The organism is Streptomyces sp. NPDC005820, assembly GCF_040630255.1.
Lineage (GTDB): Bacteria > Actinomycetota > Actinomycetes > Streptomycetales > Streptomycetaceae > Streptomyces.
Map to the genome: position 1 here is coordinate 257,701 of NZ_JBEXXE010000003.1, position 97,803 is coordinate 355,503.

Sequence of the window (97,803 nt, forward strand, 5' to 3'; positions counted from 1 at the left end):
CGGTGTTCCTGTTCTGCGGGCAGCGCGCCATCAACAACCAGGCCGCCACCCGCTATCTGGTCCGCCATCACGAGCGGCTGGCCCGCAAGCACGGCGGCAACTCCTTCGTACTGCTCCTGAAGGTCGTCAACTCGCAGGCGTACGGCCCCGATGTGGTGGAGCTGGTCGAGGACGTGACCCGGGCGGCCCAGGCGCCGCTGCCCGCCGAACCAATCGTTACTGCCACGTAACTTACTCACGGGTTACTTCCGGTAAGGCCACCCGGTTACCGTCGGGTCACTTTGCACGGACGCATGTCGAGGAGTGACCCGTGGGACGACGACCGCACCGTAGGGCCCTGCGCACGACCGCCGTCGGCGCCGTCTCCGCCTCACTGGTCACCGGCGGCGTCCTGGGCCTCGCGCCCGTCGCACAGGCCGCCACGGGCGCGGTCCGGTACGTCGACATCGCCGGGGACGGCGGCACGGTCCTGAAGGCCAACGTCATCACCCCGGCCGGCGCCGACGGCACCCGCCGCTACCCGCTGATCGTGCTCCCCACCAGCTGGGGCTTCCCGCAGGTGCAGTACCTCGCCCAGGCGCAGAAGCTCGCCGACGACGGGTATGTGGTGCTCAGTTACAACGTGCGCGGGTTCTGGCAGTCGGGCGGCGAGATCGACGTGGCCGGTCCGCGCGATGTGGCCGACGCGTCCGAGGTCGTCGACTGGGCGCTCGCCCACACCCCGGCGGACCCCCGGCACATCGGCATGGCGGGCGTCTCCTACGGCGCGGGCATCAGCCTGCTGGCCGCCGCGCACGACCCGCGCATCAGGGCCGTCGCCTCGCTCAGCGGCTGGGGCGACCTGATCGACTCGATCTACTCGGGCCGCACCCAGCACCTCCAGGCGGCGGCCGTGCTCGACACGGTCGGCACGGTCACCGGCCGGCAGAGCGCCGAGTCGCGGGAGATCTTCTCCGCCTTCTACGACTCCGACCTGTCGAAGGAGAAGGAGATCGTCGCCTGGGGGGAGAAACGTTCCCCCGCGAGCTTCCTGGACCGGCTCGACAAGAACGGCGCGGCCGTGCTGATGGCCGGCGCCTGGGGCGACACCATCTTCCCGCCCAACCAGTCCGCCGCCTTCTACGAGCGGCTGACCGTCCCCAAACGGCTGGAACTGCGCCCCGGCGACCACGCGACCGCCGAGCTCCCCGGCCTGTTCGGCGTGCCCAACGACGTATGGACGGACACCCGGCGCTGGATGGACCACTACCTCAAGGGCGTGGACAACGGCATCGACCGTGAACAGCCGGTCCAGCTCGAGTCCCGCTCCACGGGCGGCTACGAGGGCTACCCGGACTGGACGTCGGTGGGCGCGACCCGCGAGCGGATCGCCCTGGCCGGCACGACCACGATCCACACGAACGTCGACTCGGGCGCCGACGGCGGGACCGTGTTCCTCTCCAGCATCCTCGACCAGGTCGCACGGGTCCCCCCGGTCGCCCCGATCCCGCTGCTCCCCCGGTACTGGGCCGCCGTCTGGCAGTCGCAGAAGTACGCCACGGCGCAACAGGTGCGCGGCACCGCCCGGTTGCACACCACGCTCACCCCGACCGAGGAGAGCGGCACCCTCGTCGCCTACCTGTACGACGTGGGACCGCTCGGCCTCGGCAAGCTGGTCTCGCACGCGCCGTACACCTTCCACGGACGTACGCCCGGAAAGCCGTTCGGTCTCGACCTGGAGTTGTTCTCCACGGCCTACGACGTCCCGGCAGGGCATCGGCTGGCCCTGGTGGTCGACACGGTCGACCCGCTCTACGTCGAGCACAACCCGTCCGGCGCGCGGCTGACCTTCTCCTCGCCGGCCACCGACCCGTCGTACGTGTCGGTGCCGCTGCGCGAGCAGTGATCTGCGACCGGCGCCGGCCGGGCAGGGCTCTGTGACTTCCGCCCCCTACGGCCGGATTGCCGCGGAGAGTCCCCCACCACCTGGCAGCAGCGTCCCCGGTTCTGCCGCCGCGGCGGTCGCGACCCCGGTTCTGGGGGATGAACGGCCCATCCTAGTCGCCCCCTTCAGTGCTTGAGAATCTTGGACGGAAACTACCCAGAGCGACCTCGCCCCAGGACACGACACGCACCCGGGGGCATAAGCCGTATTTACGTCGAGCTTATGTCCGCCGAGCAGGGGCTCAGGCCTCGGCCACCTCGGCGTACAGCTGGGACAGTTCGGGCACTCCGCTGGACGCCCACTCGTGCCCGGAGTCCACGACGTCGAACTCCCGTCCCGAGGCCAGCCGTACGACGGGCTGCCCGTCCGCCCGGAAGTCCCAGGCGGCGCCGGGCACGGTCCGCACGATGACCGTGCCCAGGTAGAGCCCGGCGTCGTTGCCGAGCCAGGGCAGGATCTCCTCGTCGTCCCGCCAGCGCGGCACCATCTGGTCGAGTGCCTCCAACGAGGCCACGGTGTCGTCGAGTCGGATCCCCGCCCGGGCCGCCTGGGAGCGCAGCAGCTCGCATTCGGAGAGGAGCTCCGCGACCCCCTCGGGGTCGGCGGCCAGGATCGCTTCACCGTGCTTCTTGCGCCTGTTGCCCAGGAAAGGGATGTCCATACCTCCAGCGTGTCATTCGCACCGACGTACGCACCACAGGCGCGCTGGCACGTACGTACGGTCGAATCCACGGTCCGGCTGCGCATGGCGCGTTGACCGGGTCCGGCCCGCCGCCTAGCGTCGCGAGGCGCTGACGGCTGACGGGTGTGCGGGAGGGAACGGTTCGTGCGCCGAGGTGCGTGGGGGGTCGCCCTGGCCCTCGTCGGGTCCGGGCTGTTCCTCGCGCCCGCGCGGGCCGCCGCCCCACCGCTGCCGCCCGCGCTGGAGGCGTGGTACGACAACGCGTCCACGGTGGACCTCGACGGCGCGGGCAACCATCTGCCGGCGTCCGATCTGGCCGCCGCGGGCTGGACCCCGGGGCGCGCGCCGACCGTGCAGGGCGCCCGGCTGGCCTGGCCGCCTCGCCCGCCGGGCTCCCCCGACAACGTCCGCGCCGCCGCGCAGACCGTACGGGCCGGCGGGCACGGCGACGCCCTCGCCTTCCTGGTCACGAGCACAGGCGGCCGGGCGGCGGGCGGCCCGGGCAGCGTCCGGTACGCCGACGGCACCCGCTCCCTGTTCCGGCTGACCGCCCCCGACTGGCGCACCGGCCCGCTCGCCACCAAGGCCTTCGCCCTGCCGCGGGTCGGCACCCCCGGCGGCCCGCTCGCCGAGCGGCCCCGGCTGTACGTGGTGACGGTCCCGTTGGCGCGGGGGCGCGAGGTGGTCGCGGTACGGCTGCCCTTCGCGCCCCGGCTGCATGTGTTCGCGCTGGCCGTGCGGTCCGCGGCGGAGGGCTGGACCGGCACCTGGGCGGCCTCGCCCTCCGCGCTCGCGGCGGTGGGCCCGTGGACCGACCGCACCCTGCGGCTGGTGGTGCACACGTCTGCCGGCGGGCCCTGGCTACGGCTCCGCTTCGACAACGCGTTCGCCTCCGCGCCGGTGCGGATCGGGGCGGCGACGGTGGCGGTGCGCTCGGCGGGTGCTGCGGCGCGGTCGGCCCCGGTGCCGCTGTCCTTCGGGGGCGCGCGGGACGTCGAGGTGCCCGCAGGGGCGCAGGCGGTCAGCGATCCGCTGCCCTTCGCCGTGCCCGCGGACACGGATCTGCTGGTGAGCTTCCATCTGCCCGGCACGGTGACCTCGGTGCCATGGCACGGGCTAGCGGTGCAGCGGTCGTATCTGAGCGGGCCGGGCGACCACACGGCGGACGCGGACGGGACGCCGTACCCCGCCACGATCGGGTCCTGGCCGCTGCTGACCGGGGTGGACGTGGGCGGCGGGCCCGGTGCGGTGGTGCTGCTCGGGGACTCGATCACCGACGGCGACCGGTCCACGGTCGGAGCGAACCGGCGCTGGCCGGACGCCCTCGCGGCCCGGCTGGGCCGGCAGGACGCGGTGCCGCGCTACGGGGTGCTCAACGCGGGGATCGCCTCGAACCGGGTGGCGGCCGACCGCTATCCGGGCGACGGGCTCGCCCTGGTCGGCGGCGGGGTCGCCGCCCCGCACCGGCTGGACCGGGACGTCCTCGCGCAGACCTCGGTACGGACGCTGGTCGTGTTCGAGGGCATCAACGATCTGCGGGACGCGGCGACGGCCGCCCGGGTGGCCGCCGGGCTGCGGGAGATCGCCGGGCGGGCGCGGGCGCGTGGCCTGCGGGTGCTCGGCGCGACGCTGCCGCCCTGCGGGGGCTCCGCGCGCTGCACGGCCGCCGTGGAGGCCGAGCGGGCCGCGCTGAACCGGTGGATCCGCACCACCGGCGCCTTCCACGGCGTCCTCGACTTCGACCGTGCCCTGCGCGACCCCGCCGCCCCGACGCGGATGCTCGCCGCGTACGACAGCGGGGACCATCTGCATCCCGGGGACGCGGGATACGCGGCGCTCGCGCAGGCCGTGGACCTGCGGCTGCTGTGAGAGCCGGCCGACGGCTGTCCGGGGGCTAGACGTCGAGGTCGACGACGACCGGCGCGTGGTCGGAGGCGCCCTTGCCCTTGCGCTCCTCGCGGTCGACGTAGGAGTCCTTGACGGCCTTGGCGAACGGTGCGTTGCCGTAGACCAGGTCGATGCGCATACCGCGGTTCTTGGGGAAGCAGAGCTGGCGGTAGTCCCAGTACGTGAACGGGTGGTCGTACTTCAGGGGCCTCGGGACCACGTCGGCGAGGCCGGCCTCGCGCAGGGAGGCGAGAGCGGCGCGCTCGGCCGGGGTGACATGGGTGAGGCCCTCGAAGGCGGCCACGTCGTGGACGTCGTCGTCCGTCGGCGCCACGTTGTAGTCGCCCAGGATCGCGAACGGCCGGCTGCCCGCCGCGTCGCCCGCGACGGCCGCCTTCAGGGCCTCGAACCACTGGAGCTTGTAGGCGTAGTGCGGGTGGTCCACCTCGCGGCCGTTCGGCACGTACACCGACCAGACGCGGACCGGGCCGCAGGTCGCGGAGATCGCCCGCGGCTCCACGGAGCCGTCGTAGCCCGGGTCGCCGGGCAGGCCCTTGACGACGTCCTCGATGCCCACGCGGGAGATCACCGCCACGCCGTTCCACCGGCCGGTGGCGTTGACCGTCGCCTCGTAGCCCAGCTCGCGCAGTTGGTCGAAGGGGAACTGCTCCTCGGCCAGCTTGGCCTCCTGGAGGCACAGCACGTCCGTGCCGCTGCTCTCCAGCCAGGCCAGCAGCCTCGGCAGGCGGGCGGTGATCGAGTTGACGTTCCAGGTCGCGATGCGCATGCCTCACAACCTACCGGGCGCCACCGACACTCACAGGGGCGTGCTCTCCCCGGACGCCAGCCGCAGGTGCGGCGCGCCGCCGAGAGCGCCGATCTGGTTGTCGTAGATGGGGCGGGCGAGGTCGGTGAGCAGGGCGTCGTGGATGTCGTACGCGCGCTGCGGCTTCACCTCGCGGACGTAGTCGATGACCTCGGAGATCTTGCTCCAGGGGGCCATGACGGGAAGCATCAGCGTCTCGACGGCGTGGTCGGGGACGGTGAGGGCGTCGCCGGGGTGGAAGACGCGGCCGCCGTCGATCAGGTAGCCGACGTTGGTGATGCGCGGGATGTCCGGGTGGATGACGGCGTGCAGTTCGCCGTGGACCTGGACGTCGAAGCCGGCCGCGGTGAAGGTGTCGCCGTGGCCGACGGTGTGGACGCGGCCGGGGAAGGCGGCCGAGATCCTCTCCGCGACGGACCTGAGGGTCCAGATCTCGGCGGCCGGGTTCGCCTCCAGGGCCGTGCGCAGCCGCTCCTCGTCGAAGTGGTCCGGGTGCTCGTGCGTGACCAGGATCGCCTCGGCGCCGACCGCCGCGTCCGCCTCGCTGAACCCGCCCGGGTCGAGGACGAGCGTGCGCCCGTCCTTCTCCAGACGGACGCAGGAGTGCGCCTTCTTCGTCAGCTTCATGGTCGTCATGCTCGTCATGGGGTCCATCCTCCCCCGTCCCTCCTTCCCCGTCCCTCCTTTCCCGTCCGTCCTCCCCCGGTGCGGCGGCGCGGCTCAGTCGACCGGGGTGGTCTCCTCGCGGATGATCTGCTGGGCCACCCGGAAGGCGCTGTTGGCCGCCGGTACGCCGCAGTAGACCGCCGCCATCAGCAGCACCTCCTTGATCTCGTCGGGGGTGAGGCCGTTGCGCAGGGCGGCCCGGGTGTGGAAGGCGAGCTCGTCGAGATGGCCGCCGGCGACCAGGGCGGTGAGCGTGACGCAGGAGCGGGAGCGCCGGTCGAGGCCGGGGCGGTCCCAGATCTCGCCCCAGGCGTAACGGGTGATGAACTCCTGGAAGTCGCCGGAGAAGTCGTCGGCCTGGGACAGCGCCCGGTCCACGTGCGCGTCCCCGAGGACCTCGCGGCGCACCTTCAGCCCGGCGTCGTACGGGTCCGGACGGCCCATGACCTGCGGCAGCTCCTCGACGGGCGCGGGCGCGATCTCGGCGATGGCCACCGGCTGCGGGGGCGGCGTCGGGGTGGTCACCGCGCGGACCGGGATGCCCGGGACGGCCGTCTGCCCCGTCGTGGACTCGTAGGCGGGCTGCCAGGCGGTGGAGAAGTGCCGCACGAGGAGGTCGGTGACGGCCGCGGGCTGCTCCACCGGGACCAGATGGGAGGCGCCGGGTACGACGGCGAGGCGGGCGTCGGGGATGCCCGCGACCAGGGTGCGCGCCTCGGCGGGGCCGGTCACCTGGTCGTCGGAGCCGACGAGGACGAGCGTGGGGACGCCGATCAGTCCGAGTTCGGCGCGGACGTCGAACGCGGCGAGCGCCTCGCAGGCCGCGATGTAGCAGCCGGGGTCGGTGGTGCGCACCATCTGCACGGCCCACTCGGTGATCGCGGGCTGGGCCGCCGCGAAGCCGGCCGTGAACCAGCGGTCGGGCGAGGTGCGGGCGATCGGGTCGAGTCCGTTCGTACGGACGATCACCCCGCGCTGGCGGAACTCGTCCGCGGTGCCGAACCTCGGCGAGGCGGCGATCAGCCCGAGCGAGGCGACCCGCTCCGGGTGACGCAGGGCCAGTTCCACGCCGACCGCGCCGCCGAAGGCGCAGCCCGCGTAGCCGAAGCGCTGCACCCCGAGCCCGTCGAGCGTGGCGAGCAGCCGCTCGGCGAGATCGGACACGGAGCCGGCCGGGTGGGCCGGGGCGCCGCCGTGACCGGGCAGGTCGTACCGGAAGATCCGCCACTGCTGGGCCAGTTCCGGGACCTGCCGGTCCCACATGTGCCATGTGGTACCCAGAGAGGGACCCAGGATCAGGACGGGAGCCTCTTCTGGCCCGTCAAAGCGGTATTGCAGGGTGTTCGACGGTGTCTCACTCACGCCTCAGACCCTCTCACGTATCACGGACGCCCCTATAACGGGGGATGCTGGATACCGTCCTGACCAGGTTGAAGACCTCTCGGGCGGCATATCGCTTGAGGCATCGGATGATCTCACGTCGGGTCTTGCCCTCCCGAGTGCGGCGTTCGTAGTACGCCTGGGTGCTCGGGTCGTGGCGCAGGCGGGTGAAGACGATGCGGTGCAGGGCAGCGTTGGCCTGACGGTCGGGGCTGACTCCGTAAAGGGCAGCAAAGGACGCCTCGGTGTTCAGTCGCTCGGGGTTGTCTCCCATGGTGATCAGGAGAGTGACGGCGCTGTCCGGGCCGATACCCACCGGTTCGAGCAGTCGCGGGGCGTGGCGTTCGACGAGCCGGGTCAGGCGCTGGTTCAGCTCATCGATCTGCCCGGTGAGCTGTTCGATGCGCTCGGCGAGCATGCGCAACGTCATATGGGTGGCCTGGCCCACCGCGTCCTCGTCGCCCCCGCCGTCGTGCGGGCCGAGGCGCGCGCAGGTGCGGAACAGCTCACGGTTGCCCAGGCTGGACAACCGTTCCCGCAGGGCGGGGTCGGCGATGACCAGGACGGCCTTGAGCTGGTTGATCGCCTGGGTGCGAGCCATGACCGCGGAGTCCTTGGCGAGTTTGAACATCCGGGCGCTGTGCACCGGACCGTCGCCGGTTTTCGCCCGGGCCCGGGCGCGACCACTGAGCACGGCCCTCGCAGCAGCCTGTGCATCAAGCGGGTCCGACTTCCCGGGCAGTCGACGGGCCGTGCGGTCGGGCCGGTTCACCTCGAACACCTGAACGTGCTGAGCCAGCAGGTAGCGGGACAGGCCCGCTCCGAAGGTGCCGGTACCCTCCACCCCGGCCCGGCGCACCGTCCCCAGCTTGCGGGCCCAGACGAGCAGCCGACGGTAGCCGGCCGCCGTGGCCGGAAAGGACTCGGTACCCAGAACCTTCCCCAGCGGGGTTACTGCGGCAGCGACATGAACCTCGCCGTGCGTGTCCACGCCCAGGACAACCTCGCCCCGAACGGGTGGATCCGCACTGGAGGAGGAGGTGCTGCGCTCTCTGGTCGTCATGGGTGGTTCGCCTCCCGCGTGGTGACGTGCTGGGTGGATGGCACCGGCCTGCTCGGGCGGTCTGAACCGTGATGGCGCCTGAAACTCGGCAAGGCCCCTATTGGGACACGCCCTGTGGCTCGGTGACAGCAGACGCCATCCCGCAACGACAGTCGACAAGCCCGTGACTGGACACTTCGGTCATAGATCTCATGAGTCAGACCCCCGTCCGGGACGGCATTGCGTAACCGTGCCATTGATCCCGGCACAACGGCCTGCCCCGATCACAGCCGCATGGCTTCGTCCGAATCGGTGCCCACCTGGCCTGGGTGTGCGGACAAAGAGTTGACTCTTCGTCTACTCGTGACCGGCATTGACGGGAAGCCGTGTGGGCCAAGCGGGTCTCCCGCACCGAGCAGGAGAAGATGTTCGGCCGCCGCAAGGACACCGGAGCCCCGCTCGACGGCGCCAAGGAGACCGATGTCCCCAACTACGCCAAGGATCCGGACGGCAACGCGATCCCCCTCGACGCCCACATCCGCCTCGCCAACCCGCGCACCGCCGCCACCGTGCCGAGAACGCGCCACTCAGTGGGCGGGCGTGGACCGCACAAACCGGGTGACCCACAGCAGAACCAGCGCGGCAGCCTGGATACCGATGACGACGACGATCAGAAGGGGGACGGAGATGTCGTACAGAACCCCGGCCAAGGCGCCGCCGGCCAGCGCGGCCGCTCCCATGATCCCGGCGAAGACGCCGTACGCGGTGGCCCGGTGGCCAGGTGGTACGAGGTCGGCGACGGTGGCACGCAGCGTGGACTCCTGAACGCCGACCGCGGCGCCCCACACCAGCGCACCCGCCACGGCGACCCCCACCGTGTCGGTGAAGGCCAAGGCCGGAACGGCGGCGGACAGCAGCGGCAGGACGACCAGGACCTCGGCGCCGAACCGGTCGTACAGCCATCCCGTGACCAGCGCCGCCACCGCGTCCGCGGCCATGGCCGCCGCGTACAGCACCGGCACCATCGCGGTCGGCATCAAGTGGCGGACGACCAGGTGGTAGGAGAGCACACCGAAGGTGGCGAAACCGGTCAGGGTCGCGGCGGTGAAGACCGCGTAGGCCCAGAAAGCCCGCGGCAGCCTCCCCTCCCGGGATCCGACAGGGCCCGGCTCCTCGGTGGAGTCCGGCTGCTCGGGCGCAGCCGCGCCGACGGTCGTCTCGTAGCCCACCGGATCGGGAACCCTGGCACGCAACCAGAGCAGCAGCGCGACGGCGGCCACGCCGGGCAGCGCGAGCACCCCGAGCGCCGGGGCGTAGTCGTCGCCGGTGAGGGCGAGGACCCCGGCCACCGTGAGCGGGCCGACCAGAGCGCCGACCTGGTCCATCGCCTCGTGCACCGCGAAGCCGCGGCCCCGTCCGGTGGCGGCGGTGGCGTACGAAAGCAGCGTGTCCTTGGCCGGAGAGCGCACGGCCTTGCCGACGCGTTCCGCGATCACCAGGGTGCAGGCCACCCACAGCACGCCGGTCAGACCGAGCACCGGGACGGTGGCCGCGGTCAGCACGTATCCGGCGATGGTCCAGGCCCAGAAGCGGCGACTGCGGTCGGCCAGCGGACCCGACGCCAGACGCAGTCCGAGCGCGGCGGCCTCTCCCGCCCCGGTGACCACGCCGACCATGGCCGCGGAGGCGCCCAGGTGGGCGAGCAGTGGGCCGGTGACGGAGCGAGCGCCCTCGTAGACGAAGTCCATCAGCAGGCTGACGCCCCCGAACACCACCACGAACCGCCACGCCGAGAGCCCCCGGGCAGGCCCGTCCGATGGTTCGGGCGTGACGGACGTGGCGCGGGCGGGCTTCACGGATTCCTCCTCAGGGCGTCGCGTGCCCGGCAGGCTGAACATCGCCTTCTGAACACCGGACCACCTCCTGAGGGCGCTCTCCTCTTCACCGGGCGAATCCGGCAGGCACATCCTCTCTCGACACCCTGGAGCAGTCAGGTGCGGAGGCGGACGCAAGACGCTCTCCCGCGCCCACCCGACGAGCGTGGCGCCGTTCGCGCTCAGTCGGCCCGCGCGGTGGCCCGGTCGTACTAGCCCGTCTCCGGAGGCAGGGCTGCGGACGGGGCGACACCGCGGCGCTCCTGAGCGTGGGCGTAACCCGTCAGACCGACCAGTACGGCCAACAGCACGGCCGACGAACCCGCCGTACCGAGATCGAGACCGCCCTTCGCGACCGGCTTGGTCAGGAAGTCGCCGGCCGTCGCGCCGAGCGGGCGGGTCAGCACGAAGGCGATCCAGAACAGCAGCACGTTCGGGACGACGGGCGCCCTCATCAGGGCCACCAGCACCAGCAGGACACCGGTCACCAGCGCCGCCCCGCCGGCGTAGCCGAGGCCCGAGCTGTCGGAGAGGAAGTCGCCCATCGAGGTGCCGAGGGTGTTGGAGACGAGGATCGCCGACCAGAACAGCGCCTCCCCGCGGAAGGTGACGATGTCGCGGATGACGAACGTCATCCCGGTCAGCTTCCAGACGGCGAAGATGACGACCAGGATCGAGATCAGGACGGCCGCGCCCGTCGGGTATCCGAGACCGAGGCCCTGCGGTCCCCAGCCCAGCGAAGCAGCGCCGCTCGCGAGGTACTTGGTGCTGGCGTCGCGGTTCATGAAGTCGGACATCGTGGTGCCGGCCATGCTGGTCGACAGGATGACCGTCCAGTAGAAGAACGGGTTGTAGCGGCGGGAGCGCAACTGGACGACCAGGGTCACCACGAAGAGCAGGAACAGGGCGATCGTGGTGAGGAAGTAGCCGAGCTTCAGGGTCTGTGCGAAGAGGTCGCCGGCCGTCTCGCCCAGGGTCGTCGCCGCGATCTTCATGATCCAGAAGGCGAGGGTGACCTCGGGCAGCTTCTTCATCACCGACCCGGCCGTGGTCGCGGACCGTTGCTGCCCGGCGGCAACGTCTAAGTCGGTGAGGACTTCGGGATTCTCCATGGTCGGACACTCCTGTTCGTGGGGGGTGTGAGAGGGCGCCCGTCTCCGCGAGGGGGACGGGCGCCCTGCGACACACGGTCCGACCGCGCGGGCCGGCCGTGGTGTCCGACCTTGTCGGTGATCACCTGAACGCTTCCTGAACGCCTTCCCAGCCGTTCAGGCTGTCTGCCGTGTCACGCGCGCGGGGTCCGCGACGTCCTTGCGGGTCACCGCCAGGTACACCACCAGACCGAGGATGACCGCCAGGAAGAGCCCGCTCGTGACGACGGTGCCGAACCCGAGGCCGCCGTCTCCGGTCGGCTGGGACAGGTAGTCGCCGATCGAGGCGCCGAGCGGGCGGGTGAGGATGTAGGCGATCCAGAAGCTCCACACCGCGTCCAGGCCCAGCGCGAAGTGCGCGACCGCCACGGCGGCGATGGCCAGGGCGAACAGGACCGCCGAGAGCCAGTAGCCGAGGTCCATGCGCTCGGAGACGAGGTCCCCTGCGGCCGTGCCGAGGGCGAAGGTGAACAGTACGGCCAGCCAGTAGTACGCCTCGCGGCTGGTGGTGTCGATGCTGTGGATGGAAAGAGTCCGTTCCCGCCGGTACCAGACGACGAAGACGACCGCGAGGAGGAGCGCGAACACCGCGGTGCTCGCCTCCAGCGGGACGCCCATGTTGTCGGTGAGGTTGTCGCTGATCAGCGTGCCGACGACGCTGATGAGGGCGACGGCGAGCCAGTACACGCCCGCGCGGTAGGCGGTGGTACGGAACTGGACGACCAGGACGACCGCGAGCAGCGCGCTCATCAGGACCGACACGCCGGTCAGGCCCAGGCCGGCCTTCTCGTTGAGCAGGTCGGCCGCGGTCTCGCCGACCGTGGTGCACAGCACCTTGATGATCCAGAAGTAGGCGGTGACCTCGGGGACCTTGTTCCAGCGCAGACGGTGGGAGGGGCGAGCAGGGGCACTCGTGCCCGGTTCGGCCTCGGGAGTCTCGGAGAGTTCGTAGGTCATGGGCAGGACGTTGCCAGCGGTTACCTGAACGCATCCTGACTGCCGCGCGGCTTTCCCGGCCCGCCGGGTCCGGCCTGATCACGATGGGGCCATGCACACCCGCGCCGCGTCCTGGCTGCGGCACCGGCTCGGCCGCGCCGTCGTCCTCTCCTACGCCCTCGCCCTGATCCTGCCCGCACCCGGCGTGTGGCTGCGCCGCCCCCATCCCTTGCCGCCGACGCACCTGACGCTGCACACCGCACCGATTCTGCTGTCCCTGGTGCTGTTCTCGGCCGGGCTCCAGGTCCCCGTCCGCGCGCTGGGTGGCCTGCTGCGGCATCCGAAGGCCCTGCTCGCCGGCCTCGTGCTGCACCTGGCGATCCCGCTGGCGGTCGTGCCGTTCGTCGCCCTCCTCCTGCGGCGCACTCCCGACACCGACGGCGGCAGCGGACTGCTCACCGCGATGATCCTTGTCGTGGCGATGCCCGTCGCCGCCGGGGCTACCGTGTGGACCGACAAGGGCGAGGGAGATCAGCCGACGATGGTGGGCCTCGTCCTGGCCTCGACCTTCCTCAGCCCGCTCACCACCCCCGTGCTGCTGGCGACGCTGTCGCCGCTGCTCAGCGGCGGCTACGCGCACACCCTCGCCGACACCGGCCGTCTGGCCCAGGGCGGATTCGCCCTCACCGCCGTGGTCCTTCCCTGCGCGGCGGGCCTGCTGGGCACACTCGTCCTGCCCGCGCGACGGCTGGGCCGCCTGGTCACCACGGTGGCCCCGTCGGCCATGGCCGGTTCGCTGGTCCTGACCTACGTCAACGCCAGCGGCGCCCTGGGATCCGTCCTGACCCGGCCACGTCCGCTGCTGTTCGCCGCTGCTCTGGCCGTGGCCGCCCTGGTCTGCCTGCTCTCCTTCGTCCTCGGCCGCGTCGCCGCCCATGTCCTACGGCTGGAGGCGGGCACCGCCTCGTCGCTGACGCTCGCCTGCGGCATGAACAACAGCAGCGCGAGCGCGGTGCTGATCACCGCGTCCCTGCCCGACAAACCGCACCTGCTGCTGCCGGTCCTCGCCTACGGGCTGTTGCAGAAGACCGCCGCGAACCGGATCGTCACCCGGCTGCGACCGGCGCCCTCCGCGGCAGGCGCCTGAACGGCCCTCAGTCGCCGCCGTCGGAGTCGGGCTCCTTCCGGCGTACGGGGACGAGCAGGGTGAAGGCGGCTGGACGGCGGCCGGTCAGGGAGAGTCTGCCGCCCAGGGACACGGCCAGGTCGCGGGCGAGGGCCAGGCCGATGCCGGAGCCCTCCCCTGCGCCGGTGCGGCCGCGGTCGAACAGCCGGGACGCCTCGCCGTCCACGGCGCCTTCGTCGGTGACATCGAAGGCGACGGCCTCCCCGAGGTCGCGGGCTGTGAGGCGTACGGTGCCGCGCCCGTGGACGCGCGCGTTCTCCAGCAGGACGCCGAGGATCTCGGTGACGGAGGCGCCGGGGACACGGATGTCGTCCGGCACGTCGAGAGTCCCGTACTCCAGGCGCCTGCCGTCGCGGGCGAGCAGCCCGTGCCAGCGCTCCTCGGTTTCCCGCAGCAGCCGAGGCACGGACGTGTCCGGTGCGGGCCGACGCGGCAGGCCCTCGGAGCGGGACAGGCGCAGCACTTCGTCCACCGTGCGGTGCAGGCGACGCGTGGTCTCCAGGGCCTCCTCCAGGGCGGGCCGAGTCCGGGCGTCGTCCTGGGCGAGCCCCGCCTCCAGCGTCAGCTGAAGCCCGGTGAGCGGGGTGCGTAGCTGGTGGGAGGCGTTGGCGGTGAAGTCGCGCTCGTGGCGCAGGAGTTCGGTGAGGCTGTGCAGCATCTCGTTGTGGGTGCGGGCGACCTGGTCGATCTCGGCGACGCTGCTGGGCGCGGCCCGGGCGCTCAGGTCGCCGGCGGTGACGGCCCGGCAGTGCCGGGAGAGGTCCTCCAGCGGCGCGGCCAGCACCCGCGCCTGCCTGCGCGCGACGAGGACGGCCACCGTCAGCGCGAGGGCACAGACCCCGGCGAGGACCGCCCAGGCGACCAGGACACGGTCGCGTACGGCGGCCGCGGGCGAGGAGGCCCGTACGACGCCGATCACGTGCTCGGCATGCGACACGGGCACCGCGACTACCAGGTCACCTCGCGACCGGCCGCGCACCGCCTCCGCGGCGAGCGCCCGTCGCACCGCCGTGTCGCCGGTGCGGGGGCCGGTGCCGGCCCGCAGGCGCAGCGCTGGGTCGTACAGACCGAGGCGGCCGTCGGCCGGCGCCGCCGGCAGTTCCACGGGGTCGCCTGTCGCGTAGTCCGGACTGACGCGTACGGCCCCGGACAGCGCCGCCCGTTCCAGGGTGTCGCGCTGGTCGGCGTACAGGGACGACCTGATCGCCAGGGCCAGCGGGACGGCGAGGAGGACGACGGCGACCAGGGCGGCGGTGAGGGCGACTCGCACCACGCGCTGTCTCATGCCCCCATCCTGCGGTCCCCCGACCGGCCCGGGGGCGGTCCGCCACGCGCTTTTGCCGTCGTCTAACCGTCGGTGGGCGGGGTGTTAACCGACGGCTTCCTAGCGTCGGTGGCATGAGCGGAAGGCAGCTCCTCGGCAGTTCCTCGGGAGGGCGGTAGGCATGTCGTACGTACGTAATTCCGCGGGCGTCGTCGCGGTGACGGTGATCGCCGCGGTGATCGCAGGGTGCTCCGGATCGTCGTCCGGGGCGCATTCCGGCTCGGGTTCGACGGCCCCGGCACAGGCGACCCCGGCCCCCACCGAGTCGAACCCGCCCGGGGACATCCCCGACAACCAGGTGTTCGTGGCCTATCGGCCCACCGGCGGCTTCACCGGGTTCACGGTGAAGGTGCCGGAGGGCTGGGCCCGCACCGACAAGGGCGGTACGACCGTCTTCACGGACAAACTGAACAGCGTCACCATCGCTACGGCCGGCGCCTCCACCGCCCCGACCGTCACCACGGTCAAGAACACCGTCGTCCCGCAACTGGGCCGGCAGGTGGCGAAGTTCGCGTCATCGAAGGTCTCGCAGGTCGACCGTTCCGCGGGCCCCGTCGTCCTTCTCACCTACCAGGGCGACTCGGCCAAGGACCCGGTCACCGGCAAGGTGGTGCGGGACGCGTTCGAGCGGTACGCCTTCTACCGGCAGGGCCATGAGGTGGACCTGACGCTGTCCGGCCCGGTCAACGCCGACAACGTCGATCCGTGGCGGACCGTCAGCAACTCGTTCGCGTGGCGGTGAGGGCGATGCCCGCCGCACCGTCGGACGACGACGTGGTGCTGGCCGCCCGGGAGCTGTACCGCTTCTACCGGGCCGGTGAGGAGGAGACGCTCGCGTTGCGCGGGGTGTCGCTGCAGGTGCGGCGGGGGGAGACGGTCGCCGTCGTCGGCCCGTCGGGGGCGGGCAAGTCGACCCTGCTGGCGTGTCTGGCCGGTCTCGACGAGCCGTCGGGCGGCGAGGTCCGGGTGGCGGGCGTACGCATCAGCCACCGGCCCGAGACCGAACGCGCCCGGCTGCGCGCGCGCCATGTGGGGGTGCTCGTGCAGTCCCGCAACCTGCTCCCGCATCTGACCGTGCGCGACAACGTCCGACTCGCCCAGCATGCGGTGCGCGGCCGCCCCGCCGTGCGGGCCGGGGCGCTGCTGGAGCAGGTGGGGCTCGGGCGGCGGTCGGGCGCGCTGTCGCGGCAACTGTCCGGCGGTGAGCTGGCGCGCGCCGGGCTCGCCGTCGCGCTGGCCAACTCCCCGGCCGTACTGCTGGCCGACGAGCCGACCGGCGAACTCGACGGCGCAACCGAGGAGTTGGTGCTGCGGATGCTGCGGGACCGGGCGGCGGACGGTTGCGCGGTGCTGATCGTGACGCACAGCGCGGAAGCGGTGCGGGGCGCCGACCGAGTGATCACGCTGGACGACGGGCGGGCCCAGGAGGGGCACGAGGGAACTACTCAGGCGAAGGAGAGCAGCCATGTCCTCCGCTGACCTGCTCGTCTCCTGCCGGGGCGTCGCGCTCACCTTCGGCCGGGGCCCCACCGCCGTGGTGGCGGTGCACGGCGCCGATCTGGACGTCCGCACCGGCGACCGGCTGGCGATCGTGGGACCGTCCGGGTCGGGGAAGTCGTCCCTGCTCCATCTGCTGGCCGGGCTCGAACGCCCCACCAGCGGCACGATCACCCGGCCCGGACTCCACGGGCCGCGGGACATCGGCCTGGTCTTCCAGGCCGACAGCCTCATCCCCGCCCTCGACGTCACGGAGAACACCGCGCTGCCGCTCGTCCTCGCGGGACGCCCGCAGGAGGAGACCCGCCGTCCGGTCGCCGAGGCGCTCGACGTGGTCGGCGCGACCGGGCTGGCCGACCGGCTGCCCGACGAGATCTCCGGCGGCCAGGCCCAGCGGGTGGCCGTGGCCCGCGTGCTGGCCCAGGCGCCGCGGCTCATCCTCGCGGACGAGCCCACCGGCCGCCTCGACCACGCCACCGGCGCCCGCATCCTGGACGCCCTGCTGGCGGCGGCCGACCGGACGGGCGCGGCACTCGTCGTCACCACCCACGACCCCGCCGTCGCGGCCCGGCTCACCGTACGCCGGAGCATGCGCGACGGGCGGCTGCTCGCACCCGAAGCGGCGGACGCTCCGGACCGACGAGGGAGCTTGTCGTGATCACCGCCTGGGCGGGCGGACTGGCCCGTCACCGCATCGGACGGCTCCTGGCCGCCGTCGCCGGTATCGCCCTCGCCGTCGCCCTGGTCGCCGCGCTCGGCTCATTCCTCACCGCGTCCAAGGCGACCATGACCCAGCGGGCGGTCCGCTCGGTCGCCGTGGACTGGCAGGTGGAGGTGCAGCCGGGCGCGGACCCGAACGCCGTCCGGTCGCTGGTGCAGGCCACTGCCGGCACCCGGGCCGCACTGCCCGTCGGCTTCGCCCGCACCACCGGCTTCACCGCCACCGTGGGAGGCAGCACCCAGACCACCGGCCCCGGCGTCGCGCTCGGCCTGCCGGCCGACTACCGCAGCCGCTTCCCCGACGAACTGCGCACGCTCTCCGGCTCCGGCAACGGCGTCCTGCTCGCCCAGCAGACCGCCTCCAACCTGCACGCCGCCCCCGGCGACACCATCGGCGTACGGCTGCCCGGCGCCGGGCTGCGGCAGGTTCGGGTGGACGGCGTGGTCGATCTGCCCCAGGCCGACTCGCTGTTCCAGAAGGTCGGCGCGCCCCCGCAGTCCCAGCCGACCGCTCCCCCGGACAACGTCGTCCTCCTGCCCGCCGCCCGGTTCGCCTCCCTCACCCGGGGAGCCACCGACGTCACGACCCAGATCCACGTGGCCCGCGACGCGCGACTGCCGGCCGACCCGGCAGCCGCCTTCACCTCGGTCACCGGCACCGCACACCACCTGGAGGCGAAGTCGGCCGGCACCGCGCTCGTCGGCGACAACCTCGGCGCGGCCCTCGACTCCGCACGTCAGGACGCCCTCTACGCCCAGATCCTCTTCCTCTTCCTCGGCGTCCCGGGCGCCGTCCTGGCCGCCGCGCTGACCGTGGCGGTCGCCTCGGCCGGCGGCGAACGGCGCCGCAGGGAGCAGGGTCTGCTGCGGCTGCGCGGGCTGCGGCCCCGCCAGATCACCGCGCTCGCGGGCCTGGAGGCCGCGCTGGTCGGCGTCGTCGGCGGCCTCGCGGGTCTCGGGCTCGCCGCGCTGACCGGCCGCCTCGCCTTCGGCGCCACCTCCTTCGGGGCGAGCGCGGGCACCTGGGCTCTCTGGTACGCCGTCGCCTTCGTTCTCGGCGTGGCCGTGGCCGCCGCGGCCGTGCTCGTGCCCGCAGTTCGCGATCTGCGCACGGTGACCGTCACCGACACCGGGCGGGAGCCGCGCGGGTCGCGTTCGCCCTGGTGGCTGCGGTACGGCCTGGACTTCGCGCTGCTGATCGGCTCCTGGCTGGTCTTCCGCGCCTCCTCCGGCAACCAGTACGCCCTGGTCCTCGCCCCGGAGGGCGTGCCCAGCGTCTCCGTCTCCTACTGGGCGTTCCTCGGCCCCGCGTTGCTGTGGCTGGGCGCGGCCCTGCTGCTGTGGCGGCTGACCCTGCTGGCCCTCGCCCGCGGCCGCCCGGCGCTGGCCCGCCTCGCCCGACCGCTGACCGCGACCCTCGCCACGACCACGGCGGCCGTGCTGTCCCGCCGTCGGCGCCCGCTGGCCCGTTCGGTGGTGCTGCTCGCCCTCGCCGTGTCGTTCGCGATCTCCACGGCCGTCTTCAACTCCACCTACCGGCAGCAGTCCGAGGTCGACGCCCGTCTCACCAACGGCGCGGACGTCACCGTCACCGAACCGCCCGGCGCCCAGGTCCCGCCGAGCGTGGCGGACACGCTGAAGGTCTCGGGCGTCCGGCACGTCGAGCCCCTCCAGCACCGCTACGCCTACGTCGGCTCCGACCTCCAGGACCTCTACGGCGTCCGACCCGCCACCGTCGCGAAGGCGACCTCGCTCCAGGACGCCTACTTCTCGGGCGGCACGGCAGGTCAACTGATGCGCCTGCTCGCCCAGCGCCCCGACAACCTGCTGGTCAGCGCGGAGACCGTGCACGACTTCCAGCTCTCCCCTGGCGACACCGTCAACCTCCGGATCCAGGACGCCCGTACGAAGGCGCTGCGCACCGTGCCCTTCCACTACGCGGGGATCGTCAAGGAGTTCCCGACGGCGCCGAAGGACAGCTTCTTCGTCGCCAACGCCGCCTACGTGGCGAAGGCGACCGGCAGTGACGCGATGGGCGCCTTCCTGCTCGACACGGGCGGCAGCCACCAGCAGCAGATCGCCGCGCATCTGCGCAAACAGCTGGGCACCGGCGCCACGGTCACCGACCTGACGCAGACACGCGGCACGGTCGGCACCAGCCTGACCTCCGTCGACCTGGCCGGGCTCACCCGGATCGAGCTGGCCTTCGCGGTGCTGCTGGCCGCCGGGGCGGGAGGGCTCGTCCTCGCCCTGGGCCTCGCCGAGCGCCGCCGTACCTTCGCCGTGGCCACCGTCCTCGGAGCGAAGAACGGCCAACTGCGCGGCATGGTCCTCACCGAGGCCCTGCTGCTGGCCACCGGCGGCCTGGCAGGGGGCGCCCTCATCGGCTGGGCCCTGTCCGAGATGCTCGTGAAGGTCCTGACCGGCGTCTTCGACCCGCCACCCGCGAGCCTGGCGGTGCCGGGCGGCTACCTGGCCCTGACCGCCGGCGCGGCCGTCGTCGCCGTACTGGCGGCCGCCCTGAACGGCATCCGCAGCGCCGGCCGGCCCGCCGTGGAGGAGCTGCGTGACCTGTGAGCGGCCGGGAGCGGGCGGGCCGCACGCACTGCCCGCTCCTAGTCTGTCCAGCATGGGTACGCACGCGACCGCCGCCCCCACCCGTCACCGGGTCCTCGTCGTCGAGGACGACGACACCATCGGCCGCCACCTGGAGACCGGCCTGCGCGGCAACGGCTACGCGCCGATCTGGTGCCGGACCGGTTCCACAGCCCTGACCGAGGCCGCGCGCACCCCGTACGACGTGCTGCTGCTCGACCTGGGACTGCCCGACATGGACGGCCTGGACGTCGCGCGCGCCGTGCGCGCCCAGCACCCGGACCTGCTGATCGTCATCCTGACGGCCCGCACCGACGACATCGACGTCATCGCCGGGCTGGACGCGGGGGCCGACGACTACCTCGTCAAGCCGTTCAGCCTGACCGTGCTGCTCGCCCGGCTCCGCGCCCATCTGCGCCGCCGGGTCGTCGCCACACCACCGCAGGAACCGGTCCGGCTGGCCGACCTCGTCCTCGACGTCGTAGCGCGACGCTGCACACTGCTCGACGCGGACATCGACCTGCGTCCCAAGGAGTTCGACCTGCTCGCCGTCCTGGCCCGGCACGCGGGGGAGGCCGTCTCCCGGGAGACCCTGATGGCCGAGGTCTGGGACGAGAACTGGTTCGGCTCGACCAAGACCCTCGACGTCACCATGGCCGGCCTGCGCCGACGCCTCGCGCAGGCCGCCGACGCCTCGGTCCGCCCCGGCAGCCTGCCCCGCATCACCACCCTGCGCGGGCACGGCTACCGCCTCGAACCCTGACGGGCGCCGCCGCAACGGCCCCATGCCGTGCCTGCCTGGCCGACCGCCGACGGCGGCCCCGTACAGAACCGCTCTCTCGCGCCCTCGGGGCCGCCGTCACCGATCTTCGGCGGCACGCTCGGCCAGAGCCGCTTCCTCGCGAACGCGCACCAGCACACGGTGCATAAGGTCGTCGACGCGCTGGTCGCCGCGATGCACTGGATCAACCCACACGGCGCGGCCGACATCGCGAACGACGATATCGGCCGCGGACGTTCACCGATGACTTCGCCACCCGGGCCAGCAGGACCGAGGGCTTCAAGACCACCACGACCCCGGCCGGACCGAACGGCTGAGCCCGCACCGCTCATGGCCGGGGCCGTCCGGGTGACTGTCACCCGGACGGCCCGGCCGTGAGCACGTCCTTCCCCGCCGCCGCTCGTAAATTCAGTCCGCGCTGGGCCGGGCGAGGCCGTGGTCGTAGGCGAAGATCACCGCCTGGATGCGGTCACGGGCGCCGATCTTGGCCAGGACGCGGCCGACGTGGGTCTTGACGGTGGACTCGGACAGGACGAACCGGGCGGCGATCTCGCCGTTGGTCCAGCCCTTGCCGACGGCGACGAGGATCTCCCGTTCGCGGTCGGTGAGGGAGCCGAGCCTCGGGTCCTCGGTTGAGTCGCCCCGGTGGGCGGGGACGTACTGGGCGAACTCGTCCAGGAGGCGGCGGGTGAGGGCCGGGGCGATCACGGCGTCGCCCGAGGCGACGGCGCGGATCCCGGCGAGGAGCTCCTCGGGGCGCGCGTCCTTCAGGAGGAAGCCGCTGGCGCCGGCCCGAATCGCGGCATGGACGTACTCGTCGAGGTCGAACGTCGTGAGCACGAGGACGCGCGAGCGGCCGCCGGCGGCGACGATGCGGCGGGTGGCCTCGATGCCGTCCATGCCGGGCATGCGGACGTCCATCAGGACGACGTCCGGGCGCAGTTCGGCGGCCTTGCGGACCGCTTCGGCGCCGTGGGCGGCCTCCCCGACGACATCGGTCTCGGGGACGGAGTCCAGGAGCAGGTGAAAGCCGTAGCGCTGCAGCGGCTGGTCGTCCACGATGAGCACGGTGGTCACTGGTCACCGCCCCGGGGCGTGAGGTCGAGGACGGCTTCGACGGTCCATCCTCCGCCGCCCGTCGGCCCCGCGCTGACCGTTCCGCCGTACAGAGCCGCTCTCTCCCGCATGCCCACCAGGCCGTGTCCTTCCTCGTTCGGCGGTCCGGACGGCGCGGCTGGGCCGGTGTCCTGGACCCGGATGCTCAGCCGGGCGCCCGTCACGGCGACCGCCAGGTGCACCCGGGCGTCGTCGGCGGCGTGCTTCATGGTGTTGGTGAGGGCTTCCTGGACGATGCGGTACACCGTCAGCTGGACCCCGCTGTCCAAAGCCTCGACGTCGCCGGAGGTCCGGTAGACGACCTCCAGTCCGGCGGCGCGCACGGTGGCGCACAGTGCGCCGACGTCCGCGATGCCGGGCTGCGGGCTTAGCTCGGGCCCGCCTGCCGGACCGTCCCCGGCCTCGCGCAGCACGCCGAGCACGCGCCGCAGCTCGCCGAGGGCCTGCCTGCCGGTGTCGCCGATGAGCCGCAGGGCCTCCTTGCCCCGTTCGGGAGCGACGTCCGTGGCGTAGGCGCCGGCGTCGGCGAGCGTGATAATGACGGAGAGGTTGTGGCCGACGATGTCGTGCATCTCGCGGGCGACCCGGGTGCGTTCGGTGGCCGTGGCCAGTCTGCTGCGCTGGTCGCGCTCGATCTCCAGCCGGGCCGCCCGCTCCCGCAGCCCGGCGAGCTGGGCCCGGCGGATGCGCACCATCAGGCCGAGCGCGAGGGCCGCTGTCGCCGTGCTCAGCAGGAAGAACAGCGCGTCCCAGACGGACACGGCCGAGGACGCGCGGACGGCGACCAGCGCCATGGCGCCCGCCATGACCGCACCGGCCAGCGGCAGCTGCCGCAGCCGCCCATGCAGGGCCAGGCTGTACAGGGCGACGAAGAGGGCGACGTCCGCGCGCAGCGCCGCGTCCAGGGACCACTGGAGGACGAACACCGCGGCGATGACCCCGAAGGCCGCCATGGGCCTGCGTCGCCGCCACAGCAGGGGCAGTACGAGTCCTGCCTGCAGTGCCAGCATTCCCGCGAGGGGCAGCTCGGTGAAGGCGAGCCGGAAGCGGGGCGGCCCGTCGCCGTCGTCCACACCGCCGCGCAGCAGGTCGGGCAGGCAGAACATCAGGAAGACCAGAGCCACGACCACGGTGTCCAGCACCCACGGATGTGTCCGGTCGGCCTGCCGCAACCGCTGGCCGCCCCGGGACAGCCGGGCGACCAGCGGTCCCATCCCGCTGATGTCATCGGTGGTCACGGACGTCACCTGTCCATGGTGCAGGCGTCAGACGTCGCTGCGCGCGAGCCGGTACGCCGCGCCGCCCAGCGCCAGCACCGTCCAGCACAGGAAGACCAGCAGTCCGGCGCCCGGCGACAGGGCCGTGGAGTCGTGGGTCAGCGCGAACATCGACTCCCCCGCGTTGGACGGCAGGTAGGGGCTGATGTCGTCCCGCCAGGAACTCGGCAGCAGGGAGATCAGTCCCGGGATCAGCATCAGGGCGGCGACCAGTACCGAGATCCCGCCGGCCACCGACCGCAGCAGCGCGCCCAGGGCGGCGCCGATCACGCCGACCAGGCCGAGGTAGAGCCCGGCGCCCAGCAGGCTCCGCAGTACACCAGCGTGCGAGAGGCTCATCGCCGCGGGCGTGCCCGAGACGATCCCGCTCCCGAACAGGAAGGCGACGAACCCGCCCACCGTCCCCACGACCAAGGCGACCAGCCCGAACACAGCCGCCTTGGACCACAGCACGGGCAGCCGGCGGGGCACCGCCGCGAGAGTGGAACGGATCATGCCGGTCGAGTACTCGCCCGCCGTGACCAGCACGCCGAGCACGCCCAGGGCCAGCTGGGCGAAGTTCGTACCGAAGAGGGACAGGCTGACGGCCGTCGAATCGGCGAAGTCCCGGTCCATGTGGCCGGAGTCGATCCCCGACTTGTAGCGGCTCGCGGAGATCAGGCCGAAGGCCACCAGGAACAGCAGGCCGAGTCCCAGGGTGATCCAGGTCGAGCGCAGGGACCACAGCTTGGCCCACTCGGAGGCGAGCACGCGCCGGCCGGTCACCCGGTAGGCGGGGCGGGCGGGCGCGGTCCTGGGTTCCTCTTCGGTTGCGGTGAGGGTGCTCATGCGGGCCTCCCGAGGGTGTCGATCCCGGTCGTGGTGCCGTGGTACTCCACGGCATCCCTGGTCAGGTCCATGAACGCCTCCTCCAGTGACACGGTCCGCGCGCTCAGTTCGAACAGTGCGATCCCGTGCTCGGCTGCCTTCAGCCCGATCTCGCGGGCGGTCAGCCCGGTCACCTGCAGCTCCTCGGAGCCGATCCGGCCGGTGACGTCGACGCCCGGACCGGCCAGCACGTCCCGCAGTCGCGCCGGGTCCTGGGTCACCACCTTCACCGTGTCGCCGCCCGCCTCGCGGATCAGGTCCGCCACGGTCGTGTCGGCCAGCAGCCGCCCGCGCCCCACGATGATCAGGTGGTCGGCCACCAGAGCCATCTCGCTCATGAGGTGGGAGGACACGAACACCGTCCGGCCCTCGTCGGCGAGCCCCTTCAGCAGGTTGCGGATCCAGAGCACGCCCTCCGGGTCCAGCCCGTTGACCGGCTCGTCCAGCATCACCGTCTGCGGATCGCCCAGCAGGGCCGCCGCGATGCCCAGCCGCTGGCCCATGCCGAGGGAGAAGGCGCCGGCCCGCTTCTTCGCGACGCTGCCCAGTCCGGCGAGCTCGATGACCTCGTCGACCCGGCTGCCGGGGATGCCGTGGGTCAGCGCCAGGGCCCTGAGGTGGTTGTACGCCGAGCGGCCCGGGTGGATCGACTTGGCCTCCAAAAGGGCGCCGACCTCCTGCAGCGGAGCCCGGTGGCGGGCGTAGTGGTGGCCGTTCACGGTGACGGAGCCGCAGGTCGGGGCGTCGAGACCGACGATCATGCGCATGGTCGTGGACTTGCCCGCGCCGTTGGGCCCCAGAAAGCCGGTCACCGTGCCCGGCTTCACGACGAAGTCCAGCCCGTCGACAGCCGTCTTCTCGCCATACCTCTTGGTCAACCGCCGTGCGTCGATCATTCGCGTTCTCCCTGTCGGGCTCCGGCGTCCGGTCACGTAAGACGCCTCACCGGCAACGCTAGGTGCCGGATCACCCGAATCCGGTGGTACCGGGAGGCTGAACCGCGGCGGGCGTGTAGTACCGCGGTACTACACGCCTACCTGCGGTGTCGTCACGGCCCCGTCGCCGGGACGTGGCGACGGGGCCGAGGTGGTGTGTGCCGGTGTTCAGGCTGCGGCCGGCTCCGGTTCCGGCTCGGTGTCGGGGGTGGCGAGCTGGATGCAGCTGTCCATGTTCAGTCGCACCTCGCCGTAGGGAGATTTATCTGGACCTTCCAGGTCGCGGTCATGGCCTCCGGGTGGCCCGGTGCACGAAAGCGGGCGGCAGATTCGACCACACCGTCTCCGAGCGTTCCAACCGGTCGAAACGGCGGGCCAGTTCGGCGGTGAAGTGGCGGGCGGGCGGAGTCCGGGCCGCGTGCAGGTAGGCGAAGGTGGTGAACCGGCCGCCGGGCGCGAGGACTTCGGTCACGGCATCCAGGATGTGCCCGCGCCTCTCCCGCGGCATGACCGTCCACGGCAGCCCCGAGACCACCGCGTCGACCGGTTTCCCCACCACGGCGGCCAGCCCGGCGGCCGAGCCCTGCACCACGGTCAGCCGTGTGTCGCGCCGGGTGGCCGAAAGCCGGGCGGCGAGCACCGGGTTGAGCTCGACGGCGACAAGCCGTGCGCCGGGAGCGAGCCGGGCGAGGATCGCGTTGGTGAACACCCCGGTCCCCGGACCGAGTTCGGCGACGAGCCGCGCCCGCTCCAGGTCGATGCCCTCGGTCATCGCATACGCCAGCCGCCGTGAACTGGCCGCCACGGCACCGGTCATGAGGGGCCGTCTGAGGAACTCGGTGGTGATCGACATGGCGGCCATGCTGGAAGCACCCCGGGTGGCCGCACGTCGTATCCCCGGCCGGTGTCCGTACGACTGCGGGAGGACCCCGTGACGCCCGCCAGGACGATGCCGGGGAGCGGGCCCCGGCCGTAGCGTGAGGCGGTGCAACGGCTGATCGAGACCCTGACCCGCCTGCGGCGCGGACATCCGTGGCTGACGGACCTGTTGCTGGTCGTGCTGGTTGCCGTGCCCCCGGTGATCCGCCCGCAGCCAGGCTGGCGGCCCGTCTGGGTACAGGCGGTCGTGTACGCCGCCCTGGTGCTGCCCCTGCTGTGGCGGCGCCGTCGGCCGCTGCTCGTCGCGGCCCTGGTGACGGCCGCGTTCTGGGCGCAGTACCTCGGACAGGTGTGGGGACAGGAACCGGGACGCGGCGCCGTCGCCCTGGCCGCGGTCCTGGCCACCCTCACGGTACGCGGCCTGCGCCGGGCCGCCGCGGCGACGGTGCTCTGTGCCGCGGGCTGCGTACTGCTGTGGATTCCCGCCTGGCAGCGGGACTACGGGGGCCCGGGTGCCCGCGGTGCCTGGCTCACCCCGCTCGCCGTGGGGCTCCTGCTGGCCGGGGCCTGGGTGTTCGGCGAGTACGTCCGCGCCCGGCGCGCCTACGTCGCCGAGTTCGAGCGGCGGGCCGCGCTCACCGAGTCGGAGCGCGTCGCCCTGGCCCGGGTGGCCGTCGCCGAGGAGCGGGCGCGCATCGCCCGCGAGATCCACGACGTCCTCGCGCACAGCGTGAGCGTGATGGTGCTGAACGCCGAGGGCGGCAGGATGATGCGGCACGCCGACCCCACGGTCGTCGACCGCACCCTCGGCGTCATCAGCGCGACCGGCCGCGAGGCCCTGGACGAGCTGCGCCGGCTGCTGGAGGTACTGCGCACCCCCGACGCGGACGCCTCATCCGGCGGCCCCGGATCCGGACCCGGCAACGGTGGGGCCGGCGAGTCCCTCTCGGCCGATCTGCGGCGGCTGGTCGGGCGCCTCAACACGAACGGCACGCGCGCCCGGCTGGACCTTCGCGGAGAGCCGGGCGGCCTTCCGGCGGATCTCACCGTGCAGACGTACCGCATCGTGCAGGAGGCGCTCACCAACGTCGTCAAGCACGCGCCGCCGAACGCCACGATCCACGTAGGGGTCGACACCGGTACCGAGGGGCCGGGGCGGCTGGTCCGCGTCCGGGTGGAGAACTCGGCCGGAGCCGGAGAGCGAGCCGTCCCGGAGCACCCCGCCCGGCTGCTCGCCGACGGTCACGGACTCACCGGCATGCGCGAACGCACCGCCCTGTACGGCGGGAACGTCGACGCCGGACCCACACCCGACGGGGGCTACCGGGTCACCGTCTCCCTGCGCCCCACTGAGCCCGAGCCCACCACGGCGACCCCATGACCGGCCCGACCCCCGCCCCGTCGTCGTCGCGGGTGCTGATCTGCGACGACCAGGAGCTGATCCGGATGGGACTGCGCATGGTCGTCGACAGCCAGCCCGACCTCACCGTGGTGGGCGAGGCCGCCGACGGCGACGCGGCGATCGCGGGTGTGGCCGACCTGGGGCCGGACCTCGTCCTGATGGACGTACGCATGCCCGGCCTGGACGGGCTCGCCGCGACCGAACACCTCTGCGCGCAGCCCCATGGACCCCGGATCCTCATCGTCACCACCTTCGACCTCGACGAGTACGCCTACGCCGCCCTGCGCGCCGGCGCGAACGGCTTCCTCGTCAAGGACGCCCCCGCCGAGGAGATCCTGGTCACCGTCCGCGCGGTACTGCGGGGCGAGGTAATGGTGGCACCCTCGCTCACCCGGCGCCTGGTCGAACGCTTCGTCCTGCAAGCACCCGCGTCCGCGCCCGCCCAGCGCAGCCGCCTGGCCGCGCTCACCGACCGGGAACGGGAAGTCCTCGCCCTGGTCGCCCGGGGACTGGCCAACGGCGAGATCGCCGACCGCCTCTTCGTCGGGGAGACGACCGTCAAGACCCACCTCGGCCGCATCCTGACCAAACTCGACCTCCGCGACCGCATCCACGCAGTGATCTTCGCCTACGAGAGCGGACTGATACGGGCCGGGGACTGAACAGCGCCGGGGTCCAGCAATGTCACTTCGTTCGCCGCTCGTCAACGGCACCCCTACCTGCGGTGCTTACCGTGTTCGTCGGCTCCGCCCCGGTGGAAGCAGGCGTCCGGCCGCTGCGCACTGGGCTCGTTCTGAGCTCTCTGCCGACCACGAAGGACAGGGTGCGGCGCGGCGGCGGGGCCAGCAGGGCCTGCGCCCCTGGCCGGACCCCCTCGGTGTCCGGCCGGGATCACAGGACGGAGCGGCGGGCCAAGAACACGAGCACCAGCAGGCCGGGGAACAGCGGCAGCCAGGCCGTCAGCAGCCGGTAACCGAAGACCGCAGACAGGGCCGCGGCTCCCGGCACCCCGGTCGCGGTGAGTGTCAGCACGAGCGCGGCGTCCAGCGAGCCCAGACCGCCCGGAGTGGGCAGCAGTACGGCGGCGCCGCTGGCAACGAGGTACGCCAACAGGACCTGAGCGGCGGGCACGGGCACGTCCAGTGCCCGGACAACCGCGATGAGAACGCCGGCGTGCAGCAGGGCGAAGCCGAGCGAGCCGCCCCACAGGGCGCATGCCCTGGCCCTCCGGACGTGTACCGCCCGCACGTCGGCCACGACCCGGCCGACCGCGCGCCCCACGCCACGACGCGCCGTCCGGCTCAGTGCCACGGCTGCGGCGACCACGGCGACGCAGCCGACCGCGGAGAGCATGACGCAGGCGCGCGGGATGGCCGGCGCAAGCCGCGGGGTGTGGGGCGAGGCCAGCAGCAGTACAACGGCCAACGTGAAGCGGACCAGCCCGCCGACGGCTGCCTTGACCGCGAGCGCGGTCGCCGATCGGGCGGTGGACAGGCCGCAGCGGGTGAGGAACCGCAGGTTGACCGCGCTCGCGCCGACCCCGGCAGGCAGCACGTGGTTGGCCGCGCACGCCGCGAACTGTGCCGCCACCAGCCGCCCGGCGGGCAGCCGTTCGGCCACCGCTCCCTGCTGGGCGACGGCCGCGCACACCCAGGTCGCCAGAGCGGCCGCACAGGCCGCCAGCAGCCAGGCTCGATCGGCGACGGCAAGCCGGTCGGCACCGGCGTCCACCGTGTGCCGGTGTTCTGCGAGCAGCCAGACGGCCGCCACCACCACGGCTGCGGTGACGGCGAGCTGCCAGGGCCGGCCAAGGCCGCGGGACAGCGGAACGCCGGTGGCGCTCACTGCCGGCCTCCCGCGGTCGGGCTGGGTGCTTGGTACACGCGCAGGCCGGCCACCCGGTGCTCGGTCCAGGCGCTGGCGTAGCCGGGCGGGCCGCCGCCCGGTGCCACGAGCGTGGCAGTGGGCAGGCGGCGGGCGGTCCGCCGGATGCCGGCCGGCGTGGTGTTGGCGTCGTGGCCGATGGTCGCGGCGGAGGAACAGCCCGCGTAGTAGGCGATCGGGACGTCGTTCACTCCCGTGACCGGACAGGGCGGGCGAACGCGCAGCCGGTGCAGCCCGGCGGCGACGGAGGCCCACTCGCGGTGTGCCGCGGTGGTACGGCGTACGGTGTCCACCGACACCATGCTGGGCGCCCTCTCGGCCGAAGAACGCCGCGTCCTGCTGGCCCATGAACGCGCGCACCTGACCCACCGCCACGCACGGCTGAGCACCGCCGTGCCCCTGGCCGCCGCGGCCAGCCCGCTCCTCACCCCGGTCCGGCACATGGTCACCTTCCTCCTGGAACGCTGGGCCGACGAACAGGCGGCCGCAGTGGTCGGGGACCGTGCGTCCACCGCCCGCGCCCTCGCGCGGGCAGCGCTCACGGCCGGCCGCCCGGTGCCGCCGCACGGACTCGGCTTCACCGATCGCGCGGTCTCCCGCCGTATCGCCGCCCTCCAGGCCGCCCCACCGCCACGGCTGTGGCCGCTGTCGGCGACCGTTCTGGCTGTCGGCGCCCTCACCGCGCTGGGCGCCGCCGACGCCACCGGCGACCTGCTCCGGCTGCTGGAACCGGTCCTCGCCCGAGGGTGACCACACGGCGGGCCGGTCGACCTTCTGGCGGGGGCCGCCGGGGCCGAACCGGTCAGGGAGCCTCCTCGCCCTGGGCGACCTCGACCTGGTGGTGGAAGTCGACGACGCCCGCCGCTCCTGCGGCGACGGACAGGACCGTGCAGGCCACGAGAAGGAAGGCGGTACGCCGGGTGGTGCGCGGGCGCGTCCGGGCCGGTGCGAGAAGCGCGGCGACGCGTTGCGGCACCGGTCCGGTCGTCGCCGCCGGCGCGAAGTCCGGGCGGTTGGAGGCGGAGGCGTTTCCGGCAAGGGCGGCGCGGGCGATGGCCGTGGCGATCAGGCGCCGGTCTCCGGTGACCTCCGCGGCGGCCTCGTCGGCAGCCCGCTCGGCGGCGAACCGGATGGTGGCGCGGGTGGCGCGCAGGGCGGGGTGGCAGTGGGCGGCGAGTTCGGCGGCGGCCAGGAAGAAGTGGTGGCCGGCCCGGTTGTGGGCGCGCTCATGGGCGAAGAGGGCCTCACGCTCGGCAGGTCCCAGACTGCGCAGCATGGCGGTGGTGACGACGATGCGGTGGGGCCGTCCGGGCAGCGCGTACGCGTCCGGATCGGGCGATTCGATCACGCACAGGTCACCTGCGGCGGGGCGGCGGTCGGCCTGTGTGCGGGCGGTGCGGAAGGCGCGGGTCTGCCGGAAGGCCGAGCGCGCGAGGGTCCAGACGCTGAGGGTGAGCACCCCGGTGGCCGCCATGGCGGCGGGGAGGACGAAGTAGTCCGAGGCGGTCCGCAGGGGGTGGACGAGCTCACCGAGGGCGGCGAAGGCGGGGAGTTTGAGCAGTCCGGTCAGGACGAGGGCCCCCAGGGCGGCCACGCAGGCTCCACCCAGCGCCAGGGCCGAGGCGGTGAGGACCCACAGCGCGGTGTCGGGGGCCAGTCGGTCGAGGGTCCGGCGGGCCAGCGTCGGCGCGAGGAAGGGCAGGATCAGCGGGAGAAGCAGCAGAGCGGTCATCGCTCGTCACCCTCCAGGAGCCGGCGCAGGTGCTGCTCGTCGCCGGGACTGAGCTGGGCCACGAAGCGGGCCAGAACCGTCTCCCGGTCGGTGTCCCGGTCGAGTTCGGTGTGCATGCGCCGGGCGGTCAGGCCGGGCGCGTCCTGGACGGGGAAGTAGGCGTAGCCGCGCCCCTGCCGCTCCCGGTCCACGACGCCCTTCTCGTGCAGACGGGTCAATATCGTCGTCACCGTCGTCCGGGCCAGGCCGGAGCCGAGCTCGGTCTGCACCCGCCCCGGCGTGAGCGGGGCCCCGGCGGCCCACAGCGCGGCCATGACGGCGGCCTCGAGCTCGCCGGCCGGCCGCCTCTCGTCCCTCGCGTCCTTCATGGGAACGTTCCTCACTCCGCCATCGTCTACAGTTCAGTAGACCGTCTACAGGATTGTAGTCAGTTGCCGGATGCCGCCGCGCCACCGTTCCGCCGCGTCCGACAGTCCGGAAGAACGATGAAGGAGCTCCCGACGATGACCACAGCCATGCATCTATCGTCGCAGCTCGCCGTCAATGTGCTGGACGCGCGGTCGCTGCTGTCCGCGTTCGGCGGGCTGGGCGTGGGCGTGGTGCTGTTCGCCGAGACCGGGCTACTGATCGGCTTCTTCCTCCCGGGCGACTCGCTGCTGTTCACGGCCGGTCTGCTGTGCACCGGCACCGCCGAGAGCGGCCTGAAGCTGTCACTCGGCCCGCTCCTGGTCACCGCGGCGGTGGGAGCGCTGGCCGGCTCACAGTGCGGCTACCTCCTGGGCCGTCGAGCGGGCGGCACCCTGCTCTCCCGCAGCCGCTCGGCCCGCCTGCACGAGGGGGCGAAACGCGCGGAGGAGCTGCTGGAGCGCTACGGATACGCGAAGGCGATCGTCCTGGCCCGCTTCGTTCCGGTGGTGCGCACGGTCCTGAACCCGATGGCGGGCGCCCTGCGGGTGCCGGTGCGGACGTTCACCGTCTGGCAGGTGACCGGCGGACTGGTGTGGAGCCTCGGCCTCACACTGGCGGGATACGCGCTGGGCTCCTCCGTGCCGAACGTGGACCGCTATCTGCTGCCGATCGTCGCGGTGATCGTGGCCCTGTCGCTGATTCCGGTCGCCTCCGAGGTGTACCGCTCGCGCCGGGACGCGAAGGCGAAGGCGGAGGAGGAGGCACGCGGATGATTCTCGCCCTCAACGGCTCGTCGGTCGACGGCTCCGCCTACACCGACGTGGTGAACCTCGCTCAGCATGCTCCGGCGTGGCTGGACGACGCGGTGTCGGCGTGGTCGACGTACGGGCTCGCCGTATTCGCGGTGCTCATGGCCGTCGGCTGGTGGCGCGCCCGGCGTGTGGACGCCGCCGCGTCGGTGACGGCACTCGCCGTGCCGTTCACCGTGGTCGTGGCCTTCGGGGTGGACGCGGCACTGAAGCTGCTGGTGCGCGAGGACCGGCCCTGCCAGAGTCTGCGGGTGGCCACGCTGGAGGCGTGTCCGGCACCCGGCGACTGGTCCTTCCCCAGCAACCACGCGGCCATCGCCGCCACGGCCGCCGTCGCCCTGCTGTTCGTCTCCCGTCGGCTCGGCGCGCTCGCCGTGGCAGCTGCCTGCGCGATGGCCGTCTCGCGTGTCTGGGTGGGGGCGCATTACCCCCACGACGTCCTGGCAGGGGTCGTGGTGGGCGCGCTCGTCGCCTTGCTCGTCATGTCGGCACTGCGCAGGCGTGCGGAGGGCACAGCCCTACGGCTCGCGGCCGGCCGTCTGCGTCCGCTGCTGGTGGTGTCGTGAGGCGCGGCGAGGTCGCAGAACTGGCCGGCACCTGCGGCCTCGGCGCGTGGACGGCGTTCGGGGTGCTGACCATGGTCGTGGTGGGTCACGACGGCCTGCCGCTGTTCGGGGACGCCGACCTCGTCTCCTGGTCCGGCGCCCACCGGCCCGACGTGGCGGTGGCCCTCGCCCGCGGGCTGACTGCCACCGGGACCGGTGTCGTCCCGTACGCGCTGGCGGTGCTGGCCGGAATCATCGCGGGGCGCACCCGTCGGCAGCGGGCGCTCGCCGTCGCGCTCTGCCTGGTCTGCCTCGGGGCGGGCCAGGCGCTGCGGTACGCGGTGATGGCGCGCGTCGCCCGGCCGCGACCACCCCTGACGGACTGGGCGACGCATGCCTCGGGATGGGCGTTCCCGTCCGGTCACACCACCACGGCAGCCCTCGCCGCGGGACTGCTGATCGTCGCCGTCCGCGTGCGCGGCCCGCGCGGCGCGACCCTGCTCACCCTGGTCATCGGCGCCTGGGGCGCGTCGGTCGGCCTGACCCGTGTCTACCTCGGAGTGCACTGGTTCACCGATGTCGTCGGCGGCTGGCTGTTCGCCCTCGGCTGGCTGGGCCTGTGCCTGGGCGCTGTGGCCCGCTGGCTTCCCGAGCGATTGACCCCCGGCACGACGGACATGGACACGGACCCGGCGCGCCGGACGGCAGAACCGACGGGCAGCGCGGCTGGGGGCCGAGCGGACACGGCAGCGGAACAGACGGACGCGGCACGAGAGCAGAGGGAGGACCATGCGCCAGACGATCCTGGTCGTCGAGGACGATCACGCCCTGCGTGACGTGTTGATGCGCGGACTGCGCGACGAGGACTTCGACACCGTGCCCGCACCGGACGGCGCCGCCGCCCTGCGCCTGGCCACCGCCGACATCTCCGCCGCCGTGCTCGACATCGGGCTGCCCGACGCCGACGGACGGGACGTGTGCCAGGCCATGCGCGCGAACGGATTCCTCTCCCCCGTCATCTTCCTGACCGCTCACCACCGGCTGAGCGACCGGCTGTCCGGGTTCTCGGCCGGAGGCGACGACTACCTGCCCAAGCCCTTCCACCTCACCGAACTCGCGGCCCGCCTGCGGGCAGCCCTCAAACGGACCGCACCGCCGCCTGCCGCCACAGCAGGCGACCTGGCACTGGACGCAGTCCGGCACACGGTCAGCGTCCGAGGCACCCGAGTCGACCTGACCCCGACCGAGTTCCGTCTCCTGGCCACGCTCATGGCGGCTTCCGGCGGCATCGTGCGCCGCCGCGATCTGGTCCGGGCGGCCTGGCCCGAGGGCGCCCAGGTCCACGACAACACCCTCGACCAGTACCTGACCCGACTGCGCCGCAAGCTGCGCGAGGCGGGCAGCGACCGGACGATCGGCACGGCCCGCGGGATCGGCCACCGGCTGTCATGAGCAGCACCCGCCACCGGCTACGGCCCGCTATGACCGCCTTCCTCAACCGTCTGGCGCCCCGCACGCTGCGCGGCCGGCTCTCCCTCGTGGCCCTCACTACGGCCGCGCTGCTGATGCTGGTCCTCACCGTCGCCTTCAACGTGGTCGCCCAGCACCGCCTCCAGCACCAGGCGGACGACGAACTGCGCACCCGCGCCGCCGCCGTCGCGACGACCATCGACACCGCCGGCACGACCGTACGTGTCCTGGAGACCTCCAACGACGCCCTCCTCGACGCCAACGTGTGGATCTACGCCGACGGACGCCTGCTGGAAGAGCCGCCGAACGCCGGCCCCCTCACCCGCGTCGCCGACGCCCTCGCCGGGCGCGGCGGGCTGCGGTGCGTCACCGCCGACGTCGACGGCCCCCTCCGGCTGTGCTCGCAGCCGGTGTCCGCAGACAACAGCGAGGCCACCGTGGTCACCGCGCTCGGCCTCTCGCCGTACCGGAGCTCGGCCGACACCCTGCTCCTGGGATCACTCGCCCTGGACGCCGTGATGCTCGCCTGCACCTACGCTCTCACCCGGCTGGCGGTAGGCCGCGCGCTGCGCCCCGTCCGCACGATGACCGACCAGGCCACCCAGTGGAGCGCCGTCACCTCCGAAGAACGCTTCGGCCATAAGCGGCACCCGGCCGAACTCGCGCGCCTCGGTACATCGCTGGACGCCATACTGGACCGCATCCGCACCCTCCTGCGCCACGAGCGGCAACTCACCGGGGAACTCTCGCACGAGCTGCGCACACCCCTGAGCCGGATCATCGCCGAACTCGACTGGTGGCAGACCCGCCCCCGCACCGCCGACCAGACCCACGCCACCCACAAGGTCATCGCGGAAGCCGCCCAGTCCATGCGCACCATCTGCGACACCCTCCTCGACGACGCCCGCGGCGGCGCACCCACCGCTCCCGGCACCGCCGAGATCCTCCCCACGCTGCGACGCCTCACCGAAGTCCTCGACACGCCCGGTCACTTGACGGTCGCCGCTGACGGCCCACCGCTGGAGGCCGGAGTCCCACCCGCCCTCCTCGAACGCATCGTCAGCCCGCTCCTGACCAACGCCTGCCGCTACGCCCGCTCCAAGGTCGCCGTCCGCGTCTACCGCGCACCGGACGGCGTACGCGTCGACGTCATCGACGACGGGCCCGGCGTACCGCCCCCGTTCGCCGCACAGCTCTTCGAGCCCGGTCAGCGCGCGGATCCCGGTGACGGACACGGCGGAGCGGGCCTGGGACTGCCGCTGGCGCGACGCCTGGCCCGCTCCGCAGGGGGCGAGGTGACCTACGACCCCGGACACACCCCCGGGGCACGGTTCGTGGTCAGCCTGCCTGCCGGGTGACCGCGCCGCACTCGACGCCACCGGCGTGTCACGGCGTGATGTCGCGCTGGACGTCCTTGCGGGAGACGGCCAGGTAGCCCACGAAGCCGAGGATGGCCACCGTCCAGGACAGCGTGACCGGCCCCAGGCCCAGGTCGAGTCCGCCCCTGCCGTGGCCGACGGCCATCCAGTCGGCGACAGAGGCGCCGAGCGGGCGGGTGATGACGTACGCGGCCCAGAACGCGGCCACCGCGTTCAGGCTGCCCCATCGGTGAGCGACGGCCGGAACGGCGATCGCGGCGGCGTACAGGACGGCGGAGCCCAGGTAGCCGAGGCCGATCGTGGCGGTGAGGTCGCCGGCGGCGGTGCCGAGGGCGAAGGTGGCCAGGACGGTCGCCCAGTAGAAGACCTCACGACGGCGGGTGCGGATGCTGTGGATGGACAGGGTGCGCTCGCTGCGGTACCAGAGGGCGAAGACGGCGGCCAGCGCGGCCATGAAGAACGGGGTCGAGAGCGTGTACGGCACCCCGAGGCCGACGTGCAGGACGTCGGCGGCCATCGTGCCGAACACGCTGACCATGACGATCGCCGTCCAGTAGATCCAGGCCACGTACCGGCGGACGGCGAACTGCACCGCCAGAGCGGCCACCAGGGCGATGCCGCCGAGGCCGACAGCGGGGATCGGGCCGAGCAGATGGGCCAGGAAGTCGGACGCCGTCTCGCCCATCCCGGTGGTCAGCACCTTGATGATCCAGAAGTAGACGGTCACCTCCGGCACCTTGCTCGCCGCGTGACGGATGGGGCCCGCGGGCCGGTTGTGAGTGAGGTGATCAGTCGACATGGCAGGCACGATGACATGGCGCCCACTTGTCACCACAGACCCCTTTGCCAGAGTTTTGGCGCTTCCGGTACGGGAGTTGCCCGAGGCCCAGCCGAACCTGAACGCGACCTGAACACAGAGGCCGATGCACTGGTCAGCAGCGTGCGGCCGGTGATACAGGCGTCGCGGTGGCCGGACCTCCGGTCAGCCGGTCGTGAACCACAGTTCCGGTCGTTCCCAGGTGACCTGCGGTCGCGGCCGGGCGTCCTCGGCTACGGTCTTCGCGACCTTCAGGAGGGTGGCGTGCTGCCCGGGAAGGCGGCCTACGCGATCAACCTGAGCGGCAGCGTCGACGCCGGTTCCTGGTACAGCACGCTCGTCCAGGGCGTGTTCAACCTGACTCCGGCCATGACCTGGCTCCAGGCCGTGGGTTACGCCGGTTATCTGGCCGTGGTCATGACGCTGTTCGTCCGCGGGGTGCATACCGCGGCGCCGGAATCCGGCCCGGAGAAGACGGCCTGGCACAGGACGTCCAGCCGTCGGGGCGACGCCGCCCCGACGGAGACGAGGATCGCCGACCAGAACAGCGCCTCCCCGCGGAAGCTGACGATGTCACGGATGACGAACGTCATCCCGGCCAGCTTCCAGACGGCGAAGATGACGACCAGGACCGAGATCAGGATCGCCGCGCCCGTCGGGTATCCGAGACCGAGGCCCTGCGGCCCCCAGCCCAGCGAAGTGGTGCCGCCCGCGAGGTACTTGGCGCTGGCGTCCCTCTCTATTCGCCTTGCTCCGTCCCTGCAAGCCGGGACGAGTCGCAGAGGCTTACCGTCACGCAGGCCCCGCCCGTCGGGTGGTTGGCAAGGCTCACCCGGCCGCCGTGGGCCGCGGCGATCATCGCGACGATGGAGAGGCCGAGCCCGCCGGCCTGTGCGTCGGGGCTCGGGTTCGGCGGCGGCCCGGCGAGCACGGCGGGCGGGAAGCCCTCGCCGTGGTCGTGCACACACACCCGCACCACGCCGTCCGCGTGTTCGGCGCTGAGGGTGATGCGGCCCGGGCCGACGGGACCGGAGTGGCGCAGGGCGTTGTCGAGGAGGTTGTGCAGGACTTGGCGCAGCCGTACCGGATCGAGGTCGGCTTCGGGGGTGCTGGAGGGCTCCACGGTGATCGTCGCGCCGTCGGCGGCCGCACGGGCGCGGAACGCCTCGGCGGCGTCGGTCAGCAGCCGCGGCAGGGACACGAGTTCGCGGCGCAACGGAAGTCGGCCCTGTCGGGTCCGGGCGAGGACGAGAAGGTCCTCGGCGAGCCCGACGAGCCGGTCGGTCTCGGCGGCGGCGGAGCGTACGGCGGCTTCGAGTTCGGTGCGGTCACGCGGGCGGGCCGTGGCGAGTTCGAGCTGGGCCCGCAGCAGTGCCAGCGGGGTGCGCAGTTCGTGTCCGGCGGTGTCGACGAAGCGGTGCTCGCGCTCCAGCGCCTCCTGCAGGCGCGCGAGCATGGCGTTGAGGGTGTGCGCCAGCCGGGCCAGTTCGTCCCTGGTGGGTGGGACGGTCAGGCGCCGTTCGGGCTCGGCCTCCGAGATCGCGGCGGCCTCCCGGCGGATGCGCTCGACCGGCCGCAGGGCCGCGCCCGCCAGCAGCCAGCCCGCGTACGAGGACGCCGCCAGGGCGAGCGGACCGCCGATGAGCAGCAGGAGCAGCAGCCGGTCCAGTGCCTCCGCACGGTCGCCGAGCGGCGCGCCCACGACGAGGACTGCGGGCCGGGCGACCGTCCCCGGCAGGCGGACGGGCAGGGCGAGCAGCCGGGCGGGGTCGTCGATGCCCACGACATGACGGCTGAGGAAGACCGGCTCGGTGACGGTTCGTGCGGTGCCCGGCGGCAGCATGGGCGCGGCCGCGACGGCCGGGGTCGTCTCGACGACGTCGCCCTGCGGCGACAGGATCTGGCCGAACGACTCGTCGGGGTCGATGAGTCCGCGGCCCGCGTCCAGCGGGGCCCGTTCGCGCTGGGCCAGCGAACCGACGGTGGCCGCGGCCCGTGCGCGCAGGTCGAGGTCGACGGCGCGGGTCAGCTCGGCGCCCATCCGGGTGTAGAGGAACGCGCCCAGTGCGGTCAGCACCACCGCCATCGCCAGGCAGAAGGCGAGGGTCAGACGGAGCCGGACGGGGAGGCCGGCCAACAAGGTGCGCATGGCCCGCTTGGTCCTGGTGGTCATCTCTCGTCTCTCAGCCAGTAGCCGGCGCCACGGGAGGTGCGCAGTGACTGCCGTCCGAAGGGACGGTCGATCTTCTGCCGGAGGTAGCCCACGTACACCTCCACGACGTTCGAGTCCGCGTCGAAGGTGAAGTCCCAGACGTGTTCGATGAGTTCGGCCTTGGACAGCACCTGGCCGGGCCGCCGCATCAGGCACTCCAGCAGCGCGAACTCCTTGGCCGTCAACGTGATCGGCGTACCGTCGCGGGCCACGGAGCGGGCCGCCGGGTCGAGGGTGAGGTCGCCGACGGTGAGCACGGCGGGCCGTTCGCGGGCGCCCCTGCGCATCAGCGCGCGCAGCCGGGACAGCAGCTCGGCGAGCGCGAAGGGCTTGACGAGATAGTCGTCCGCGCCCAGGTCCAGGCCCCTCACCCGGTCCTCGACGGTGTCCCGCGCGGTCAGCAGCAGGACTGGCGCCCACCGGCCGGAGGCGCGGATCTCACGCAGCACGCCGAACCCGTCGGTGCCCGGCAGCATCACGTCCAGGACGATCACGTCGTAGTCGGTCTCCTGGACGTACCAGAGGCCGTCCTCGCCGGTGGCGGCCACGTCGACCGCGAAGCCGTTCTCCGCCAGGCAGCGCCGCAGCAGCTCCGCCATGGGCGCTTCGTCCTCGACCACGAGAATCCGCATGGTGCCTCCTCGCGCAGGCCCTGCAGGTCCCAGCGTAGTGCGGGCGGATAAGCAGACCCTGAGTCCGTCCGAGCGGAGCCCACGGGACACGCGGGAACCGTTTCAGGGTCTCCTTAGCCACCGGCGAGCAGGCTCGAAGCCCACCGCCCGAAGAGGGAGCCCCGATGATCGGCAAAGACATGACACGCAGAGCACTGGTCCTCGCCGTGGCCGCCGGTTGCACGGCCACGGTCGTGCTGACGGCCTGCTCGTCAGGTTCGGGGAGCTCGGGCCACCGGTCCGCGGCGCCCACGCCGAGCAGCCCGGCTCCCCGCAGTTTCTCGGCGACCGTCGACAACCCGTGGTTCCCGCTGCCGCCCGGCCGGACACTGGTCTACAGCGGCGTCAAAGACGGCGCGAAGACCACGGAGTACCTCACCGCCACCCGGGAGACCCAGAAGATCACCGGCATCCCCTGCCGCGTCGTCGAGGACCGCGTCTACACCGGCCGCACCCTCCACGAGGCCACCCGCGACTACTACGCCCAGGACGCCGCCGGCAACGTCTGGTACTTCGGCGAGGACACCGCCGAACTCGACGCCCACGGCAACATGCTCTCCACCGAGGGCACCTGGCGCGCCGGCCGTGACGGCGCCCGCCCCGGCGTCTTCCTGCCCGCCCACCCCGTGCCCGGCGCCGGCGGACAGCAGGAGTACTACCCCGGACAGGCTGAGGACCGCTTCCAGGTACTGGACCTGACCTCCCGGGTGTCCGTCCCGTACAAGACCTTCACCGGGGCCCTGCGCACAAAGGAATGGACACCGCTGGAACCCGGGGTCGTGGACAACAAGTACTACGTCAAAGGCATAGGCACGGTGAAGGAGATCACGGTCAAGGGCGGCCCGTTCGAGGAGAACGTGCTGACCGCGGTAAGGGGCTAGGAGGCGCTGGACCAGGCCGGGCACGGGCGGGTCGTCGGAGCGCTTGGTGATGCAGCAGGCGTCGCTGAACCGGCGACGACGAAGCCGCCGGACAGGTTCTCAGCTGGGTCGCCGCCACTCCGGTCTCCGACCGCTGCGCCTATGCGGGAGTCGCCGGGCGCTCTGTTCCCGCAGAAGCAGATGGGAGCATCTGCGGCAGGCCGTACCGGGGCTGGCCATGACCCAGCCGGACTTTTCACCGAGGCGGCAGTGCCCTACGCGGTGAGGAGGGCAAGCCGTCTATGACAGCAGAGGGGGCGAGGAGACCGGCAGATGCCCCAAATGGGCGTGGACTGTGCGGGAGCGAAGGATGCGCCCTGGTCGACCGTGAAGAGTTCCGGGCCGCATGCTGCACACCAGTCGTGAAAGTCGTGTCGTCGCCGAGTGGGTGCTTCGGGTACTCGTGGGAGGAGAACCTGAGTGCAATGACGCCCACGACGGACACTCAAACCCACCTACTCAGAAGCCCCGCCGGGCCGCACCTGCGGGGCTTCTCGTCGCACTCCGCTCTCACACGCCTATCACCGACTGGGTCGACTCCACCGGACCGGAATGCCCTGCCCTGGCCTTACGCGCTCATCTTGGACTGGTCTGGACGCCCACGGACGGTCTCTACAACCTGTGCCAGGTGGTGCCCAGTGAGGGACCGAGGATCAGGACCGGGGCGTCTTCCGGTCCGTCAAAGCGGTATTGCAGGGTGTTCATCGGTGTCTCACTCACCTGTCCGAGCCTCTCATCTGTCACGACAACCCCTATGAGCAGGGTGCCGACTGTAGCTGCGTTGGAGGCAACGGACGATTTCACGCCCGGTCCTGCCCTCCTTGACTTGAGCCGGTTGATGGCCTGCGTGCGGGCTTTGACCACGGAGCCGGGACAGCACCCGCCCATCCTCCCGCCCCTCATCCCGTCACCACGCAGGAACCGCAGGACATGCTCAATCCCCTTCACGCGACACCCCGAACCTGATCCCGGCCGAGCACAACGGCACACGAAGGCAAGCTGCGCGATCAAGGGGCGCCAGCGGCGGCGCGGAGTCGGGCGGGTGGCGGCCGGTAACGGGGCCTTCTTTGCTCCCTCTTGAATATTTGCCGAATCGGGTGAGCCCGAACGGCACCAGGCACGTATTCGTCCTGGACCGGCCCGTCGGGCGATGAGTGACTGAACAGGTACCTCGACCAGCAGGAGGAACAGTGCGGCTTTCGCGGAACATCGTGGGCACTCTTGTCGTGGGCGGCGCTCTGACCCTGACGGTGAGCGCCCTCGTATACCCGTCGATGCTCGGTCTGACCACCGTGTCGACCTCGTCCGACCGACTCATCGCCAACACCCAGTGGGGACCGTTCACCGAGAGCGACCGGGCCTTCGTGGTGGCGGTGCGGGCGGCCGGACTCTGGGAGCACCCCGTCGGACTGATCGGGCTGGAGAAGGGCCAGAGCAAGGCCGTTCGCACCGCCAGCGAGCACCTGGTCGACGGACACGCGGCGCTGGACGAGACCTGCCGCAAGATCGCACCCATGCTCAACGTCGTCCTGCCCAACGTGGCCAGCCCGCAGCAGGAAGGGTTCGTCACCACCCTGAAGACGTCCCAGGGCAAGCAGTTCGACATTGACTTCGCCAACATCCTGCGCATGACGCACGGTTCCATCTTCAACACGGTGGCGAAGGTCCGCTCGACGACGAAGAACTCCCTGGTGCGCGCCCTGGCCGACCAGGCCAACGACACCGTCCTCGACCACATCACGGTGATGGAGAACACCGGTCTGGTCGACTTCGACACCACGCTGTTCAACCAGACCAAACCGCCGACCCTGCCCAAGTCGGACATGACTCCGCCGGTCCCGGCCGCCGGTCAGCCGCTGGTCGTCCTTCCCCCGCCGCCGAACGCCACGTCCACCCCCGCGGACCTGGGCCCGGCAATGAACGGCACGGCCGCCAACGGCGGGTAGACGCCGGTGGGCCCGTACCCCCCGGCCCTCTTTTGCACGAGCACCAACCGGGGCGGCTTTCGAGCACGGCCGCCATCCGATGCACGACCGAGGAGTCCGGGAACCCGTCGGTGGCGAGCCCCACAGGGCGACGACGGCGGGCCCGCGGAGCAGGCGCCGTACCGGACAGTGCCAAACCGCTCATGCCCTTCCCCCTTCCGGTCCGATGGCATGGCGCCTTGCCGGTACCGGGCCGCGTCGGACGGTCAGACAGGACCGTCCAGTCGTCGCGGGACGGCTGCCGCAGCCCGCTCTTCCATCCGGTGCGCCGCGGACTTCAGGTCCTCCAGGTGGCGGCGTGCCACCTCCTGCGCGGACATGACGGTCCTGCGCCACGTCACGTTGACGCACCCCAGCACCTCCCCGTGCACCCGGATCGGCACGGCGATCGAATTGCGGCCGTCGAAGTCGTACTCGGGTGCGCGCACGCTGTATCCGCGTGACCGAGTGGTCGCCAGCAGCCGGCTCAGCCACTTCGCGTCGTGGGCGTACGCGTTGCCGGGGGCGTCGTGTTCGCGAAGGCGCCGCAGGACCGCCTCGCGCTCGCGTTCGGGGCAGAAGGCGATGTAGGCCCGGCCCGAGGCGCCGAGCAGCATGTGCGAGCGGAAGCCGATGGGGGCGACGGGGACGACCTCGTCGAAGTACGCCCTCGGGCTGTTCGTGTCGACGGTCTCCATGTAATCCAGGCGCGGCACGGTGAGCACGGAGGGCCACATGACGCGTTCGCACAGCTCTTCCAGGACCTGCGTCGCCAGCTCGCCGAGCCACTCGGTGTCGTCGTACGGGACGGGCTGCGGTCTGAGGCTCGCGAGGAAGGCTCCGTCGGCGAGCCGTTGCCACACCAGCCCCTGTTGATGGCAGGTGTGAAGGATCCGGAGGAGGGTGGCTTTGGGGATGCCGGTGACCTGGTGCAGGTCGTGGAGGCTGGCGGCGCGCATCTCCTGAAGGGTCCGCAGCACGTGCAGTCCGCGTTCCAGCGAGTTGATCGTCTTCACTTGGTAGTTCCGCATGGGACCTGCTCTCACCTGCGAAGACGTGGGACGGATTTCACCACGTGAAAAGTTAGCAGGCGATGGTTGCCTGGGCCATGGCCTCTCGTGGACCGTTCGTCCCGTGACGCGAGGAGGCGACATGGCCGTCGAGGCAACAAGGGGTTTTCCGGCTGAGGGCGAGCTGCTGTGGACGCCCGACCGGCAGCGGGTCGCCGAGGCGAATCTGACGCGGTTCGCGGACTGGCTGGCCCGGGAACGCGGGCTGCGGTTCGGCGGCTACGAGGACCTGTGGCACTGGTCGGTCACCGACCTGGAGGCGTTCTGGGGCGCCCTGTGGGACTACTTCGACGTCCGGTCGGTGACGCCGTACTCCGCGGTGCTCGGCAGCCGGGACATGCCGGGCGCGCAGTGGTTCCCCGGAGCCCGCCTGAACTATGCCGAGCACGTCCTGCGCCACGAGCGCACCGGAGCCGATGCCCTGCTGTACTGCTCGGAGGGTGCCGCCCCGGCCGGGATGGCCTGGGAGGACCTCGCGGGCCAGGTGCGTGTCCTGGCGACGCGGCTGCGCGCCCTCGGGGTGCGTCCCGGCGACCGGGTGTGCGGCTACCTGCCGAACGTGCCGCAGGCCGCGGTCGCGATGCTCGCGACGACGGCCATCGGCGCGGTGTGGGCGAGCGCCTCCCCCGACTTCGGCTCACGCGGAGTGATCGACCGGTTCGGCCAGCTGCGTCCGAAGGTGCTGTTCTGCGTCGACGGCTACCGCTACGGCGGGAAGTACTTCGACCGCCGGGAGGAGGCACGCTCCCTGGCCGAGGCCCTGCCGGGTCTGGAGCATGTCATCCACCTGCCCGCCCAGGGGGAGACGGGGCCGGCTGTCGACGGCGGCCTTCGGTGGGAGGACGTCCTCGACCGCGCGCCCGTTCCCGCGGAGGACTTCGTCTTCGAGCATGTTCCCTTCGACCACCCGTTGTGGGTGCTGTTCTCCTCGGGCACGACGGGGCTGCCCAAGGCGATCGTGCACGGCCACGGCGGCATCCTGCTGGAGCAGCTGAAACTGCAGACCTTCCACATGGACCTGCGTGGCGGCGACCGGCCGCTGTTCTTCACCACCACCGGCTGGATGATGTGGAACTTCCTGATCAGCTCCCTGCTGGTCGGGGCCTGCCCGGTGCTGTACGACGGCAACCCCGCCCACCCCGGGCCCGACGTGCTGTGGCGGATCGCGCAGGACACCCGGGCCACCTTCTTCGGCGCCAGTCCGGCCTATGTCGACCTCATGGCCAAGGCCGGCATCGTCCCCGGCGAACGCTACGACCTGTCCGCCCTGCGCACGGTCATGCCCGCCGGCTCGCCGGTGTCGCCCCAGTGCACCGCCTGGTTCTACGGCAACGTCAAGCCGGATCTGTGGATCGCCACCGGCAGCGGCGGCACCGACTGCTGCACCGGCTTCGTCGGCGGAGTGCCCACCCTGCCCGTGTACGCCGGCGAGATGCAGGCGCGGTCACTGGGTGTCGCCGCGTACGCCTACGACGAGAACGGACGCCGGGTCGTCGACGAGGTCGGCGAGCTGGTGATCACGGAGCCGCTGCCGTCCATGCCGGTGACGTTCTGGGGCCCGGACGGGGACGGGGACGGGGACGAACGGTACCGGCGCACGTACTTCGAGGACTTCCCGGGCGTCTGGCGGCACGGCGACTTCTTCAAGGTCAACGCGCGCGGCGGCTGCTTCGTGCTGGGCCGCTCCGACGCCACGCTCAACCGGCAGGGCGTGCGCATCGGCACCGCGGAGATCTACCGCGTCGTCGAGGCCCTGGACCAGGTCACCGGAGCCCTGGTGGTCAGCCTCGACCTGCCGGACGAGAATTTCTTCATGCCGCTGTTCGTGGCCCTGGACGAAGGCGTCACCCTCGACGCCGGCCTCGAACGGACGATCCGGGACCGGCTCCGCCGGGAGTACAGCCCCCGCCATGTGCCGGACCGGATCATCCAGGTCCCGGCCGTGCCCACCACCCCGACCGGCAAGAAACTCGAGGTGCCGGCCCGCCGGATCCTGCTCGGCACCCCCGTCGAGCAGGCCGCCGACCGCAGCGCGGTCGCCGACCCGCGCGCCCTCGACGCCCTCGCCCGGTACGCCCGTACCCAGCGCGACTACCCCCTGGCCACCGCCGCCGTCTGAGCCGCACCACCCTCGGATCCCCGCTCCCTACCGTCCGAGCCGCACACCCTGGAGAGCACCGTGAACGATGCCGGACCCGACCCCCGTTTCCCACTGCCCTCGGAGCTGACCGATGTGGCGGGCGCCGAAGGCTGGGCGTCGATGTACCCGTACTACACCCGGTTCCAGCCCGAGGACGACCAGCGGTTCTGGTTCTACAACGCGATGCACTTCCCCGAGCCGATGCCCGCGTTCGACGCCGTCACGGCCGAGGCGCCCTACACCGCGCTCGGGGCGAACACCGCGCGCGTGTTCGTCTTCCCCACGACGCTCGGCATCGAGCACCGCATCGTCAACGGCCGGGTCTACATCACCGCCAACCCGGTCACCGATCCCGAGGAGATCCAGCGCAGGCTGGAGGTGTTCGGCGAGCGGGCGGGCCACTACTACGAGAACTGGGACGAGCTCTACCAGGGGTGGGTCACCCGCATCACCGCGCTGATCGACGAGGTCCAGCGGATCGAGGTGCCCCGGCTGACCGAGTTCGAGGACCCGGACGTCGTGTTCCAGGCCAAGGGCGTGGCCCAGAACCACTACGTCCGCGAGAACTACCACCGGCTGATCGACCTGTACTCCAAGATGTGGCACCACCACTCGGAGTTCCTGATGCTGGGCTACGGCGCCTACGTGGTGTTCTTCGAGTTCTGCAAGACGTCGTTCCCGGAGATCCCCGACCAGGACGTGGCCCGGATGGTCGCGGGGATCGACGTCATCCTCTACCGCCCGGACGACGAGCTGAGGAAACTGGCGAAACTGGCGGTCGAGTACGGCGTCGACGATCTGTTCGTGGAGGGGTGCGACCCGGACAAGGTGCTGGCGGCACTCGCCGTCCGCGGCGACGGCGGCCGGAGTTGGCTGACGGCCCTGGACGACGCCCGCGAGCCGTGGTTCAACATGTCGACCGGCGCCGGTTTCTACCACCACCACCGCAGCTGGAACGACGACCTCACCGTGCCGTTCGCGGCGCTGCCCGGCTATGTCGAGCAGGCCCGCAGGGGCGAGCTGCTCGACCGCCCCACCGAACAGCTCACGGCCGAGCGCGAGCGCATCGCCCAGGAGTACCGCTCCCTGCTGGCCGGCGAGGAGGAGCGAGCCGCCTTCGACCAGATGCTGGGCCTGGCCCGCGTGGTGTTCCCCTTCGTCGAGGACCACAACTTCTACTGCGAGCACTACTTCACCACGAAGTTCTTCGCCAAGGTCCGCGAGTTCGGCGAGCTGCTGCGCGACCGGGGTGTCCTGGCCGACGCCGAGGACGTCTTCCAGCTGAGCCACACCGAGGTCGGTCAGGCCCTGACCGACGTGATGCTCGCCTGGGCGGCCGGCAGCAGGGCGGTGGGCTCGGCCCACGTGCGCGAGACGGTCGCGGAGCGCAGGCGGATGCTGGAGGCGCTCGCGGGCTGGTCCCCGCCGCCCGCACTGGGGCCGGTCCCCGAGGCGCTCAACGACCCGGCGGTCCGCATGCTGTGGGGCATCACCGCCGAGACCATCCGGGCCTGGTCCACTCCGGTCACGGACGGCGATCACGAGGTGCGCGGCTTCGCCGCCTCGCCCGGCGTCGTCGAGGGCACCGCCCGGGTGCTGCTGAGCGCCAACGACATCGGGCAGGTCCGGGAGGGCGAGGTGCTGGTCTGTCCGGTGACCGCGCCCAGCTGGGGCCCGGTCTTCGGCAAGATCGCGGCCGCCGTCTCGGACATCGGCGGCACCATGTCGCACGCGGCGATCGTGGCCCGCGAGTACGGTCTGCCGGCCGTCGTCGGGACGGGCCACGCCACGAAGCGGATCACCACCGGCCAACGGCTGCGCGTGGACGGCGACCGCGGCATCGTCACCATCCTCGACTGAGCGTGGGAGGCACCACCATGAGTACGACACCCTTCGCCCGCCGGTTCGGGGCACTCCGGCTGACGGACCGGCCCACGGTCGGCGGCAAGGGCGCCGGCCTCGGCGAACTCACCTTCGCCGGCGCGCCCGTACCGCCCGGCTACGTCGTGACGACCGCGGCCTTCGAGGCCTTCCTCGCCGCCCTCGACCCGGGGGGTGAGATCCGCACCGCGGTCGAGGCGCTGGACGCCCAGGACACCGAGGCGATCACCCGCGCGGTCGCACCGGTCAGGGAACGCATCGAGGCGGCCGAGCTGCCCGAGGAGGTGGCGGCGGCGATCCGCGGCCACTACCGGGACCTGGACGGCGAGTCCGACACCCCGGGCGAGCCCGCCCCCGTCGCCGTACGCTCCAGCGCCACCAGCGAGGACGCCGAGGACGCCAGCTTCGCCGGTCTCCAGGACACCTATCTGTGGGTGCGCGGGGAGGACTCCCTCGTCGAGCACGTCCGCCGCTGCTGGGCCAGCCTCTACAGCGTCGAGTCGGTCAGCTACCGGCGACGGCTCGGCCTGCCGGAGTACGACCTCGCCATGGCCGTCGTCGTCCAGCGCATGATCGACCCACGCTGCGCCGGCGTCATGTTCACCCGCAGCCCGCTCACCGGGGACCGCTCGGTCGTCGCCCTGGAAGGCTCCTGGGGCCTGGGGTCCGCGCTGGTCAGCGGGGATGTGACACCCGACAAGTACGTCATCGGCAAGGTCACCGGGGACATCTGCTCCCGCACGGTCTCGGCGAAGCTGCGACAGCACCGGATGGACCCCAGCGGCTCCGGGGTGCTGGAGGAGGACGTACCGGAATACCTCCGCGGCGAGCCGTGTCTGTCCGACGAGGAGATCCACGAACTCGTACGCCTCGGCCGACAGGTCGAGTCCCACTACGGGGCCCCGCAGGACATCGAGTGGGCGATCTCCCGCAACCTCGTCCCCGGCCACAACATCTTCCTGCTCCAGAGCCGCCCCGAGACGGTCTGGGCGAGCCGCGAAAAGGCTCCCGTGGCCGCGCCCAGGGCCAGGGCGTTCGATCATGTGCTGTCGCTGCTCGGCGGCGCGGGCTCCGGCTCCGGCTCCGGCTCCGGCTCCGGCTCCGGCTCCGGCGGGGGCACGAAGTGAACCTGACCGGCGAGGACGTCCAGGACATCCTGCGGATCATCGACGGCATGGAGGTCGACCGCCTCCATCTGCGCACCGACAGGTTCGAACTGTCGCTGCGCCGCGGCGACGACGGCGCATGGACGCAGTCCGCGCGTACGACCGCCGAGCCGGTGCTCGACGCCGGCCGGGAAGCGCAGGCGGTGCGGAGCGGCGCAGCTCCGCAGCAGCGGGCGGCGCCCGCGCGCGAGGGTCTGACCGAGGTCCGTACCCCCCTGCCCGGAGCGTTCTACCGGTCGCCGAAGCCCGGAGCGGCCCCCTTCGTGGAGCTCGGGAACCCGGTCACCGAGACCACGGTGGTCGGGATCGTCGAGACGATGAAGCTGATGAACTCCGTCTACGCGGGGACGTCCGGCACGGTGGCGGAGATCTGCCTGCGGGACGGCGAGTTCGCCGAGCAGGGCGCCGTGCTGTTGTTCGTCGACACGCGAGCCGGAGGGGCGACGTCGTGATATTTCGACGTGTTCTGATCGCCAACCGGGGTGAGATCGCCCTGCGCGTCCTGCGGACGTGTCAACGGCTCGGGATCGAGGCGGTCCTCGCCGCCTCCGACGCCGATCTCGACTCCGTTCCGGCGAGGCTGGCCGACCGGGTGGTGCGCCTCGGCCCCGCGCCGTCCTCGGCCAGCTATCTGAACGTGGACGCGGTGCTCGCCGCGGCGAAGGACGCCGGTGTCGACGCCGTCCACCCGGGGTACGGCTTCCTCTCCGAGAACCAGCGGCTGGCCCGGGCCTGCGCCGAGGCCGGCATCGTGTTCATCGGGCCCACCGTGGAGCAACTCGCGGCGGTGGGCGACAAGTTGGAGGCCCGTCGGCATGCCGTCGCAGCCGGGCTGCCGGTGGTACCCGGTGGGCCGCTGGAGGACACCGCCGACGCGGCGCGGCTCGCCGCGGAGATCGGCTTCCCGCTGCTGATCAAGGCGGTCGGCGGCGGTGGCGGCCGGGGCATGAAACAGGTGCACGATCCGGCGGACCTGGCCGCCACCGTCGATCTGGCCGTGGCCGAGGCGGGCGCCGCCTTCGGTGACCCCCGCGTCTACCTCGAACGTTTCGTCGCCACCGGACGGCATGTGGAGGTTCAGCTCCTCGCGGACGGCGAGAACGTCGTCCATCTCGGCACCCGCGACTGTTCCGTGCAGCGCCGCTACCAGAAGCTGATCGAGGAGGCGCCCGCGCCCGTCCTCGACCCGGCGCTGCGCGAGGAGATGCACCGGGCCGCGGTGGCCCTCGGCAAGCATCTGGAGTACCGGGGCCTGGGCACGGTCGAGTTCCTCGTCGACGTGGACCGGGGCACCTTCTACTTCCTGGAGATGAACGCCCGTATCCAGGTGGAGCACCCGGTCACCGAGGCCGTCACCGGGTTGGACCTCGTCGCCGAGCAACTCGCCGTCGCCGAGGGTCGCTCGCTCTCCTTCGGACAGGCGGACGTGTCATTCCTGGGGCACGCCGTGGAGTGCCGGATCAACGCCGAGGACTGGGCACATGACTTCCGGCCGAGTCCGGGCACCGTGACGGAGGCGGTCTGGCCGCTCGGTGACGGCATCCGGATCGACACGCACCTCCAGGCGGGGGCGAGCGTGCCGCCGTACTACGACTCGCTGCTCGCGAAGCTGATCGTCCACGGCCGCGACCGCGCCGACGCGCTGGCCCGGCTGCGCGGCGCCCTCGCCCGGTGCTCGGTCGGCGGGGTGAGCACCAACATCTCCCTGCACCAAGAGGTGCTGGCGGAGGCCGAGTTCACCGAGGGCGGTGTGGACACCGCCTGGTTCACCCGGTTCCTGCGGGACCATCCGGCAGGAGGCGGCCGTGGCTGACATCCAACTCGTCGACGTGTCGCTGCGCGACGGCAACCAGAGCCTGTGGAGCGCCACCGGGCTCGACACCGGCAAGATCCTCCAGATGGCGCCGGTCCTGGACCGGGTCGGCTTCCGCGCCCTCGACTACACCTCCAGCACCCACATGGGCATGGCGGTGCGCACCCACCGCGAGGACCCGTGGGAGCGGATACGGCTCACGCGTCGGGCCATGCCGAACACCCCCCTGCAGTTCATCGGCACCGGGCTGCGGTTCATCTCCTGGGAGGCCGCGCATCCCGAGTTCATGCAGCTGGTCTACGACCGGCTGGTGGTGAACGGCGTCACCCGGTACGTCGTCCTCGACCCCATGCACGACATGGACGCCGTACGCGAGTCCGCCCGAATGATCCGTGCGGCCGGCGCCGGCGAGATCGTCGGGGCACTGACCTTCACCGTCAGCGACGTCCACGACGACGCGCACTACGGTGCGCTCGCCGCGCAGATGGCCGCCTGCCCGGACATCGACCGCGTCTACATCAAGGACCCCGGCGGACTGCTCACCTCCGAACGCGCCACCACGCTGATCCCGGCCGTTTTGAGCAACCTCCGCGGAAAACCGCTGGAGTTGCACTCCCACTGCACGATCGGCCTGCCCGGCCTGACCTACCTCAAGGCCGCCGAACTGGGTGTGGAGGCGCTCCAGGTGGCCTGCGGGGCTCTGGCGGGCGGCACGTCGCTGCCCAACGCCCGGCAGGTCGTGGCCAATCTGCGCGAACTCGGCCACACCGTGGACGTCGACGACCGGCTGCTGGGCGTGGTCGCGGACTACTTCGACCGCATGGCGGCGGCCGAGGGGCTGCCCGTCGGCGGCCCCCGGGACTACGACGCCGCGTTCATGCGCCACCAGGTGGCCGGCGGTGTGATGACCACCCTGCGCCGCCAGCTCGACGAGCTGGGTCTCAGCGACCGGTTCGACGCGGTCATCGAGGAGGTGACCCGCGTGCGCGCCGAACTCGGCCACCCCATCATGGTCACTCCCTTCCCCCAGATGGTGTGCACCCAGGCCCTCTACAACGTCATCGGCGCCGAACGCTACGAGAACGTCTCCGACCAGGTGATCCGGTATGTCCTGGGCAGCTTCGGCCGCCCCACCGCCCCCGTCGACCCGCAGGTCGCCGACCGCATTCTGGGCCGACCACGGGCCGGGGAACTGGCCGGAGAACCGCCCCCGCCCACCGTCGCCGAACTGCGCCGGCGCTTCCTGCGCGGTATCGGCGACGAGGAACTGCTGCTGCGGGCCACCATGCCCGCCGAGCAGGTGGACGCCATGATGGCGGCCGGTCCGGCCCGGCGGCACTACAACCCCGACGTCAAACCGGTGCTCGACCTGCTCCACGGTCTGCGGACCCGCCCGGCGCCCCCCGAACTGATCCTGGACCGGCCCGACTTCCGACTGGAGCTGCACCGTGACCGCCGAAACGGCTGACCAGAGCGCCGACCTGACCGACCGTCTGCGGGCCGTCCGAGGTGTCGTGTTCGACATGGACGGCACGCTGGTCCTGGGCGACCGACGCAACCACGGGCTCACGCCGCTGCCCGGAGCCCTGGAACTGACCGCCGCCCTCACCGCCCGCGGTCTGCCCTGGGTCACCTTCACCAACGGCACCACCCGCACGCCCGAGGCCTATGCCGAGGCACTGCGCCGCATCGGCTTCGACCTGCCCGACGACGCCATGCTCACCCCCGCCACCAGCGCCGTCGACCACTTCCTGGCCATGGGCCACCGCAGCGCGCTGGTGCTCGGCGGCGACGGTCTGAAGGAGCCGCTCCGGCGGGCCGGCGTCGAGATCGTCGCGCCGCGGGGGAAACCGGAGGCCGACGCCGTACTGGTGGGGTGGTACCGCGAGTTCACCATGGACGACCTGGAGGCCGCCTGCCACGCCGTCCTCGGCGGCGCCACCCTGTACAGCAGCTCGCAGTCGGTGTTCTTCGCCAGCGCGGAGGGCCGGGCGCTGGGCACCTCCCGGGCCATCTGCGCCATGATCAGCAGTGTCACGGGCGTCGCCGAACAGGTCGTGGGCAAGCCCTCGCTGACCGGTCTGCGCTGCGCCGCACGCCGGCTGGGCGTCGACCCGCGGCACCTCGCCGTCGTCGGGGACGACCCGGAGCTGGAGATGGCGATGGCCCGGCGCGCCGACGCCCTCGGCATCGCGGTGGCCACCGGCCTCCACCCGGCGGACCGCTCCGCCGCACTGCCTCCCGCACAGCGCCCGCACCTCACCGTCGCCGGTGTGGGCGCACTCCTCGACCTCCTGCCGATGTGACGATCACGACGCCCTGGGGGGCACGCCGTTCCTCACCACCGACACGCCGCGGTGCGGCGGGCCCCGGTCTCCACCGCCGGGGCCAGGAAGGCGGCGCATACGACGCAGGCCGGAACGACGAGCATGGCGGGGCGCAGGCCGACCTGTCCGCCGAGGAAGCCGAGTCCGGGTGGTCCGAGCAGAAAGGCGACGCAGCCGATGACGGGCCGGGTCCCTGACTTGGACACCAGCCGTCCCGAGCAGGAGATGCCCGCCATCGAGCCGGGCGACAGCCCGAACAGCACCAGCCCCAGGTGCGCGGTGGAAAGGTCCAGCCGGTCCCGGATCGCGGGCGTGCGCGTCACCCAGGAGGACATCGCGATCCCGGCGGATATGAGAGCGCTCCTCCGGTGCGGCGCGGCACTCTACGAGGCGGATCCGCCGGTTTCCTCCGCCGACGGCTCCCAGCGTGTGAAGGCGTGCACGCGGCTTTCCAGCCCCTGGGGATTCGGGGCGTAGACGGCGACCATGCGGGCGTACTCCGGTGCCCAGTAGCGGCCGACGCTGCCGGCCGGTACCCGGACGACGTCGCCCGTGACGGCCTCGACGGTCTCACCGTCGCACGCGACGAACAGGCGGCCCTCCAGGACGTAGTTGAACTCGTCGTGCGGATGCTCGTCCGTCCATGACTCGCCCCGAAGTTCCCACTCCATGAGGGCGACTCCCGGACGAGGCCCCTCCCTCGGCGGCACGAAGGCGTGGCCTTTCGGCCGTCCTTCCCGGCGGACGAGGGGAGTGGCCGGATATCTCTGCGGCGCCATGGTCGGTCCCTTCAGTCCTTCGCGAGTTCCAGCAGGGCGAGGGTCGCGCTGTTCGCCTTCTCGGCCAGCGGTGCGAGCGACCGTCGCCTGCCGTCCCACATGGCCCAGCGGTTCGCGCCTTCGAGGACTGTCATCACGAGCTTGACCTGCTGGACGGACGGACCGAAGCCCATGTCCTCGGCCGCGGCGCGGTAGAGCGCCTCGTACAGATCGACCCAGGCGTCGACTTCCTCACGGAGCGTCGGCGGGAGGAAGTGGACGAGCTGGTCGGTCGCCACCAGCAGGTCCCACAGGTTGCTTTCGGGAAGCTCGATCTGGCGGGTCAGGTGGACGTGCACCATCCGGCGCCAGCCCTCCCTGGGGTCCTCGACGCCCCGCACCTCGTCGAGCACGGCGACGCCGAACTTGTAGAAGTGCCAGCGGAGGGACTCGGCCACGATCTCGTCGCGGCCGTCCGGGAAGTGGTTGTACAGGCTCGGCGCCTTGATGGACATCTCCTTGGCGATCATCCGCATGGTGACCGAGTTGAACCCGTTCTCGGTGGCCAGCCGGAGGAACGCCTCCAGGATCGCCCGCCGAGAGGCGCTCTGGCGACTCCAGTCGAGTTCACTGAGGTGCTTGTCGAACTCCTCGACCGCGCGGGACCACCGCTCCTCGGACACCGACTCCTCCTTCGCCTGCTGCCAACGCGACGCGGGAAACTACCTTACGTTAGTCAGTGTCGGTGACACCGCAGTAGCAAAACTACCTTACGTTAGTTAGCCTGAAGTATGCCCGTTCAAGCACACCTCGCCGCCGCTCTTCGCGCCGCGGGAGTCGAGTTCGACGACTCCCCGCTGACACGAGCCCTGTACTCGTCGGACGCGAGCCTCTACCGCGTCGTCCCCTCCACGGTCGTGAAGGCGCACAGCGCCGACGACGTCATCGCGGCCCACGCGGTGGCGCGCGAGCTGCGGATACCGGTGACGATGCGCGGCGCGGGCACCAGCATCGCCGGCAACGCGGTCGGAAGCGGCATCGTCATCGACACCCGCCGGTTCAACCGGGTGCTCGACATCGACCCGGTCGCGCGGACGGCGCGCGTCGAACCGGGCGTGGTGCACGCGGACCTGCAGCGCGCGGCGGCGTCCCACGGGTTGCGGTTCGGACCGGACCCGTCCTCGCACAGCCGTTGCACGGTCGGCGGAATGATCGGCAACAACGCCTGCGGGTCGCGGGCGCTGGGCTACGGCCGGACCGTGGACAACGTCGAGTCGCTGCGCGTGCTGTACGGAAACGGCGAACTCGCCCTGGAGCAGGGCGGCCGGGCCGGCGGCGACACCGCGGCGCGGCTGGCGGCCGTCGGCGACGCCAACCTGGCCCACCTGCGCACCGAGTTCGGCCGTTTCGGCCGCCAGGTCAGCGGCTACGGCCTGGAGCACCTGCTGCCCGAGCGGCGCCGCGTCGAACGCTTCCTGGTCGGCAGCGAGGGATCACTGGCCACCGTCCTGGAGGCCACCGTCCGCCTCGTCGACGACCGGGTCGACCGCCGGATGCTGGTGCTCGGGTACCCGACGATGGCCGACGCGGCCGATGCCGTACCGGCGCTGCTCGCCGCGGCGCCCGGCCGGCTCGTCGCGTGCGAGGGCATGGACTCGCGCATCGTGGACCTGGTGCGCGAGAAGGGCTCCGAGGTGCCCGACCTGCCGCGGGGAAACGGCTGGCTGTTCGCGGAGGTGGCGGGCGAGGACGCGACGGACGCGGTGCGGCGGCTCGTCGCCGCCGGCGCCGCGCTGGACACCCGGCTGGTCGTCGACCCCCGTGAGGCGGCCGCGCTGTGGCGCATCCGTGAGGACGGCGCCGGGCTCGCGGGCCGGTCGCTGCCGACTCCGGCGTACGGCGGATGGGAGGACGCCGCCGTTCCGCCGGAGCACCTCGGCGCGTGGCTGCGCGACTTCGAGGAACTCCTGCGGGCGCACGGCCTCCAGGGCATTCCGTACGGGCATTTCGGCGACGGCTGCGTCCACTGCCGCATCGACTTCCCGTTCCGGCCCGGCGACCCGGCCTCGGCCGGAGTCTTCCGCGACTTCATGACCGCCTGTGCGACACGGCTGCGCGACTACCGCGGCACCCTGTCGGGAGAGCACGGTGACGGCCGGGTCCGCGGCGAGCTGCTGCCGCTGATGTACGACGAGACATCCCTCGCCCTGTTCCGGCAGGTGAAAGCGGTCTGCGACCCCGACGGCATCCTCAACCCCGGCATCATCGCCGAACCGGTTGCGCTCACCGACGACCTGCGCCCGGTGCGCCCGCAGGCGCCGGTGCGCCCCGGTCTGCGGCTGGTGCACGATGCCGGGGACCTCGGTGCAGCCGTGCACCGCTGCACCGGCGTCGGGAAGTGCGTGGCCCCGAGGACCGCGGGGGTGATGTGCCCGTCCTATCTCGCCACGAGCGACGAACGGGACTCGACCCGCGGCCGTGCCCGGGTGCTGCAGGAGGCGCTCGACGGCGGTCTGCTGCGCGGTGGTCTGAAGGAGCCGGCCGTGGCCGAGGCGCTCGATCTGTGCCTCGCGTGCAAAGGGTGTTCGAGCGACTGTCCCAGCGGCGTCGACATGGCCACCTACAAGAGCGAGGTGCTGCACCAGCGGCACGATGTCGCCGGGCTGCGCCGACCGCGGTCGCACCTGTTCCTCGGGCGGCTCCCGAAGTGGGCCCGGCTCACGGCGCCGCTGGCGAAGCCGGCCAATCTGCTCCTGCGGGTCGGACCGCTCGCCGCGCTGGCCAAGTGGGCCGCCGGCATCGACCACCGGCGGTCCGTACCGGAGTTCGCCTCCCCCACCCTGAGAAAGGCGACGGACGCGCCCTGCGCGGAAGACGCCTCGCCCGACGTGTGGATCTGGGCCGACTCCTTCACCGACCACTTCTTCCCGCGGTCCGGCCTGGCGGCGATCCGGTTCCTGGAGTCGCACGGCCTCACGGTCCGCGTCATCCGGGAGGACGCCTGCTGCGGTCTGACCTGGATCACGACCGGACAGCTCGACCGGGCACGGACCATCGTCGACCGGACCGTGCGGACCCTCGCGCCCTACATCCGCGGCGGGATCCCCGTCATGGCGTTGGAGCCGTCCTGTCTCGCGTCATTGCGCAGCGACGCGAGAGAGCTGTCCGACGCCGAGGAGGCGGACGTGGTGGCCTCGGGGACGCTGAGCTTCGCCGAACTGGTCGAGCGCCTCGACCTGCCGCTGCCCGACCTGACCGGGGTGGAGGTGGTCGCTCAGCCTCATTGCCACCACAGCGCGGTCATCGGCTGGGACACCGACCAGCGGCTGCTGGAAAGGGCGGGCGCGACGGTCACCAAAGTGGCGGGCTGTTGCGGGCTGGCAGGCAACTTCGGTGTGGAGAAGGGACATTACGAGGTCAGCGTCGCGGTCGCCGAGACGCACCTGCTGCCGGCGGTGCGCGCCCACGCGGACGCGGTGTTCCTGGCGGACGGCATGTCCTGCCGCGTCCAGCTCGACGACCTGGCCCGGGTACCGACCCAGCACCTGGCCGAGCTGTTCGCATCCCGCGTCTGAACCCGCCCTCCCGCTCCTGTCCTGGCAACACGTCTGCGGAGCCGGCCCGAGGGCTCGGCTCCGCAGACGTGCGACGCGGTACGGGTCAGTGGATCTCGTTGCGCAGGGTCCCGATCTTCTCCAGGACGACCTCGACCTTGTCGCCGGGGCGCAGCCACAGGGGCGGGTTCCGCTTCGCGCCGATCCCCTCGGGGGTGCCGGTGGCGATGACGTCGCCGGGGCCTAGGGTCAGGAACTGGCTGACGTAGGAGATGATCCTCGCGACGGAGAAGATCATGTGCCGGGTGTTGGAGCCCTGGACCCGGGTGCCGTTGACGAAGGTCTCGATGTCCAGGGCCTGCGGGTCACCGATCTCGTCCAGGGTGACGATCGCCGGCCCGAAGGGCGTCGCCCGGTCCACGGCCTTGCCCGCGAGCCACTGGGTGCCGCGGTACTGGAGGTCGCGGGCGGTGATGTCGTTGAGGACGGACAGGCCGGCCACGTACGACAGGGCGTCGCTCTCGTCCACACGGGCGCACTCCCTGCCGATGACGACGGCGAGTTCGCCCTCGAAGTCGAGGTTGTCGGTGACGTCGGACCGGTCGATCGCGTCGTGGGGGCCGATCAGGCTGCTGGCGAACTTGGCGAACAGGTCGGGGTGGGCCGGCAGGGCACGGCCGGTCTCACCGACGTGGTCCGCGTAGTTCAGGCCCACGCACAGGACCTTGAGCGGGTCGGTGACCGGTGGCCCGAGCACCACGGAGTCGAGACTCCCCACGGGCTCCAGGGTTCCGCCGTCGAGGACCGGGCCGACGGCGGCGGCGATCTGCGGCAACTGGCCGCCGTGTTCCCGGAGGAAGGCGCGGACGGACGGCAGGTCCGAGGAGGTCCGGCGGCCGGTGGCCCGGAGCGCGGCGTCGAGGCCGAACACCTGGTCGCCATGGAGAAGGCCCGGCTTCCAGCCGGTGCCGCAGTCGTAGGAAACGAGCTTCACGTCATGTCCTTCGGGGGTGAGTCGTCGGGCGGTGTGTGCCGTTCACGGCTGCGCCCTGCCCGCCGGGGAGGGTCGCGGGCAGGGCGCCGTATGAGGGCCGAAAGCCGTCAGGAGAGACGGATGGTCTTCTTGTTGGCGAACTCGTCCAGGCCGAGGCGGCCGAGCTCGCGGCCGATCCCGGACGCCTTGACCCCGCCGAACGGCATGTCGGGCTGGCTGCGGATGAGGGTGTTGAGGCCGACCATGCCAACCTCCAGGCGCTCGGCGATGTCCGCCGCGAGGTCCTCGTCGCGGGTGAACACGGCGGACCCGAGGCCGAACCGGGAGTCGTTCGCGAGCTCGACGGCCTCCTCGACGGAGTCGACCTTGTACAGGACCGCTACGGGCCCGAAGAGTTCCTCGCCGTGGGCGCGCATGTCCGGGGTGACCCCGGTGATGACGGTGGCCGGGTAGAACGCGCCGGGGCCTTCGGGGACCGCACCGCCCAGGTGCAGCTCGGCGCCCTTGGACACGGCGTCCTCGACCTGCTCGGCTATCTCCTGCCGGCCGGACTCGGACGCCATCGGGCCGATGCGGGTCCCCGGGCTCAGCGGATCGCCGGTGTTCCACTGCTTCGCCCGCTCGACGAACCCTTCGAGGAAACGGTCGTAGACGTCACTGTGGACGATCAGGCGCTTGGAGGACGTGCAGGACTGGCCGGCGTTGCTGAAACGGCCGGTCGCGGCCAGGTCGAGCGCGAGGTCGAGGTCGGCGTCGGGCAGGACGATGAAGGGGTCCGAGCCGCCGAGTTCGAGGACGCACTTCTTGAGATGCCGGCCGGCCTGCTCGGCCACGGTCCGGCCGGCCTCCTCCGAGCCGGTCAGTGAGACGCCCTGCAGTCGGACGTCGCAGATGAGGGCGCCGATCTGCGAGGAGGACACGAGGAGGTTCTCGTAGACGCCCTTCGGGGCGTCGGCGTCGGCGACGACGGCGTCGATGAGGAGCGCGGTGCCGGTGCAGGAGCGGGCGTGCTTGAGGAGGACGGTGTTGCCGAGCAGCAGATTGGGCGCGACGAACCGCGCCACCTGGTAGAGCGGGAAGTTCCACGGCATGATCCCGAGCACGGGGCCGGTGGGAGCCGTCCGGACGACGGCCCGCCCTCCGGCTCCGACCTCGATCACCTCGTCGGCCAGCAGCCGGGCGCCGGCGGTGGCGTAGTACTCGTAGATCGAGGCCGCGAGGTTGACCTCGCCCTCGGCCTGGGCGAGCGGCTTGCCCATCTCGGTCGCCATCGCCTCGGCGAGTTCGGCGGCGCGCTCGCGGTGCAGCTCGGCGATACGGGCCAGCACGGCGACCCGGTCCTCGACCCCGGCCCGGGCCCAGTCGCGGTAGGCGTCGGCGGCACGGGTGAGCGCCTCGGCGACCTCGGCGTCGGTCATCATCGTGTACTCGGCGAGCACCTCACCGTCGAGCGGCGAGATCGTCTGGTAAGTGGGCATGGCTTGCTTCTCCAAACCGCTTGCGGGGGGGGTGGGGGGTCAGACCGCGGACGGGACGCGGACCTCGTAGCTGGGGTATCCCTGGGCCGCTTCGGCCTCGGAGATCGCGATGAACCGGTCGAGGCCGCCGACGTAGAAGTTGGCCGTCCGGGCCTTGCGCTTGCCGGGGATGTTGTTGCCGAAGATCCACGACCCGGTCTCCAGGAACAGGGAGCCCTTGAGCGCGTCGAGGCAGGTCTGCAGCCAGTTCTCCTCGGCCTCCTCGCGCAGCCTGATGGAGGCGCCGGGCGTGTCCTTGACGCTCATGGCCGCCTGGGCGATCCACTTGGCCTGGACGCCGATGGCGGAGGGGTTGTTGACGAACGGGCCGTTGGGGCCGAGGACCATGAACAGGTTCGGGAAGCCGGACACGGTCATGCCCATGTGGCTGCGGGGGGCGTCGGCCCAGTGCTCCTTGAGGGTCCTGCCGCCGGTGCCGCGGATGTCCATGTTCCGGTAGCTGCCCTCGACGGCGTCGAAGCCGGTGGCCAGCACCAGGACGTCGAGCTCGTGGAGGGTGCCGTCCTGCGTGACGATGCCGTCGGCCACGAACTCCTCGATGGGGTTCTCCCGGGTGCTGACGAGGGTGACGTGGGGCTGGTTGAAGATCTCGAAGTAGCCGGAGTCGCAGATGGGGCGCCGGGCGAACAGCTCGGTCGGGGTGAGCTTGCGCGCCGTCTCCGGGTCCTTGACGATCTCCCTGATCTTCCGCTTGATGAAGTCGGCGGCGAGCTCGTTGGCGGCGCGGTCGCTGGTGACGTCGCAGAAGGTCTCGTTGGCGAAGGTGTAGTTCCCGCCCTTGCGCCAGGCCCACTCGAAGATGGCTTCGCGCTCCTCCTCCGAGACGCTCCAGATGCTGCGCGTGGTCTCGTCGACGCCGAAGCCGATCTTGGAGGTGCGGAACTCCTCCCAGCGGTCCTCGCAGGTGGCGTTGAACTGCTCCAGCTCGGCCTCGGACCACTCGCGGTTGCCGGCCGGGACGGTGTACTGCGCGGTGCGCTGGAAGGAGGTCAGACGGGCGACGGTCCTGGCTGCCTCGGTCATGAACTGGATGCCGGTGGAGCCGTTGCCGATGACGCCGATGCGCAGACCCGTGATGTCGAGGTCCTCGGGCCAGTCGGCGGTGTGGACGATACGGCCCTGGAACCGGTCGACGCCGGGGAAGTCGGGGACGTTGATCCGGGAGAGCAGGCCGGCGGCGGTGATGAGGAACCGGGCTCGGAACTGGCCCCTGTCGGTGACGACGTGCCAGTGGGCGCCCTCCTCGTCGTAGACGGCGCTGATCAGGGTGGTCTCCAGCTGGATCCGGGAGCGCAGGTCCCAGAAGTCGACGGCGTCCTCGACGTACCGGCGGATCTCGGGCCCGGGGACGTAGCGGGTGCGCCAGTCGGTCCGCTGGAACAACTCGCGGTCGTAGGGCAGCTGGTACATGAAGCTCTGCGTGTCGGAGAGCGCGCCGGGGTAGCGGTTCCAGTACCAGGTACCGCCGACCTTCGGCGCCTTGTCGATGGCGATCGCGTCGAGACCGGCGTCGGCGGTGAGGGTGCGCAGTGCCATGACGCCGCCCATGCCGGTTCCCACGACGAGCGCATCGATCTCACGCACGGTTTCTTCGCTGCCCATGTATTGCTCCTTTGCGGGATCTCGCGCACAGAAAAAGACTCGGCCGGCACGGCGGACGGCACGCGTTTCCACGCGGTCATTGTTTCGCCGGGATTTCCGGATGGGGGTCGAGTGCGATTGCGACAACGTGACGTTACGTCCGGGAAATGCTGATCGCCAGACGCCATTGATGCGAAGGTGGCGGGCGATTGTTCCCGGAACTGAAATGATCAATACGGCGATGCGCCCCGTTCAGGCGACGGCGGCCGATCGCTCGTGATGCAGATAACGGCGCAGATGCCCGAGTGCGACATCGACGGGCGGGTCCGCGGACCCGGATCGCCACGCCGCGCGCAGGTGCACGTCGGGTACGAGTTCGCATTCGCGTCGGGCGAGCGGGACGAAGACGACGTTGGGATTGGCCGTCGAGCGGGAGACGGACCGCAGGGCGAGATGGCAGCCGACCTCGGCTCCGACCAGGGCCAGACAGGAGGAGGTGTCGGGGGCGAACTGGACGTTGTTGACGCCGCCGGCGCCATGTGCGTAACCGAGCCGCCACAGCCTGTCGGTGGTGACCGATCCGGTGGCGTAGGGCAGGGAGACGAACGGCTCGGCGGCCACGTCCTGGAAGGAGACGACCTGGGAGCCGGCGAGCCGGTGGGTCCGGGGCATCGCGACCACGAGCGAGTCGGTGATCAGGACCTCGCTGTCGAGGCCGGGCGGCAGGTTGTCGAAGCGGCCGAGTCCGACGTCCACCTCGTCGTCCAGCAGGCGGCGGATCGTCGGCCTGGAGACGGCCTGCGAGGTCAGCTCGAGCCGGATGCCGGGGTGGTCGGCGCGCATGCCGCGGGAGAGGGCGGCCACCAGGGGGTGCGCCGCGACCCCGCAGAACTCGACCCGGACGGTGCCGGACTCGCCGGAGACCGCCGCGCCGACGGCGGCCTCGGCGACCACGACGGCGTCCAGCACCTCACGGGCCGGCCCGATGAGGGCCTTCCCGGCGGGCGTGAGGGAGACCGAGCGGGTGTTGCGCTCGAACAGGCGGCTGCCGAGCTCGCTCTCCAGCGCCTGAATGGTGCGGCTCAACGGGGCCTGGGCCATGAAGAGCTGCTCCGCGGCGCGGCCGAAGTGCAGGTGTTCGGCGACCGCGAGGAAAGCCTGAAGTTGTCGCACGTTCACGGTCGCACACCTCCGCTTGTGACACTTGACACCTACCATAGGCTAACGTCCGTTAGTTAGCTAGAGTCTCGGGCAACGAGATTAATCCGGTTCCGACAACACACCGTTTCCAGTTCGGACGTATTCCGATTCCACGGCACCGGACCCGTTGACGGGCTGTTCGTCGGTCCTTACGTTTCATTTCACTTTCCCCGCGAACAGGTTTAGGCGGCTGTTGAAATGTCTCTTGCAAGCAGCACCGAAATCCCAGCCGGCACCGCCGGTCCTGCCGGAGGCCTGCTCCTTGTCGGCCCTCAGCAATACCCGAGCCTGGAGCGGGAGCGGGCACTTGCCGAGGAGTTCGGGCTGGACTTCGTGGTGGCGCCCGACCGGAAGGCGTTCCGCGCAACGATTCCCGAGGCGACCGTGGTGATGGTGACCCCGTACGCGCCCGTCGAGGCCCAGGACTTCGCCGCGATGAAGAAGTGCATCGCCGTGGTGCGGTACGGCATCGGCTACGACAACATCGACGTGACAGCCGCCCGGACGAAGGGTGTCCCGGTCGCGATCGTGCCGGGTGCGGCGACCGAGGAGGTCGCGTCGCACGCGCTCACCATGGGGCTGCTGCTGGCGCGGCGGATCCCGGCGGGGCAGTCGGCCATCGAGGCGGGCCAGTGGGCAGGCAGCGTCGGGATGGACACGCCACGGTTCTCCCAGCTGGACGTCGCCGTCGTGGGCATGGGCCGGATCGGCCGCCAGGTCGCCCGGTGGTACGCGGCCCTGGGCACGAACGTCCGCGCCTACGACCCGTTCGCGACCTTCGACTCGGTGCCGGCCGCGCCGCTGAAGGAACTGCTCGAACAGTCCGACGTGGTGTCGCTGCACCTGCCGCTGTCGGCCACGACCAGAAACCTGATGTCGGCCGAGGTCATCGGACGCATGCGACACCGCTCGGTCCTCGTCAACGTCTCGCGCGGCGGGCTCGTCGACGAGGCCGCGCTGGCGGACGCGCTGCGCTCCGGGCATCTGGCGGGTGCGGGTCTGGACACCTTCACCACCGAGCCACTGCCGGCGGACCACGTCCTGCGCTGCGTGCCCAACCTGGTGATGACCCCGCACGTCGCGTGGCGGTCCGACCTGGCGATGGACGCGCTCCAGGAGGCCGTCGTACTGCGCGCCCGGCAGGCCCTGACGGGCCGGCCGCTGTCGGACCTGGTCACCTGACCGGACCGGCGTCGCGCCGGGCCACCTCCCCCCACACCCGAACGTCTGCGCGGGCACTGACGCCGGCGCAGCGAGCTCCACGCGGTGAGCACGTCCTGAACAGGACGGCATCCCCCGGGAGGCGACACCAACCCCAACCGGCCCCGCGGTAGCTCGGGTGGGCCCCATCAGGAAGAGAAACTCATGGCAAGACAAGAGCAGGTCCCCACCGTGAGTGGTGAAAGACGAAAGGCGGAAGTCGTGGATCAGCCGCGACGACTGCAGGGCAACATGGGCGTCGGAGAGCTCGCCATGAGCGTGCTCGCGTTCTCCGCGCCGCTGACCACGGTGGCGGGGTTCATCCCCGTGCTGCTGATGTACGGCGGCAAGACCGGGCCGGCGATCTACATCGTGGCCACGGTCATACTCCTGGCCTTCTGCGTCGGCTTCACCCTGATGGGCCGCGTCGTGCCGAACCCCGGCGGCTTCTACGCCTTCGTCACCCAGGGACTCGGCCGCTCGGCCGGTCTCGGCGGCGCGTTCCTGGCGACGTTCGGCTACTTCATGATCGGGTTCTTCGCCCCGCCGTTCTTCGCCATCACCATCCAGAGCTATGTGGAGAAGAACCTCGGCGGTCCCCACATCGCGTGGGGCTGGTACGCGCTGGCGATCGTCGCGGTGACCACCGCGCTGGCCTACCGGCGCATCGACCTCTCGGCGAAGGTGCTGACCGCCGTCATGGTGCTCGAAGTCGTGGTCGTCGTCGTCTTCGACATCGCGTCGTTCGCGCACGGGGCCCCGTCGGGCACCGGAGGTGCCTCGCTGGGCCTGCCCTCGGTCACCGACCCCAACATCGGTCTCGCCCTCCTGTTCGTGGTCGGCAACTTCTTCGGCTTCGAGGCCACCGTCATCTTCCGCGAGGAGGTCAAGGACCCCGACCGGACGATCCCCCGGGCCACCTACCTGTCCGTGGCGGGAATCGGTCTCTTCTACGCCCTGGCCGCATGGGCCTACATCGCCTTCACCGGCGCGGACCGGGCGCAGGCGGCGGCCACGGCCAACCTCGGCGGAATGTTCACCGACGCGCTGACCGCGCTGGTCGGCAAGACCGTGGTGGACGTCGTCACCGTCCTGCTGATGACCTCGATCCTGGCGTCGATGCTGTCCATCCACAACGTCACGGCACGGTACATGTACTCCCTCGGCACCGACGGTGTGGTGCCGACGGCGCTGGGCAAGGTGCATCCCCGGCACGGGTCGCCGTACCTGGCCGCGTCCATCATCGGTGCGCTGTGGGCGATCGGCGTGGTCCTGTTCGTGGCGCTGGGCAGCGACCCGAACGTCCTGTACGCGCGTGCGTCCGGCATCGGTTCCTTCGCGATCCTGCTGCTCCTGTTCGCGGCGAGCGTGGCGGTGTTCTTCTACTTCCGCCGCAATCCGTCCTCCGAGCCCGCGTGGAAGACCGCGGTGGCACCGCTCGTGTCGGCCGCCGGGATCGGCGTGGTGGCGTACCTCGCGGTGGCGAACTACGCGGACCTGCTCGGCGGCTCCGGCTTCGTCACGTCGTTCTTCCTGTTCTTCACCTTCGCCCTGTTCCTCGTCGGGATGGTCCACGCGCGGGTTCTGCGTGGTCGGCGCCCCGAGGTCTACCAGCGCATCGGCCGCCAGGAGCTGTGACGGCCTTCCGCTGACGGCGGCCGACCTCGATCGAGCGATCACGTCCTTCGCGAGAACGTGGTCGGCGCCCTCTACGCTAACTACCGTTAGTTAGCTACCGTTCATCGCACCTGTCGAAACTCTTCCGCAGCAACCGAGGTAGTCATGAGAACTCCGGCAGAGACAGCGCCGAACCGACCGGCCGCCGCCACCGGCGACGGGTTCCCGTTCCGGGTCGCGGTCGTCGGCGCCGGCCCCAGCGGGTGTTACACGGCCCAGGCTCTGCGCAAGGGACAGCCGGACGTCGAGATCGTCGTCCTCGACTCCCTGCCGACGCCGTTCGGGCTGGTCCGGTACGGCATCGCGCCGGACCACCAGGGCGCCAAAGCGGTGTCGCGTCAGTTCGAGCGGGTCTTCGCGCAGCCGGGAGTGGAGTTCGTCGGGAACGTGTCCGTCGGGACCGACGTCGGCTTCGAGTCGCTTCTCGAGCACTTCCACGCGGTCGTCCTCGCGACCGGGCTGGGGGCGGACCGGCAACTGGGCGTGGACCAGGATCCGGACGCCCGGGTCGTCGGCGCCGGAGAGCTGGTCCGGCTGCTGAACTCGGACCCGGACGCCCGTCTGCGCCACCGGCCGGGCGGCCTCGAAAGCCTCGGTGCCGAGGTCGTCATCCTCGGCACCGGGAACGTCGCGGTGGACGTCGCACGGCTGCTGTCGAAGTCCGACCTGGACTTCATCGCGTCCGACGTCGATGACGACGCCCTGCGCGCGGTGGCGCCGAGCCCCGTACGAACCATCCACATCCTGGGGCGATGTCCGTCGCATCTGGCGAAGTGGGACGGGTCCATGGTGAAGGAACTCGCCCAGGTCGTCGGTGTCCGGGTGAGCGTGGACGGCACACCTCTCCTCGGTGAGCCGACGGTCTCCCCGCGGACGGCGGTGAACGTGCGGTTCGAGCAGGTTCCGGCCTCGATCCGGCGGCACGACGGCCGGATCCGGGTGACGACGCACCGGGCGGGCGACGGCGGGCAGGTCGACCATCTCGACGCCGACACCGTCATCACGGCGCTCGGGTTCGAGTCCTCGGCGGCGCACGTGGCCCGGTCCGGTGGCCTTGAGGCGCCGAACGTCTTCCGGGTGGGCGGCCCGGCCACCGGCCGGCTGGGCAATCTGGCGGAGAACCGGAAGCTGGCGGCGGACACGGCGAAGGACGTCCTCGCCTTCCTCCGCGGCCAGGACCAGCGGCACCGTGCGGGCCTGGACGGGCTGCGCGGCCTGCTGCCCGCCTCGGCGGTGGGCTTCGAGGCGTGGCGGCGCATCGACGACGCGGAGATCCGGCGTGCCCGGCCCGACAGATGCCGGACGAAGTTCACGACCAGGGACGAACTCCTCGCCGCGGCGGCGGGTTCCGCCGTCCTGCCTTCCACCCCGCTGGCCGCGACCGGGCCATCGACAACCCAGGAGAAGTGAGATGACTGTCGTACACGTCCTGTTCGGGACCGAGTCGGGCAACGCGGAAATGGTCGCCGACGACATCGCCGCCGCGTTCGGCGGCCAGGGATTCGAGACCGTGACCGCGGAGCTGACCGACGTCGAGGTGTCCGACCTGGCGGCCATGGAGATCGCGGTGTTCGTGAGTTCCACCTACGGAGAGGGCGGGCTGCCGGAGACCGCGGCTCCGTTCTACGACGCGCTCATCGCGCGGCGCCCCGACCTGACCGGCGTGCGGTTCGCGGCGTTCGGGCTGGGCGACAGCATCTACGCGACGTTCAACAACGCCATCGACACCCTCCGCAGGGCGCTCCTGGAGCTCGGCGCGGAGCAGATCGGCCCCACGGCCAAGCACGACGCCGCGTCGACGACCCCGGCCACGGAGCTCGCCGACACCTGGGCCCGGGACCTCCTGACCCTGCTGCCCGCCTGACCCGGGCCCGGCCTGACCAGACCCGAAGGAGTGACGGAGATGAGCTTGACCATCGAGGAAGCCTCGGCGCTGTTCCCGTGGAACGACGAGGGATTCCGGGCCGACCCGTACCCGGCGTACGAGCGGGCCCGCGCGATCGCGCCCGTGCACCGGACGACGGAGAACACGTACGTGGTGCTGAACCACGCGGACACCACTCACCACGCGAAACTGCCGTGCATGCGGATCGGGGAGCCGCCGTCGTTCGCCGCCGCCGGCGAGCACGTTCATCCATGGACCGCGTTCGACAACACGGTCCTGTCGAAGGACGCGCCGGAACACACCCGCATGCGGCGGCTGACGAACCGTTGGCTGACACCGAAGATGATCGGCACCTGGGCGCGGCTGACGCACGACTTCACCGTCGAGGCACTCGACCGGCTCGCCCCGGGCGACGTGGTGGACGCCCACTTCGACCTGGGCGTGATGCCGACCCATCTGACGATGTGCCGCATCCTCGACATGCCCGTGGGTGACGTGGAGGGGATGTTCTGGGCGCTGTGGGACGCGATGCTCATCAACGCGACCGCGCCCGGTGAGGGCATCCACGCGAGGTCACTGGCCGGGATGACCTTCATGTTCGACGAGACCGAGCGGTACGTGCGGGAGAAGCAGACCGCCGAGGAGCCCGGGAACGGCCTGGTCGACGAACTCCTCGCGGCCCACGGGCGCGGCGAGCTCACCTGGCGCGAGGTCCTGGAGACCACGGTGCTGCTGTACATGTCGGGCGGCCCGAACCCCGCCTACCTCATCGGTGCCGGATTCAAGCTGTTCGCCGAGCGGCCGGACCTGATGCGCGAGTTCAGGGAGAAGCCGGAGATCCGGGACGCGTTCATCAACGAGCTGGCTCGGCTGAATCCGGTGGAACTCATCATCACCCGCTTCCCGAACGAGGACATCGAGATCCAGGGCGTGCACATCCCCGCCGGGTCCTGCATCAAATACCCGATCGGCGCCGCGAACCGGGACCCGGCGGTGTTCGAGAACCCCGACGACTTCGACTACAACCGTCCGCCCGACGCAAGCCGGAACCTGACGTTCGGACTCGGTACCCACGCGTGCGCCGGACAGCTGCTGGCGCGGGCCGAGACCAGCGTGATCCTCGGCCTCGTCGCCGAGCGGTACTCCTCGGTCGAACTCGCCGGCGATCCGCTCGAGGTCCGCACCGACCGACTGGTCGCGTTCGACAAACTGCCGGTCCGCCTCTCCTGATCCGAACGGTCGACTCGGCCGGTCCGTCGCGCTGTGAAGACCACGGCAGTCTGCCCCCACGGTGATCCGTGGGGGCACACTCTTGCCGGAGTTTCGAGCGGCCGGGCCCCGTCCGCTGTGCGGCGCTCCCGCGAACCGGCCACCGTGCCGGCGAAGCCGGTGCCCCGTCGACCGGCGCACCGCGTCATCCCGGAGGAATGCGAAACTCGAATTCGGGACGGTCCCACGGAACGGCGGGCGGGTTCGCGAACGCGGTCCCGGTCCGCACCGCGCCGACGCGGTGGTAGAAGTCCGCGGCGGGAAGGTGCGACACGACCTTGAGACGGTCGATCCCGGCAGCACGGGCCTCGGACTGCATGTGCGCGACGAGCAGCCGTCCGATACCCCGCCCTTGCACGTCGTCGGCGACGAACAGCAGGTCGAGCTCCGGTGGAGCGACGACGAGCGAGTAGAAACCGAGGACCCGGCCTCCGTGCTCGTCGGCGCCGACGGCCACAAAGGTGCGGTGGGCCTCGATGTAATCAGGACCGACCCGGTAGCCCGCGACTGCGGCTGCGTACTTACCCGCGTAGGCGCCTGAGCCACGCACGAGCCGCGTGAGCCGTTTGGCATCCCGCGCGACGGCCCTCCGTATCGTGATCGGCCGACTGATCGGGGAAGTGCGTGCACTCATCGGGAGAGTATTTCGCACCGGGCGGTGCCTTCGTGCGGCGGGTCGGCTGCTCGGCAGGCGTTCCTGCACCGCCGGCGGATACTCCCACCCGGCTCACGCCCACATCTCACGGCTCCTCGGTGCCGCCCCGCCCAGGCCGGTCAGGGCGCCCACCGGGTCGGGGTCGGGGGTGCCGCGGGGCCACCAGTCGTCGTGGCCGGGTTCGGACTCGTACGGGTACCAGAGGCCGTCCCGGCCGAAGCGGAGCTGGACATGGCCGGCGGGGTGGGTGAGGTGGTTGCGCCAGGGGCGGAAGGCGGGGAGGTCGGCGGCGAGGAGGAGCGGGCGGGCGCGGTCGAAGCGGCCCGCCGGCGGATCCCACGGCTCCTCCAGGACGGTGAGACCGTCCGGACCGCCCTGCCGCCAGGCGGCGACCGCACGCGCCAGTTCGGACGGGGTGCGGCCGGCGGCGGAGGCGAGCGAGGCGTACAGGGCGCGGGTGGCGGCGGTGAGCCCGGAGCCGGGACGGGCGGCGGCGAGCCGTACGGCGTCCTGCCACAGGGTCAGTTCGCCGATCTCGTCGTGGCCGGTGGCGAGCAGCGCATGGGCGCGGGCGGCGGCGTCGGTGGCGAGCTGGTCCAGCGCGAAGGAGTCGGGGCCGTTCGGTGCGGAGGGGTAGGCCGGGGGCTGCTCGGGGTGCGCCGGGACGGGCAAGGGGGCGGGCAGCGGCGGCAGTCGACGCGCCGGGCCCGCGGCGACCGCCTCCGAGGCGCGCACGCCCGGCAGGGTGGCCGGTTCCTGTTCCTGTGCGGCCCGGGCCGCCCGCGTGGCGTTACGGCGGGACAGCGCGTCCAGCAGCTCTCGCTCGCCCCGGCCGCGCAGCAGGAGCAGGACGAACGGGTCGGCGTCCAGCAGCCGCGCCGTCTGGTAGCAGAGGGCCGCGGCGTGTTTGCACGGGTGGGCGCGGTCGGGGCAGCTGCAGTGCGGTTCGAGGTCGCCGGGGCCCGGGAGCAGCGGCACCCCGCAGTCGGCGAGGGATTCCGGCATCTCCTTGTCGAGCAGCGCGGCGATGTGCGCGGGGCGGTCCACGGCGGCGTCCAGGAACCGGTCCCAGTCCTCCTCCCCGAGCGTCCGCAGCCGCACCTGCACGCGGTACGGGCGGGGGCGGCTGCCCTGCACGTACGCGAGGACGAGTCCGGGGGTCACGGTGATGGCGTCGACGTGCCCCTGCTGGGCGTACCCCCGGCCCCGCGCCAGCCGCTTCACGTCCAGCGCCCCTTCCTCCAACGCGGCCACCCAGGCATGCCCCCACCAGGTCTCGGCGAACCGGGTCTCCCCACCCTCTCCGGGCACGGGAAGCGCCGGGAAGGCGGGAAAGGTACGCCGATGGTCGCCGTCACGGGAGGGGGCGGCCATGGAGCGGGGGGAGATGGGGGTGGGAGCGGGGTGAGGGGGGTCGGGGAGAGTGGGCGAAGTGGGAGGCCTGGGGGGACTGGGGGGACTGGGAGGACTGGGAGGACTGGGGGGACTGGGAGAGGTGGGAGGCGCAGGAGGGGCAGGAGGGGTCGGGTCGGGCTCGTGTGCGGGGCCCGGGCTGGACGCGTCGGCGAGCGTGGGAGGGGTGAGAAGGGCAGGAAGGGCGGGGGACGGCTCGTGTGCGGGGTCCGGGTGGGGCGCGTCGGCGAGTGTCGGGGTGGGGCGTGGGGTGGTGGCGGCTCGGTCGAGCGCGGGGGTCGGTGCGGTGGACGGGGGCAGGTCGTCGGCGGGCATCCGGAAGGCGTCGGCGAGTGACTCCCGTACCAGCCGGGCGCGTTCGCGGGCCTTGCGGTCACCGCTGACGACGTCCCTCGGCCGGTTCGGGCGACGCAGGACCGGGTCGGCGGTGCCGGGAACGGCGGGACGCTCGGCGCCTCTGGCCGACGTCCTGGCCCGCCCGGCGTCCGACTCCCCCGCCTCGGCCGCGCTCTGCCGCGCCTGAGCCCGGGCGGCCCGCAACGCCTCCCGCGCGATGTCCCCGGGACGCGCGGTCGGCTGGGGGGAGTCCGCGGAAGGGGCGCCCGGGGCGGCCCTGTCCTCCGGGGCGGAGCCGCCCACGCCGGGGTCGGCGCTCGGGGCGGGGCCGCCGCCCGCGGCGGGGGCGGTCGTGTTCGGCCCGGCTTCGGTGGGGGCGGCTTCCGGTGCGGTCTTCTTCCGCGCCCGGGCGACCAGGTCGTCCCGTCCGGGCGGCGTCTCCCCCGGGCGAGGTCCGGCCGATGCCGATGACGGCCGATCCGTGGTCGGCTCCGCGGCGTGCGGCGTCGGCGCCTGGCTCCCCCGCTCCCGCGCCGCCCGCAGGGCGCGGCGTGCGGCGTCGGCCGGCCGCTCGGCCGCCGTGTCGCTCGCCCCGGACGCCTCCACCGGCTCCCCGCTCCCCGCTCGTTCGCTCATCACGCCTCCCTCCGCAGCCGCACCAGGTCGGTCAGTTCGCGGTGGGTGAGTTCGGTGAGGGCGGACTCGCCGGAGCCGAGGACGGCGTCGGCCAGGGCTCGCTTGGACTCGAGCATCTCGGCGATGCGGTCCTCGACCGTGCCCTCGGTGATGAGGCGGTGGACCTGGACGGGCTGGGTCTGACCGATGCGGTAGGCGCGGTCGGTGGCCTGTTCCTCCACCGCCGGGTTCCACCAGCGGTCGAAGTGGACGACATGACCCGCGCGGGTGAGGTTCAGGCCGGTGCCGGCGGCCTTGAGGGAGAGGACGAGAACAGGGGTGGCGCCGGCCTGGAAACGGTCCACCATGTGCTCGCGCTCCGGGACCGGTGTGCCGCCGTGGAGCAGGTCCACGGGGATCGCCCGGTCGGCGAGATGGGCGGTGATCAGACGGGCCATGCCGACGTACTGCGTGAAGACGAGCACCGAGCCGTCCTCGGCGAGGACCGTGTCCAGCAGTTCGTCGAGGAGGGCGAGTTTGCCGGAGCGCGCGGCCAGGCGTTCGCCGACGGGGGTGCCCTCCTCCTTCAGGTACAGCGCGGGGTGGTCGCAGATCTGCTTCAGCGCGCCCAGCAGCTTCAGCACCAGGCCCCGGCGCGCGATCCCCTGGGCCGTCTCGATGGCGAGCAGCGACTCGCGCACCACCGCCTCGTAGAGGGAGGCCTGTTCACGGGTGAGCGGCACCGGGTGGTCGGTCTCGGTCTTGGGCGGCAGCTCGGGGACGATCCCGGGATCGGACTTCTTGCGGCGCAGGAGGAACGGGCGGACCAGACGGGCGAGCCGCTCGACCGCTTCGGTGTCCTCGCCGTTCTCCACCGCGCGGGCGTGCCGGGCGCGGAAGGACTTCAGGGGGCCGAGGAGGCCGGGGGTCGTCCAGTCCAGCAGGGCCCACAGTTCGGAGAGGTTGTTCTCGACGGGGGTGCCGGTGAGGGCCACGCGCGCGGGGGACGGGATCGTGCGGAGCGCCTTCGCCGTCGCCGAGTAGGGGTTCTTCACATGCTGTGCCTCGTCCGCGACGACCATGCCCCACGGCTGTGCGGCCAGCGTGGCGGCGGTCGAGCGCATGGTGCCGTACGTGGTGAGGACGAAACCGCCGGTCAGGTCGGCCAGGGAGCGGTCGGGGCCGTGGAAGCGGCGGACGGGGACGCCGGGCGCGAAGCGGGTGATCTCGCGCTGCCAGTTGCCCAGGAGGGAGGCCGGGCAGACCACGAGGGTGGGTTCGGCGCGGTCCCGCCGCAGGTGCAGGGCGATCACGGTGATCGTCTTGCCGAGGCCCATGTCGTCGGCGAGACAGCCGCCGAGACCGAGGGAGGTCATCAGGTCCAGCCAGGCCAGGCCGCGGAGCTGGTAGTCGCGGAGGGTGGCGTGCAGCCCGGGGGGCGGCGCCGCCGGGCGCACGCCGGCCGTGAGGCGGTCGCGCAGGGCGGCGAGGGCACCCACGGGCACCGCCTCTACGCTCTCGCCGTCGACCTCGGCGGTGCCGGTGAGGGCGGCGGACAGGGCGTCCACCGGGTCCAGCAGGCCCAGTTCGCGTTTACGGGCCTTGCGGACCAGCGCCGGGTCGACCAGGACCCACTGGTCGCGCAGCCGCACCACCGGGCGGTGGGCCTCGGCCAGCGCGTCCATCTCGGCCTCGCTGAGCGGGTCGCCGCCGAGCGCCAGCTGCCAGCGGAACTGGAGCAGTTCCTCGCTGTCGAAGAAGCCGGTGCCGTCGGTCGCCGAGCCCGGCGCGGGCCGGACGACCGCCGTCGCGCTGAGGTCCTGCGCCAGGTCCCTGGGCCAGTGCACGGCGACTCCGGCCGCCGCGAGCCGGGTCGCCGCCACGCCGAGCAGATCGCCCAACTCGTCCTCGGACAGGGCCAGTACGTCCGGCGCCTCCTGTTCGGCGAGCCGGGCCAGCGGCGGCCACACCCGCGCCGCGCGCCGCACGGCGAGGGCGGCGTCCACGCGCGCGCGAGGTCCGAAGGCCGCGTCCGCCTCGCCCGCCCACAGGGCCGCCGCGTCGGTCACCAGGGTCGGGTCGGCGAGGCTGTGCACCTGGACGATCGCGGCACCGGCGGCGCGCCCCCGCCCGGCGTCGTCGGAGGCGTCGAACATGTCGTACGCGCAGAGGTCGAGGCGGAGCGAGATGCGCACGCCCGCGTCCATGCCGGCGGCGACCTCCGCCGCCCAGTCGTGCGCTCCGGGCAGCCGCTGGGGCCGGCGGTCGGCGAAGGGGTGTCCGGCGGCGTGGGGTGCGGCCGGGGTGCGGGGCAGGGTGTCGGCGACGGCGTCCAGGAAGGCGCGCAGCAGGGCCTCCGGCTGCGGCAGCCGGAGCGGGCCCGGGCCGGGCAGGGGGACGGCGTGCCCCTCGTGGGGCAGGGCGGCGGCGATCGCGCGCAGGTGCGCGATGTCCTCCGGGTCCAGAGGGCCGGCCCGCCAGGCGTCGTGGCCGGAGGGCGTCAGCCCGGGGAGCAGTCGGCCACGTGCGGTGAGCCGCAGCGCGTGCAGCGCGGCGGCGCCCCAGCAGGCGGTGGCGGGGTGGGCGGCGGGATCGCGGCGGGCGCGCACCAGCAGCGGGAGCGCGCGGTCCAGGGGCAGGGTGAGGGCGGGGACCTGCTTGCGGCGGACGGTGGCGCCGTGCGGGCGGACGACGGTCAGCTCGGTCGGATCGGTCCAATCGGTCCGCCCCGTCCGACCAGTCCGATCGGTCCGATCGTTTTGCTCGACCGCTCCCCCGTCGTCCGGGCCGTCCCGGCCGTCCGGAGGAGCCGTGGGGTCCCAGAAGGCCATCCGGCCCTCGCGTGGGAGCGGAGCGGGCAGGAAGACCGCGGCGAGGCGCAGCGGGACGCCCGCCTGTCCCGTCGGAGACCTGTCACTCGTACGCACTTGTCCACCTCCCGTCCGCATCCCGGATCACTCGTCTTCGACTCTACGGGCGGGGTCTGACAATCGGTCCCGGCCTAGGGAACCGTGCGCGAGACGACGTACACGAAGGGGTAGACGGGGTTGCCGTAGTTCACGACGACGTCGAGGGTGGGCGTGGGGTCCTTCTTCTCGACGACCATGCCGTAGAACTCGCCCTTGCGGGCGCCCGGTCCCTTGAATTGCCAGCCCGTGATGCCCTGGTCGCGGGCGCTGATGGTGATGTCGCCCCGCTCCAGGTCGGTCCGGTCGGCGCCGATCTGGCGGAGGAACTGGTCGAGGCCGGCGTGCGTGGTCTGGAACTGCACGTAGAGGCGGCTGGTCTTCCAGTTGTTCGTCTCGTAGTAGGCGACCTGGTTGGACGGGTGCGGGACCGGCACCTGGTAGAGGCGGCGCTGGACCTTGGAGGGCCAGCCGGCGGTCAGGCCGGTCGCCGAGTACTTCGCCTCCTTGTCCTTGCCGCTGTCACGGCTCTGGTTGGCGGAGATCACCAGGTACCCGGCCGGGACGCCGATGAGCAGCACGATGATCAGCAGGGTGAGCGCCCTGCGCCGGATCACACGGCGGCGGTCCTCCGGCGGCCGGGGCGGCTCGTCGGGGGGCGCGGCCTGGCGGGGCAGCGAGGCGGTCATGCGGTGTCCCAGGTGGTGCGGATGGTGCCGGCGGTGCGGAGGGTGCTGGTGGTGGTGCCGGTGGTGCGGGCCGCGCGAAGGGCGCGGATGGCACGAATGGCACGGATGGTGCGGTTGGTGCGGGCCCCACGGCCGGTGGCGGCCGCGGGGGTCGTACGGGGTGGTGCCTGGATCATGCGGTGTCCCGGGCGCGGCGGGCGGCGTCCGTGAACCGTTCGAAGCGTTCGTAGCGCTCGACGCGGCGCCGCTTGGCGCGCCGGAAGCGGCGGGCGACCAGGCGCGCCAGGTCCGCGGCGCCGACCATGCCGGCCTCGGGGCCCAGCTGGGCGCGGACGATCCGGGCCTCGGGGCGGTAGCCGCGCCCCGTGAGCTGACGCTTGAAGGCGTCGCGCGCGGGGCCGATGAGCAGCTCGTCGGCGGCCGACACCCCGCCGCCGATCACGAAGCACGAGGGGTCGAGCGCGGCGGCCAGGTTGGCGATGCCGACGCCGAGCCACTGGCCGATGTCCTGGAGCAGCTCGATGCACATGGCGTCGCCCTCGCGGGCCAGCTCGGTGATCATCGGGCCGGTGATGTCACCGATCTGCCCCTTGACGTGCTCGATGATCCCGTACGCCACCGGGGAGTCGGCGGCGGCGAGCTCCTTGGCCTCCCTGACCAGGGCGTTCCCGGAGCTGTACTGCTCCCAGCAGCCGCGGTTGCCGCACGGGCAGCGGTGGCCGCCGGGCACGACCTGCATATGGCCGAACTCGCCCGCGACGCCGTACTTGCCCCGCTTGACCTGGCCGTCCTCCAGGATCGCGCCGCCGATGCCGGTGCCCAGCGTGATCATGACCAGGTGGTCCTCGCCGCGGCCCGCGCCGAAGCGCCACTCCGCCCAGGCGGCGGTGTTGGCGTCGTTGTCGACGAGGACGGGCACCGAGAGGCGGCCGGAGAGCCGGTCGCGCAGCGGCTCGTTGCGCCAGGACAGGTGGGGGGCGAACAGGACGCGGTTGCGGTCGGCGTCGACCCAGCCGGCCGCGCCGATGCCGACGGCGTGCACGTCGTGCCGGTCGGACAGGTCCAGGACCAGTTCGACGATCGTGTCCTCGACGACCTTGGGGCTCTTCGACTTGTCCGGGGTCTCGGTGCGGACCTTCTCCAGGATGTTGCCGTCGGCGTCGACGACGCCCGCCATCACCTTGGTGCCGCCGATGTCGATGCCCACCGTCGGCACGCGGGGCGCCGTCAGGTGTGAGCGGCGCTCTCGGGTGCCCACTGTCCGCAGTGCGGGGGCACGCCTGGAGCCGATGGGGGCGCTGAAGTTGCCGTAGGTGCTCATCGTCGCCGATTCTGCCTCACGGTTGCGGTGGGTGCCGAGCGGGGCGGAAACGGGGTGGTTCCGGACCCGTGCCGGGTGCGGGTGCGTCGTGGCCGGTCGCGCAGTTCCCCGCGCCCCTTCGGGCTGCCCGCGCGGCCCGGTGTTGTCAGGACAACCGGACCACTGCCCCGTCTCGAGCTCCGCTCAGGCCCGTACGAGGAGCTGGAACTCGAACGAATAGCGGCTCGGGCGGTAGATGTGGTCGCCGAATTCGACCGCGCGGCCCGTGTCGTCGAAGGTGGTGCGTTGCATGGTGAGGAGCGGGGCGCCGGGCGTCTCGGTGAGGCGGTCGGCCTCGGCGGGGGTGGCGGCGCGGGCGCCGATGGACTGGCGGGCGCTGTGCAGGGTGATCCCGGCGGCCCGCATCAGGCGGTAGAGGCCGGTGGCCTCGAGCTGGCCGGTGTCCAGGTCGAGCAGGCCGGACGGAAGGTGGTTGCAGAGGTACGCCATCGGCTCGCCGTGCGCGAGCCGGAGCCGTTCCACGCGGTGCACCTCGCTGCCCTCGGCGACGGCGAGCGCGGCGGCGACCTCGGCGGAGGCGGGGACGACCGTGTTGGCCAGGACGGTCGTCGCGGGGCGCTGGCCGGCCGCCTCCAGGTCGTCGTAGAGGCTGCTGAGCTCCAGGGGGCGCTTGACCTGGCTGTGCACGACCTGGGTGCCGACGCCCCGGCGGCGTACCAGCAGACCCTTGTCGACGAGCGACTGGATCGCCTGGCGCACGGTCGGGCGGGACAGGCCGAGGCGCGCGGCGAGCTCGATCTCGTTGCCCAGGAGGCTGCCGGGGGTGAGCGATCCGTGCTCGATCGCCGCCTCGAGCTGCTGGGACAGCTGGAAGTACAACGGCACCGGGGAGCTTCGGTCCACGCGGAGTTCGAGCTGCACGGTCGGGTCCACTTCTGGTTTCGGCACCCGCCGAGCGTAGCCCCGAGCGCTGTTGACGGGAAGTTGTGTAGTTCGGTTGTCCGGACATACGCATTGACATCGTGTGGCCTGCGAGGTCACTTTGTTTTCATGCGCATCGGGGTCATCGGGACGGGCCGCATCGGCACGATTCATGCGAACACACTGAGCCGTCACCGCGAGGTCGGATCCCTGATCCTGACGGACGCGGACCACGCGCGGGCGCAGGAGCTCGCGCTGCGGCTGGGGGAGACGGCCGCCCCCGGGGTGGACGAGATCTTCCGCTGGGGCGTGGACGCGGTCGTGATCACCACGGCCACCTCGGCGCACGCCGAACTGATCGGGCGGGCGGCACGCTCCGGGCTTCCGGTGTTCTGCGAGAAGCCCATTGCCCTGGACCTGGCGGGCACCTTACAGGCGATCGCGGAGGTCGAGGCCGCGGGAACGGTCCTGCAGATGGGGTTCCAGCGCCGCTTCGACCCGGGCTACACGGGGGCGCGGGAGGCCGTGCGGTCCGGTCGGCTCGGGCGGCTGCACACCGTGCGGGCGCTGACCTCCGACCAGTCGCCGCCGCCCGCCGAGTGGCTGCCGGTGTCCGGCGGGATCTACCGGGACGCCCTGATCCACGATTTCGACTGTCTGCGCTGGGTGACCGGGCGCGAGGTGCGCGAGGTGTACGCGGCCGGGTCCGACGCCGGTCCCGCGATGTTCCGGGCGGCGGGGGACGTCGACACGGCGGCGGCGGTCCTCACCCTCGACGACGGCACCCTCGCCACCGCCACGGCGACCCGGCTGAACGGCGCCGGCTACGACGTCCGCATGGAGCTGGCCGGGGAGCTCGACCAGATCGTGGTGGGTCTGGACGACCGTACGCCGATCGCCTCCACCGAACCCACCGGTCCGCCGGCCGCGGACAAGCCCTGGGGCGGTTTCCTGGAGCGCTTCGGGCCCGCGTACGAGGCGGAGCTCGTCGCGTTCGTGGAGGTGCTGCGGGGCGAGCGCGCCAACCCGTGCGACGGCAGGGAGGCCCTCCAGGCCTTCCGGATCGCGGAGGCCTGCGCCATCTCACGCCAGAACCGCAGACCGGTGTCCCTGGCGGAGATCCCGGGAAATTGAAACAGAGGTCCAACCCTCCACCTCAGGGGCGCGGGGAACTGCACGACAAGCCCCAACGCACCCGCACCCGACCACAGTCCACAACACACCGCACCGGCCCCTTACCACCGCACCGGCAGACTCCGCATCCCCCGCATCAAGGGTCCCGGAAGCCAGTCGCCCGGCGGCCCGTCGAGGGCCAGGGCGGGAGCCCGTTCGAGAAGGGACCGCAGGGCGGTGCGGGCCTCCAGGCGGGCCAGCGGGGCGCCCAGGCAGTAATGCAACCCGTGGCCGAAGGCGAGGTGGCCGCGGGTGTCGCGGCGGATGTCGAACCGGTCGGGGGCGGGGTAGCGCCCCCCGTCCCGGTCGGCGGCCGTGAGGCCGATCATCACGGCCTCGCCCGCGGCGATGGGCGTGCCGGCGATCTCCAGCGGCTCGGCCGCGAAGCGGAACGTGGCGTTCTCCACCGGGCCCTCGTAGCGCAGGGTTTCCTCGACCGCGCCGTCGAGGAGGGTCATGTCGGCGCGCAGAGCGGCGAGTTGGTCCGGATGGGTCAGCAGGGCGTGGACGGCGTTGGTGATGAGGTTGACCGTCGTCTCGTGCCCGGCGATGAGCAGGACGAACGCCATGCCGCGCAGTTCGCCGGGCGAGAGCCGGTCGCCGTCCTCGGCCGTGGTGCGGATCAGGTCGCTCAGCAGGTCCCCGCTCGGGCCCGCGCACCGCTTGTCCTCGATCAGTTCGGTGAGGTACTCGGCGAGCCGGACGAACGCGTCGTACTCGCTCTGCGCGCCGGTCGGTGCGACGGCCTCGGTGGACAGCTGCCGGAACCCGGCGCGGTCGGGTTCGGGGACGCCGAGCAGCTCGCAGATGATCGTGAGGGGCAGCGGATACGCGAGGGACTCCACGAGGTCGGCGCGGCCCCTCGGCAGCATCGCGTCGAGCAGGGAGTCGGTGACGGCCTCGATCCGCGGCCGCAGTTCCTCCACGCGGCGCACGGTGAAGGCGCGGGAGACCAGCGCGCGCAGCCGGGTGTGCTGCGGCGGGTCGGCGTTGAGCAGGTACTTGCCGATCAGCTGCTCGTCTAGGAACGTGACGCCGACGCGGCTGCCGTCCTTGGCCAGCCGGGGGTCGGCGAACGCGGCGCGCGCCTCCCCGTGCCCCACGACGAGCCAGGTCTCGTGGTGCGCGTCGGGCGGGGGCAGCCGCACCCGGTGCACCGGGCCGCGCTCGCGCAGGCTCGCGTACACCGGATGCGGGTCCCGGCGGAACGCGTCGCCGTACTCCCCCAGGTCGATCACCGTCGTCATGGAATCCCCCTCCCCGTCACCCTCACAACGCCCGGGGGCCGCGACTAGTGCCCTTCCTCGTCCAGGAGGCCCGCGTCGTACGCCAGGAGGGCGATCTGCACACGGTTGTTGAGGCCGAGCCGGGCCAGGATGCGGGACACGTGGGCCTTGACGGTGGCGACGCTCATGAAGAGCGCGGCGGCGATCTCGGCGTTGGACAGGCCGCGGCCGACCGCGACGGCGACCTCCCGCTCGCGCTCCGCGAGGACGGTGAGCCGCTCGCGCGCGCGGGTGCGCCGGGTGTCGGCGGCGGAGCCGGCCGCGTGGTCCATGAGCTGGCGGGTGACGGTGGGCGACAGCACGGGGTCGCCGCCCGCGACCCGGCGCACGGCGTCCAGGATCTCGGCGGGCGGGGTGTCCTTGAGGACGAAACCGGCGGCACCCGCGCGCAGGGCGCGCAGGACCTGTTCGTCGGCGTGGAAGGTGGTGAGGACCACGACCTGCGGGGCGTCCGCGCGGCGGCGCAGCCGTTCCGTGGCGGTCAGGCCGTCCACGGCGGGCATCCGGATGTCCATGAGGACGACGTCGGGCCGCACGCGGTCGACGAGCGCCTCGGCCTCCCCGCCGTCGGCGGCCTCGCCGACGATCTCGATGTCGTCGGCGCCGCCCAGCATGAGGGAGAGACCGGCGCGCACCAGGGGATCGTCGTCGACGAGGAGGAGTCGGATCGCAGTCATGGCGTTACGTAACCACGGTCGGGAAGGGTGCGATGACGGTTTCGGGCGCGGGAGTCGCGGGCCCGTGGCCCTGGCCGCCGTCAAGCCGACGCCTCGGGCCAGGGGAGCCGGCCGCGCACCTCGAACCCGCCGTCGTCCCGGGGCCCGTGCTCCAGCCGTCCGCCGGCCAGGGTCGCGCGTTCGGTCAGTCCGATCAGTCCCTGCCCGGAACCGGGGACGTGCGGGACGTCGCCGTCGGGGGCGGCGTTGCGCACCACCACGGTGAGGCCCGCACCGGGACCGCCCTCGACGGTGACCTCGGCCTCGGTGCCCGGGGCGTGCTTGCGGGCGTTGGTGAGGCCCTCCTGGGCGATGCGGTAGGCGGTGCGGCCGACGGAGGCGGGTACGGCGCCGGGGTCGGTGACGCGCTGGTCGAGGGTGACCTTCAGGCCGGCCTCACGGGACTCGGCGACCAGCGCGTCCAGGGCGGCCAGCGTGGGCTGCGGGCGCCCTGCGTCGTCGGCCTCCCCGGCCCGCAGGACGCCGATGATCTCGCGCAGGTCCTGCAGGGCCTCGTGGGCGCTCTCCCGGATGACGCCGGCGGCCCGCTCGATCTCCTCGCGGGGCGCGTCCGGGCGGAACTCCAGCGCGCCGGCGTGCACGCTGAGCAGGGTCAGCCGGTGGGCGAGCACGTCGTGCATCTCGCGTGCGATGGCCTCGCGCGCCAGCCGCTGCGCCTGCTCGGCCCGCAGCCGCGCCTCGGTCTCGCCGCGCCGGGCCCGGTCGCGCAGGCTCAGCATGAGCTGCCGCTTGGACCGTACGAACATGCCCCAGCCGATGACCGCGACGGTGAGGATGACCGTGAACACCACGACCGCCGGGTAGGCCAGGTCGGGGTCGGGGCGCAGCCAGAAGAACAGCGGGATCAGCAGGAGGTTGGCGCCGCCGACGAACGCCACGTACCGGAAGGGGCGGTGCACGGCGAGGGTGAACAGGGCGATCGTGCAGACGCCGCCCGCCGTGTCGGAGAGGAAGCCGACGGGGATCATCGCCACGGCGAGGCCGAGCGGCCAGCGGCGGCGCAGCCAGAGCGCGGCGCAGGACAGCGCGCCCAGGAGCTGGTCGGTGACGGCGAGCGCGCGCGGGAGATCCTCGTCGGCGCCCAGGCTCCGGGCGGCGATCAGGCCGACGGCGACGGCCACCAGGAAGCAGGTGGAGTCCACGGCCCAGTCGCGCGCGGTGCGCCGGGGCGGCCGCCCGGCCCGCCCGGTGTCCGGGTCGAGCTCGGCGACCAGCGCGGACGGCAGCAGCCAGGTGCGTCGTACGAGCGCCGGCACGGTGTGCAGCGCGTCGGGTGTCCGTGCCGCGCCGTCCTGTCCCCTCATGGCCGACCAATCTACGCAGCGCGGAGCGCCGGCACCTCCCTGCCGACGGGACCGTCGACGAAGGTCGCGCCACCGCCTACTTTCGGCGCGCCCCGCCCGGCCGCCGCGCGCCTTCCGTCCGGGCCGCCCCGCCCCTCGGCCGATGCGCGCGCCCGCGGCTTTCTGGACGGGTACGAGGTGTATGTGAGCGGGGCGCCGGTCGTGCCGGCGGTCACGCTGTTCGCCGCCGCGGAGAGCCGGAAGTGGGGCTGAGGCGCGGGGCGGCGCCCCCTACCAGGAGGTGTGCGGCGGCGACGGAGGGGACGGCTGCTGGGCCAACTGCCGGGCCGGGGACGTCGCAGGGGTCCAGTCGTCGTCGCCGAGCATCATGTCGGGGTCGAACATGACGATGACGGCGGCGATCAGCAGGACCGCGAGGGGGCCGGCGAGCATGACGAGGAGGAACGACAGGAGGCTGGTGGAGGACTGGGCGGTGGCGGATGTGCCGGTGAGGTGGACGGAGACCGCGGCCATGCCGGTGTAGTGCATGCCCGTGACGGCCACGCCCATGACCAGGGCCGCGCCCAGGCTCGCCCAGAGCCGGTGGATGGAGACCGCCGCCCAGAGGGCCGCGGTGGCGGCCGCGACGGCGATCGCGACGGACAGCGCCACCGTCGGGGTGTCGTAGTGCAGGGTGCCGTTGGTGTGGATGGCGCCCATGCCGAGGTAGTGCATGGCGGCGACGCCGAGACCGGTGACCGTGCCCGCGATGGCCAGGTTCGCCGGGGAGCCGCCCCGGTAGCCGACGAGGAACACGCCGAGGGCGACGACGACGATCGCGACGGCGAGGCTGAGCAGCGTCTTCGTCGGGTCGTAGCCGACCAGGGCGCCCTGGACGCTGAAGCCGATCATGGCGATGAAGTGCATGGTCCAGATGCCGCAGCCGATGGAGACGGCGCCCAGCGCCAGCCAGGCGGCTCTGCGGTGCGGGCGGCGCATCGATCTCGTCGTGCACCGCAGCCCCAGTGCCGCGCCCAGACAGGCCATCAGATAGGCGGAAACCGGAGTCACCGCGCCGTAGTAGAAGTTGGAGACGGTCGCGGTCATCGAGGTCCCTTCGCGTGCTTTTCGGCTCGGCCCGGTGGCCGTGACCGAACCGGTCGATCAGATCAAGCCATCTGGCCGAATTGTGCACGATTCAATCACACAAAGCACACACGTCCCCCACATTGCGCATCCGTTCACCGAATCGATACTTCAACCCCTGTCGCCCCAAAACACTCTCAAAGCACCCATTTCGGATGAAACGGCGAGCAGGCAGCCGCCGTTCGCCCGGCCGGCCGCATTCCTGGAAACCCCGGATATCGGGTTTTATTCATACGCCATGAGATCGAACTCATATGCGGGTGCAATGGGTTGCGCATTTCCGGGGAGCAACGGGCTTCGCGCGCTCGGCGAGAGCGCTGAATGCGCCCTGCCTGCGGAAGCCGGCCTTACGTTACCTTCACATCGTGGACGCAAACCGGTCACAGTATCACCGCCCTCGGACGGTGAAACGGTCCGGCGTTGCCACTGCATCCGTCCGGGAATGTCGAATCACTGCGATGGGGGGCCTCAATGGACATGCGCTACGAGGCGTTTTCGTATGCCGATCCGGTGTTCTACGACTCGCCTGTCCGATGGGCGACGGTGGAGGAGTTCGACGCCGTCGGCGAGCCGTTACCCGCAGGCTGGGCCGGCCACGCGAGAGACGTGTGGGTGGGGCGGCAGCTCGCGGACGTCGAACTCCCCGACCAGGGCTGGAAGATCCATGTGTCCGCGTGCATGGACAACGCGGAGCACATCCTGTCCGTGGTCTCCGCCTACTGCTTCGAGAACCGCGTGGCGTTCAAGTTCCTGCGCAGCCCGGCGCTGGTGCAGACCCAGAACGCGAAGTACGCCTCACGGGGTTCGAGCGGGAAGTTCATGACGCTGTACCCGGTCGACGAACCGACGCTGGAGCGATGTCTCGGCGACCTCGACGCGGCCCTCGCGGGGCAGCAGGGGCCGTACATCCTCAGCGATCTGCGCTGGCGCGAGGGGCCGCTGTACCTGCGCTACGGCGGGTTCACCGAGCAGTTCTGCCGCTCGGAGACCGGCGAGCTCGTCCTGGCGCTGCGGGAGCCCTCGGGCCGGCTGCGGCCGGACGTACGGCGCGCGGTGTTCGAGGTGCCCGACTGGGCCCCCGTACCGGGTGTGCTGGCGCAGGCGCTCGCCGACCGGGCGAGATCGAGCACGGCCGAGTTCCCCTACTCCGTGGAACGGGCCCTGCACTTCTCCAACGGCGGAGGCATCTACACCGCCCGGCCCGCCGGCGGGGGCGACGAGGTGGTCCTCAAGGAGGCCCGCCCGCACGCCGGGCTCGACCAGCGCGGGGACGACGCCGTGCTCCGGCTCGGCAAGGAACGGGACATCCTGCAGCGGCTGGACGGGGTGTCCGCCGTGCCCGCCGCCCTCGACTACTTCACGGCCTGGGAACACCACTTCCTGGTCCAGGAGTATGTGGAGGGCGAGCCGCTGAACCGGTGGTTCGGGCGTCGCTACCCCCTGGTCCATCCCGATCCCGACCAGACGGACGTCGACCGCTACAGAGCGGAGGCACTCGAGGTCCTGGAGGGCATCGAGGAAGGCCTGCGCGCCATCCACGACCGCGGGGTCGTCTTCGGGGACCTCCATCCGCGCAACCTGATCGTCCGTCCCGACGGACGGGTCTGCTTCGTCGACTTCGAACTCGCCTCCCCCGTCGACGCGTTCGTCAGACCCGGCCTCGGCGCCGCCGGCTTCGCGGCCCCCGCCGATCTGCACGGGTTCGCGATCGACCGCCACGCCCTCGACGCACTGCGCCTGTGGATCTTCATGCCGCTGATGCAGCTGACGTCGCTGGACCCGGGCAAACGGGCCCAGTTGGCCGGCGCCGCGGCGGACCGCTTCGGACTGCCCGCCCCCGCCCCGGCCCCACCGCCCTCCGCGGCCTCCTCCTCCCCCTCCGGCCCACCGGGGCGCGACGCGCTCACCGCCCTCTTCAGCGGCGACCGCGCCTCCTGGCCCGCCCTGCGCGACTCTATGGCCGCGGCGATCAACGCCAGCGCCACCCCGGAACGCACCGACCGGCTCTTCCCGGGCGACCCGAACCAGTTCACCCACGACGGACTCGGACTCGCGTACGGCGCCTCGGGCGTGCTGTGGGCCCTGCACTGCACCGGCGCACCCGTCGCCCCCGACCACGTCCAGTGGCTCCTGGACGCCGTCGCCCGCGAACCCTGCCGCCCCGGTCTCTACGCCGGCTCGCACGGTGTCGCGCTGGCCCTCGACCGCCTCGGCCACGCCCGGCAGGCGCACAATCTCCTCGACCGTCTGCTGAAGGACCCGCCGGACGGCCAGGGCAGCGATCTCGCCGGCGGACTGCCCGGCATCGGACTCACCCTGCTGCACTTCGCCGGCACCACCGGCGACGCCTCCCTGCACGCCGCCGCCGTGGACACCGCCGGACGCCTCGCCGACCGCCTGCGGGCACCCTCCGGCGAGGGCGGCCCGCCCACCGCCGCCCGCAGCGGGCTGATGCACGGCAGCACCGGAGCCGCACTGCTCTTCCTACGCCTGTACGACAGCACCGGCGACCCCGAGCTGCTCGACCTGGCGGAACTGGCGCTCGGCCGGGACCTGGACCGCTGCGTCCTCGGCGAGGACGGCACCCTCCAGGTCGACGACGGCAGCAGGGTGCTGCCGTACCTGGAGTCGGGCAGCGCGGGTATCGCCGCCGTCCTCCACTCCTATCTGAGCCATCGCCCGGATCCGGCACTGCGGCAGAGCCTGGACCGCATCCGCGGCGCGGCCGAGCCCGAGTTCATCGTCCAGCCCGGGCTGTTCAACGGGCGGGCGGGACTGGTCTCGCTGCTGTGCCTGCTCCAGGACGACAGCGGGGTCCACGACCGGGTGATCCGGCGTCACATCCGGCGACTTGTCTGGCACCTCATCCCCTATCAGGGACACGTGGCCTTCCCCGGCGAGCAGCTCCTGCGGCTGTCGATGGACCTGGCCACCGGCTCCGCCGGCATCCTGCTCGCCCTCGGATCGGCCCTCGCCGACACCCCGGCGCTGCCCTTCTGGCAGCGGACGGCCTGACACCACCGCGGCACCCCCTCTGCGAACCACCCTTCGCAGCCCAGAGTTTCCGGCGACCGCCGGGAAGCAGAAGCACCAACCGAAGTGACAGGAGTACACCATGTCCATCCTCAGCCTGCAGGCCCTGGAGACCGTCGAGGAGACCACCGAGTACATGTCGGTGATCAGCTCCCTCTCCGCGGTGAACTGCACCAACAGCACCGTCAGCACCCTGCTGTGCCTGTAGTCGGCACTCCCGGGGCCGGTGCGCCCCACCACCGGACGGCCGGGTGACCGGAGGGCCGGATGAACAGAGCCGGCCCGGGCTGAGCTAGAGCCCGGGCCGGCGCTCATGTGCCACCCGTTCGGACCGTCCGTCCCTCTCCCGCAGGAGCCCCGTATGCGGCACGGCCTCACCACCACCGTACTCCGACTGTGGTGGCCCACCGCGCTCGCGCTGTCCGTGGCGGCCGGCTCGCTGGCCGCGCTGCTCCTGCCCGCCGCCGTGTCCCGGGCCGTGGACCGGGCCCTCGCCGGTGGCGGCGGCGCGGGGGTCGTCCCGCTGGCCGCGGTCGTCGGACTGCTCACGGTGGCGGAGGCCGCCGCGCAGTACGCGGGACCGCGCGCCACCGCCGAGACCACGGCCCGGCTGCGCGCCGCCCTGGTGCGGCACATCATGGCCGGCGGCCCCCACCCCGCGCGGCAGACCGCGACCGGCGACCTGGTGGCCCGGCTCACCGCCGGCACCGCGGAGGCCGGGCTGGCCGGGCAGGCGATCGTCTACGCGGTCGCCCAACTCGCCATGGCCAGCGGCGCCGTGGTGGCCCTCGCCCTGCTCGCCCCCGAACTGGCCGCGGCCTTCCTGGTGACCGCCCCGGCCGGCTGGCTGCTGCTGCGCCGGCAGCTGCGGCGCACCGTACGGCGCGGCACGGGCTACCAGAGCGCGCAGGCCGCCGTGGCCGCCCGGCTGCTGGACGCCCTCGCGGGCAGCCGCACCATCGCCGCCGCCGGAACCGTCGAGCAGGAGATCGAGCGCGTGCTGCGGCCGGTGGCCGAACTCTCCCGGCACGGACGCGCGTTGTGGGACAGTCAGCGCCGTGTCGCCTGGTCCACCGGTCTGCTCGCCCCGGCGACCCAGATCACCGTGCTCGCCGTCGCCGGACACGAACTCTCCACCGGGGCGCTCAGCACGGGCGAGTTGATCGCCGCGCTCGGCTACACCGCGCTGGGGCTCGGCGGCTTCGGCACGGCGCAGAGCCTGCTGGACCTCGCCCGCGCCCGGGCGGGACAGGCCCGGGTGTCCGAGGTGCTCGACGCCCCCCGGGGGCCGGTCGGGCTGCGCGCCCTGCCGCCGGGTCCCGGACGGGTGGAGATCCGTGAGGTCACCGTACGGCGGTCCGGACGGGCCGTCCTGGACCGGCTGGAGCTGGTCCTCCCGGCGGGCACCTGCACCGCGCTGGTGGGGAGTTCGGGGTCGGGCCGTTCCACGCTGGCCGCGGTGGCCGGCGGGCTGCTGGTCCCGGACGGGGGCCTGGTGCTGTTGGACGGCGTGCCGCTGGACGAGATCCGTCCGGCGGACCTGCGGGGCGCCGTCTCCTACGCCTTCGGTGACCCCGTGCTGACCGGGGTCACCGTCCTCGACGCCCTCACGGCCGCCGCGGAACCGGTCCGCGCCGCCGACGCCCGCCGGGCCGCGTGCGCGGCGCAGGCGGACACCTTCGTGCGCCGGCTGCCCTCCGGTTACGACACCCCCCTCGCCGACGCGCCCCTGTCCGGGGGGCAACGGCAGCGGGTGGGGCTCGCGCGCGCCCTGGCCCGCGACTGCCGGCTGCTCGTCCTCGACGACGCCACCTCCAGCCTCGACACCGCCACCGAGGCCGCGGTGCTGCACGCCGTGGCCGCCTCCCACGGGGACCGCACCCGGCTGATCGTGACCCACCGGACGTCGACGGCGGCCCGGGCGGACGCGGTGGCCTGGCTGGACGCGGGACGCATCCGGGCCGTCGCCCCCCACCGGGACCTGTGGCGCACACCGGCCTACCGCCGCATCTTCACCGGCACGGGGGACGCCGACGGGCCCGGGGAATCCGGGGACTGAAGGCCCGTACGGCCGGATGCGGACCGGACCGGACCATGGACGAAAGGACTGGCACGCATGGCCCAGGCCCACGGCACCGCCGACGCCCCCCGACCGCGCCCTCACCCGCACCCGCACCCGGGCCCCGACGGGGACCCGGGTTCTCGTACGACGGTCACGGCGCCGCTCACCACCAGCGCCGCCGCCCTGCACCTGGTCCGGGGCGCCCTCACCCACAGCCGGGCCGCGGCGCTCCGGCTGGCCTGGTGGACGCTGGTGTCGGCCGCTCCCGCCCTCGTCTCCGGCAAGGCCCTGGCCCTCGCCGTCGACGAGGGTTTCCTGGCGCACCGCCCCCGGACGGCGGCCCTGGGCCTGGCGGTGTTCGCCCTGTGCACCCTGGGCGGGGCCTGGGCGAGCCGGCAGACCTACCCCTGGCTGGCCGAGATCGTCGAGCCGCTGCGGGACCGTCTGCTCGGCGAGGTCGTCACCGGCACGCTGCGCCGTGCGGTGGGGCGCGGCGCCCGGCGGGACGGTGTCGACGCCGTCGCGGTGGCCCAGCTCACCCGGCAGGTGGAGGCGGTCCGTGACGCGCTCGCCGGACAGCTCATGCTCGTCTGGCAGTTCGTGCTGACGGTCGGGGCCGTCGTCGTGGGCACCGCCTTCATCGCCCCGGCCGCCGTACCGCTGGTGGCCGTGCCGCTGGTGGTGGCGCTGGGCGTGTTCGCCGTCCTGGCGCCGGTGACCGTCCGGCGCCAGCATGCGGCGTTCCAGGCCGAGGAGACGCTCGCCCGGGAGACCGTCGCGACCGTCGGGGCCCTGCGCGACATCGTCGCCACCGGCACCCACGACCGGGCGGAGCACGAGGTGCTCGACGCCGTGCGGGCCCACCTGCGCGCCTCCCGGAAGCTGGCGACCGTCGCGGCGGTGCGCCGGCTGATCGTGGCGCTGGGCGCGCACAGCCCGCTGCTGCTGGTGGTGTTCGCCGCGCCGGGCCTGGTGGACCGCGGTATGACACCGGGCGACGTCGTGGGTGTGCTCAGCTATGTGCTGTCCACCCTCGAACCCGCCGTCCGGCTGCTGGTGCAGGGCGTCGGCGCCTCCTGGCTGCGGCTGTCCGTGGCGGCGGAGCGGCTCGCCGGGGCCGCGCGCCACCCCGGGCCCCCCGAGGACCCCGACCCCGCGCTCCGGCCGGCCGACGGATCGGTCGTGCTGTCGGACGTCACCTTCGCCTACGGCCCGGACGCCGAGCCGGTCCTCGACGGTCTCGATCTCCTCCTCGCCCACGGTGACCATCTGGCCGTGGTCGGCCCCTCCGGCGTGGGGAAGTCCACGACGGCCGACGTCCTCACCGGGATGCTCCGGCCCGACCGCGGGCGGGTCACCCTGGGGGGCGTGCCCCTCGACCGGATCACCCGGGACGAGCTCGGCAGGGCCCGGGCCCTGCTGCCGCAGAACCCCTATGTGTTCGCCGGGACGGTGCGGGAGAACCTCACCCAACTCGCCCCCGGCGCCCCGGACGAGGCCGTCGCCCGCACCGTGGAGGAACTCGGCCTGGGCCGGGTCGTACGACGGCTGGGCGGGCTCGACGGCCAGGTGGACCCGGCCGGGCTGTCCTCGGGCGAGCGGCAGCTCGTCGCGCTGGCGCGGGTGCATCTCTCCCCCGCCGCGCTCGTCGTGCTCGACGAGGCGACACGGCATCTCGACGCCGAGGCCGAACAGCGGGTCGAGGAGGCGTTCCGGCGGCGGCCCGGCACGGTCGTCACCCTCGCGCACCGGCTCGCCCTCGCCCGCCGCGCGGACCGGGTGCTCCTCCTGGACGGGCGGCGCGCGTGGGTCGGCACACATGACGCCCTGCTGGCGCAGGTCCCGTTCTACGCCGACCTGGTGGGCATCTGGAACACCGGTGCGGCCGGGCCCGACGACGACGGGCCCGGCCTGGGCGGGAACCGGCTCAGCAGCCCGGACGCAGCATCAGATCGCTCATCGTCGCGTCCCTCGGCAGACCGAGCGCCGTGACGACGGCGGCGGCCACGGAGGCCGGGCTCATATGGGCCTCCGGTGCGTACGGCAGCCCGAACTGCTCGTGCAGCCGGACCTGCATCGGTGTGTCGGTCTCGCCCGGATAGACGGTGGTGACCCGGACGCCGTGCTCGTACTCCTCCGCTCTCAGGGTCTCGGCCAGCGCCTTCAGTCCGAACTTGGACGCCGCGTAGGCGCCCAGCCGCGGCGGCGCGTGGACGCCCGCTCCCGAGTTCATGAAGACGACCTGTCCGCGGGCCGCCCGCAGCGCGGGCAGCAGCAGCCGGGTGAGCTCCGCCGGAGCGACGAGGTTGACCGCGAGCGTGCGCTCCCAGACCTCGGCGCCGGCCTCACCGACCCGCCCCGACTCGGCCACACCGGCCACGTGCAGCAGCGAGTCCAGCCGCGGGGGCAGCGCCTGTGTCTCCAGCCGGGCGCGCAGGGCGCCCGGCGCGGCCAGGTCCGCCACCAGGGTCCGGCTCCGGGGGAACCGCGCCCGCAGCGTTCTGGCCCGGGACCCGTCCCGGGCCAGCAGCCACAACTCGTGCCCCCGCGCGGCGAAATGAGCGGCCAGGGCCGCTCCGATGCCGGAACCGGCACCTGTGATCAGAAACACTCCCATAACCTGATACTTACCCAATATGGCGTTCTTTTCCCCTACGGGGAGGGCGAGTTCGGGCGGGGACACGCCTCGCCCCGCGGCCGTGGTGCGTGGGGGATGGCCGCGGGGCGGGGGTGGTGCGCTTGCGCCGTTCCTGAGGCTGGTCCGTGGGGTGACTCAGCAGTCGTAGTCGATCAGGTCGAACGTCGCGTAGTGGTCAGCCGTGTAGTAGTCCTCGTCGGTCTTCTTGCCGGTGACGACACGGCGGGCGCCGCGGGTGGAGGAGCCCGGCGTCTTGACCGTGTACTCGTGGTAGTAGCCCGTGGACTGCGCGGGCAGGACGCCTTCCCGGTTCTGGAAGACGGATCCGTCCTGCGAGTACGGGAAGGGGCCACCCTGCTCGATCAGTTCGAGCGTGTCGTACGCCTGGGAGGGCAGGTCGCCGTAGCAGACGCTGCCGACCGCGGCGGCCGCGGGAGTGGCGGTGACGGTGCCGCCCACGAGCAGGGCGGAGAGGACAGCGGCGGCGGCGCCGACGCGAGTGATGCGTGGGGGGAATCTCATGCCCTCATGATGACGCGCGTAGACCCTGGCATGTCAATGACAACTCCGGAGATTTTCCCGTCAAGTCCCATGAGTTTTCACCGAGTTAACTTCACGAACGGCCCGTCGGGGGCGTCTGTCCTAGGCCTCTTCCGGGGGGCCGAAGGAGCCGTAGTTCGGGCGGCCCGCGAAGTCGTACGTCTGGATGGAGACGCCGGCTCCGGTGACGCGGCCCGCGGTGTGCCGGAAGGCCGTCGGGACGGCGCCCTCGGCGAAGAAGCGCAGGCCGGTGCCGAGGACCACCGGGAAGGTCAGCAGATGGAGCGTGTCGACCAGGTCGAGGGCCAGCAGCGACTGGACGAGGGCGCCGCTGCCGTGCACCTGGAGCTCGCCGTCGGTGGTCTCCTTCAGCGCGGTGACCTCCTTGGCGAGGTCGCCGCCGAGGACCGTGGTGCCGGCCCACCGCGGGTCGGTGAGGGTCGCGGAGGGCACGTACTTCGGCAGTGCGTTCAGCTTGCCGGCCACCGGGTGGGCGGGGTCGGTCACCTTCGGCCAGTACGACGCGAAGATGTCGTAGGTCCGGCGGCCGAGGAGGAACGCCCCGACCCCGTCGAAGACCTCGTTGACGAAGCCGCCGAAGCCCTCGTCGGCGAACGCGAAGCTCCAGCCGCCCTGCGTGAAGCCGTCCCGGGTGTCCTCCTGGGGGCCGCCGGGGGCCTGGTAGACGCCGTCGAGGGTGACGAAGATGGTGGAGACGAGCTTGCCCATGGCGGGTGCCTGCTTTCTGGCGCGGGGTCTGTTGTCATCACCTCAGACCCCGCCGGTGCCCGCAACTCATCGGTGCGCCCGGCTCAGCCCGCGTTCGTCGAGAACAGTCCGCCCGTCGGGCCCTGCTTGTCGCCGCCCTGGGCCTTCTTCAGGGCGTTGGCGAGGCTCTCGATGGTGAGGGACTGCAGGATGACCCGGCCGTTGCCCTCCAGGGTGGCCAGGGAGAGGCCCTCACCGCCGAAGACGGCGTTCATGAGGCCCTGGCGGTTGAGGCCGCCGACGCGCTGGACGCCGTACTGGATGCCCTCCTCGAAGGCGACCACGCACCCGGTGTCGACCTCGACACGGCCGCCGAAGTCGGCCGGGTTCAGGTCGATGAAGTTGCCCGCGCCGGCGATGATCACCGTGCCGTACCCGGTGAACTTCTCCAGGACGAAGCCCTCGCCGCCCTTCATGCCGGTACGGCCGCCCTGGAAGGCGATGCCGAAGTCGACGGTGGACTCGGCGGCCACGAAGGCGTCCTTCTCGGCGAACCACGCGCGCGTGCCGTTCAGCTCCAGGGCGCGCATCTCGCCCGGCAGGACGCCCGCGAAGCCGACCGTGCCCTCGCCGCCCTGGGCGGTGAAGTACTGGAACGCCAGCGACTCGCCCGCGAGGGCGCGCTGGCCGACCTGCATGGCGGTGCCCATGGCCTGGCGGAGCATGCCGCCCATGCCGCTGCCGCCGCCGCCGTTCTGCGCCGGCTGGCCGCCGCCGCCCGAGGGGCCGCTCAGACGGGTCTCCATGGTCACGTTCGTGGTCTTGAACAGGAACTTTCCGGCTTCGCAGTACACGGTCTGGCCGGGGGCGAGGTTGACGACCGCCATCTGCATGGCGTTGCCGACGATTTCTTGCTGAAGGGTCACGGAAGGAGAACGCGGGAGGTGGAGGGAAGAGTTCCGCTCGGTGGGGGGTGAGCCGAGGTCGGCGTCCGGCGACCGCCAGCACGCGGGGGTGCGGGCCGGTGGGATGGACCCATGACAACGACTTACGGAACTCTGCGCGGCAAGGTGGCCCTGGTGACCGGCGGTGGCCGTGGCATCGGTGCCGCCACGGCTCTGCGGCTGGCCCGGGAGGGCGCGGACGTGGCGGTGACGTACGTGAACGGCGAGGAGGCGGCCGTGGACGTCGTACGGGCCGTGGAGGCCCTCGGGCGCCGGGCGGTGGCCCTGCGGGCCGACTCCGGGGACCCCGAGGAGGCGGCCGGGGCCGTGGCGCGGACGGCGGAGGCGCTCGGCGGGCTCGACGTGCTGGTGAACAACGCGGGGGTGGGTGTGCTGGGGCCGGTGGAGGGGCTGGCGCTCGCGGACGTCGACCGGGTGCTGGCGGTGAACGTCCGCGGGGTGTTCCTCGCCTCGCGGGCCGCCGCCGGGCGGATGACGGGCGGGGGGCGGATCATCACCGTCGGCTCGTGCATGGTCCAGCGGGTGCCGGGGCCCGGCGGGACGCTGTACGCGATGAGCAAGGCGGCGCTGGTGGGGCTGACGAAGGCGCTGGCCAGGGAGCTGGGGCCGCGGGGGATCACGGCGAACATCGTGCACCCCGGACCGGTCGACACGGACATGAACCCGGCGGACGGCCCGTACGCGGCCGGACAGGCGGCGATGACGGCGCTGGGTCGCTTCGGACGGACGGAGGAGGTGGCGGCGACGGTGGCCCACCTGGCGGGGGCGGACTACGTGACGGGGGCGGAGTTCGCGGTGGACGGCGGGCACGCGGCGTGAGACGTCAGGCCAGGGTCTCCCGGACCCTGTGCAGGTAGCTGAAGTCGTGGTCGTCGCGGGCCCGCGCCAGGGGGCGGATCTCGCGGGTGGCCACGTTCAGGGCGTAGCCGCCGACGGCCCCGAGGACCCAGCTCAGACCGGGCTGCACGGCGCTGCCGGCCGCCGCCGCGAGCGCCACGGTCACCGTCACCGACCGCTCCACCCAGGCCATACGGCTGCTCCGCGCGGCCTTGCGGTAGTCCTCGACGGACTGCTCGACCTCGCGGCGCAGATGGGCGAGGACGTCGGCGGGATGCTCGTAGTCGCGGCGGAGGTCGCCGAGGAGCCGGTGCAGGGCGCGCATCAGGCGCTCGCGTTCGTCGGCGTGGCGTGCACGGAAGGCGAGGACCTCGGCGGTCCCCGTTCCCGGGGCGGGCACGGGGAGGAGACGGCCGATCTCCATCTCCCAGGCGGCCACCGACAGCCGGGTCGCGCTCAGGGAGAGGCGGTGGGCGTCCGGGCGGTCGGTGTACGGGGTGTAGGAGCCGTCGGCGTGCCGGGCGAGTTCGCGTGCCATGGCGCCGACGACGAGTTCCTGGACCCGGTGCGGTACGCCCACCTTCCAGGAGTGCGGGTCGAGCGGGGTGGCCAGACCGAGCCGCCCCAGTTCCCTGGGCAGCCAACTGCTCATCTTCGACTCGTAGAGGAAGGCTTCGGGCGGTGACGAGAGCGGGGGCCGGTGGGGGCTCGCCGCCAGGCGCCGCAGTTCCTGCCTCAGGGCCAGGGAGGCGGCACAGCGCCGCTCCTCGGGCTCCAGCCAGGAGAGGACGTCGTCGGGGTCCCTGAGGAGGTCCAGGTAGCGCTCGGTCAGCGCCAGCGGTTTGTACAGACCCCGTTCCCGCAGATCCTTCAGCTCCGGGGAGACGGCGACCTCGTAGACCTCGGGATCCGCCGGCACGACCGAGCCGATCCCGTCCCAGTACAGCAGTGCCTGGTGGAGGACCTCCGTGGGCGGCCTCACCGAAGGGTGGTACAGCAGGACCGCCATCACGCCTCCCCGTGAACACCCCGTATCCCGACGGGGTGTTCACAGTAGCGGAGGTCAGCCGCCCAGTTCCTGGTTCCGTGCCGTGAGCGCGGTGGTGCCCGCGTCCGTGAGGGTGCCGTGCAGGCGGAGGCGGGAGATGCCGCCGTCGGGGTAGATGTCCACGCGCGCGTGGGTGGCGACGGTGGGGGTGGGGAGGCGGAAGCGGTGGTTGGTGTCGGGCTGGAGGCGGGTGCGGGGGACGATCTCCGTCCACTCGCCGTCGTCGCCGTCGCGGACGGAGACCGACGCCCAGCCGGCGCTGTTGCCCTTCAGGTACGCCGTGTCGATCTCCACGGCGCGGATCACGGACTGGGCGACCAGGCGGTAGCGGATCCAGTCGTTGCCCCGGTCGCGGCGGCGGCGGGTCTCCCAGCCGTCGTCCATCTGGCGGGAGCGGCCCGGGCGGATGGTGTTCGACGGAGGTGAGTAGAAGCGGTTCGAGGCGTCCTCGGCGCGGCCGCCGTTCTCCAGGGCGACGACGTCGAAGGCGCCGAGCAGCGCGAGCCACGCGGGGTCGGGGACGACCTCGCCGTACACGCGCAGGCGCGCGATGCCGCCGTCGGGGTGCTGGTTGACGCGCAGGTGGGTGAAGCGCTGTTCGAGGGAGACGGCGAAGCCGTTCGCCGCGTGGCCGCCGACCGGGGTGCGCGGGACGAGCGTCGTCCATTTCACGTCGTCGCCGAGGAGGTCCTCCGGGGACGGGGTGCCGGGGACGGACGTGCCCTCGACCGAGACCGCCTGCGGGTAGTTGCCGCGGAAGTGGGCGGTGTCGACGACGATCCCGCGGATCACCCCGGGGGCGCCGAGGCGGACCAGCGCCCAGTCGTGGTCGTCGGCGGTGGGCCACGGGTGGTCGGCGGAGGCGCCGCGGCGGCGGCGGGTCTCCCAGCCGTCCATGATCTTGCCCTTGTGGCCGAAGCGCTCGGGGTCGAACTCGGCGCGATGGGGCAGCAGCAGGTTCTCGCGCTGGGCGAAGAACTCGTCGTTGGCGGCGACGACGGCGGCGCCGAGCTGCCGGTCGGCGAGGTCGGCGAGGTGGGTGAAGGGGAAGTCGGCGGTGCGGTAGTCCGCGTACGGGTCGCCGCCGCCGTAGGGGTTCGCGTCGCCGGTGAACGTCGGTATCGCTGCCACGGGGTGTGCCTTTCGGGATCGGCCGGTGCGGGTCGCGTCAGGGGGTGCGGGTGAGCAGGGTGCCCTTCGGTGCGGTGAACTCGCCGTCCGCGACGATGCGTTCGCCGCGCAGCCAGGTGGACCGCACGACGCCGTACAGGGTGCGGCCGGCGTACGCGGTGACGCGGTTGCGGTGCTGGAGTGCGGCCGGGTCGACGGTGAAGGTGGCGTCGGGGTCGAGGACGGCGAAGTCGGCGTCGTGGCCCGCCGCGATGGCGCCCTTGCGGGCTTCCAGGCCCACGAGCCGCGCGGTGTTCGCCGACATCCAGCGGACCACGTCCTCCAGGCCGTGCCCGCGCCGGCGGGCCTCGGTCCAGACCGCCGCGAGGCTCAGCTGGAGGCCGGAGATGCCGCCCCAGGCCGTCGCGAAGTCGCCGGTCTTCAGGTCGGCCGTCGACGGGGAGTGGTCCGTCACCACGCAGTCGACGGTGCCGTCGGCGAGCGCCTGCCAGAGCAGGTCCTGGTTGGCGGCCTCACGGATGGGCGGGCAGCACTTGAACTCGCTGGCGCCGTCGGGGACCTCCTCGGCGGTGAGGGTGAGGTAGTGGGGGCAGGTCTCGGCGGTGATGCGCACGCCGTTCGCCTTGGCGGCCGCGATCAGCGGCAGCGCGTCGCTGGAGGACAGGTGCAGGACGTGCACGCGGGCGTGGAGGTGTCTCGCCCGGTCGATCAGGGCGGCGACGGCCGTGTCCTCGGCGGCGCGGGGGCGGCTGGCCAGGAAGTCGGCGTAGCGGGGGCCGCCCTGCTGGGGCGCGGTGTCGAGGTGGTGCGGGTCCTCGGCGTGGACGATGAGCAGACCGCCGAAGCCGGCGATCTCGGTCAGGGACCGGGTCAGTCCGTCCTGGTCCAGGTGCGGGAACTCGTCCACGCCGGACGGGGACAGGAACGCCTTGAAGCCGAAGACCCCGGCGTCGTGCAGCGGGCGCAGGTCCTTGACGTTGTCGGGCAGGGCGCCGCCCCAGAAGCCGATGTCGATGTGCGCCTTGTCGGCGGCGACCTCCCGCTTGACGCGCAGATGGTCGACGGTCGTGGTGGGCGGCAGGGAGTTCAGCGGCATGTCGACGAGGGTGGTGATGCCGCCGGCCGCCGCCGCGCGCGTGGCGGTCCAGAAGCCCTCCCAGTGGGTGCGGCCGGGGTCGTTGACGTGCACGTGGGTGTCGACCAGGCCGGGCAGCAGGACGTCGTCGCCGAGGTCCTCCGGGCGGGCCCCCGCGGGGACGGGGGCGTCGTACGGCAGGACGGCCGTGATCGTCCCGCCGGAGACGGCGACCGAGGCGGCGCGTGTCCCTTCGGGAGTGATGACACGCGTCGAGCGCAACACCAGTTCAGCGTCGGACACCCGGACCCCTCTCTGCCGCCGTTTACTTCCACGTAACGGAATTCAACGTTCTGTTGAAGGAGTCTTCCCTCCCGGCTCGCGAGCCGTCAAGGGCGCCCCTCTTCAGAGTGCCTCCGCCGTCGCCACTCTGGAGGTTTCCATGAAGTGGAAATATAATTCCAGCAAGCAGAACGTAGCTACGCACGACCGGGGAGTCAACCGACCGCCGGGTAGGCTTCAGCTCCTCCCGCCAGTGTCGAAAGGAACGCGCCGTGCCGACGTCGAGCGCCAGCACCTCCGACTCCGCCCGGTCCGCCGGCGGAGGGGTCCAGTCCCTCGAGCGCGCCTTCGACCTGCTGGAGCGGATGGCGGACGCCGGCGGCGAGGTCGGGCTGAGCGAGCTGTCCGCGAGCAGCGGGCTGCCGCTGCCCACCATCCACCGGCTGATGCGCACGCTGGTCGTCTGCGGGTACGTCCGTCAGCAGCCCAACCGCCGGTACGCGCTCGGTCCGCGGCTGATCCGGCTCGGCGAGTCGGCGTCCCGGCTGCTGGGCACCTGGGCGCGGCCGTATCTGGCGCGACTGGTCGAGGAGACCGGGGAGACGGCGAACATGGCGCTGCTCGACGGGGACGAGATCGTGTACGTCGCGCAGGTGCCGTCGAAGCACTCGATGCGGATGTTCACCGAGGTGGGGCGGCGGGTGCTGCCGCATTCCACGGGGGTGGGCAAGGCGCTGCTCGCGGGGTTCCCGGACGCCGAGGTGCGCGCGCTGCTCGCCCGTACGGGCATGCCGGCCGCGACCGAGAAGACGATCACCACTCCGGAGGGTTTCCTCGCGGCGCTCGCGGACGTGCGGCGCACGGGGTACGCGGTCGACGACAACGAGCAGGAGATCGGCGTGCGCTGCCTCGCGGTGTCCGTGCCCGACTCCCCCACCGCGGCGGCCGTCTCCATCTCCGGCCCGGCGGGCCGCGTCACGGAATCGGCGACGGAACGCATCGTCCCGGTCCTGCAGCAGGTGGCGGCCGAACTCTCCCAGGCCCTGGCCAACCCGGGCCCGGCGGCCTAGAAACCAGTGCCGCGGCAGGCAACGTTAGCCCGTCAAGGAGCGGCGTCCGGTGCGTGCTCTCGTCGTGCCGGCCGGAAGCCCTCGTACTGGATGTACTTGGGCTTTCGGCCGGTGCGGCGAGA

The 97,803-nt window shown here is 72.4% G+C and carries 86 protein-coding genes and 4 pseudogenes (1 of these 90 only partly in view); 41 read left to right on the forward strand and 49 right to left on the reverse strand.

Annotation, left to right across the window (positions count from 1 at the left end):
* A protein-coding gene (locus tag ABZ464_RS05285; RefSeq protein ID WP_359271191.1) for a hypothetical protein crosses the window boundary here: on the forward strand, positions 1-230 show its final stretch. Its footprint begins 517 nt before the window's first position; only the last 230 of its 747 coding nucleotides appear in the window; its start codon lies beyond the left edge, outside the window; it ends in the stop codon at positions 228-230.
* A gap of 80 nt (positions 231-310) precedes the next feature.
* A complete protein-coding gene (locus tag ABZ464_RS05290) occupies positions 311-1,885 on the forward strand; it encodes an alpha/beta fold hydrolase (RefSeq protein ID WP_359271197.1) in 1,575 nt (524 codons plus the stop codon).
* Positions 1,886-2,165: 280 nt separating this feature from the next.
* Here the strand turns inward: ABZ464_RS05290 and ABZ464_RS05295 are convergent, their stop codons facing one another.
* Entirely contained in the window at positions 2,166-2,585 is a 420-nt protein-coding gene (locus ABZ464_RS05295; protein WP_359271200.1) for a DUF6278 family protein, read from the reverse strand.
* A 165-nt stretch (positions 2,586-2,750) separates the two neighbouring features.
* Here ABZ464_RS05295 and ABZ464_RS05300 point away from each other — a divergent pair, with 165 nt between their 5' ends.
* Entirely contained in the window at positions 2,751-4,475 is a 1,725-nt protein-coding gene (locus tag ABZ464_RS05300) for an SGNH/GDSL hydrolase family protein (protein WP_359271203.1), read from the forward strand.
* Positions 4,476-4,500: 25 nt separating this feature from the next.
* Here ABZ464_RS05300 and ABZ464_RS05305 read toward each other — a convergent pair whose 3' ends face one another.
* The 4 genes from ABZ464_RS05305 to ABZ464_RS05320 form a co-directional block, all read right to left on the reverse strand.
* The gene (locus tag ABZ464_RS05305) at positions 4,501-5,280 is read right to left on the reverse strand and encodes an exodeoxyribonuclease III (protein ID WP_359271206.1); all 780 of its coding nucleotides are present in this window, start codon (positions 5,278-5,280) and stop codon (positions 4,501-4,503) included.
* 30 nt (positions 5,281-5,310) lie between these two features.
* Positions 5,311-5,946: an MBL fold metallo-hydrolase gene (locus ABZ464_RS05310; protein ID WP_359271446.1), complete on the reverse strand. Its 636-nt coding sequence runs from the start codon at positions 5,944-5,946 to the stop codon at positions 5,311-5,313.
* 93 nt (positions 5,947-6,039) lie between these two features.
* Positions 6,040-7,347 carry a 4-carboxymuconolactone decarboxylase gene (gene pcaC / locus ABZ464_RS05315; RefSeq protein WP_359271209.1) on the reverse strand — a complete coding sequence of 436 codons (1,308 nt, stop codon included), beginning with the start codon at positions 7,345-7,347 and terminating at the stop codon, positions 6,040-6,042.
* Between the two features lie 13 nt (positions 7,348-7,360).
* Positions 7,361-8,428, reverse strand: a complete 1,068-nt coding sequence (locus ABZ464_RS05320) for a transposase (protein ID WP_359271212.1) — start codon at positions 8,426-8,428, stop codon at positions 7,361-7,363.
* Between the two features lie 377 nt (positions 8,429-8,805).
* On the opposite strand from ABZ464_RS05320, the pseudogene ABZ464_RS05325 reads away from it, so the two are divergent.
* A pseudogene (locus ABZ464_RS05325) lies at positions 8,806-8,976 on the forward strand (deferrochelatase/peroxidase EfeB); the annotation flags it as partial.
* Between the two features lie 18 nt (positions 8,977-8,994).
* Here the strand turns inward: ABZ464_RS05325 and ABZ464_RS05330 are convergent.
* From ABZ464_RS05330 to ABZ464_RS05340, 3 genes are all read right to left on the reverse strand, one after another.
* Positions 8,995-10,263, reverse strand: a complete 1,269-nt coding sequence (locus ABZ464_RS05330; RefSeq protein ID WP_359271214.1) for an MFS transporter — start codon at positions 10,261-10,263, stop codon at positions 8,995-8,997.
* Between the two features lie 230 nt (positions 10,264-10,493).
* Positions 10,494-11,393, reverse strand: coding sequence for a hypothetical protein (locus tag ABZ464_RS05335; RefSeq protein ID WP_359271217.1), 900 nt, complete (start codon positions 11,391-11,393; stop codon positions 10,494-10,496).
* 156 nt (positions 11,394-11,549) lie between these two features.
* On the reverse strand, positions 11,550-12,389 hold the full coding sequence (locus ABZ464_RS05340; RefSeq protein WP_359271220.1) for a hypothetical protein: 840 nt from the start codon (positions 12,387-12,389) through the stop codon (positions 11,550-11,552).
* A 91-nt stretch (positions 12,390-12,480) separates the two neighbouring features.
* On the opposite strand from ABZ464_RS05340, the gene ABZ464_RS05345 reads away from it, so the two are divergent.
* A complete protein-coding gene (locus ABZ464_RS05345) occupies positions 12,481-13,515 on the forward strand; it encodes a sodium-dependent transporter (protein ID WP_359271223.1) in 1,035 nt (344 codons plus the stop codon).
* A gap of 7 nt (positions 13,516-13,522) precedes the next feature.
* Here ABZ464_RS05345 and ABZ464_RS05350 read toward each other — a convergent pair whose 3' ends face one another.
* Complete coding sequence (locus ABZ464_RS05350; protein WP_359271226.1) at positions 13,523-14,839, reverse strand: HAMP domain-containing sensor histidine kinase; 1,317 nt, start codon at positions 14,837-14,839, stop codon at positions 13,523-13,525.
* Between the two features lie 160 nt (positions 14,840-14,999).
* Between ABZ464_RS05350 and ABZ464_RS05355 the strand changes: the two genes are divergently transcribed.
* Genes ABZ464_RS05355 through ABZ464_RS05375 form a run of 5 tightly spaced genes read left to right on the forward strand, consistent with a single transcriptional unit; the run spans position 15,000 to position 20,453 of the window.
* Entirely contained in the window at positions 15,000-15,620 is a 621-nt protein-coding gene (locus tag ABZ464_RS05355; RefSeq protein WP_359271228.1) for a hypothetical protein, read from the forward strand.
* 5 nt (positions 15,621-15,625) lie between these two features.
* A complete protein-coding gene (locus tag ABZ464_RS05360; protein WP_359271231.1) occupies positions 15,626-16,357 on the forward strand; it encodes an ABC transporter ATP-binding protein in 732 nt (243 codons plus the stop codon).
* A complete protein-coding gene (locus tag ABZ464_RS05365) occupies positions 16,344-17,033 on the forward strand; it encodes an ATP-binding cassette domain-containing protein (protein WP_359271234.1) in 690 nt (229 codons plus the stop codon). Before ABZ464_RS05360 ends, ABZ464_RS05365 begins: the two co-directional genes overlap by 14 nt.
* Complete coding sequence (locus tag ABZ464_RS05370; RefSeq protein ID WP_359271237.1) at positions 17,030-19,672, forward strand: ABC transporter permease; 2,643 nt, start codon at positions 17,030-17,032, stop codon at positions 19,670-19,672. The genes ABZ464_RS05365 and ABZ464_RS05370 overlap by 4 nt, the downstream gene beginning before the upstream one ends.
* A gap of 52 nt (positions 19,673-19,724) precedes the next feature.
* On the forward strand, positions 19,725-20,453 hold the full coding sequence (locus ABZ464_RS05375; protein WP_359271239.1) for a response regulator transcription factor: 729 nt from the start codon (positions 19,725-19,727) through the stop codon (positions 20,451-20,453).
* A gap of 426 nt (positions 20,454-20,879) precedes the next feature.
* On the opposite strand, the gene ABZ464_RS05380 is transcribed toward ABZ464_RS05375, so the two are convergent.
* The 5 genes from ABZ464_RS05380 to ABZ464_RS05400 all read right to left on the reverse strand — a co-directional run bounded on the left by ABZ464_RS05380 (position 20,880) and on the right by ABZ464_RS05400 (position 25,519).
* A complete protein-coding gene (locus tag ABZ464_RS05380; protein WP_359271242.1) occupies positions 20,880-21,548 on the reverse strand; it encodes a response regulator transcription factor in 669 nt (222 codons plus the stop codon).
* A complete protein-coding gene (locus tag ABZ464_RS05385) occupies positions 21,545-22,825 on the reverse strand; it encodes a sensor histidine kinase (protein WP_359271245.1) in 1,281 nt (426 codons plus the stop codon). The genes ABZ464_RS05380 and ABZ464_RS05385 overlap by 4 nt, the downstream gene beginning before the upstream one ends.
* Positions 22,826-22,852: 27 nt before the next feature.
* Positions 22,853-23,692, reverse strand: a complete 840-nt coding sequence (locus ABZ464_RS05390) for an ABC transporter permease (protein ID WP_359271246.1) — start codon at positions 23,690-23,692, stop codon at positions 22,853-22,855.
* Positions 23,689-24,627 (reverse strand): ATP-binding cassette domain-containing protein, encoded by a 939-nt coding sequence (locus tag ABZ464_RS05395; RefSeq protein WP_359271249.1) that lies wholly within the window; start codon positions 24,625-24,627, stop codon positions 23,689-23,691. Before ABZ464_RS05395 ends, ABZ464_RS05390 begins: the two co-directional genes overlap by 4 nt.
* A 325-nt stretch (positions 24,628-24,952) precedes the next feature.
* Positions 24,953-25,519: a methyltransferase domain-containing protein gene (locus ABZ464_RS05400; protein WP_359271252.1), complete on the reverse strand. Its 567-nt coding sequence runs from the start codon at positions 25,517-25,519 to the stop codon at positions 24,953-24,955.
* Between the two features lie 132 nt (positions 25,520-25,651).
* Here ABZ464_RS05400 and ABZ464_RS05405 point away from each other — a divergent pair, with 132 nt between their 5' ends.
* The gene (locus ABZ464_RS05405) at positions 25,652-26,926 is read left to right on the forward strand and encodes a histidine kinase (RefSeq protein WP_359271255.1); all 1,275 of its coding nucleotides are present in this window, start codon (positions 25,652-25,654) and stop codon (positions 26,924-26,926) included.
* Entirely contained in the window at positions 26,923-27,609 is a 687-nt protein-coding gene (locus ABZ464_RS05410; protein WP_359271257.1) for a response regulator transcription factor, read from the forward strand. Before ABZ464_RS05405 ends, ABZ464_RS05410 begins: the two co-directional genes overlap by 4 nt.
* 229 nt (positions 27,610-27,838) lie before the next feature.
* Here the strand turns inward: ABZ464_RS05410 and ABZ464_RS05415 are convergent, their stop codons facing one another.
* Positions 27,839-28,792, reverse strand: a complete 954-nt coding sequence (locus ABZ464_RS05415) for a lysylphosphatidylglycerol synthase domain-containing protein (protein ID WP_359271260.1) — start codon at positions 28,790-28,792, stop codon at positions 27,839-27,841.
* Positions 28,789-29,124 carry a hypothetical protein gene (locus tag ABZ464_RS05420; protein ID WP_359271263.1) on the reverse strand — a complete coding sequence of 112 codons (336 nt, stop codon included), beginning with the start codon at positions 29,122-29,124 and terminating at the stop codon, positions 28,789-28,791. The genes ABZ464_RS05415 and ABZ464_RS05420 overlap by 4 nt, the downstream gene beginning before the upstream one ends.
* Here ABZ464_RS05420 and ABZ464_RS05425 point away from each other — a divergent pair.
* Positions 29,117-29,581, forward strand: coding sequence for a M48 family metalloprotease (locus ABZ464_RS05425; RefSeq protein ID WP_359271266.1), 465 nt, complete (start codon positions 29,117-29,119; stop codon positions 29,579-29,581). The genes ABZ464_RS05420 and ABZ464_RS05425 overlap by 8 nt on opposite strands.
* Positions 29,582-29,633: 52 nt before the next feature.
* Here ABZ464_RS05425 and ABZ464_RS05430 read toward each other — a convergent pair whose 3' ends face one another.
* Both ABZ464_RS05430 and ABZ464_RS05435 read right to left on the reverse strand, forming a co-directional pair.
* On the reverse strand, positions 29,634-30,563 hold the full coding sequence (locus tag ABZ464_RS05430) for a M48 family metalloprotease (protein WP_359271268.1): 930 nt from the start codon (positions 30,561-30,563) through the stop codon (positions 29,634-29,636).
* On the reverse strand, positions 30,560-30,931 hold the full coding sequence (locus ABZ464_RS05435; protein WP_359271271.1) for a BlaI/MecI/CopY family transcriptional regulator: 372 nt from the start codon (positions 30,929-30,931) through the stop codon (positions 30,560-30,562). The genes ABZ464_RS05430 and ABZ464_RS05435 overlap by 4 nt, the downstream gene beginning before the upstream one ends.
* Before the next feature lie 135 nt (positions 30,932-31,066).
* Between ABZ464_RS05435 and ABZ464_RS05440 the strand changes: the two genes are divergently transcribed.
* The 5 genes from ABZ464_RS05440 to ABZ464_RS05460 are packed head-to-tail and all read left to right on the forward strand — an operon-like array spanning position 31,067 to position 35,153.
* Positions 31,067-31,744, forward strand: coding sequence for a DedA family protein (locus ABZ464_RS05440; protein WP_359271273.1), 678 nt, complete (start codon positions 31,067-31,069; stop codon positions 31,742-31,744).
* Positions 31,741-32,346, forward strand: coding sequence for a phosphatase PAP2 family protein (locus ABZ464_RS05445; RefSeq protein WP_359271276.1), 606 nt, complete (start codon positions 31,741-31,743; stop codon positions 32,344-32,346). Before ABZ464_RS05440 ends, ABZ464_RS05445 begins: the two co-directional genes overlap by 4 nt.
* Positions 32,343-33,161 carry a phosphatase PAP2 family protein gene (locus tag ABZ464_RS05450; RefSeq protein ID WP_359271278.1) on the forward strand — a complete coding sequence of 273 codons (819 nt, stop codon included), beginning with the start codon at positions 32,343-32,345 and terminating at the stop codon, positions 33,159-33,161. The genes ABZ464_RS05445 and ABZ464_RS05450 overlap by 4 nt, the downstream gene beginning before the upstream one ends.
* On the forward strand, positions 33,115-33,777 hold the full coding sequence (locus ABZ464_RS05455; protein ID WP_359271281.1) for a response regulator transcription factor: 663 nt from the start codon (positions 33,115-33,117) through the stop codon (positions 33,775-33,777). Before ABZ464_RS05450 ends, ABZ464_RS05455 begins: the two co-directional genes overlap by 47 nt.
* Positions 33,774-35,153, forward strand: coding sequence for a HAMP domain-containing sensor histidine kinase (locus ABZ464_RS05460; protein ID WP_359271283.1), 1,380 nt, complete (start codon positions 33,774-33,776; stop codon positions 35,151-35,153). Before ABZ464_RS05455 ends, ABZ464_RS05460 begins: the two co-directional genes overlap by 4 nt.
* Before the next feature lie 28 nt (positions 35,154-35,181).
* On the opposite strand, the gene ABZ464_RS05465 is transcribed toward ABZ464_RS05460, so the two are convergent.
* Positions 35,182-35,973, reverse strand: coding sequence for a hypothetical protein (locus ABZ464_RS05465; protein WP_359271286.1), 792 nt, complete (start codon positions 35,971-35,973; stop codon positions 35,182-35,184).
* 240 nt (positions 35,974-36,213) lie between these two features.
* Between ABZ464_RS05465 and ABZ464_RS05470 the strand changes: the two are divergent.
* A pseudogene (locus ABZ464_RS05470) lies at positions 36,214-36,432 on the forward strand (iron permease); the annotation flags it as partial.
* Here the strand turns inward: ABZ464_RS05470 and ABZ464_RS05475 are convergent.
* From ABZ464_RS05475 to ABZ464_RS05485, 3 genes are all read right to left on the reverse strand, one after another.
* Positions 36,393-36,584, reverse strand: coding sequence for a hypothetical protein (locus ABZ464_RS05475; RefSeq protein WP_359271454.1), 192 nt, complete (start codon positions 36,582-36,584; stop codon positions 36,393-36,395). The pseudogene ABZ464_RS05470 and the gene ABZ464_RS05475 sit on opposite strands and share 40 nt — an antisense overlap.
* A gap of 146 nt (positions 36,585-36,730) precedes the next feature.
* On the reverse strand, positions 36,731-38,164 hold the full coding sequence (locus tag ABZ464_RS05480; protein ID WP_359271289.1) for an ATP-binding protein: 1,434 nt from the start codon (positions 38,162-38,164) through the stop codon (positions 36,731-36,733).
* On the reverse strand, positions 38,161-38,835 hold the full coding sequence (locus tag ABZ464_RS05485) for a response regulator transcription factor (protein ID WP_359271292.1): 675 nt from the start codon (positions 38,833-38,835) through the stop codon (positions 38,161-38,163). The genes ABZ464_RS05480 and ABZ464_RS05485 overlap by 4 nt, the downstream gene beginning before the upstream one ends.
* 179 nt (positions 38,836-39,014) lie before the next feature.
* On the opposite strand from ABZ464_RS05485, the gene ABZ464_RS05490 reads away from it, so the two are divergent.
* The gene (locus tag ABZ464_RS05490) at positions 39,015-39,755 is read left to right on the forward strand and encodes a hypothetical protein (RefSeq protein ID WP_359271295.1); all 741 of its coding nucleotides are present in this window, start codon (positions 39,015-39,017) and stop codon (positions 39,753-39,755) included.
* Between the two features lie 660 nt (positions 39,756-40,415).
* On the opposite strand, the pseudogene ABZ464_RS05495 reads toward ABZ464_RS05490, so the two are convergent.
* Positions 40,416-40,514, reverse strand: a pseudogene (locus tag ABZ464_RS05495) (3-oxoadipate enol-lactone hydrolase); the annotation flags it as partial.
* Positions 40,515-41,020: 506 nt separating this feature from the next.
* On the opposite strand from ABZ464_RS05495, the gene ABZ464_RS05500 reads away from it, so the two are divergent.
* Positions 41,021-41,740, forward strand: coding sequence for a DUF4142 domain-containing protein (locus ABZ464_RS05500; protein ID WP_359271448.1), 720 nt, complete (start codon positions 41,021-41,023; stop codon positions 41,738-41,740).
* A gap of 245 nt (positions 41,741-41,985) precedes the next feature.
* Here ABZ464_RS05500 and ABZ464_RS05505 read toward each other — a convergent pair whose 3' ends face one another.
* The gene (locus ABZ464_RS05505; protein WP_359271297.1) at positions 41,986-42,789 is read right to left on the reverse strand and encodes an IclR family transcriptional regulator C-terminal domain-containing protein; all 804 of its coding nucleotides are present in this window, start codon (positions 42,787-42,789) and stop codon (positions 41,986-41,988) included.
* Between the two features lie 121 nt (positions 42,790-42,910).
* Here ABZ464_RS05505 and ABZ464_RS05510 point away from each other — a divergent pair, with 121 nt between their 5' ends.
* The 7 genes from ABZ464_RS05510 to ABZ464_RS05540 are packed head-to-tail and all read left to right on the forward strand — an operon-like array spanning position 42,911 to position 52,134.
* Positions 42,911-44,947: an acetoacetate--CoA ligase gene (locus ABZ464_RS05510; protein ID WP_359271300.1), complete on the forward strand. Its 2,037-nt coding sequence runs from the start codon at positions 42,911-42,913 to the stop codon at positions 44,945-44,947.
* A 60-nt stretch (positions 44,948-45,007) separates the two neighbouring features.
* A complete protein-coding gene (locus ABZ464_RS05515; protein WP_359271302.1) occupies positions 45,008-46,828 on the forward strand; it encodes a PEP-utilizing enzyme in 1,821 nt (606 codons plus the stop codon).
* 17 nt (positions 46,829-46,845) lie between these two features.
* On the forward strand, positions 46,846-47,976 hold the full coding sequence (locus tag ABZ464_RS05520) for a PEP/pyruvate-binding domain-containing protein (RefSeq protein WP_359271305.1): 1,131 nt from the start codon (positions 46,846-46,848) through the stop codon (positions 47,974-47,976).
* Complete coding sequence (locus ABZ464_RS05525; RefSeq protein ID WP_359271308.1) at positions 47,973-48,467, forward strand: biotin/lipoyl-containing protein; 495 nt, start codon at positions 47,973-47,975, stop codon at positions 48,465-48,467. Before ABZ464_RS05520 ends, ABZ464_RS05525 begins: the two co-directional genes overlap by 4 nt.
* Positions 48,464-49,828, forward strand: a complete 1,365-nt coding sequence (locus ABZ464_RS05530; RefSeq protein WP_359271310.1) for a biotin carboxylase N-terminal domain-containing protein — start codon at positions 48,464-48,466, stop codon at positions 49,826-49,828. The genes ABZ464_RS05525 and ABZ464_RS05530 overlap by 4 nt, the downstream gene beginning before the upstream one ends.
* Positions 49,821-51,296 carry a biotin carboxyl carrier protein gene (locus ABZ464_RS05535; RefSeq protein WP_359271313.1) on the forward strand — a complete coding sequence of 492 codons (1,476 nt, stop codon included), beginning with the start codon at positions 49,821-49,823 and terminating at the stop codon, positions 51,294-51,296. Before ABZ464_RS05530 ends, ABZ464_RS05535 begins: the two co-directional genes overlap by 8 nt.
* Positions 51,277-52,134 (forward strand): HAD family hydrolase, encoded by an 858-nt coding sequence (locus ABZ464_RS05540; protein ID WP_359271316.1) that lies wholly within the window; start codon positions 51,277-51,279, stop codon positions 52,132-52,134. Before ABZ464_RS05535 ends, ABZ464_RS05540 begins: the two co-directional genes overlap by 20 nt.
* Before the next feature lie 200 nt (positions 52,135-52,334).
* Here ABZ464_RS05540 and ABZ464_RS05545 read toward each other — a convergent pair.
* From ABZ464_RS05545 to ABZ464_RS05555, 3 genes and pseudogenes are all read right to left on the reverse strand, one after another.
* Positions 52,335-52,490, reverse strand: a pseudogene (locus ABZ464_RS05545) (MFS transporter); the annotation flags it as partial.
* Between the two features lie 48 nt (positions 52,491-52,538).
* Positions 52,539-52,934 (reverse strand): cupin domain-containing protein, encoded by a 396-nt coding sequence (locus ABZ464_RS05550; RefSeq protein ID WP_359271319.1) that lies wholly within the window; start codon positions 52,932-52,934, stop codon positions 52,539-52,541.
* Positions 52,935-52,945: 11 nt separating this feature from the next.
* Entirely contained in the window at positions 52,946-53,596 is a 651-nt protein-coding gene (locus tag ABZ464_RS05555) for a TetR/AcrR family transcriptional regulator (protein ID WP_359271322.1), read from the reverse strand.
* Between the two features lie 108 nt (positions 53,597-53,704).
* Here ABZ464_RS05555 and ABZ464_RS05560 point away from each other — a divergent pair, with 108 nt between their 5' ends.
* Complete coding sequence (locus tag ABZ464_RS05560) at positions 53,705-56,488, forward strand: FAD-binding and (Fe-S)-binding domain-containing protein (RefSeq protein WP_359271325.1); 2,784 nt, start codon at positions 53,705-53,707, stop codon at positions 56,486-56,488.
* Between the two features lie 85 nt (positions 56,489-56,573).
* Here ABZ464_RS05560 and ABZ464_RS05565 read toward each other — a convergent pair whose 3' ends face one another.
* From ABZ464_RS05565 to ABZ464_RS05580, 4 genes are all read right to left on the reverse strand, one after another.
* The gene (locus ABZ464_RS05565; RefSeq protein ID WP_359271327.1) at positions 56,574-57,461 is read right to left on the reverse strand and encodes a fumarylacetoacetate hydrolase family protein; all 888 of its coding nucleotides are present in this window, start codon (positions 57,459-57,461) and stop codon (positions 56,574-56,576) included.
* A 107-nt stretch (positions 57,462-57,568) separates the two neighbouring features.
* Entirely contained in the window at positions 57,569-58,939 is a 1,371-nt protein-coding gene (locus ABZ464_RS05570) for an NAD-dependent succinate-semialdehyde dehydrogenase (protein WP_359271330.1), read from the reverse strand.
* A 39-nt stretch (positions 58,940-58,978) separates the two neighbouring features.
* Complete coding sequence (locus ABZ464_RS05575) at positions 58,979-60,601, reverse strand: NAD(P)/FAD-dependent oxidoreductase (protein ID WP_359271333.1); 1,623 nt, start codon at positions 60,599-60,601, stop codon at positions 58,979-58,981.
* Positions 60,602-60,832: 231 nt separating this feature from the next.
* A complete protein-coding gene (locus tag ABZ464_RS05580) occupies positions 60,833-61,759 on the reverse strand; it encodes a LysR family transcriptional regulator (protein ID WP_359271336.1) in 927 nt (308 codons plus the stop codon).
* A gap of 219 nt (positions 61,760-61,978) precedes the next feature.
* On the opposite strand from ABZ464_RS05580, the gene ABZ464_RS05585 reads away from it, so the two are divergent.
* The 5 genes from ABZ464_RS05585 (at position 61,979) to ABZ464_RS05605 (ending at position 67,772) form a co-directional block, all read left to right on the forward strand.
* The gene (locus ABZ464_RS05585) at positions 61,979-62,962 is read left to right on the forward strand and encodes a C-terminal binding protein (protein WP_359271339.1); all 984 of its coding nucleotides are present in this window, start codon (positions 61,979-61,981) and stop codon (positions 62,960-62,962) included.
* Between the two features lie 240 nt (positions 62,963-63,202).
* Positions 63,203-64,618, forward strand: a complete 1,416-nt coding sequence (locus tag ABZ464_RS05590; RefSeq protein ID WP_359271342.1) for an APC family permease — start codon at positions 63,203-63,205, stop codon at positions 64,616-64,618.
* 144 nt (positions 64,619-64,762) lie between these two features.
* Positions 64,763-66,067 (forward strand): FAD-dependent oxidoreductase, encoded by a 1,305-nt coding sequence (locus ABZ464_RS05595; protein WP_359271344.1) that lies wholly within the window; start codon positions 64,763-64,765, stop codon positions 66,065-66,067.
* Position 66,068: 1 nt separating this feature from the next.
* Positions 66,069-66,521: a flavodoxin domain-containing protein gene (locus tag ABZ464_RS05600; protein ID WP_359271347.1), complete on the forward strand. Its 453-nt coding sequence runs from the start codon at positions 66,069-66,071 to the stop codon at positions 66,519-66,521.
* 39 nt (positions 66,522-66,560) lie between these two features.
* Positions 66,561-67,772: a cytochrome P450 gene (locus ABZ464_RS05605; protein WP_359271350.1), complete on the forward strand. Its 1,212-nt coding sequence runs from the start codon at positions 66,561-66,563 to the stop codon at positions 67,770-67,772.
* 184 nt (positions 67,773-67,956) lie between these two features.
* On the opposite strand, the gene ABZ464_RS05610 is transcribed toward ABZ464_RS05605, so the two are convergent.
* The 7 genes from ABZ464_RS05610 to ABZ464_RS05640 all read right to left on the reverse strand — a co-directional run bounded on the left by ABZ464_RS05610 (position 67,957) and on the right by ABZ464_RS05640 (position 76,667).
* Positions 67,957-68,445 (reverse strand): GNAT family N-acetyltransferase, encoded by a 489-nt coding sequence (locus ABZ464_RS05610; protein ID WP_359271353.1) that lies wholly within the window; start codon positions 68,443-68,445, stop codon positions 67,957-67,959.
* Between the two features lie 93 nt (positions 68,446-68,538).
* Positions 68,539-70,851, reverse strand: a complete 2,313-nt coding sequence (locus tag ABZ464_RS05615; protein WP_359271356.1) for an SWIM zinc finger family protein — start codon at positions 70,849-70,851, stop codon at positions 68,539-68,541.
* A complete protein-coding gene (locus tag ABZ464_RS05620; RefSeq protein ID WP_359271359.1) occupies positions 70,851-73,778 on the reverse strand; it encodes a DEAD/DEAH box helicase in 2,928 nt (975 codons plus the stop codon). Before ABZ464_RS05620 ends, ABZ464_RS05615 begins: the two co-directional genes overlap by 1 nt.
* Positions 73,779-73,831: 53 nt before the next feature.
* Positions 73,832-74,425 (reverse strand): sugar kinase, encoded by a 594-nt coding sequence (locus ABZ464_RS05625; protein ID WP_359271362.1) that lies wholly within the window; start codon positions 74,423-74,425, stop codon positions 73,832-73,834.
* Positions 74,422-74,601 (reverse strand): hypothetical protein, encoded by a 180-nt coding sequence (locus tag ABZ464_RS05630; RefSeq protein ID WP_359271365.1) that lies wholly within the window; start codon positions 74,599-74,601, stop codon positions 74,422-74,424. The genes ABZ464_RS05625 and ABZ464_RS05630 overlap by 4 nt, the downstream gene beginning before the upstream one ends.
* A complete protein-coding gene (locus tag ABZ464_RS05635; RefSeq protein ID WP_359271367.1) occupies positions 74,598-75,746 on the reverse strand; it encodes an ROK family glucokinase in 1,149 nt (382 codons plus the stop codon). The genes ABZ464_RS05630 and ABZ464_RS05635 overlap by 4 nt, the downstream gene beginning before the upstream one ends.
* A 183-nt stretch (positions 75,747-75,929) precedes the next feature.
* Positions 75,930-76,667 carry a GntR family transcriptional regulator gene (locus ABZ464_RS05640; RefSeq protein WP_359271451.1) on the reverse strand — a complete coding sequence of 246 codons (738 nt, stop codon included), beginning with the start codon at positions 76,665-76,667 and terminating at the stop codon, positions 75,930-75,932.
* A gap of 129 nt (positions 76,668-76,796) precedes the next feature.
* Between ABZ464_RS05640 and ABZ464_RS05645 the strand changes: the two genes are divergently transcribed.
* The gene (locus ABZ464_RS05645; protein ID WP_359271370.1) at positions 76,797-77,801 is read left to right on the forward strand and encodes a Gfo/Idh/MocA family oxidoreductase; all 1,005 of its coding nucleotides are present in this window, start codon (positions 76,797-76,799) and stop codon (positions 77,799-77,801) included.
* A 101-nt stretch (positions 77,802-77,902) separates the two neighbouring features.
* Here the strand turns inward: ABZ464_RS05645 and ABZ464_RS05650 are convergent, their stop codons facing one another.
* The 4 genes from ABZ464_RS05650 to ABZ464_RS05665 all read right to left on the reverse strand — a co-directional run bounded on the left by ABZ464_RS05650 (position 77,903) and on the right by ABZ464_RS05665 (position 82,253).
* Entirely contained in the window at positions 77,903-79,087 is a 1,185-nt protein-coding gene (locus ABZ464_RS05650) for a cytochrome P450 (protein WP_359271373.1), read from the reverse strand.
* Between the two features lie 44 nt (positions 79,088-79,131).
* Positions 79,132-79,803 (reverse strand): response regulator transcription factor, encoded by a 672-nt coding sequence (locus ABZ464_RS05655; RefSeq protein WP_359271374.1) that lies wholly within the window; start codon positions 79,801-79,803, stop codon positions 79,132-79,134.
* A gap of 80 nt (positions 79,804-79,883) precedes the next feature.
* A complete protein-coding gene (locus tag ABZ464_RS05660) occupies positions 79,884-81,167 on the reverse strand; it encodes a histidine kinase (protein WP_359271376.1) in 1,284 nt (427 codons plus the stop codon).
* A 270-nt stretch (positions 81,168-81,437) separates the two neighbouring features.
* Positions 81,438-82,253 carry an MHYT domain-containing protein gene (locus tag ABZ464_RS05665; protein ID WP_359271378.1) on the reverse strand — a complete coding sequence of 272 codons (816 nt, stop codon included), beginning with the start codon at positions 82,251-82,253 and terminating at the stop codon, positions 81,438-81,440.
* Between the two features lie 510 nt (positions 82,254-82,763).
* On the opposite strand from ABZ464_RS05665, the gene lanKC reads away from it, so the two are divergent.
* The 4 genes from lanKC (at position 82,764) to ABZ464_RS05685 (ending at position 89,379) form a co-directional block, all read left to right on the forward strand.
* Entirely contained in the window at positions 82,764-85,307 is a 2,544-nt protein-coding gene (gene lanKC, locus ABZ464_RS05670; protein WP_359271380.1) for a class III lanthionine synthetase LanKC, read from the forward strand.
* Between the two features lie 100 nt (positions 85,308-85,407).
* Positions 85,408-85,533, forward strand: coding sequence for a SapB/AmfS family lanthipeptide (locus ABZ464_RS05675; RefSeq protein ID WP_359271382.1), 126 nt, complete (start codon positions 85,408-85,410; stop codon positions 85,531-85,533).
* Positions 85,534-85,686: 153 nt separating this feature from the next.
* Positions 85,687-87,384, forward strand: a complete 1,698-nt coding sequence (locus ABZ464_RS05680) for an ABC transporter ATP-binding protein (RefSeq protein WP_359271385.1) — start codon at positions 85,687-85,689, stop codon at positions 87,382-87,384.
* A gap of 57 nt (positions 87,385-87,441) precedes the next feature.
* Complete coding sequence (locus ABZ464_RS05685) at positions 87,442-89,379, forward strand: ABC transporter ATP-binding protein (protein WP_359271388.1); 1,938 nt, start codon at positions 87,442-87,444, stop codon at positions 89,377-89,379.
* On the opposite strand, the gene ABZ464_RS05690 is transcribed toward ABZ464_RS05685, so the two are convergent.
* From ABZ464_RS05690 to ABZ464_RS05705, 4 genes are all read right to left on the reverse strand, one after another.
* Entirely contained in the window at positions 89,315-90,004 is a 690-nt protein-coding gene (locus ABZ464_RS05690; RefSeq protein ID WP_359271391.1) for an SDR family oxidoreductase, read from the reverse strand. The genes ABZ464_RS05685 and ABZ464_RS05690 overlap by 65 nt on opposite strands.
* Before the next feature lie 156 nt (positions 90,005-90,160).
* A complete protein-coding gene (locus tag ABZ464_RS05695; RefSeq protein ID WP_359271394.1) occupies positions 90,161-90,547 on the reverse strand; it encodes a ribonuclease domain-containing protein in 387 nt (128 codons plus the stop codon).
* Positions 90,548-90,667: 120 nt separating this feature from the next.
* On the reverse strand, positions 90,668-91,294 hold the full coding sequence (locus tag ABZ464_RS05700; RefSeq protein ID WP_359271396.1) for a dihydrofolate reductase family protein: 627 nt from the start codon (positions 91,292-91,294) through the stop codon (positions 90,668-90,670).
* A gap of 83 nt (positions 91,295-91,377) precedes the next feature.
* The gene (locus ABZ464_RS05705; RefSeq protein ID WP_359271399.1) at positions 91,378-92,199 is read right to left on the reverse strand and encodes an AIM24 family protein; all 822 of its coding nucleotides are present in this window, start codon (positions 92,197-92,199) and stop codon (positions 91,378-91,380) included.
* A 111-nt stretch (positions 92,200-92,310) separates the two neighbouring features.
* On the opposite strand from ABZ464_RS05705, the gene ABZ464_RS05710 reads away from it, so the two are divergent.
* Positions 92,311-93,057, forward strand: coding sequence for an SDR family oxidoreductase (locus tag ABZ464_RS05710; protein WP_359271401.1), 747 nt, complete (start codon positions 92,311-92,313; stop codon positions 93,055-93,057).
* Positions 93,058-93,061: 4 nt separating this feature from the next.
* Here the strand turns inward: ABZ464_RS05710 and ABZ464_RS05715 are convergent, their stop codons facing one another.
* From ABZ464_RS05715 to allB, 3 genes are read right to left on the reverse strand one after another with little or no spacing between them, the layout of a single operon-like run.
* Positions 93,062-94,084 carry a DUF6236 family protein gene (locus tag ABZ464_RS05715; protein WP_359271404.1) on the reverse strand — a complete coding sequence of 341 codons (1,023 nt, stop codon included), beginning with the start codon at positions 94,082-94,084 and terminating at the stop codon, positions 93,062-93,064.
* Positions 94,085-94,138: 54 nt separating this feature from the next.
* Positions 94,139-95,254, reverse strand: a complete 1,116-nt coding sequence (gene alc, locus ABZ464_RS05720) for an allantoicase (RefSeq protein WP_359271406.1) — start codon at positions 95,252-95,254, stop codon at positions 94,139-94,141.
* A 37-nt stretch (positions 95,255-95,291) separates the two neighbouring features.
* On the reverse strand, positions 95,292-96,632 hold the full coding sequence (gene allB / locus ABZ464_RS05725; protein WP_359271409.1) for an allantoinase AllB: 1,341 nt from the start codon (positions 96,630-96,632) through the stop codon (positions 95,292-95,294).
* Between the two features lie 251 nt (positions 96,633-96,883).
* Here allB and ABZ464_RS05730 point away from each other — a divergent pair, with 251 nt between their 5' ends.
* Positions 96,884-97,681, forward strand: a complete 798-nt coding sequence (locus ABZ464_RS05730; RefSeq protein ID WP_359271412.1) for an IclR family transcriptional regulator — start codon at positions 96,884-96,886, stop codon at positions 97,679-97,681.
* Positions 97,682-97,803: the final 122 nt, after the last annotated feature.

Bases quoted from the DNA above. Each gene is read 5' to 3' on its own strand.
- ABZ464_RS05295 (WP_359271200.1), bottom strand. From the start codon at position 2,585: ATGGACATCCCTTTCCTGGGCAACAGGCGCAAGAAGCACGGTGAAGCG.
- ABZ464_RS05305 (WP_359271206.1), bottom strand. From the start codon at position 5,280: ATGCGCATCGCGACCTGGAACGTCAACTCGATCACCGCCCGCCTGCCG.
- ABZ464_RS05310 (WP_359271446.1), bottom strand. From the start codon at position 5,946: ATGAAGCTGACGAAGAAGGCGCACTCCTGCGTCCGTCTGGAGAAGGAC.
- ABZ464_RS05320 (WP_359271212.1), bottom strand. From the start codon at position 8,428: ATGACGACCAGAGAGCGCAGCACCTCCTCCTCCAGTGCGGATCCACCC.
- ABZ464_RS05335 (WP_359271217.1), bottom strand. From the start codon at position 11,393: ATGGAGAATCCCGAAGTCCTCACCGACTTAGACGTTGCCGCCGGGCAG.
- ABZ464_RS05340 (WP_359271220.1), bottom strand. From the start codon at position 12,389: ATGACCTACGAACTCTCCGAGACTCCCGAGGCCGAACCGGGCACGAGT.
- ABZ464_RS05345 (WP_359271223.1), top strand. From the start codon at position 12,481: ATGCACACCCGCGCCGCGTCCTGGCTGCGGCACCGGCTCGGCCGCGCC.
- ABZ464_RS05350 (WP_359271226.1), bottom strand. From the start codon at position 14,839: ATGAGACAGCGCGTGGTGCGAGTCGCCCTCACCGCCGCCCTGGTCGCC.
- ABZ464_RS05355 (WP_359271228.1), top strand. From the start codon at position 15,000: ATGTCGTACGTACGTAATTCCGCGGGCGTCGTCGCGGTGACGGTGATC.
- ABZ464_RS05360 (WP_359271231.1), top strand. From the start codon at position 15,626: ATGCCCGCCGCACCGTCGGACGACGACGTGGTGCTGGCCGCCCGGGAG.
- ABZ464_RS05365 (WP_359271234.1), top strand. From the start codon at position 16,344: ATGTCCTCCGCTGACCTGCTCGTCTCCTGCCGGGGCGTCGCGCTCACC.
- ABZ464_RS05375 (WP_359271239.1), top strand. From the start codon at position 19,725: ATGGGTACGCACGCGACCGCCGCCCCCACCCGTCACCGGGTCCTCGTC.
- ABZ464_RS05390 (WP_359271246.1), bottom strand. From the start codon at position 23,692: ATGAGCACCCTCACCGCAACCGAAGAGGAACCCAGGACCGCGCCCGCC.
- ABZ464_RS05395 (WP_359271249.1), bottom strand. From the start codon at position 24,627: ATGATCGACGCACGGCGGTTGACCAAGAGGTATGGCGAGAAGACGGCT.
- ABZ464_RS05400 (WP_359271252.1), bottom strand. From the start codon at position 25,519: ATGTCGATCACCACCGAGTTCCTCAGACGGCCCCTCATGACCGGTGCC.
- ABZ464_RS05410 (WP_359271257.1), top strand. From the start codon at position 26,923: ATGACCGGCCCGACCCCCGCCCCGTCGTCGTCGCGGGTGCTGATCTGC.
- ABZ464_RS05430 (WP_359271268.1), bottom strand. From the start codon at position 30,563: ATGACCGCTCTGCTGCTTCTCCCGCTGATCCTGCCCTTCCTCGCGCCG.
- ABZ464_RS05435 (WP_359271271.1), bottom strand. From the start codon at position 30,931: ATGAAGGACGCGAGGGACGAGAGGCGGCCGGCCGGCGAGCTCGAGGCC.
- ABZ464_RS05440 (WP_359271273.1), top strand. From the start codon at position 31,067: ATGACCACAGCCATGCATCTATCGTCGCAGCTCGCCGTCAATGTGCTG.
- ABZ464_RS05445 (WP_359271276.1), top strand. From the start codon at position 31,741: ATGATTCTCGCCCTCAACGGCTCGTCGGTCGACGGCTCCGCCTACACC.
- ABZ464_RS05455 (WP_359271281.1), top strand. From the start codon at position 33,115: ATGCGCCAGACGATCCTGGTCGTCGAGGACGATCACGCCCTGCGTGAC.
- ABZ464_RS05460 (WP_359271283.1), top strand. From the start codon at position 33,774: ATGAGCAGCACCCGCCACCGGCTACGGCCCGCTATGACCGCCTTCCTC.
- ABZ464_RS05465 (WP_359271286.1), bottom strand. From the start codon at position 35,973: ATGTCGACTGATCACCTCACTCACAACCGGCCCGCGGGCCCCATCCGT.
- ABZ464_RS05475 (WP_359271454.1), bottom strand. From the start codon at position 36,584: ATGACGTTCGTCATCCGTGACATCGTCAGCTTCCGCGGGGAGGCGCTG.
- ABZ464_RS05480 (WP_359271289.1), bottom strand. From the start codon at position 38,164: ATGACCACCAGGACCAAGCGGGCCATGCGCACCTTGTTGGCCGGCCTC.
- ABZ464_RS05485 (WP_359271292.1), bottom strand. From the start codon at position 38,835: ATGCGGATTCTCGTGGTCGAGGACGAAGCGCCCATGGCGGAGCTGCTG.
- ABZ464_RS05490 (WP_359271295.1), top strand. From the start codon at position 39,015: ATGACACGCAGAGCACTGGTCCTCGCCGTGGCCGCCGGTTGCACGGCC.
- ABZ464_RS05505 (WP_359271297.1), bottom strand. From the start codon at position 42,789: ATGCGGAACTACCAAGTGAAGACGATCAACTCGCTGGAACGCGGACTG.
- ABZ464_RS05510 (WP_359271300.1), top strand. From the start codon at position 42,911: ATGGCCGTCGAGGCAACAAGGGGTTTTCCGGCTGAGGGCGAGCTGCTG.
- ABZ464_RS05520 (WP_359271305.1), top strand. From the start codon at position 46,846: ATGAGTACGACACCCTTCGCCCGCCGGTTCGGGGCACTCCGGCTGACG.
- ABZ464_RS05550 (WP_359271319.1), bottom strand. From the start codon at position 52,934: ATGGCGCCGCAGAGATATCCGGCCACTCCCCTCGTCCGCCGGGAAGGA.
- ABZ464_RS05560 (WP_359271325.1), top strand. From the start codon at position 53,705: ATGCCCGTTCAAGCACACCTCGCCGCCGCTCTTCGCGCCGCGGGAGTC.
- ABZ464_RS05570 (WP_359271330.1), bottom strand. From the start codon at position 58,939: ATGCCCACTTACCAGACGATCTCGCCGCTCGACGGTGAGGTGCTCGCC.
- ABZ464_RS05575 (WP_359271333.1), bottom strand. From the start codon at position 60,601: ATGGGCAGCGAAGAAACCGTGCGTGAGATCGATGCGCTCGTCGTGGGA.
- ABZ464_RS05585 (WP_359271339.1), top strand. From the start codon at position 61,979: ATGTCTCTTGCAAGCAGCACCGAAATCCCAGCCGGCACCGCCGGTCCT.
- ABZ464_RS05595 (WP_359271344.1), top strand. From the start codon at position 64,763: ATGAGAACTCCGGCAGAGACAGCGCCGAACCGACCGGCCGCCGCCACC.
- ABZ464_RS05600 (WP_359271347.1), top strand. From the start codon at position 66,069: ATGACTGTCGTACACGTCCTGTTCGGGACCGAGTCGGGCAACGCGGAA.
- ABZ464_RS05605 (WP_359271350.1), top strand. From the start codon at position 66,561: ATGAGCTTGACCATCGAGGAAGCCTCGGCGCTGTTCCCGTGGAACGAC.
- ABZ464_RS05610 (WP_359271353.1), bottom strand. From the start codon at position 68,445: ATGAGTGCACGCACTTCCCCGATCAGTCGGCCGATCACGATACGGAGG.
- ABZ464_RS05615 (WP_359271356.1), bottom strand. From the start codon at position 70,851: ATGAGCGAACGAGCGGGGAGCGGGGAGCCGGTGGAGGCGTCCGGGGCG.
- ABZ464_RS05620 (WP_359271359.1), bottom strand. From the start codon at position 73,778: ATGCGGACGGGAGGTGGACAAGTGCGTACGAGTGACAGGTCTCCGACG.
- ABZ464_RS05625 (WP_359271362.1), bottom strand. From the start codon at position 74,425: ATGACCGCCTCGCTGCCCCGCCAGGCCGCGCCCCCCGACGAGCCGCCC.
- ABZ464_RS05630 (WP_359271365.1), bottom strand. From the start codon at position 74,601: ATGATCCAGGCACCACCCCGTACGACCCCCGCGGCCGCCACCGGCCGT.
- ABZ464_RS05635 (WP_359271367.1), bottom strand. From the start codon at position 75,746: ATGAGCACCTACGGCAACTTCAGCGCCCCCATCGGCTCCAGGCGTGCC.
- ABZ464_RS05645 (WP_359271370.1), top strand. From the start codon at position 76,797: ATGCGCATCGGGGTCATCGGGACGGGCCGCATCGGCACGATTCATGCG.
- ABZ464_RS05650 (WP_359271373.1), bottom strand. From the start codon at position 79,087: ATGACGACGGTGATCGACCTGGGGGAGTACGGCGACGCGTTCCGCCGG.
- ABZ464_RS05655 (WP_359271374.1), bottom strand. From the start codon at position 79,803: ATGACTGCGATCCGACTCCTCCTCGTCGACGACGATCCCCTGGTGCGC.
- ABZ464_RS05660 (WP_359271376.1), bottom strand. From the start codon at position 81,167: ATGAGGGGACAGGACGGCGCGGCACGGACACCCGACGCGCTGCACACC.
- ABZ464_RS05665 (WP_359271378.1), bottom strand. From the start codon at position 82,253: ATGACCGCGACCGTCTCCAACTTCTACTACGGCGCGGTGACTCCGGTT.
- lanKC (WP_359271380.1), top strand. From the start codon at position 82,764: ATGGACATGCGCTACGAGGCGTTTTCGTATGCCGATCCGGTGTTCTAC.
- ABZ464_RS05675 (WP_359271382.1), top strand. From the start codon at position 85,408: ATGTCCATCCTCAGCCTGCAGGCCCTGGAGACCGTCGAGGAGACCACC.
- ABZ464_RS05680 (WP_359271385.1), top strand. From the start codon at position 85,687: ATGCGGCACGGCCTCACCACCACCGTACTCCGACTGTGGTGGCCCACC.
- ABZ464_RS05685 (WP_359271388.1), top strand. From the start codon at position 87,442: ATGGCCCAGGCCCACGGCACCGCCGACGCCCCCCGACCGCGCCCTCAC.
- ABZ464_RS05690 (WP_359271391.1), bottom strand. From the start codon at position 90,004: ATGGGAGTGTTTCTGATCACAGGTGCCGGTTCCGGCATCGGAGCGGCC.
- ABZ464_RS05695 (WP_359271394.1), bottom strand. From the start codon at position 90,547: ATGAGATTCCCCCCACGCATCACTCGCGTCGGCGCCGCCGCCGCTGTC.
- ABZ464_RS05700 (WP_359271396.1), bottom strand. From the start codon at position 91,294: ATGGGCAAGCTCGTCTCCACCATCTTCGTCACCCTCGACGGCGTCTAC.
- ABZ464_RS05710 (WP_359271401.1), top strand. From the start codon at position 92,311: ATGACAACGACTTACGGAACTCTGCGCGGCAAGGTGGCCCTGGTGACC.
- ABZ464_RS05715 (WP_359271404.1), bottom strand. From the start codon at position 94,084: ATGGCGGTCCTGCTGTACCACCCTTCGGTGAGGCCGCCCACGGAGGTC.